Genomic DNA, 115,343 nt, shown 5'->3' with positions numbered 1-115,343 from the left:
CGCCAGAGCCGACCGGTCGGTGATATCGCAACGCGCGAAACGCACACGCACGCCGCGGCTTTCCAGGTCGTCACGCAACTCCGCGCCGCCGGGGCCGTCGACGCCGCGACGACTGACCAGCACCAGGTCGCGAGCATCGTAGGCGTCGGCCAGATGACGGGCCAGCGCCGAACCCAGCCGGCCCGGGGCACCGGTGATCAGCACGGCGCCCTCCCCCAGCGTCACCCGTCCCTCCGGCGCTCGCCGCGCCTCCAGCCGAGCCAGCCGCGGCACGAACGCCACACCCTCGCGCACCGCGAGCTGTTGTTCGCCCGTGGCGAGGAGGGCGGCGAGATCCACTTCGGAGTCGGCCGTATCGAGCAGCACGATCCGGCCCGGATTCTCCGACTGCGCCGAGCGGACCAGTCCCCACACGACCGCGCCCGCCGGATCCGGGCTGTCCGCACCGGGAAGCGCCACCGCACGACGGGTACGAACGACCGCCGTGGAACGCTCGAAGCGATTGTCCGCCAACATTTTCTGTAGCGCGGCAAGTGTCCGCCGCGCCGTGTCGTGCACCTCGCTCGGCGAATCACCCTCGGGCACCGGCAGAACGATCGCGTCGGCAACCTCCGGGTCGCCGAGATTCCACTCGCTCACCGTGATCGTCCGGTTCGGCGCGGGCAGCGGTACCCGCGACCACTCCATCCGGAACAGCCGACGGTACGCGGGCCCGAGCGAGGCGGCCTCCCACTGCGCGGCGGCCACCGGACGCGACAGGACCGAACCCACGGAAATCACCGGCTGTCCGGTCCGATCGGTCGCGGACATGGTGACGCCATCGGAGCCCGAACGGGTGAGCCGGACGCGCAGCGCGGTCGCGCCGGAGGCCCACAGCGTGACATCCGTCCACACGAAGGGCAGCAAGGCATTCGCACCGTCCGCGGCGAACAGCGCGGTGGCGTGCAACGCGGCATCCAGCAGCGCCGGATGGATACCGAACTTCGCGGCGTCACCGTGGGCCGACTCGGGAAGCTCGACTTCGACGAAGATCTCGTCGTCGCGTCGCCATGCCGCACGCATCGCCCGGAACAGCGGACCGTAGTGGTGCCCGCGCGCGAACAGCTTCGCGTACAGGACGCCGACGTCGACGCGCACCGCTCCGGCGGGCGGCCACACCGACGAATCCGCCTGTGGCGGACTAGGTTCGAACTCTTCGGCCAGCGCACCCTCGGCGTGCAGTATCCACTGGGCATCCGGATCTTGTTCGTCGCGAGCGTAGACGCGCACGGTTGTGCGGTCCTCGGCGTCGGGGCCGCCGACCACCGTCTGGATCTGCGCGGATCCGCGCTCGGGGACGAGCAGTGGAGCGCGCAGCACGAGCTCGCGCAGCACCGGCGCGTCCACCTCGTCACCGGCCCGAATCGCCAGGTCGACCAGCGCCGCACCGGGCAACAGCACCGCGTTCGGTCCCGCGTGATCGGTCACCCACGGGTGCTGCCTGCGCGACAGTCGGCCGGTCAGTGTCACGCCGCCCGAATCCGGTTGCGGCACAGCGGTGCCGAGGACGGGGTGCGCGACATCCGCCAGGCCCAGCGCGGCGGTGTTCCGGCTCGCCGAGTCGGTCCAGAACCGCCGCTCGTCGAAGGCGTAGGTGGGCAGATCCACCCGGCCGTGTTCGGGAACCAGCCGGGTCCAGTCGAGGTCGTGTCCCGCGACATACAGTTCGGCTTGCGCCCTCGCCAAGCAGGTCGGTCCGTCCTGGTCCCTGACCAGCGAACCGACGGCCACCACCTCGCGCGCCAGTTCCTCCGACACCGTCTTGACGGCCGCGGTCAGCGACGGGTGCACGCCGAGTTCGACGAAATACCGGAACCCGTCGGCGATCATGCGCTCGATCGTGGCGGCGAATCGCACTGTCTCGCGCGCGTTCCGGTACCAGTAGCCGGGTTCGATCGGTTCGTCGGCCATCGGTTCGCCCGACACCGTCGAATACCACTGTGTCACCGGCGAATCCGCCACCATGTCCGCCAGCTCGGCGAGCAGCGGATCGCGGATGGACTCGATCAACCGGCAGTGCCCGGCGAAGCCGGGACCGGTGGCGCCGAGCCGCGTGTAGATGCCCGCTCGCTCCATCTCGGCGAGCAGTTCCGCCACCGCGGCCTGCTCGCCCGCCACGATCGTCGAGCGTCGTACATTGACGGCCGCGACGGACACCCGGCCGTGGAACCTCGCCAGCCGCTCGCTCACTTCGGCCTCGGGCAGGCCGATCATCGCCATCGCGCCGGGTTCGGTGATGGCCTGCATCAGGCGGCTGCGCGTGAGGACGATCCGTGCGGCGTCACCCAATTCGATGACACCGGCGCAGTAGGCGGCGGCGATCTCGCCCTGACTGTGGCCGATCACTGCGTCCGGGATGACACCCGCCGCCCGCCAGGTGGCCGCGAGCGCGGCCATCGTCGCGAACAGCAGCGGCTGCACGACCGGGAAGTCGGCGAGATCGGCGTCGGTCATGGTGGCCAGCCTGTCCACCAGCGACCATCCGATTTGCGCGCCGAAAGCCTTGTCGCACTGCTCGAATTCGGCGCGGAACTCCGCCGAGGACGCGAGCATGTCGCGGGCCATGCCGACCCACTGCATGCCCTGTCCGGGAAAGACGAACGCGGTCTTGGCGTTGGTGAGCACCGGACCGGCGCCGACGACGGCGTTCGCCGAGGACCGTCCGTCGACCAGATCGCGCAGCGCGCCGACCATCTCGTCTCGATCGCTCGCCACCACGACCGCGCGGCGCTCGAACTGGGTGCGCTGCAAAGCCAGAGCGCGCGAGACCGGACCGGGCCGCAGCCGTGGATCGGCGACGACCAGGTCGAGCAGCCGTCGCGCCTGACCGTGCAGCGAGTCCCGGCTGCGAGCCGAGATCGGCAGCAACAGCACACTCGGGTCCTCGACCGTCGGGTCCGACGCCGTGGGCTCGTGCGGAGCCTCCTCGAGGATCAGGTGCGCGTTCGTGCCGCTGAGGCCGAAGGCGCTCACACCGGCGCGGCGCGGCCGATCGCCCTTCGGCCACGGCATCGGCTGGGAACGCACCGCCAAACCGCTTCGTTCCCAATCGATCTGCGGCGAGGGCTCACTCACGCCCAGGGTGGCGGGGATTCGCTCGTGTTGCAGCGCGAGCACCAGCTTGACGATGCTGCCCACGCCCGCCGCGGCCTGGGTGTGGCCCACATTGGATTTCAGCGAGCCGATGCCGAGCGGCCGCCGCGGATCACGACCGGGCCCGAACACCCGGGCAAGCGCACGCGCCTCGATCGGATCGCCGAGCGCCGTGCCGGTGCCGTGCGCCTCGACATAGTCGATATCGTGCGGAGCCAGACCCGACACGCGCAGCGCCGACCGCAACACCTGCTCCTGGGCAGCGCCGTTCGGCGCGCTCAGTCCCTGGCTGCGGCCGTCCTGGTTGACGGCGGAACCGCGGATGACCGCGAGAACCTTGTCCCCGTCGCGGCGGGCGTCGCCGAGGCGCTTCAGCAACAGCAGACCGGCGCCCTCGGCCCACACCGTGCCGTCCGCGTCGGCCGAGAACGGCGCGCACCGGCCCGTCGGCGACAGCACACCCAACCGGCACAGCTCGATATGAGCGGTCGGCGACATCAGCAGCGTCGCGCCGCCCGCCAAGGCGAGGTCGCACTCCCCCGCGCGCAGCGCCTGCATCGCCAGGTGCACCGCTACGATCGACGAGGAGCACGCCGTGTCCAAAGTGACCGCCGGACCGTGCAATCCGAGCGTGTAGGCGATCCGGCCGGACGCGACACTCGGCGACAGCCCGGTTCCGACCTGGCCGTTCAGCTGTTCCGGCGCGGGATCGGCCAGATAGCCGGTGCTGTAGACGCCGAGATAGACGCCGGTCGCGCTGCCGTGCAGGGTGCGCGGATCTCGACCCGAACGCTCGATCGCTTCCCAGCTGAGCTGCAACATCATTCGCTGCTGCGGGTCCATCACCGCGGCCTCGCGCGGGCCGATGCCGAAGAACGCGGCGTCGAAACGGTCTATGCCGTCGACGTAACCGCCGCGGAAGGTGTACGCCTTGCCGGTCGCGGAGGTGTCGGGGTCGTACAGGCCCTCGATATCCCAGCGGCCCGCGGGCACCTCGGTCAGCGCGTCGCGGTTGCTGTCCAGTAGGCGCCACAGCGCCTCCGGTGAATCGGCCGCGCCGGGGAAGCGGCAGGACATCGCCAGGATGGCGATCGAGTCGTCGTCGGCCTCGTCGTCCCGGGCCGAGTCCGCGATCTCCGCACCGGACGCCTCTGGCTCGTCGGCCTCGGTCGGCGCCAGCGCGGTGGCCACCCCGTCGATGGTGGGATGGTCGAACAGCAGATTGGTGTCGAGGAAGCGCCCGACGAAATCGGACAGATCGACCACCATCTCGACCAGATCCGCCGAACCCAAGCCGAATTCGACCATCGGCCGGTGTACGTCGATGCGTTCCGGATCCAGCGCCGCTTGCCGTGCGATCGCCGTCACCAGCCAGGATCGGATCGCGGCCGCGGACGGCTCCGAGCCGGACGGCTCCGCGGTTTCCACGCTCGCCGAATCGGTTTCGTAGTCGTCCAGCTCGTCTTCGGGCGAGCGCACCGGCCCCGCCGACAGCGCGAGCAGCTCGCCGGACAGATACGCCGCCCGGCAGGCCGAACGCTGGATCTTCCCGCTGCTGGTCTTGAAGATGGCGCCGGGCCGGATCAGTAGCACCGCCGCGAGCGTGAGGCCGTGGTCCGTCGCCACCGCGGCGCGCACCGCGCCCTCGATCTCGACCAGTTCGCCGAGCTCCTCGCCGCGCACCTCGGCCACCACGACCGGCTGCTCGCCGTCCGCCCCGACGTCCACGGAGAAGGCCGCGACGCATCCGGCGCGGACCCCGTGGTGCGCGGCTTCGACGGTCTGCTCGATGTCCTGCGGATAGTGATTGCGTCCGTCGACGATCAACAAATCCTTGTGCCTGCCGGTGACGAAAAGTTCTGCGCCGGAGAGGAAACCGAGGTCACCGGTGCGGAGAAAACGGCGATCGTCACCGGGCAGTGTCGCACCGAAGATCTCGGCGGTGGCCTGCTCGTCACGGAAATAACCAGTGGCCACGCTGTTTCCGGCGACCCAGATCTCGCCTTCGCTCCCGGCGCCGCGTTCGATGCCGGTCTCGGGATCGACGACCACGATCGACATTCCCTCGGCCGCACCGCCGACACCGACCAACTCCGCGCCACGAGCACGGTTTCCGACGACGTCTCGTCCCGGCGCATCCAGGAAGGTCGGCGGCGCGGTAACGGGCGGCGCGGTCACGATCAGGGTCGCTTCGGCCAAACCGTAGACCGGCTGATGTGATTCGGCGCGGAACCCCGCACGGCCGAAGGTCTCGGTGAACCGCCGAACCGTCGCGGCCCGCACCGGTTCGGACCCGTTGAACGCCACCCGCCAGTGGCTCAGATCGAGCCGATCGATCTGTTCCGGCGCGATCCGGCGGGTACACAGCTCGTAGGCGAAATTGGGGCCGCCGCTGGTGTGGGCGCGGTAGTCCGAGATCGCTTGCAGCCAGCGCTCGGGTCGTTGCAGGAAATGCAGCGGCGACATCAGCACCGAATTCGCGCCCAGGTAGACCGTGTGCAGCAGCGGCGCGATGAGTCCCATGTCGTGGTACATCGGCAGCCAGCTGGCGAACAGCGCGCCGTCCCACGACTCGACCAGCGCGCGGTCGTGGCCGAGGCCCGCGGCGATGGCGTCCTGGTTGTGCAGCAGGTTCCGGTGCGTGAGCAGCACGCCGCGCGGCGTGCTCGTCGAGCCGGAGGTGTACTGGATGAACGCGACCGAATCCGGGCCGAGATCCGGCTCCCGCCACGACGACGCCAGATCGCCGGGGACCTCGTCGGTCGCCAGCCAGCGCACTCCCGCGAGCTCGGGAACCTCGGCGCACAGTGCGGCGGACTCCGCGACCACCCGGCTCGGCGCCAGCACCACACCGACGTCCGCGTGCGCCACCATCCGCCGCAGTCTGCGCAGCGATCGGTTCTCCCATTCGGGCAGTGGCGCGGGGACCGCGACGACGCCTGCGGCCAGACAACCGAAGAAGGCCTCGGCGAACTCGGGGCCCGCCGGGTACAGCAACAGCGCCCGCTCCGGCGCCGAATCCCGCAATGCCGCAGCGATCGCCCTGGCGCGAAGGCCCAAGTCCGCGTAATCCATCTCGCGGACGACACCGTCGACGTCACCACTGTCCAAGAACCGATACACCAACTCGGCGGGCCGGTTCTCGACCTGAGCGAACAGTGTGTCGACGAAAGTGTTGAGCACGAACTACTTCCTCTTACCGGTAACCGAGATTCAGCCGGTCTGGTTTCCCCGCGGCACGAGGAGGGGCAGGCCGTGCGTTGTGACTGACAGCGCTCCACAATATAGCCGCCACCGCACCGATCGCCGGGCGCGAGCAACCGCCCCGCGCCCCGAAAAATAGGGGCAGCGACCCGTCGAAGTACGCTGCTGCCGCAGCCATTTCGGGTCTGCGAGTCGTCGAGACAGCGGTGAGGATTGCCACGTGTCACAAGCCCCGGTATCACTGCGCGAACTCCCGCGGCTCCGCAACCGCCACCTCGGGCAGATCGGCGGGCTGATGCGCCCCGGCACCCATCGTTCTCCTCTGTTGGAACTCGGCGAACGCTTCGTCGTGTCGCCGCCGGGCTTTCCGACCATGCTGGTCACCCACGACATGGGCGACGTGCGAGCGCTTTTCGCCAATCACGACGATTTCTCGATCGGCCAGGTGCTGAGCCGGTTCTCCAGCCACGACGTGATGTTCGGCAAGCAGACGTTGATCTTCCTCGACGGCGAGGAGCACCGCCGCGAACGCAAGCTGTTCGCTCCGCCCTTCCAGAGCAAGGCGCTGCGCTCCTACGAGGAACTCATGGTGGAGGTGGTCCAGCGCGAACTGCCCACCTGGCCCGTCGGTGAACCGTTCGAATTCCTGAAGGCCGGTTACGATCTGGCCATCGGGGTGCTGCTCGGCGTCGTCTTCGGTGACGTGGCGGAACCCCGTCGGGGGCGGCTGAAGCAGGCGATCAGCGCGTGGTTCGGTGAGATCGAGAGTCGCGGCTTCCTCGCCGTCACGCTGCTCACCCCGCTGGTCGGCGGACTCACGCTGCCCTATCCGCCGCTCACCCGTCGGCAGGCCGAGGTCGACGCCGTCATCATCGAGGAAATCGCCGCGCGCCGCGCCGCGCCGGGCGACGAGGGCCAGCGGAAAGACGTGCTGTCCCGGTACGTCGGCACCGAACTCGATCAGCACGACGACGCGGCGCTGGCCCGCAACATGCGCGGAGTCCTGTTGGGGGCGTACGAAACCACCGCGATCACGCTCGGCTGGATCGCCGCCATGCTGGCGGCCCACCCGGAGGCCATGGCCGAACTCGATGCCGCCGCGGACGCGGGCGACAGCGCCCGGCTCGACGCCTACCTCGACGCCGTGGTCGCCGAGACGATGCGGCTGCGCCCGGTGTCGCCGTTCACCGGACGGCGGGCGATCCGCGACACCGTGGTCAACGGTGTCCGAATTCCGAAGGGCGCCATCGTCATCGTCCCGATCCTGCTCATCCACGAATCACCGCGGCACTACCCGGATCCGATGACCTTCCGCCCCGAACGCTTCCTCGACGAGCGCCCGAACAGCCACACCTGGCTGACCTTCGGCGCCGGAGCGCACCGCTGCCTTGGCGCCCAGTTCGCCCTGGTCGAGGCCCGCATCCTGTTCCGCACCGTCCTCGAGCAGCGCCGCATCGACGTCGTCCCCGGACCCGTCGAACCACCGCGCCGGTACCACACGGGGCTCAGCCCGGCCGACAACGCCCGAATCACCCTTCGGCACCGCTGACCCATATCGTCCGCACAGCTGGTTCCGCTGGTTAGACTCGCCGTATTTAGAACTTGTTCTAGGAGGCGGTGTGGCGGAGGAGCTGATCTTCGCGCTCTGGGGTGTCGGTGACTTGCACGACTCGAAACTGACACAGCGGCTGGTCGCAGCGGGCGCCGAGAGCGTGCGGCTGAACGTCTCCGACGCCGACGTGGCCGACGCGATGCTGCGGTTGACGACCTTCGACACACCGATCGAAGCCGTGCTCGCCCTCTCGTGCCCGTCCGGTTGTGACATCGCCGCCGTGCTCGACGCACTCGGCGATGTTTCCGAGCGCCACGAGGGTTGGCGGGTCGAGGTCAGGACGCCGCTCACGCCGCCCTACGTCGCTGTCGGCGAGCGCACTCCCGCTCTGGCCAACGTCGCGTTCCTGCGCAGGCCGCAGGAACTGCCGTACGACGAATGGCTCGACCGGTGGCGCAACCACCACACCGAGGTCGCGATCACCACCCAGGCCACCTTCGGTTACGTCCAGAACCGCGTCCTCGAGCCGGTCACCGACACCGCGCCGGACGTCGCCGCGATCGTCGAGGAATTGTTCCCCCCGGCCGCGCTGCGCGACCCGCACGCCTTCTACGGCAGCGGCGGCGACCCCGCCGAACTGACCCGCCGCATCCAACGCATGATGGCCAGCGTGGCCACCTTCGGCGCCGACCGCGACATCGACGTCGTCCCCACCAGCCGATACCTGTTGCGCTGAGCCGCATCGGCATCCGGATGCACGCGCCCCGTCAGATCACCCGATCGAGCGCGCGGAGGTCGGCGTCCAGTTTCCGGTACAGCCAATAGGCGGCGACGAACGCGAGGCCGCCGCCCGCGCACAAGCCGAGGACCGAGTCGCGGACGAGATAGAGCTCGTCGGATTCGAGGGCGCTGAATCCGGCCAGGACGCCGAGCACCGGGACGGACGCCGTTATCGCGAGATAGACCGTGGTTCTTCGGCGCAGCGAGTGCAGGCCCGCGGAGTCGTGCGCGGTGCTGCGGCCGTGGCGCAGGTAGCTGGGATAGACGCAACGGACGATGTAGAAAGTGGAGAGGAAGAAGGTGTAGGCGACGGAGATGGTGCCCGCCACCAGCACGGTCATCGCGGCGTGGATCTGCAACCGCAGCGGCAGGTCGGTCATCCAGCGCACCATCAGCACGCCCGTCACGGTGGCGATCAGCGCGCCGAGCAAAGTGTTCAGCGCGCACAGATCACCCCACACCAGTGTTCGCGACCGGACCCGCGCGAGCGTGGTCTCGTCGTAGCGCCTGCCCTCGCGCAACCCGCGCAAGACCGCCAGCACCTCACGCGAGATGTACACGTAGATGACGATGGCCAACGGCAGGACGCCGAGAACGCACGCGATCACGCCCCTGTCCATCTGAGCGTTGACGGCGTCGGGCACTCGCTCCCTGATCAGTTTCTGGGCGTGTACCGCCAGGTAGGCGGTAGCCAGGCCGATACCGAACAGCGACGACAACCAAAGGATCGGGGTCGGCCACCGGGCAAGGCGCGCCCGCCAGCTGTTCGGCGGCGGATAGACGAGGTCGCGGGCCCTCGCCTCGAGGCACAGATCGAGCTGCTGCGCCAATTCCGAACCGCACGAGTAGCGGTCCGCCGGGTCGGGCGACAGGCACTTCAGCAGCACCCGGCACAGGGCCGGTGGGCAGTCCGGCGGTAGGTCGGACAGGAACTTCGAGTCGATGGGCCGGCGGCGCAGTTCGAGCATGCGGGCCAGCGACGTCTCCGACTCGCCCGCGAAGGTCTCGTCCGCGAAGGGGCGCCGTCCGGTCAGCAGTTCCCACAGCATGACGGCCAGCGCGAAGATGTCGCTGCGGGTGTCGAGGTCGGCGGCGGTCGCGGGCAGCTCGGGATGACAGGCCTCGAGCTGTTCGGGCGACATGTACGACAGCGATCCGCCGAAGTACGCCAGTGGGCTCGTGCCCTTGACGCGTTTGCTGAAGCTGACGTTGAAATCGGCCAGCTTCGGGATTCCCTCGGCGCTGAGCAGGACGTTCGCCGGTTTGATGTCGCGGTGCAACACCCCGCGCTCGGAGGCGTGTTGCAGCGCGTCCGCGAGTCGGCGGCCGAGCCAGGCGACCGTCTCCGGCCAGGTCAGCGCGGCGGTCCGTTCCCGGACTGCCGATTCGGCGGGGCGCACCTCGCCCTTCTCGGCGAGCACGGCGTCGACCGCGTCGAGGAGGAGTTGCCCGCTGTGCTGTCCCTCGGGCGTCGAGCGCCGCAAGCGCAGTACGTCGAGCAGCGTGCCGCCGGGGAGGTACTGCATGTAGAGCAGCTTCAGCTCGCCGTCGGCGATGAGGCGCTGGTCGAAGATCCGCACGATGTACTCGTGATCCAGCTGGGCCAGGGTCTGCGGCTCGCTGCCGTGATTGTGTGAGATCTTGACCGCGACCAGGCGCTGCATCGACTGCTGCCGAGCCAGATAGACCTGGGCGAACGCGCCCGCGCCGATGCGCATCAGCAGGTCGAAGTCGTCGACGTGGTCGCCGACGTCGAAGGCGTCGAGCAGCACCTGCGCGTTCGGGCGGGCGATCATCGTGCTGTGGTAATCGCTCGCCTGGGCGGTCTCCGGGGTGGCCACCGTGTCGTCGGCGACCGTGCGAGGAGTCGTATCGGCCGCCGGCGAGCCGCGGCGCAGCGCGTGGAATTCCTCGTAGACGAGCTCGTCGGGCATCGGTCCGTCGCGCAGTTCCGCGAATTCCGCGCGGTACTCGTTCAGAGTTTTGGGGATGTGATGGCGCACGAACCGGTACTCGAGATCGATCTTGATCAGTTCGATGAGCACCATGCGCCGCAGGCCCGGTTCGCTCGGTAGGTACGCCGCCAGGTCGGGTGGTGAACCGGACGCCCAAGCCGCGGAGAACAGCGCGACGGCGGTGGCCAGTGCCGTGCGGGTTCGTTCGGCGGAATCGACCAAGTCGAGCGGCTCGTGCATCGGCGGTCCGGGATCAGCCTCGGGGGATCGCGCGGAGCATGCGCGCGATGCGGCCTTGCGGTAGTTGCCCCACGGTGACTCCTTTCCGCGAACCTCCCCGATCCAGGGTATCGCCCGGAGAGCAGCGCACGGGCGGCAACAGCGGATCGGCCGTGGAAGACGAGAGCACCGCTCGGATGCGCTTCCCGACCAGCGAATCAGCTATCGAATGGCTAATGCGATTGCCGCGCCGCGTCCCGCGCCCGCCGAGGAATCCACGCGCGACCGGGGGCATTGACCGCGACGATCGGTCCGCGACCCCGGAGAGGACAGGAATGGAACTCAGCGTCGTCGTCGCTTCGCGCCCCAATGTCTCGCCCGAGCAGGACTTGGCGACCGGCATCGTGGCCGACCGGCTCGGGTATCGCGACATCTGGGTCGGGGAAGAGTGGATCTGGGACGCGTTCGCGCTCGCCACGGCGATCGGCCTGCGGACTTCCCGAGCCGCGCTGACGGTGGGACCGATTCCCGTCTCGGTGCGCGACCCCGTGTCGATCGCACGCGCCGCCGCGTCGACGGCGGCCCTGGTCGGCAGACCCGTCGGGGTGGCGCTGGGCACCTCGAGCGTGCGGATGGTCGAAGGGGCGCACGGGCGTTCGCGCAGCAGGCCGGTGAGCGCGATGGCGGAGAGCACCGGCCGCGATCGACCCCGACCCGAAATCCCTCGAACAGATCGAGTGGAGTCTGGTCGGCTACCTCGAGGTGGCGGGTTACCGGGAGATGTTCGCGCAGGCGGGATTCGAGGAGGCCGTCGCGCTGGCCGAGACGGGCGCCGATCGCACCGAGTTGCACCGGGCACTGCCGTCCGACGCCGCGCACCGGGTCGGCTTGGTCGGCGACGCCGCACTCGTGCGCGAGAAGCTGGAGGCCTACGCTGCCGCCGGTCTCGACGAGGTGGTGCTGGTCCCGGCGACCGACGGCGACCCTGGCGGCGAACGGACGCTGACCGCCTTCGCGGACTTGCGGTCCGCTTCCGTTGTCCAGGGCTAGGTTTCGCGTCCGGCTCGCAGCCGAGCAGTGCCCGATGGCACGGCTTCTTCGGTGTCGTGGGTGAGTCGGCGTTCGAGTTCGGCGCCCTCGATGTCGAGATCGGGGACGTAGCGGGCGAACCAGCGCGGGTGGTACCACATGCGGTTGCCGACCAGGGCCATGACGGCGGGCACCAGCGTCAGGCGCACGATGAAGGCGTCGAGCAGGACGCCGACGGCGAGGGTGAACGCCAAAGGTTTGACGATCGGGTTGTCGACGGTGGTGAAGGCGACGAAGACCCCGAACATGATCAGCGCGGCGGCGGTGACCACGCGCGCGGAGTGACCGACGCCGTTCTGCACCGAGGCCGTGGCGTCGGCGGTGCGGGTGTGTTCCTCCTTGATCCGGGAGACGACGAAGATCTGATAATCGCTGGACAGGCCGAAGACGATGGCCAAGGTGATGATCGGAAGGAAGCTCAGCGTCTGCGCCTTGGTGACATCGAAAAGTTCTGCGCCCCAGCCCCATTGGAACACGACGACCTGCGCCCCGAGCGCGGCGAAGACCGAGAGGATGAATCCGACGATCGACGACAGCGGGACCAGGATGGTGCGGAAGGCGATGGTCAGCAGCACCAGTGCGAGGCCGACGACGACCGCGAGGAAGATCGGCAGCGCCTCGGCGAGCCGGCGCGAGGTGTCGATATTGGCCGCGGTGGTGCCGCCGACCAGATACGTTGCGCCGGTGCCGTTCACGATGCGCTGCCGGTCGTCCCGCAGCCGGTTGACCAGGTCGGCGGTCGCGGGGTCGTCGGGCCCGCTCTCGGGCACCACTCGAATGAGCAGCAGTCCGTTTCCCGTGCCCGCGGGCTGCACGGCGACGACGTCGGGTTCCTGTTGCAGCCGACCCATCACCGTCTGCGCCGCGTCGGGGCCGGTGGCCCCGGATAGGTCGGTCACGACGAGCAGCGGCCCGTTGAAGCCGGGACCGAACGACTCCTCCACCAGGTCGTAGGCCTTGTGGGCGGTGCTCGAATCCGGCTGTGTCGCGCCGCTGGGGAGTCCGAGCTCCATGCGCGTGGCCGGAATCGCCAGCACCGCAAGGATCGCGATACCGAGGATCAACAGCGGAATCCGGAACCGGGTGACGAAACGTCCCCACGCGTGCCCGAAGGTGCGTTCGGGCTCGTAGGCGGCGATGCGCGCCACCTCCTCCGGACGTCCGGGATGCAGTGGCGGCGAGATGAACTTGGCGACCAGATCACCGGCGAACCCCAGCAGCGCGGGCAGCAACGTCAGCGCGACGAGCATGGCGACCAGTACCGCGCCCGCCGCGGTCAGACCCATGACGGTGAGGAACGGAATACCCGCCACCGCCAGACCGCACAACGCGATGATCACGGTGACCGCCGCGAACACCACCGAACTGCCCGCGGTCCCGACCGCGAGCGGAATCGACTCGGCCGCAGTCATTCCCAGCACGATGTGGTGCCGATGCCGGGACAGGACGAACAGCGCGTAGTCGATGCCGCAGGACAGTCCGAGCATCAATGCCAGTGACGTCGCCGCCGACGGGACGTCGACGAACGCTGCCACGCCGAGGATCCCGGTGATGCCTATACCGACGCCGACCAACGCCGTGACGATGGGCAGGCCCGCCGCGACCGCCGCGCCGAAGGTGATCAACAGGATGATCAAAGCCGCGACGACGCCGAGAAGCTCAGGGGTGTGCGGGATCTCGGCGGTGAAGCCCGGATAGACGGCCCCGGAGAACTCCACATCGAGGCCCGCTTCCCGCGCCGGGTCGGCGACGCGGTTCACCTCGTCGAGGGTGTGCTCGTCGACCTCCCCCGCCGATACCGAGAACTGCACGCTGCCCAGCGCGACGCGCTGATCCGGCGACACCGCCTTGGCTTGGAACGGGTCGACGACCGCGGCGACCTGCGGCAACCCTTTCAACCCGGTCATCACCTGTTCGATCTCACCCGTCACCTGCGGATCGGTCACCTCGGCCATGCCCGGCGTAGCGAAGACGACCTGCATCTGCGCGCCGCTGAACGCGGGCATCCGCTGTTGCAGCAATGACACGGCATCCTGTGATTCGGTGCCGGGAACCGTGAAGTTGTCGTTCGTCTTCCCACCGGTTCCCGTGGCGAAGGCGACCGCAGCGCCGAGCAACAGGATCCATATCGCCAGGACCCACCAGCGGCGACGGGCTACGACCTGGCCGAGAGCGAACAGATACCGAGACATGCGGGTCCTCTCACGGAGTCACCAGAACACACACCAACGACGCCAGCGCACGCGATCTCCGTACGATAACACGCCAAGTGATGATTTCCTCATAAACGCATCAATGGTCAGCAATCGTTCGGCGACGCGGTTTGCCGGACACCGGGCGCGAACCGTGGCAGCGCCGCGCACAGGGCCGACGGGCTTCTTCCGCAGCGCTGCACGGCGCCGTCCGGTCGGACGAGGGCGGCGCTCACGCGACCGCGGCGCAGCCAGCGGTGCAACTCCGTTCCCGGCGCGGCGGCGAGCACGACACCGCCGCGTTCTTCGACACGCACTCGGTCCTCGGGCGTCAGGTCGACCGCGGCGACGATCGCGAACCGTCCGCCGACGACCTCGTCGACCATTCGCCCGTCGGGGAGCCGATCGTTCGGTGCCAGCCGACCAGCCGGTCCACGTCGCAGCAGCGGAGCGTTCACCAGGCCCGAGCGGCGCAGGGGCGGGGACTCACCACTGGTGAGCATGCGGGTGAAGCCGGGAAGGCGATGTAGCCGCGGTGCGATCAGGCTGCGCAGGCGATTGCCCAGCTCGCCGCCCTGGGTCATCATCACGCCGGTGAGCTTGGCCAACCGAATCATCCACAGGGCGTGCGGCTTCCGCTCGGCCTCGTAGGTGTCGAGCACACGCTCGGGCAGCTCGCCGCGCAAGACGCCGGCCAGCTTCCAGGTGAGGTTGGCGGCGTCGCGCAATCCCGCGCCCATGCCCTGACCGATGAACGGCGGTGTGAGGTGGGCGGCGTCCCCGAGCAGGAAGATGCGGCCGCCGCGCCAGCGATCGGCGAGCTGTGCGCGAAAGGTGTACGCGGCTACCCGCACCAGTTCTAGGTCCTCGTCCGGGACGTCCGCCGTCCACGGGGCGATCAGCGGACGCAATCGGGCGATATCCGCGTAGTCGTCGGCGGTTTCGCCGGTCCGAAGCCGGAACTCCCAGCGGTACCGCGTCTTTCCGATGCGCATGTAGGTCGTGGCGCGGGCCGGATCGCAGACCTGGTGCACCCCGTCCCAGTGTCCGAGGTCGGCGGTCGTCGCGATGTCCACGACCAGCCAGCGCTGCTCGAACCGCAGATCGCGCATGCGCGCGCCCACCGCTCCGCGGACGAGGCTGTTGGCGCCGTCGCAACCGAGAACGTAGCGCGCACGGATGGTTTCCGCGCGACCCGTCGTCCCGTCGGTGAAATCGACGCGGACACAGTCGTTCTCCTCAGCCACCGTCGTGACTTCGGCGTTGCCGCGCAGTGTCGCGTCGGGATGGCGCGCGAGGTTCGCGCGCAGGATCGCCTCCAGTTCCGGCTGGTCGAAAAGGTTCGCCTCCGGATGCCCGCTCCGCGTCCCCGCCGGGTCGCGATCGAATTGCGCGAGCACCCGCAGACCGGGATCGAGCAGGCGCAGACCTAGAACCGGGCGGGAGATGGCGTCGAACTCGTCGCCGACGCCGAGATATCCGAGGATGCGGCGGATTTCGCCGTCCAAGTGGACGGCGCGCGGCTGCGGATACACGCCGTCCCACCGCTCCAGTACGAGGCATTCGATCCCGTATTGCGCCAGCAAGGTCGCCGCGGTGAGTCCGGCCGGGCCCGCGCCGACGAGCACGACCGGGATCATCCGTGTGGTCACGGGAAGACTCCGCCCAGCCGAGACGATTGTCATCGCGCCACCACGACTGTCCAGGTGATCGCGTAGCGGCCGAGAATCGCCGTGACTTCCCGCTCGTCGGCGGCGGGATCGAGTTCGATCGTCGCGACGACCGCACCGTCTTCGATCACCGCCTTGACAGCGCGCACTCCGGCGCTGCCGGCAAGGGCCTCGAGCAGCTCGCGGCGGGTCGCGTCGGCGCGCAGTCCCAGCTTGTACGGCTTGCCGACGTCGGTGACCGGCAGCGCGTCGAGCACGGTGACCGCCTTCGGGGCGGCGGCGCGCTCTTGCACCCGCTCGGCGGCCCAGGCGACCAGCTCGCCCTCGGAAACGTCCGCGCCCGCCGTCAAAGCGACATAGGCGACGGGCACCTCGCCGGAGTGCACGTCCGGGCGACCGACCGCGCCCGCGGCACTGACCTGCGGGTGCTCCAGCAGGGCGTCCTCGATGGTGGCCGGGTCGATGTTGTGGCCGCCGCGGATGATCAGGTCCTTGGCGCGGCCGTGCAGGTGGATGAAGCCGTCGTCGTCGATGTGGGCCAGATCGCCGGTGTTCAGCCAGCCGTCGACCAGTGTGCCCAGACCGTCGACGAGATGACCGCGCCCATCGCGGCCGGTCACGTATCCGGCGAAAACCGTTGGGCCGCTGATGATCAGGACGCCGGTGTCGCCCGCGGGCAGCGTCACCCACGTACCGTCCTCGGCGACGCGGACGACCGCGACGTGCTGGTAGGGCATGCGCTGCCCGACCGCACCCGGCCGAGGCCGATCCGGGAAGCTGCGCGCCGTCGCGCAGGTCGCCTCGGTGAGGCCGTACCCCTCCACGAGGGTCACGCCGGTGTGTGTCTGGAAGTTCTCGCGCACCGCGGGCGGCAGCGGTGACGCGCCGACCATCGCGTAGCGCAGGCTGGAGATGTCGGCGTCGATCGGGCACTGCGCGAGCACGGCGTACACGGTCGGCACCGCGCTCATCGCGGCGATCTCGTAGTGCGCCACGATGTTCCAGAACTCCGCGTACAGGGAGAAGTCGCGGTAGCCGAGCGGTCCGGCCCACACCACCGATTGGCCGCGGAACAACGGCGCGAGCAGGGTGACGACGAGCGCGTTGACGTGGAAAAGCGGCAGCGCGGCGAAAACGACCGAATCCTCGTCGAGCAGCGAGTTTGCGGCGATCATCCAGGCATTGGCCACCTCACCGGAATGCCGGTGCGCGGCCAGCTTCGGCACGCCGGTGGTGCCGCCGGTGTGGAACAGGGCCGCCAGATCCGATGCGGTGGGTGGCGCTCCGTCGAATTTCGACGAATCCTGTTCGGCCGCAAGGGCAGTGAGATAGCCGACGCGGACACCGTCGATCACGGGCAGCGCGGGCGGCGGCTCGGACGCGGCGGTGGGCCGCAACACCAGCAGCGCGTCCACCAAGCCGGTAGTGGCGAGCGCACACATGGCGTCCCAGGTGTCGGGGGCGAGCTCGGGACCCGCGGCGATCAACACCCGAGCGCCGGAACGGCGCAGCAGTTCGGTGATATGGGCACTCGACAAGCCGCCGTTGATCGGTGCGGCGATTCCGGCGAGCTGGGCCGCGAGCGTGGCGGGGATCAGCTCGGCGCAGTTGGGTGTGACGATCGCGACCGCGTCGCGCCGGCGAATCCCGAGCTCGTGCAGCAGATTCGCATACCGATGCACATCCGCGAGTACTTCGGCGTAGTTGCGGCGCAAGGGTTCTCGCCAGCGCGCGGCCTCGGGCAGCACGGTGATCGCGTCGCGTCGCGGCCACCGGGCCGCGGCACGAACGAGCAGAGCGTAGGTGGATTCGGGCAGACCGCGCGCCGCCAAGGGCACGGATTCGATGGCGGCCAGATCCTCCGGATCGGCGTAACGAGGCCAGAGCAGATCCTCGGCGGAGGCCTCGAGCGTCGTCTCGGTCATCGGGCGTACCTCACGACCGTGCGCTGACGGCCCAGATCCAGGACGCCGTCGTCGGTGCCGATGGCGGCCTCGATGACGTCGCCGTCTTTGAGGTACTTGGGATTCTTGGCCTGGCTTTTGAAGAACATCTTCCACTTGACCTGCGGCGGCAACAGCGAACCGATGATCTCGACCGGCTTGGGCGGGGCGCTGATCGCCGTACCGACCGGCGTGCCGGTCAGCAGCAGATCACCCGCGTCCATCCGCTGAAACCGCGTCAGCTCGCGCAGCGCCCGCACCGGCCGGTAGATCATGTCGGCCACCGTCATGTCCTGGCGCACCTCACCGTTGACCCACAACCGCAACCGCAGATCGGTGAACCGCTTCAGCTCGTCGGCCTCCAGCAGCACCAGCGCCGGACCGACCGGAGTGAACGTCGGATACGACTTCGCCTCGTAGAACTGCGTTTTCGGCAACTGCACATCACGCGCGGAGATGTCGTTGGTGATGACGAGACCGGCGATGTAGTCGGCCAGATTCTCCGCGTCGACCTCCGCGCCGACCGGCATCTCGCGGCCGAAGACCAGACCGATCTCCACTTCGTAATCGAGCAGACTCACATGCGCGGGCCGCACGACATCGTCATACGGTCCGCTGATCGAGCCGGAAGCCTTGCGGAAGAACGTCAGCGGCACGGTCTCGGGATCCATGCCCGAGTCCTTCACGTGCGAGGCGAAGTTGGTCATCTGCGCCACCACCCGGCACGGCGCGGTCACCGGCGAGACCAGCGAAAGACTCTCCACCGCAACGACCTCCGCGCTCGCGGCCGCAGCGGCGATCGCCCCACGATCGGCGAGCAACTCCCGCGTCGTCACCGCGGCTGTATCGATCCGAGTCGCACCGGCGGGCGTGCGCACCCACCAAGCATCGACGGTACGGAGAACGGAAACACTCATGAATTGGCTACTTTCAACAGGCCGCCCAGGCGGCGGAGATCGAATTCGTTGTCCTCGCGCAGCGCGTCGACGACCGCGCGCAACTCCCGCAGCGAATCGGCGCTCGGCGAGATGCCGAGGAAATCCTTGGTGGCGGGCGGACCCCACTGGGCCAGACCCGACGCGCTCATCGGCGCCCAGCCCGGCTCCACCGTGCAGTCGAACATGTCGCCGTCGCTGAAATGCTCGACCATGAAACCGTCCGGGTCCCGCCAGTAGTCGAAGATCTGGCTGCCCTGGATATGGCGGCCGATCCCCCACGACCGGTGGTAACCGCGCTCGCGGAGGTACTCGCCGCCCGCGGCCAGCGCGTCCAGATCGGCGACCTGATACGCCGAGTGCACATACCGGTTGGACGGCCCCAAGGTCAGCGCGAGCGTGTGGTGATCGGCCGGAGTCGAGCCCAGATCGCAGCGGATGAAGCTCATCACCGGCCCGCGCTCCCGCTGGCCCGGGTAGTACAGGAAGTCGCTGACGATCATGCCGAGATTGCGCAGATACCAGTCCAGCGTCTCCCGGTATCTGGTCGACTGGACCACGACGTGCCCGAGCCGCTGCACCCGCGCGGGCGCCCGAGGCGGCCGTTGCGTGGCGTTCACGCGCGCCACGTCGTGTCCGAGATTCAGCACATGCGGCCGCTGCACGGGCAGTGCGTGCAGCCGGTGGGTCTCGGCGACGACGCGGACTCGCAGGCCGCTCGGATCGACCAGATCGACGGTCGACCCGCCGAGCGACTCCGGCAGCGGCATCACCTTCGAGTCCGTCGCGGTCGCCAGTCGCAGCAGATCGGCGGCGTCGGCTGCCTGGAACGCCGGACCGACGAACCGGGACCGCGCGCCGCGGCGGATGAGAACACAGGGCGAGCCCACGTCGGTTCCGCGCAACTGCATCTCGTCGGCCGTGCGATGCGCCGTCGTGAAGCCGAAAGCATGCGCGAAGGCTTCGGCCCGCTCGAGATCTGGCTTCTCGAACTCCAGCCACGCGAGATCGAGCACCTTCACCACCGGATTGCGCGCTCGACCGGGATGTTCACCCGCCAACGCGCCGCGCTCGCTGTGCAGACCGCTGTGCACATCGTGCTGGCCGCTCATCGACCACTCCCTTCGAAGTACTGACGATATCGTCACTCACGAACAAGTATTCAGTCAAGAGTTTCTGACAAATTCGTCACTACTGACCGGGGCGCTACTATGACGTGCGAAGACGTCAGGGAGAGGTGGACTGCGATGACCGGTTCGGAACCCAACCGCTTGGAGCGCCGCAAGGCGCGCACCCGCGCCGCACTGGTGGGCGCGGCCCAGTCGCTGCTGGCCGAGGGCAGGCTCAACGTGCCGATCCTGGAGATCACCCAGGCCGCTGACGTCGGCATGGGCTCGTTCTACAACCACTTCCAGAGCCGGGAGGAACTGTTCCAGGCCGCGGTCGAAGAAGCGCTCGACCGGCACGGCGCGCTGCTCGACGTGCTGTGCGAGGACCTGGAGGACCCGGCCCAGGTGTTCGCTCAGAGCTTCCGCCTCACCGGCCGTCTGCACCGCCGCAACCCCACGCTCAGCAAGGTCCTCCTCGCCGACGGGCTCGGTCTCGTGAGCTCCGAGCGGGGGCTCGCCCCCCGCGCCCGCCGCGATATCGAAGCGGCGGCCGATGCGGGACGGTTCCAGGTCCGCGACTCGGAACTGGCCATGACCATCGTCGCGGGCGCCGCGCTGTGCCTCGGCAGGCTCTTGCACGACCACCCCGAGCGCGACGACGCCGAGGCCGCCGATCAGGTGACCGAGGACCTGCTGCGCATGTTCGGCCTGCCCGCCGACGAGGCCGCCGAGATCTGCCGCCGACCACTGCCGTCACTCGACGCCGCGCCCCAGGACGGCACCGCGGCCTGACGCCTCAGCAACGTCTCAGCCCGCGGTGGCAGACTGGCTGGACACGGCAGATCCGGATTGGCGGGACAGCGAGATTGATGGATTCACCGAACACCGTGCGCGACGACGACCTGGCACACTTTCGCACCGAATTCGCCCGATTCATGATGTCGTACCAGTTCGTCACCTCGGAGTTGATGACCAAGATCAACATCCTGAAGGACGAGTTCACCTACATCCACAAGTACAGCCCGATCGAGCACGTCCGGTCCCGTCTGAAGTCGCCGGAGAGCATCCTGCACAAGCTGCGGCGCAAGAACATCCCCGTCACGCTGCCCGACATCAGGAAGAACATCGTCGACATCGCGGGTGTGCGCATCACCTGCAGCTTCATCCAGGACACCTACCGGATCGCGGACATGCTGACCAGCCAGTCCGACGTCACCGTCAACGAGGTGCGCGACTACATCGCCAACCCCAAGCCCAACGGCTACAAGAGCCTGCACATTCTGCTCGAGCTGCCGGTCTTCATGAGCGACCGCGTCGAGCACGTGCCCGCCGAGTTGCAGATCCGCACCATCGCCATGGACTTCTGGGCGAGCCTCGAGCACAAGATCTACTACAAGTACGGCGGCGAGATCCCGGACGAGTTGCTCACCGAGCTGACCGACGCCGCGGACGCCGCGAACCGGCTCGACATGCGGATGGAGCATCTGCACGAGCGGGTCGCGCAATCCCGGCTCACCGCGCCGGGCGAGGAGGGCGCGATCCCGCTGCCAGCTCCGGTCGAACTGCTCGAATCCCTCGCGCGGGAGCACCGCATGAGCCGCTAGCGAGCGGCACGGTTCTCAATCCACTCGAGCGACGGCAGCCGTGCCGATCTTGTGATCGGTGATCGAGGAAGCAGCGCCGGATACGCCCAGCGCGCCGATGATCGTGCCGCCGACTCGGATGATCACGCCACCGCCGTTGGGCACCAGCGAGTGTGTCCCCGATTGCGGCGGTCCGCCAACCAGCGGCTGGCCCTGGGGCGTGGCGGTGGTCATGTGCACTGTGTCGAATCCCAGCGCAATAGCCGTGTCCGCCTTGCGTTTCGCGATTTCGGTCGTATACCGGGCCGCACCGTCCATACACGCGAAGGCCACCAGTTTGCCGCTGGTCTCCACGACCGCGAGCGAGACGGCCTCCCCCAGTTCGGCTGCCGCCTTACGAGCGGCCGAGATCACCGAGTCGGCCTGATGCAGCGAAAGAGCCATGAGCCCATCCTCCCTCACCCCACAGCATCCATCGGCTTGCCCGGTGGGGTCAGGCCGCGAGCCGAAATTCGAGTAGGCAGCGTTGATCGGTCAGGTCGGTCACGGTCTCGAGGGCCAGTCCGTGTGAGGCGGCGAGGGTGCGAAACTCCTCGATGCGGCGTTCGCGGCCGCCGTAGATCGCGAGCATGGACAGGTCCATCTCGGTGCTGGCTCGTCGTCCTCCTACCGGCTCTATGACGAGGACGCGGCCGGTCGGGTGGGCGGCCTCGACGCATCGGGCGAGGATGCGGTGGGCGTGCTCATCATCCCAGTCGTGCAGGATGTCGGACAGCAAGTAGGCGTCCGCACCTGCCGGGAGGGTGTCGAAGAAGCTGCCCGCGGTCACATCGGTTCGGTCGTCGAGACCGCGGGTGGTGAAGGTGTGGCGGGCTTCGGTCGCGGTAGGCGCGAGATCGACGAGGTGGCCGTGCATCCGGGGGTGGGCTTTCAGGATCGCGGCGAGCAGGATCCCTCGGCCGCCGCCGACATCGACGATGGTGGAGAACCGGGACCAATCGAAACCGGCGACGAGTCGCGGGATCTGCTCTTGGAAGCGCAAGGCCATCTGCCGGTCGAACGACTCACGGAGGTAAGGGTTTTCAGCGAGATCGGCCCAGAAGTCCTGGCCGTAGCGGCGCGGGTAGGCCGCTCGGCCGGTGGCGATGCTGTGGGCGAGTTCGACGAAGGCCAGTTCGGCGCGACCGGCAGCGGAATCCAGGTGCAGCAGAATGTTGGTGAAACCGTTGCCCGCGTCGGTGCACAGGTTCGCTCCGAACTCGGTGGTGCGGTAGCCGGTGGATGTCCGTTCCACGACTCCGAGTGTGGTGAGGTGGCGCAGAAGTAGGTCGAGCGCGACTGGCGAGACGTCGAGTTCGACCGCGAGTGCGGAGGCGTCGGCGCCGTTGCCGACGAGCCGGTCCGGTAGGCCAAGGGTCACCGCGACCCGCAGAGCCATCGGCGTCGCCAGACTCGCCATGAGACGGAGCTTTTCCGCGTCGTTGTCGTTGTGTCCCATGATGATTCACTGTGGCATGCCGAAGTGGGCCGGGGCGAACGAATACGGCGTGGGTGGTGGCGAGCGTGGTCCCGAGGAGGCGGCCGCGGGCTGGCCCGCGACCGCTTGTCTTCTTCTAGCTGGACTTCTGCCCGTCCAGGGTCTCGCGCAGAATATCCGCGTGCCCGGCGTGCTGGGCGGTCTCGGCGATGACGTGCAGCAGTACCCGCCGCACACTCCGCACCGACCCCGGCTCGTGCCACGGCGCCTCGGGCAGGGGGTGCGTCACCGACAGATCGGGCACGGACGCGATGATTTCCCCGCTACGGGCGGCGACCGCCTCGTAGTGCGCGAGGATTCCGGACAGCGTCTCGCCGGGTAGCATCCGGAATTCGTTCTGGTGGTCGATCGCCCACTGCGGGAACTCGCGTGCCGTACCGGCCGCGAAGTCCGCCCAGGTGACGCCATCGGGCAGGTCGTAGCGCATGGCCGAGGGCCCATCGACCACGAAACGCAGCCACTGCTCCTCCATGGCGGCAACGTGCTTGATCAGGCCGCCCAGGCACAGCGCGCTGACCGTCGGGCGCTCGCCCGCCTGCTCGTCGGTGAGTCCCCGCGTCGTGGTGGTCAGTGCGAGGCGTGCGGCCGCGAGTTCGGCGAGGAGGTCCATTCGTTCGGCGTCGAGGGTGGTGGTTGCGGTCATGGCGTCGGGCCCTTTCGGTCGTCGATCGGTACGAGACGACAGTCGCAGGGATAGCGGTCAGGTTGTGTCCGCTTCTCCGGGCAGAATGCGAATCGTGCCGAAAACTTCAGGGCGCCTGCTGTCGATGCTCTCGCTGCTCCAAGCGCGCCGGGACTGGCCCGGTGCGCTGCTGGCTGAGCGATTGGGCGTCAGCCCGCGCACCGTGCGCCGCGACGTCGACCGCTTGCGCGAGCTCGGCTACCCCGTGCAGGCCGTCAAGGGCCCCGACGGCGGCTACCGGCTCGACGCGGGAAAAGAGCTGCCGCCGTTGCTCTTCGACGACGAGCAGGCGGTCGCTCTCGCCATCGCGCTCCAGACCGCCGCCGCCACCGGCGCGTGCATCGAAGAGGCCGCCGAGCGCGCGCTGAACACCGTCCGCCAGGTCATGCCCGCCCGGCTGCGCCGCCGGATCGATCTGCTCCGGATCGCGGCCGTGGACCGGCCATCGACCAGGTCGAACCCGCAGGTCGACAACCGCGTGCTCATGACGCTCGGCGCCGCCGTGCACGCCCGCGAGGAGTTGCGCTTCGACTACACCCCGGCCTCCGGCGAGGCCACCGCTACGCCGCGCCGCGCGCAGCCCCACCACCTCGTCACCTGGGAGGGGCGCTGGTACCTCGTCGCCTGGGACCTCGACCGCCACGACTGGCGCACCTTCCGCGCCGACCGGATCACGCCGCGCATCCCCACCGGCCCCCGCTTCACTCCGCGCGAACTACCCGGTGGTGACGTCGCCGCCTTCGTCGCGAGCAAATTCCGCGGCTCCGGTGGGTCGGGTGACTGGCCGTGCCGCGGGGAGGTGATCCTCGACCTGCCCGCGGCCGTGGTGTCCCGCTACAGCCGGGACGGAATCGTCGAGGAACTCGGCCCGAATCGTTGCCGACTCGTCTTGGGTTCGTGGTCGTGGCACGGCTTGGCGGCCACCGTCGGCGGATTCGACGCCGATATCGAGGTCGTCGGGCCGGACGAGCTCAGGGAAGCGTTCGCGCGGCTGGCCCGGCGGTATGCCGACGCCGCGTCGCGTCCTGTTCGCTGAGCCGGGCGGTCGGGCGGACAGTGGTTCCGGTCGGCGAGGGCGTGGCCCGGGTCCGGCCGGGTGAGCGCAGGCGCACTCGGCGAGGGCACGGCCGGGTGGACTCAGGCGCATGTTCGGGCGGGAGACAGCGGCGGTCACGATCGCTCGGCACGCCCAGCTTCCGCGAGTTCCTGCTGCACCCGATCTCGACCGGGCCGACGGCATCATCATTCGGCTGGTCGGCGCGGACGTCTCGCGCTTCAACCGCCAGTTCTGCGCCATGAGCGGAGCCGCCGACCAGGTTCGGGTCAGCCCGGCCGTCGACGAGAACGTGCTGCGCGCGTGCGGCGCCGGCGCCAACCACAACCTCTACGTGCCGTCGCTGGATGGCGCGGTCGGCCCGCATTCGATTGAGTAAGCCGCGTGCAGGTCGGGGCGGCGCCATCACGATCGTTGCCGACTCGGTCGCACGCACCCGACCAGGTGCGCCGGGCCCTGACCCGGGTGAGCTGCGAGCGCGACGGTAACGATCGTTGCCGACTCGGTCGCACCGCCGCCGACCAAGTGAGCCGGACCCCGGTCCGAGTGGCTGCGGGCGCGACGGTCCTGATCGCTGCCGACCCGGTCTGGCCGCATTCGGCCGCATGACCGCGCACAGACCGGACGGGCGGTAGGGGACGGCGGTCCTGGTCACCGCTGGCGTGGTGCCGTAGGTGGCGCGGAACAACCGAATATCCCTTCCGCCGCAGCCATATTCGGCGTGGCTGTGGCGATTGATGCACGGGTGCTCAATCGCCCACTGTCCCAGGACCTTTCGCGGTCAATCGCAGACCGCGCCGCCGGACGCCGAGCCGACCAGCTTCGTGTACTTCGCCAGCACACCGCGGGTGTAGCGGGGCGGTAAGGGCTTCCAACCCTCGCGGCGCTGGACGAGCTCGCTTTCGTCGACCATCACATCCAGCTTGCCCGCGGCGACGTCGAGGCGGATGCGGTCGCCGTCGCGCACGAACGCGATGGGGCCGCCGTCGACGGCTTCCGGCGCGACGTGCCCGACGCACAGACCGGTGGTGCCGCCGGAGAACCGTCCGTCGGTGAGCAGCAGCACGTCCTTGCCGAGGCCCGCGCCTTTGATGGCCGCGGTGATGGCCAGCATCTCGCGCATCCCGGGACCGCCCTTGGGGCCCTCGTACCGGATGACGACCACGTCGCCCGCCGTGATCGTGCCGTCCTCGAGTGCGTCCATCGCGGCGCGCTCGCCGTCGAAAACCCGTGCGGTGCCGACGAATACGTCGGACTCGAAGCCCGCCGACTTGACCACGGCGCCCTCCGGCGCGAGGGTGCCGGTGAGGATGGTGATGCCGCCGGTGGGATGGATCGGCGAGGCCATCGCGCGGATCACGTTGCCGTCGGGGTCCGGCGGCGTGATCTCGGCGAGGTTCTCCGCCACCGTCCGGCCCGTCACCGTCAGGCAGTCGCCGTTCAGCAAACCGGCGTCGAGCAGCGCCTTCATCATCACCGGCACGCCGCCGATGCGGTCCACGTCGGTCATCACATGCCTGCCGAAGGGTTTGACGTCGGCCAAGTGCGGCACCCGGCGGCCGATCCGCGCGAAATCGTCCAGCGACAGGTCGACGTTCGCCTCGTGCGCGATGGCGAGCAGGTGCAGCACGGCGTTGGTGGAGCCGCCGAAGGCCATGACGACCGCGATCGCGTTCTCGAACGCTGGTTTGGTCATGATGTCGCAGGCGGTGATGCCCTGCCGGATCAACTCGACCACCGCCTCGCCGCTGCGCCGGGCGTAACCGTCGCGGCGGCGGTCGGTAGCGGGCGGCGCCGCGCTGCCCGGCAGCGACATGCCGAGCGCCTCGGCCGCGCTCGCCATGGTGTTGGCGGTGTACATGCCGCCGCAGGCGCCCTCGCCGGGACAGATCGCCCGCTCGATGGCGTCGACGTCGTCGCGGCTCATCAGTCCGCGCGCGCAGGCGCCGACCGCTTCGAACGCGTCGATGATCGTCACCTCGCGCTCGCTGCCGTCGGAGAGTTTCGCGATGCCAGGCAGGATCGACCCCGCGTACAGGAACACGCTGGCCAGATTCAGCCTGGCCGCCGCCATCAGCATCCCCGGCAGCGACTTGTCGCACCCCGCGAGCAGCACCGAGCCGTCGAGCCGCTCGGCCTGCATCACTGTCTCGACGCTGTCGGCGATCACCTCCCGCGAGACCAGGGAGAAATGCATCCCCTCGTGTCCCATGGAGATGCCGTCGGACACCGAGATGGTGCCGAACTGCATCGGGTAGCCGCCACCGGAGAAGACACCGTCCTTGCACCCCTGGGCGAGCCGGTCCAGCGACAGATTGCACGGCGTGATCTCGTTCCACGACGAGGCAACCCCGATCTGCGGCTTCTCCCAGTCCGCATCCCCCATACCGACCGCACGCAACATCCCGCGCGCGGCGGCCCTCTCCAGTCCGTCGGTGACGTCGCGGCTACGCGGCTTGAGATCGGAGACCTTCTGATTCTCGGGCACGATTCCCCATCATCCTCGCTCCACCCCGATTACGCCGCCGACCACGCCGAACCCTCCAACTACCTCGGCCAGAAGACGCGATCGTCTCTGACGAGGAGGGGTTGCGAGTGTTCGTCTTCGTACCCACGCAGCCGACCGAGCTCGACGGAACCATCGGGTTGGACCATGCCGAAGTCCACCCGCAGGTACAGCCAGCGCATCAGCGCGCTCATCTCCGGAAACACCTCGGGATGCACCTCCTGCCGCGCTTCGAGACGCCAACCGGTCGGCGTTCGCTCGAGGCTTGCGGTCAGTATTCCGCCAGTTTCGCATGCGGGTCCGCGCTGATCGAGGAGCGGCTGTGGATCCAGCTCGACCAGGTGCCCCTCGTCGTTCTCGATCAGCCAGCGGCTACCGCTCTCGATCCGAAGGCCGGATTCCGGTAGATCGCCGAGCCCCAGATGCCAACGCAGCTCGGCAACATCCGCCTCCGAAAGCTCGTCCCGTAGATCGAGGGACAGGGTGAACTCGAAGATGTCTGCCACCGGTGCACCGTATTACGGTCCTGCTGCTCGGCTGCCGGAGTGGGGGCAGTCTCAGCGGGGTTCCATCGGTGCTTGCGGGGGTGGTGCGGTGGCAGACGGGTTCCGGGGATTGGGCTCGCTCTTCACGCGCGGTTGGCCCAGGTTTGCCTCGAACAGGGCTGGGCGCGTTGGGTGCCGTACCCGGCTTACCTCCCGCAGTTGGTGGGCGTGGGTGCGGCTTCCAGCGTGGTCATCTGGCTGTGGTTGCGTCTAGAGAGGGCAGCGAGTGGAGTCGGAGGGTGAAGCTGCGGTGTAGGGGCGGTCGTCACATGCAGTCATGCACAGTTCGCACACAAGAACTAGCACTTTGCGGCGTGGGCAGAGGTCGCGAGCTAGTCCGATGCGGCGCCAGCGCGCCCGATGCAGGCGCGGGGAAGGCCGTGAAAATCGACGGTAGTCAAATGGTTGCTATTTGATCTTCGAAAGCCACCATTTGACTACCGTCGAATCCATTTCTCTATCGACGGTAGTCAAATGGTGGTTGGGGGCTTGACAGGCCAACAGCTCTTCCAGGGCTGATCGGCCAAAGACTCTTTCCACTTGCCCTCTCTAGACGCAACCAGAGCCGGTCGACCACGCCGGAAACCAAGACACCGCACCCAACTGCGGGAGGTAAGCCGGGTACGGCACACGACGTGCCCAGCACCGTTCGAGGAATACCTGGGACCGAGTGCGCGCCCGAGCGGGCGTGCCCCCGGAGCCCGTTGCCCAACCCAAAGCTCCAAAGTCAGCGCTACCCCTGGCACCCGCACCGACTGCACTCGCTGGACGAAACCCCGAAGACACCTGATTGCGGCATCTGCCAACATCGGAATTGCGCTGGCGGACAATACTTCCTCAGGTCGCTACATCCTCCTCGAGGATGTCCGCCGCGCCCATGCAGCTATCCACACCAGCCCATACCGAACGCCCGAGCAAACCCCGTAACAGCCCGCAGCACCAACCAGATCGACACAGCGACGCCACTACAGCAACCAGGGGGTTCCCTTGTCTTTCCCGCCGCCTCCACCCGGCCCCAACGGACCGCAGCCGCCGTACTACAGCCAGCAGCCACAACCGGGCTACCCCTATCCCCCGCACCCTCCGCAACCGCGGAAAACGCCGGTTTGGCCGTGGATTCTGATCGGCGGGTTCGTCCTGCTGTGCGGCGGTTGCTTCGGCATCGTCGGCCTGGCGAGCAGCGGTAGCGGCGGCGGCAACAACAGCTCGACCGCGAGCGCACCACCGGCGATCGCGGCGCCGGGGCGTGAGTCGAACGCCCCCGATCCGCGCGATGTGATCGCTCCCGCGGGTTCACCGGTGCGGGACGGCAAGTTCGAGTTCCAGGTCACTCGCGTGGATCCCCCGGTCGCCAAGGTCGGCACGGGCATGTTCGAGCAGAAGGCCAGGAGCGAGTTCGTCGTGATCCACATCGACATCACGAATGTCGGCGACGAGCCCCGCAGCTACTTCGACAGCAACCAAACCCTTATCGACGACCAGGGCCGCGAGTTCGCGAACAACAGCTCGGCCGCCCGCGCGCTCGATTCGGACACCGTCGAGTACGACCTCAACCCGGGACTCGAGATCTCGGTGGCCCTCGTGTTCGACGTCCCGGTCGGCACCATCCCGACCACCCTCCAACTGCACGACTCCCTGTTCTCCGGCGGCGCCAAGGTCGCACTGCGGTAGGGGCCCAATGTCGCAGCCATTTCCGCCGCCCAGCGACCCGTACGAAAGACGTTCGGACACAACGGTCCCCCGTCCGGGGATCAGCCGCGAAGATGCCAGAAGGCGGCGAAACCGAACCGAGGGTTTGGCTGGCCTCTTCCTTGTCCTCTTCGTCATGTGGTACGTGACCGAACACGATCTCACCAACACCGAGGTAGTGGCGACGTTCTGCGTGGGAGGAGCGTTGCTGTTCGTATTCTTGCTGCTCCGGGCGCTTGCCCGCGCCGGGGGACCTCGGCCGGGACCTTCCGCACTTCTTCCGCCGCCGGTCGGGCCGCCACCCGGCTGGTACATCGATCCGGCGGGTTCCGGGAACCACCGGTGGTGGGACGGCACCCGGTGGACCGAGGTTCTGCAGCCGCCGCGGTGAATCTTCGCCGAGTTAATCCAGCCAACGCGAACCTCCAGGCTGCATACCAGGTCGACGGCATACAGGCGCTGTGAGCGAGTCCGCGCAGCACCCGGTGAAGGCGTGTGGCCTCCCTCAATCCCGCGAGAATGCCGCTGCCGCGGCCATTGCCAAGTCCTGGTATGGCTTGCCGCTCACATCGGCGACCACCTTGTGCGTGGTTCCGCCGGTGAACGGGAACGGTGACGGGTAGCGGCTGGAAACGGATTGACCGCTGTCGCGGCCGACGCAAACACCCTCTCCCACACCGGAAAACGTCACCGGCTGGGTGCGCATGTCGCCGAGAGAGCCGACCGGGGTCTCGTCGATGTACAGCACGGCCTCGCCGGTGGGCGTGAAGTTGTCCGGGCGGGTTCCGTGGCGCTCGTAGCGGATGCCGAGGATGTGGTCGCCGAGCGGTACCGGGCGATCGGAGACGATCATCTGTTCTTCCTCGCCGAGGAAGTTGTAGATGTAGTACAGGTGCTCGTCCTCGATGAACAAGGTGTGCCCGCCGAGCCGCCCACCGTGGGCGAACAGCACGCCCTTCGCGTCCGGACTGTCGATCGTCGTCTCGGCGAGCAGCGCGAAGGATCGGCCCCGAATCTCCAGTGCCGCACCGGGTCCCACTTCCGCGCCGCCGGGATAGTAGACCGACCTGTCGCGCTTGGCGGCGTACGTCGGACGGTACCTGGTCATGGCCGAGACGATGTCGAGGTCGTTGAGCGGCAACCCTTGGTACTTCTCCGCCTCCGAGAACCACAGCGCCTTCAGCTCTTCCAGCTTCTCGGGATAACTGTCGGCGAGGTCGTACACCTGACTGCGGTCGTGCTCGAGATCGAACAGTTCCCAGCGGTCCTGGTCGAAATGTCCCCAACCGGAGGGGCATGCCGCGTGGATGGTGTCGGCGAACCATCCGCGATGCCAGATTCCGCGCGTCCCCAACATCGAGTAGAACTGCGTGTGCTTGCCGGTGTCGGCGGTCGCGTCGTCGAGCAGTGCGCGAAAACTGGTGCCCTCCAAGGGGCGCTGCGGCACGTTCTTCACCGTGTCCGGCGGCGTCATGCCGAGCAGATCGTAAACGGTCGGCGTCACGTCGCAGACGCTGACGTACTGGTGCCGTATCTCACCACGAGCCGACATCCCGGCGGGCCAGGACACCAGACACGAGTCGGCGATGCCGCCTTCGTGCGAGGCATACCGCTTGTACAGCTTGTACGGGGTGTTGAACGCCATCGCCCAACCGATGCTGTAGTGGTTGTAGGTGCTCGGCGAACCGAGCTCGTCGATCTTGGCCAGGTTCTCCTCGATCGTGTCGATGTAGCCGTTGAAGAATTTCATCTCGTTGGCCGTGCCATTCGGACCGCCTTCTCCGCTGGCCCCGTTGTCCGAGAGCGCGACGATGATCGTGTTGTCCAGTTGGCCGCTTTCCTCGAGATAGTCCAGCAGCCTGCCGATTTGCGCGTCGGTGTAGGACAGGAATCCGGCGAACACCTCCGCCTGCCGACGGAACAGCCGTTTCTCGTCCTCCGACAGCGAATCCCACGGTCGTACGGTGTCCAGCGTCGGCCACGGCTTGCCGTCGGCGCTGGTGGCGTGCGCGTACGGGTTGATGGAGGAAAGTTCGGTGCCTTCCGGCAGCAGACCCATGCGCTTCTGATTCTCCAGCACGATCTCGCGGTACTTCTCGTATCCCATGTCGAAGCGGCCGCGATATTTGTCGGCCCACTCCCGCGGCACGTGATGCGGCGCATGGCCGCAGCCGGGGCACAGATACAGGAACCACGGCTTATCGGGGGCGATCACTTTCGAGTCACGGATGAACTCGATCGACTTGTCCGCCAGGTCTTTCGACAGGTGATACCCGTCCTCGGGTGTATACGGCTGCGCGACTTGGTGATTGTCGTAGACCAGATTCGGATACCACTGATCGGCCTCACCGCCGAGGAAACCGTAGAACCGCTCGAATCCACGCCCCAGCGGCCAATGCCGTTTCGACGCCGCCGAATTCTCTTCCTCGAGCGGCGTCATGTGCCACTTGCCGACCGCGTACGTGTTCCATCCACGCTCGGACAACGCCTCCGAAAGCAACGCGGTGTCGGCCGGTATGCGTCCGCACATATTGGGGAAACCGTCGGTGAGTTCTTCGATGGTCGCCATGCCGACGGAGGTCGCGTTCCGTCCGGTCAGCAGCGCGGCCCGGGTGGGTGAGCACAGGGCGGTGGTGTGGAACTGCGTCAGCCGCACGCCGCGCTCGGCGATGCGCGTCATGGCGGGCATCTCGACCAGACCGCCGTAGCAGTCCCAGGTGCCGATACCGATGTCGTCCCACACCAGATACAACACGTTCGGCGCGTCTTTCGGGGCCGTCGGCTCCGCGTAGGGTCCCCAGTCGGGCACCGAATCGCGGATATCGAATTCGACCCGCCCCTCGAACTTTTCGGCCATCGACCACCTCCGGAACTGAGCTGATGAATGGCCCGTCTGCCCTTGGCCGGTGTCTCGATGCCGGGGCTCACGAGCCATATATCTTCGCCCGCCTGGCGTTTTCGCGAACTTGCCCCATTCGTGGGCCAGCGCCGCGGCCCTCGGCCGCAACGACCACGCGGCGAGATCGCCGTGCCGCAAAGGCAACTGGCCGGTGCGGACTCATCAGGCATCGACACCCGTCCGCGGCAGGGCATTCGGACAGGTCACACGCTCGCGTCGACGAACAAGGACGAACTCCTGCAGCGCCGCGGCAAAGCGTCTCATCCAGTTTACCGCCAGCTACCAGCGCGATCGACTGAGTTTCGAAGATTTGCAGCGACTTCTTCCTGCCAGAGGCCGATCACAGCAAGAGTTCGAATACTTGAAGCTTCGTGCGATATTCGCGGCGGAGCACACCCGAGCACTCAACGGTCGTAGGACGCGACCCCGACCTGCCCCACCCCGACGCACAACGCGAGACCCGTTGTGTAGGAACCTATTCGAAGATAGGACCCGCCACCGACCACGCGAACGTACACCGTGTGCAGCCCGGCCCGGACCGGGACGACGACCGGCCGCCCGCGCTCGAGGCCGACGGTGATCTGTCCGTCTCGGTCGGCGAGATAGTTCAGCCGCGCGGTCCAGTTGTTGTCGAGCATGGGCCCGTCCAGCGGAAGCGCGACCGGTGTCGGGCCCGCGATCCGGTAGTCGCAGCCGGAGTCGGGACCGGGGCGGATGTGCCGGTTCCACCAGACGACGGCGTCCACGATCTCGCCCGTGTCGGTGATCATGCGCAGCCGCGGCGTCGAGTCGGCGAACGCGGTGGGCGGCGCGACCGGTGCGAGCACGTTCTCGGCGAGGTTTTGCGGATAGGCGTAGGGCGCCAGGACGGCCCAAGGCACTTCCTGTTCCAGCAGCGGCTCCTCCTGTGCGCCGAGCGCGGCCGTGACGTTGGTGAGGTAGGTCCGGGTCGGGCCTATCGCCCACGCCCGCGCGAAGGTCCACGAGGACCACAGACTGCCCACCACGAACGCCACCGTGAGCCCGACCATCGCGGGCGCGAGGAGGCGCCGCCGTCCGAGCCGCGTCCACAGCTCGGATTCGCGGGGCCGCGCCCTGAGCACCAGCGCACCGGCCAGCGCCATCACCACCGCGACATCGGCCAGGTACCGGAGGGATTGCATGATCTCGGTGGCGGTGTGCGGTCCGCTGCGGATCAGCGCGAGCGGCAGCTGCGCCACCACGACGTAGACCGCGACCGTCACCAAGACCGCCGTCACCCGCCGACGCAAGAAGACGGCAGCCAATGCCAGCAGACCGAGCACGACCCAAGCGAAAGCGACCGCCCAGTCCGGCGGCGCCGCCCACGGCGTGGCGGGCAACCACCGCTCCCACACCCACGGCCCGCCCGACAACGCGGGCACGACACCCAGCGACGTGGCGGTGCGCAACAGCTCCCCGACTTCGGGCCCGTCGCCGTGCACGGCGGCGACGTCGACAACGCTGAGATAGACGCCGAGCCACGCCACCAGCGCCACACCGCAACCCGCCCACAGCGACGCCCCGCGACGAGCGACCGTCCGGATGACACCGGCGTGACCGTCGACGTGGTGCGTCAAGGCGGCGGCCGCGAACGCCACGAACGGAACGATCACCGACTTCTCGAAGGACAGCAGCGCCACGACCAGGACGACGATCCCCGACACCGCGTACCGGCGCCGCCCCGTCCGCACCAGCAACACCGCGTCGCCGATCACCCAGGCGAGGGCGAACTGCAACGGCAACGCGTTCAACGCCGCCGCCCACCACGCGAACGCGGGCAGCGTCAGCGGACACACCAGGTAGAGCACGAGCGGCACCAGCATCGCGCGGCGTCTGCCCACCACGACGATCAGCATGCGCAGCACCGCGAGCGAGGCCGCGAGTTGCAGCAGGATCAGCGAGATCACCGGACCCGCCCACACCAGCGGCGCAGCCTTGGTCACGAGCCACGCCGTGGCGAAGGCCAACGGCATGAAATGACCGTCGTGGTCGTAGAGCAGCAGGTCCGCGGAGAACAGCTCGTAGCGACCGGCGCGCCCGACCAGAACGAGGTCGTCCCAATAGAAATAGCCGCGACCGGCGATCCAGCCGCGCAGCGCCACCTGCGCCACGACGAGACAGCAGGCCAGGAGGACCACGGCGCGCGGGGTGGACGCGGTCAGCACCGTCCGTGCCCGCCGCGACCACCCGCCGACCGGCGGTAAGCCGCGCGCGGAGACGACCGGCGCCGGACGCTCGCCGATGCGGACGTCGGTCATCGCGGGCACTCCTGTTCGCGATCGTGCTCTGCCGGGCCTTTGCCGAGGATCGTTGTGCTGTATCCCCGCGCCCAGTCTGCCCGAAACCTCGTCGCACCGGCCGCGCCGGAGCACTGCCGAAGGTCGCGCTCACCGCCGGTCGGTATCGAGGCTCGGGCGCTCGCGCCGACACGTGAGGGCAATCCTCGAGCATCACCGTGCACAAACCAAACTTTCCGCCACAATATTGTCTGTCCCCCCGGACGATTTCCCGACGCACTCGTGCCTACCTGAAAGACAACGACACCGGCACTCGCCCCGAGAGCCGTCGTCCTCGCCCACCAGCGAACACACGGAGTACGCGATGTTTACTCGATGGACGAACACAGCCGCTTGCGCGGTGGCGACCCTCGCCGCAGTCCTGTCACCCGCCGCCACTGCCACCACCGCACACGCCAGCCCGCCGCACTGCCCCGACGTCCACGTCGTGGCGGTTCCGGGGACCTGGGAAACCTCGAAAACCGAACCGGGCAAGGGGATGTTGGCCGCCGTCGCCGACGACCTGCCCGGCGACGTCTGGACCGACTATGTCGCCTACACCGCGACCGCGTTCCCCTGGGAAGGCGAGGTGTACGGCCGGTCCAAGCGCGAAGCCATCGACACCGCCCGCGCGCTCATCGCGGACACGGCTCAGCGCTGCGCGACGACGCGATTCGCGCTGCTCGGCTACAGCCAAGGCGCGGACGCCGCAGGCGATCTCGCCGCCGAGATCGGCACCGGGCTCGGCGTGGTCTCGCCCGACCGGGTCGGCCTCGTCGGTCTGATCGCCGACCCGCGCCGCTCCCCCACCGACACCCTGATCGGCCCGCCGGTGCCGGGTGCGGGCGCGGGTGGCCCGCGACTGGGTGGATTCGGCTGGCTGACACCGCACACCTACACGTTCTGCGCCCCTGGCGATCTGTACTGCGCTACCCCGGACGGTGACTACGCCGCCCGAATCGCCGGATTCTTCGCGCAGGTCTCCAACCCCGACCCCGCCCTGTTCGACAAGTACCAGCAGCAGGCGGGCGAACTGATCGACGACGCCATGGCCGCCGGCGGCTTCGGGCTGCTCCACGACCAGCTCAACAACTCGGCCTACGAGGAGCGCAAGAAGCAGATCGACGACTTCCTGGCCTCCGGCGCCCACCAGTGCTACCCGAACTACCCGGTGGCCGCCGGGGGCGCGACCCCGCTCACCTGGTTGCGTCAGCGTCTGGTCGGACTCGCCCGGCGTTGATCGGCTCGCGGTAATCGTCGGGCTCGAGTGCTAGTTCGCGATATCCGGGGAATCGTCCGGTCGGTACTGGGCGGACCTTTCCGAGTGCGACGCGCGCCGGAATCGACAGGATTCCGGCGCGCGCTAGCTCGGACGCCACGGGCAAGATCATTCGGTGCGACCGGCGCAGGGGTGATGCCACGATGTGTCGACTTTTCGGACTGACCGCCGCTCCGCGACGGGTGAAGGCAAGCTTCTGGCTACTCGACGCGGCCGACAGCCTGGATCGCCAGAGCGAGGCGAATCCCGACGGAACCGGGCTCGGCACATTCGACACGGGCGGGCGGCCGCTGGTCGAGAAACAGCCGCTGGCCGCGTACGAGGACCGGCAGTTCGCGGTGGAAGCCAAGCACCGCGAGTCGGCCACCTTCCTCGCCCACATCAGGCACGCCTCCACCGGCGACCTCAGCACGAAGAACACCCACCCCTTCACCCAGGATGGGCGACTCTTCGCGCACAACGGCGTCATCGAGGAGCTTCCCCGCCTCGACGAGGAACTCGGCCGATACCGCGAACTGGTCGAGGGCGACACCGATTCGGAGCGATTCTTCGCCCTGATCACCAAACACATCGACGCCCACAACGGAGACGTCACCGCGGGCATCACCGGGGCGACGCACTGGATCGCCGACCAGTTGCCGATCTTCGCGATCAACATGCTGCTGACCACCGCCACCGAACTATGGGCGCTCCGCTACCCCGCCACCCACGACCTCTACGTACTGGACCGTGAACCCGGCGAACATCTCGAACACAGCGGCACCGCGGGGACCGTCCGAGTCCGATCGACCGATCCGGCCCGCGTCCCCACCGTGGTCGTAGCCAGCGAGGAGATGGACGACGACCCCGACTGGCAGCTCCTGCCCTCCGGCGAACTCCTCCACATCGACCACAACCTCCACGCCCACCGCACACTCATCCTCGACCGTCCCCCCGCCCACCCACTCACCCTCTCCGACCTCAGCGCCGACGCCGCCGCCTCCCAACAACACCGCTGACGCGCGACGGCTTTCGAACATAGTTCCGCCGAACGTCGATCAGCCCAGGAGTTTGTCGGGGGTGATCGGGAGGTCGCGGACTCGCATGCCCGTGGCGTGGTACACGGCGTTGGCGACGGCCGCCGCGGCGCCGACGATTCCGATTTCGCCAGCGCCTCTGGAGCCCATGGGGTTGGCGTGTTCGTCGACTTCGTCGAGCCAGATCGCCTCGATGTCGCGGACGTCGGCGTGGGCGCTGATGTGGTAGGTGGCGAGGTCTTGGGTGACGACGTGGCCGAATCGGTGGTCGCGCACGCTTTCCTCGTGCAGCGCCATCGACAAGCCCATGGTCATTCCGCCGATCAGCTGGGAGCGCAGGGTGCGGGCGTTGATGGCGCGGCCGATCGAGAAGACGCCGAGCATGCGGGGGACGCGGATTTCGCCGGTGTCCCGGTCGACGGCGACTTCGACGAAGTGGGCGCCGAAGGAATGCATGGCGAACTTGTCGGCGTCGGGATTCTCCGGTGCTTCCGTGATGGTTTCGGCTCCGGCGGAAGGCTTTTCGCCGTGCTGCTCACGAAAGGCCCGCGCGGCCGCGACGATCGCCGTACCCCACGAGCTGATGCCAGAGGACCCACCGGCGACCGAGGCCGCGGGCAGGTCGGTGTCACCGATCTGGAGATCGACCGTGGCGGTGTCGCAGCCGAGCGCGTCGGCGGCGATCTGGGTCAGCGCGGTCCAGGTGCCGGTGCCGAGGTCGGCCGCGCCGATCTGCACCGTGTACCGGCCGTCGGAGCAGTAGACGATGCGAGCGACGTTTCCTGGCATGGACGAGGCGGGATAGGTCGCGGCGGCGACGCCGGTGCCGAGCAGCCAGTCGCCCTGCCGACGGCTGCGGGGCGCCGGGTCACGCTCGGCCCAGCCGAACCTTTCGGCGCCCGTGCGGAGACACTCGATCAGATGCCGCCCCGACCACGGATTGCCCGACGCGGGTTCGGATTCGGGTTCGTTGCGTACGCGCAATTCGATCGGGTCGATGCCGCAGGCGGCCGCGAGCTCGTCCATCGCGACTTCCGCGGCGAACATTCCGGGACATTCGCCGGGCGCGCGCATCCAGAACGGCACCGGAACGTCCAGCGGCGCAAGGCGATGCGAGGTCCGGCGGTTCGGCGCGGCGTACATCATCCGCGACACCAGCGCGGTCTGCTCCGCGAATTCCTTGACCGCCGAGGTCAGTTCGACGACTTCGTGCGACAGTGCCGTCAACCTGCCGTCCCGATCGGCGCCGAGCCTGATCCGCTGAATGGTCGGGGTGCGGTAGCCGACGAGGGCGAACATCTGCTGGCGGATGACGGCGAACTTCACCGGACGACCACCGCTGCGCCGCGCGGCCATGATGGCGAGCACATTGTGGGCGTGCGGGGCGCCCTTCGAGCCGAACCCGCCGCCGACGTGTGGCGCGATGACTCGCAATTGTCCGGGCTCGAGGCCGAACAACGGCGCGAGCGTCTTGCGGACCGCGTGCACGCCCTGTGTCGAGTCGTAGAGCGTCACCCGCGGGCGCCCCGAGGTCTCGTCCCACACCGCGATGGACGCGTGCGGTTCCATCGGATTGTTGTGTTCGATCGGGGTGGTGTAGGTCTGGTCGACCGTCACCGCGGCGGCGGCCAGTGCGGCGTCGACGTCGCCTTCGTCGGTATCGGCGGGCTCGGTCTCGAGCAGCTTCTCCGGCGCGTACAGCCGGGGGTGGTCGGCGCGCAGCTCGGTGTCGTGCGGCTCGGTTCGATAGTCGACGCGCACCGAATCAGCCGCCTCGCGGGCGATTTCGGCCGACTCCGCGACGACCGCGCCGATCAGCTGTCCGCGGAAGTGGACCCGATCGTCTTGCAGGATTCTCAGTTCGCCGTCCGAGGTATCCGCGAGCTTCGGAGCGTCGAAGACGGTCAACACGGTCACCACACCGTCCAGCGCCGCGGCGGCGGAGGTGTCCATCGCGACGACCCGCCCGTGCGCGATGGTCGCCTGAACGGGATGCAGATAGGTGGGTCGCTGCACTTGATGCTCGAAGGCGTAAGGCGCCGTGCCGGTCACCTTCGCCGGACCGTCGAGCCGGGTGAGCGGCGCACCCATCGATTTCGCTGGAATCGGCTTCATCGCCGTGCCTCTTCGGTGAGGGAGCGCAAGGTCGCGGCCAGAGTCCGTTGTGCCAGTTCGACTTTGAACTCGTTGCCGTCGAGCGGCCGCGCATGCGCGAGTTCGGCCCCCGCCGCCCGGACGAAGGTCTCGTCACTCGCCTCGGCGCCTTCCAGCGCCGCTTCCGCCTGCCTGGCCCGCCATGGCTTGTGCGCGACGCCGCCGAGAGCGACTCGCGCGGAGGAGATCTCGCCGGAATCGAGGACGAGTTCGGCGGCGACCGAGACGAGCGCGAAGGCGTAGGAGGCGCGGTCGCGCACCTTGCGGTAGGTCGAGCGCGCACCGGCAGGTGGTGCGGGCAGCTCGACCGCGGTGATCAGTTGCCCGTGACTCAGCACGGTGTCCAGCTCGGGCCGATCACCCGGCAGGCGATAGAAATCCGCGATCGGGATGCGTTTCGTACCGTCGGCGTCCTGCACCACCACGCGGGCGTCGAGCATGGTCATTGCCACCGCCATATCCGACGGGTGAGTCGCGACGCACTGCTGTGACGCGCCGAGAATGGCGTGGTAGCGGACGTATCCGCCGATCGCCGAACAACCGGTGCCCGGTTCCCGTTTGTTGCACGGCGTGGTGACGTCCTGAAAGTACGGACAACGGGTGCGCTGCAACAGATTTCCCGCCGTGGTCGCCAAGTTGCGCAGTTGACCGGACGCACCGGCGAGCAGCGCCCTGGACAACGCGGGATAGCGGCTGCGCACGACTGGATGCGCGGCGAGATCGCTGTTGCGCACGGCCGCGCCTATCCGCAGACCGCCCTCGGCGGTCTCCTCGACATCCGCGAGCGGGAGCCTGCTGACGTCCACCAGCAGGCGCGGCCCGATCACGCCGAGTTTCATGTGATCGACGAGGTTCGTCCCGCCGCCCAGGTACGCGGCATCCGGCCGAGCCGACACCGTCGCCACCGCGTCCTGGGTGGTGGCGGCGCGGCGGTACTCGAACGGGATCACGGCGCCGCCGCCGCCCGGATCGCGGCGAGGATGTTCGGATAGGCGGCGCAGCGGCAGAGATTGCCGCTCATCCGCTCCCTGATCTCGTCGTCGGTCAGTTCCGGCTCCGCGGTGAGATCGGCGGTGACGTGGCTGGGGTGACCGGCCTTCGCTTCGTCGAGCATCCCGACGGCGGAGCACACCTGTCCCGGCGTGCAGTAGCCGCACTGGAACCCGTCGCGCTCGAGGAACGCTTCCTGCATCGGGTGCAGCTCGTCGCCCTCGCTCAACCCGGCCGCGGTGACGATATCGGCGCCGTCCTGCGCGACGGCGAAGGTGAGGCAGGTGGTGGCTCGGCGACCGTCCAGCAGCACGGTGCACGACCCACACTGTCCGTGATCGCACCCCTTCTTCGGCGACGTGACGCCGAGTTGCTCGCGCAGCGCGTCGAGCAGCGTGGTGCGGTTGTCCACCCGAAGGGACCGCTGTTCACCGTCCACGCGGAGGGTGATGCCGGTCCGAGTGTTCTCCATCTTCGTCGCGTACCCCGCGCCGAGCGGGCGAATCCTCCGCCGCCGAATCCGTGGCGAACCGATGGCTACCGGCACGTTCCGTGGCCGCGAGCGCCTTCGACCGGCGGGTCGATTGATGGACGGTTGACCGAACGAGCGGAGGTCAACGCGCGCGCCTGTTCCACTGGCAGACGCATGGGATCTGCCCGAGGGAGAGGACGAGGCGTCATGTCCATCGACGTCGCGAAGGTGACACCGGCAACTCGGGGCGGCGCGGTCGCGCCGGCGCTCGCGGCGCTCTCGGCGGGCGGGTTCCTCGCGGTCGCGATCTGGGTGTCGAGCCGCCTGGATGTGAGCGAGGACCTGCACCGGGTCGCGCTGTTCGTCCACTTGGCGGCGCTGGTGGTCGGGCTCGGCGCGGTGTTGGTCGGTGATTACGCGGCGCTGCTGTGGCTGACGGGGCGGGTGACGACGGCACAACTGCTGCACGACATCGGCCGGTTGCACCTGCCGATCTGGGTCGGGCTCGCGGGGTTGGTGGGCAGCGGGATGCTGCTCGAACCAGAATTCGAGGTTCTCGCCACGCGCGTGAAGCTGGCGCTGGTCGCGGTTCTGATGGCCAACGGAGTACAGGCGATGGCGCTCGAACGGCGGATGGCCGCGGCGGGACCACACCTCGGCTTCCCGCTCGTGCTACGCGGCATCGTGACCGCTCTTGTCTCGCAAGGGTGTTGGTGGACCGCGATGTGGATCGGCTTCACCGCGACGCAGTCCTGATCAATTGACCGGTTTTGATTGTCCTGGGGTCCAACGTATTACGGTCAACGCACGGCACTGCTGCACTGATCCGGGGACATCCGGCCACATCCTCGTCGTGGCCGGACGCGCCCGGCATCACGCAGGAAAGGCAGTACCCGATGCGAAAATCTCGACTCGCGCTATGCGTTCTCACCGCCTGTATCACGGCCCTCGGTGCGGTGGGTTGCGGCGGCGCGGACACGACTTCTCCCGACCCAGCGGCCAGTCTGCTCACCCTCAACACGACCGAGCCGGAGAACCCGTTGGTGCCCGGCGACACCACCGACGCCGGTGGGTCGAAAATCCTTCGCACCCTGTTCAAGGGTCTGGTCGACTACGACCCGCGCACCGCGGCGCCGCGCAACGCCGTCGCCGAATCCATCGAGACCACCGACTCCCGGGTCTTCACCGTCACGCTGAAGCACGGGTGGACCTTCCACGACGGCACGCCGGTGACCGCGCACAGCTTCGTCGACGCGTGGAACTACACCGCGTACGCGCCCAATCAGCAGCAGGGAGCCGGATTCCTTTCTGTGATCGAGGGTTTCGACGCGGTGAACGCGCCCGACCCGAGCGGCACGCCCGTCGCGAATTCCGGTAGTCCCGCGGCGCGCACGATGAGCGGCTTGCGTGTCCTCGACGACCACAGGTTCACGATCACCCTCGCCGCGCCGCTGCCGAGCTTCGTCAACCGCCTCGGCTACCTCGCCTACGCGCCGCTGCCGAAGCAGTTCTTCACCGATCGGGCGGGCTACCTGGCGCATCCGATCGGCAACGGCCCGTTCGAGTTCGTCTCGCACGCAACGGGTTCCAGCCTGACGATCCAGCGCGACGACGACTACGCCGGCCAGCACAAGCCGGCCATCGAACGCGCGGAGTTCCGCTTCAACAAGACGCTGGAGGCGGCCTACGCCGACGTCGTCGCCAATCGTCTCGACTTCCTCGAGGTCCTGCCCGGCGACGCGCTCGTCGGCGGACGCTACAAGCAGGATCTCGCGGGCCGTCACTTCACCCGGGCCGGAACGGGCCTGCAGTCGATCACGTTCCCGCTCTACGATCCGCGCTTCGCCGATCCACGGGTGCGCCAGGCGATTTCGATGTCGATCGATCGCCAGCACGTCATCGACACGGTGTTCACCGGTGATCGCATTCCGGCCCCGGGACTGGTGCCGTCCACCGTGCGCGGCGCGACCGAGGGCCAGTGCGGGGCACTGTGCGAGCATCGACCGCAGCAGGCGCGAGAACTGTTCGACAGCACCGGATTCCAGGGCCCGATCGAGATCGCGTCCAACGTCGATTCGGCCAACGAGAAGTGGCTGACGGCGGTGTGCTCGTCGATCACCGCGGCGCTCGGCCGCGAATGCCGGTTCCAGCCCGTCTCGACGCTCGGCGAGTTCCGTCGCCAGATCAACGCCCACCAGATGCGGACGATCTACCGCACCGGCTGGGTGGCCGACTACCCCTCGATCGAGAACTTCCTGAACCCGCTCTACCGCACCGGCGGTTCGTCCAACACCGGCCGCTACAGCAACCCGCAGGTCGACGCGCTGCTCGCCCGCGCCGACGCCACGGCGAACGAGCAGGAGTCCTGGAGTCTCTACCAGCAGGCCGAACGCCTGGTCCTGCAGGACATGCCCGCGATCCCGCTGGTGGTCCCCGGCGTGCAGACCGGCTGGTCGGAACGGCTGCGGAATGTGACCGTCACGCCCTTCCGCGACCTCGATCTGGAAACCGTCACGATCGCCTAGCGGACACCGTCCCGTCGTGCCTCGGTGGTCTCCGAGGCACGACGGCGCTCGACTTGACCCTCACGTCGCGTGAGGCTCGACGATGACGTCATGACCGAGACATTCCCAGCCTTCGACATCAGCCCCGTTCCCGTGCCCGCTCTGGACGCAACGCCCCCGGAACTCTTCCACGGCCTGTACGGAATGCCGATGTTCGTCACGGCGCCGACGCCCGATCTGGCCGCGTCGGTCGACTTCTGGACCCGCGGCCTCGGATTCTTCGACCTGTTCTCGATCCCCGGCCGGCTCACCCACCTGCGCCGCTGGGCGTTCCAGGACGTGTTGCTCGTGGAAGGCGAGCGGCCCGCCGAGGCGCCCGCGTCGACGGTGAGCTTCTCCTGTGTGCTGAGCCAGCTCGACGAGATCGAGGCCGCGTGCACCGAACTGCTGCCCGGCTGCACGACCGGACCACGACGGATGCCGTGGAACTCGGTGGAACTCGAGATCCGCACACCGGAGAACACCAGGGTGATCATGACGGCCGCGCGACCCTACGATCCGAACAGCCCGGAGGCCGAGCAGCTACGAGCCCTCGGTATCGAACCGCCCGAAGAGTGACCGAAACAGGACTGCCAGACTGATCGGCGTGACGAATCGAGCCATGGACGACGGCGGCGGACTGACCGTCGGCGCGGTCGCGTCGCTGGTGGGCGTCACGATCCGGGCGCTGCACCATTGGGATTCGATCGGGCTCGTCCACCCGTCCGAGCGCACCGACGCGGGCTATCGGCGCTATACGGCCGCCGATCTCGCTCGCATCCACCGGGTGCTGGTCTACCGCGAGCTCGGCGTGCCGCTCGGCGACATCGCGGCGCTGCTGGACGCGCAGGCGGCCGACGCGCTCGCATCGCTGCGCAAACAGCGCGATCAGTTGCGCGAGCGCGTCGCCCACCTGCGCCGGATGGGCGACGCGCTCGATCGCGTGATCGAGGCGAGGGAGTCCGGCATTCTGCTGTCCGCCGAGGAGCAGGTGGCGATCTTCGGACAGCACTGGCAACCGTCCTGGGCCGAGGAAGCACGCGAACGCTGGGGTGACACCGCACAATGGGCGCAGTACGCCGAACGCGCCGCGGGCCGGACCGCCGAGCACTGGCGACAGATCGCCGAGAGCGTCGACGCGCTGCACGCGGAACTGGCCGCGGCACATCGCGCCGGGGTTGTTCCAGGAAGCGATCGGGCCAACGCGCTGGCCGAGCGGCACCTCGCCTCGCTCGGCGCGTACTTCGACTGCACCCACTCGATGCACGTCTGCCTGGGGCGTACCTACGCCACCGACCCGGGGTTCGCGGCCTTCTACGACGGCATCGAGACCGGCCTGAGCGCCTGGTTGCGCGACATCATCGACGCCAACGCGCGCGCCAACGGCGTCGATCCCGACACGGCGACCTGGGACTGACCACCTGTCGAATTCGTACCTCCAAGTGGGAATTCCGGCTCGGGGAATTGTCGGTGGGCGGCGCTACGGTGGCGGCGTGAACCGGACGGATCGGCTGTACGCGATAGTCGAGGAGTTGCGGGCGATCTCCCCGCGGCTGCGCACCGCGCGGGAGCTGGCGCAGCGGTACGAGGTGAGCGTCCGGACGATCGAACGCGACATCGCCGCGCTGCAGCAAGCCGGTATCCCGATCTACGCCGACGTGGGCAGGCGCGGTGGGTACGCGCTGGAGAAGAGCATGTCCTTGCCGCCGTTGAACTTCACGCCCGCGGAGACCGTCGCGCTGGCGGTCGCGCTGGCGCGGCATCGCGGCGGCCCGTTCGAACAGGCGGGTCACAGTGCGCTGCGCAAGATCTTGGCGGTGCTTCCGGAACGCAACGCGGCCGCCGCGCGCGAACTGGCCGGGCGCATCCGTTTGATGGATCCGCTCGACGCGCAACAGATCAACGAGATTCCCGCGGTGATCGAACGGGCCATCGAGGTGGGGCGAGTCCTGCGGATCGGCTATCTCGACCGGTTCGGCGCGCGCACCGAACGCGACGTCGAACCGTTCGCGTTGGTGAGCGGGTCGAACGGCTGGTACCTCGCGGCGTGGTGCAGGTTGCGCGGCAATCCGCGCTGCTTCCGGCTGGATCGGATCGCGTCGGCGGCGGCGACCGAACAGCCGGCGCCGCACCGCGCGTTCGACGGTCCAGAGTTGGACATCCCCGACGCCAGACTCCGGATCGTCGCCCTCTAGAAGCGATTCGGAAAACACCGACAGGGGGTTGTCGCCGCGGCGGGAGATCGTGATCCGGCAAGACAACGACCCCCGAGATTCCGGAGCGAAATCGAATGACCACTCCCGCCTACAACACCGTCGCCTGGTTCCAGGTCGGCAGCGACAAGCCCGAACTGGTGAAGAAGTTCTACGGCGAGCTGTTCGGCTGGACCTTCGGCCCCTACCCGAGCGGTGACCAGGGCTACGAACTGATCCACTACCCCGGCAGCGAGGCGCCGAGCGGCGGCATCGCCCACACCACGGACGCCTCGGCCAATCACGCCACCTTCCTGGTGGTCGTCGAGGACGTCGCTGCCACCTTGGCGGCGGCCGAAGCGCTGGGAGCCAAGGTGGTGACGCCGCCGGTCACCACCAAGGACGGACTGGTGTCGGCCGACCTGCTCGACACCTCCGGCAACTTCTTCTGCGTCTTCAGCCCCGCGCCGACGGCGTGATGCCGAGGTGAGCGGGCTCCCGGCGCATCGATGACGATGCGCCGGGAGCGCGAAGACCCGAGGGCCGGAGCGAAAGCGGTGGTCAACCGAGCTCGGCGAGCTGCGGGACGACCGGCGCGATTCCGTCGATCCACGCGGCAGGCGAACCGGTGGTCGGAACGACGATGACGGTGTGCACGCCGAGCTTCGCGTAATCGGCCATATCGCGGACGAATTCGTCGCGGGTGTCCGGCGTCGGCCGCGGGTTGTTCGCGATGATCGTCTTGCGAATCCGGTCGTAGTCGCGGCCGAGATCGTCGCAGTGCCTGCGCAGGACGTCGAGCTTGTGTTCGACGTCCTGCGGCGAGGTGCCGAACAGGTTGCACGCGTCGCCGTACTGCGCGACCAACCGCAGCGTCTTGCGCTCCCCGCTGCCACCGATCAGCACCTTGGGGCGGGCGATCGGCTGCGGCGAACACAGCGTCTCGGCCAACTGGTAATGCTTGCCCTCGAACGGCCCGTTGTTCTGCGGGTCCCACATCTGGTCGCAGATGCGCAAGGCCTCTTCGAGTCGCTCGAAGCGTTCGGCGACCGACGGGAACGCCACGCCGAGCCCGCGGTGCTCGCGCTCGAACCACGCGGCGCCGATACCGAGCGCCGCCCGCCCGCCCGACAGGACGTCGAGCGTGGTGACGATCTTCGCGAGCAGACCAGGATGCCGGTACGTCACGCCGGTGACGAGCAGGCCGAGCTCGATCGTCGAAGTGTGCGCGGCGAGGAAGCCGAGCGTGGTGTAGCCCTCCAGCATGTTCGCTTCCGCGGGAAGGCCGGTCGGTTCGATCTGGAAATAGTGATCCATGAACGACAACCAGGTCGCACCCGATGCTTCGGCCGCGGCGCCGACCCTGGCCAGTTCACCCGCGATGGCGGTGGGTCCACCGTCGATGTCGAAGATCGGAATGTGAAAGCCGAGTTCCATGGTGTGGTCTCCTCGTGTATCGGCAAGCCCGGGACCACCACGCTACGACTTGGAGTGCACTCCAAGGCAAGTCGAGCGCAACGCCGCCACGACCTCGTCGGCGGCGCGCTCACCGGAGAGGACCGCGCCTTCGAAGTAACCGGTCCAGCGCGGTGCGGTCTCCGTACCGGCCCAGTGAATCGGGCCGGTCGGCTCGGCGGCGTCGGTGAACGTATCGAGGGTGCCGGGAAGCGGAAGCCCCGAGTACCCGCCGCCGACGAAAGGATCGTGGTGCCAAGACTTCTCGTGCCAGCTGAGCGGGTTCAGCACGGCCGGACCGAGATGCTCCGCCAAGGCGGACAGCACGGTGTCCCGCCGGTCGGCGAGGGTGAGCCGATCCAGTTCCCTGGCATCCCGTCCCGGGACGAGCACACAGAGGTGGCCGGGGCCGGTGGGCGGTGAGATGTCGAACGAGGCGGGCACCGGACCGTCCAAGGCGATGATCTCGCCGCTGAGCCCGCGCTCGCGCCAGAACGGCCTGTCGTAGACGGCGATCGCCTTGTAGATCGTGCCCATTCGGAGGTTGTCCTGGAGGCGTCGGCGTTGGGCGGGCAGTCGCGGGTCGTGCCGGATCGCGGCCGCCACGGGCGGGGGAACCGTGACGATCGCGCGCGCGGCGTGCACCGAACCGGAAGGCGTTGCGAGGGTGACGCCGTCGGCCGATCGCGTGATCGCGGTGACCGGCCGCCCGAGGCGAACCACGTCGCCCAGTTCGGTGGCAAGCGCTTCGGCCAGCGCACCGGCTCCGCCCGAGAGCAGCGATTCCTGCGCACCGCCCGCGGTGCCGAGCATGACGCGCAGACCGCCCGCCGAGCGAACGCCCAGGGCGAGCGCCGCGACGGAGACACCGTCGAGATCGCAAGCCAGCGCTTCGGACAGGATCACCTCGACCAGACGGCGCGCTCGCGACCCGGGAATCCGGCCGACCCAGTTCGACACCGTCACCTCGTCCCACCGGCGGCGCGCATCCCCGCGTGCCAGCAATTCCAGCCGCAGCAGCGCCAATCCGGCCGCCGCCGCGGTGAGCGGGCCGATCCGAATGCGTCGCCCGCCGTCGAGAACGAGACCTTTCCCAACACTGGACATCGGGAACAGGGTCATGCCGAATTCGCCTGCGAGCGCGGTCATTCGGGCGTGATCGTGGCCGATCCACTGGCCGCCGAGATCCACCGGTGTGTCCGCGGCCGACCGCTCGGTCTCGGCGCGGCCGCCGACGCGGTCGGCCGCTTCCAGGACGAGGACGTCGATGCCCCGTGCGCGCAGGGCGCGGGCCGCGGTGAGTCCCGCGAATCCGGCGCCGATGACCGCGACCGTCGTTCGTTCCATCGCCAGCTCCTTTATGAAACGCTTGTTGTAAAACAAGTGTTGCATAAATGCTAGGCTGTGGCCATGCCGCGCACCGTCGATCGCACCGCCCGCCTCACGGCCGTCAGCGACGCCGTCGTCGGCCTCGCCACGGAGGCCGGTTTCGCCGCCGTGACCATCCGTTCGGTAGCCGAACGCGTCGGCGCGTCGACATCGGTGGTGACGCACTACGTCGGCAGCCGAGACGAGATGCTGCGCATGGCGGTACGGCGCGAGGTGGACGCGCGGCGCGAGCAAGCCGAAGACGCCATGGCGGGCCGCCGCGGTGCGGTGGCGTTGCGCGCGTTGGTCGAATGGGCCGTGCTCACCGCCGATGAAGCGACCCACCGGTTCTGGCTCGCGCTGATCCTCGGCGCGCCCACCGAGCCGGCCCTACGCGCGGAACTCGACGCCTTCAACGACTGGTGGGACGCGTCGCTGGAAAAGCTGTTGGCGCAGGCGGGAATCACGGAGCTCGAGCACGCCGCGGACCTGGTGAACGTCGTCGTGGACGGCCTCGTGGTCGGCGGTTTCGACGAGGGCGCGCCGTGGCCGCCCGCCCGCCGCCGGCAGGTTCTCACCGCGGCATGGCGCGCCTTGGGGATCGCCGAGTAACCGCTCGGCGCCGGAGACGAAGGAGCCGCCGCTACGAAACCCGCGGCGGCCAAAGGGAACACGAGAGCCCCTCGGCGGAGGGGCCCTCGCGCGTTCCGGTGGAACGATCGAGCAGCGACGCTCTTCGACTCGGAGCCAAAACGCTCCAGCCTGGCCGGTTCAGAGCGGCGCGCGAGCGGCGGTCAGGAATTCTTCCCTGCTGATCCTGCCGTCGCCGTCGATGTCGACTTCGTCGAAGCGGGACATCAGGATGTCGATGTCCTGGCCCCTGCGCTCGTAGTGCTGGATGAATTCCTCGCGGTCGATGTAGCCGTCGCCGTCGATGTCCAGCGAGTCGAACTTCTCGTGAATGTCCTGAATATCCATTCGGTTCTCTCCCAGCTTCTAGGCGGGGCGGCGGATGCCACCCCGAGAGGACAGGTTTCGAGCCGTGTTGGAGAAACTGACCCATCAAGGATAGTGGCGAGCGGTAGCGCGTGCGCGAAAATCGAAAAGTCGTATCGGACGCTCGGAATCTAGGTGTCCGCGTCTTTGATCGCGGACCCCGCTATCGCCGAGGCCCGCCACAACTCGACGGCGAGCAAGAATGCCTGCACGCGTCCCTCGACTTCGTCCAGAACCACCCCGTCCGGCCAGGAAACCCGGCAGTGATACCAGCAGCGGCGCGCTCGGTCGCACCGCCGCGGCTCGGGCGAGAGCAGATCCCGGCAGACGCGCCTGGCGAGTTCGGCCAGCGCCGCCGACGTCTGCGCCGGTGTGCCCACGTTGCCGACCCGCCACCACAGCTCCTCCGATCGGCCTGGTCGCGAGATCTCTACGAGGTAGATCAGTTCCGTGTCCTGATCACTCATACACATGCACTTTGCCAGAAACCGACCGGTCTACCCGTAGCTTGGCTCGCGTGTTTTCAGAATGCCGAGAAAGCCGTAGCAAAATTACCGCGCCCCATAATTCGGATCGAACGTTGGCCGTGTTGGTCTTCGGGTTGCCCGGAGTCTCCGGCTACTTTTCAGGGCGGTGCCGGACGATGGGGTTCGGTGCGACGACGATCCCTGAACGGAAGCGATGAGCATACCTACAGTTCCCAGCCATCCCGGCGCACCGTCCGGGTACGCGTGGCGGTGCGTGTGGCCCGAGTCCCGGACCATCGGATGGTCGGTGGCGACCTTGGCCGCGCTGGTCTGCGGGGCGGCGTGTTCAGTCGTGGGAACGGTGTTCGACGACCGGTCCGTCGTGGGGATCGGCGTGCTTCTGCTGCTGCTCGGCGGAATCGCCGGGATCACCTGTCTCGTCATGGGCATCGAGGATCGCCCCGAGGTGCGCGCGGGCGACGGGGACAACACCTTCGTGCTGCGCTACCTTCCGGTTCGCTTGGCTCCCGCGCTAGCCGGGCTCGCCGCGGTGGCGGTGGCGGCGATATGGCTCGGCATCGTCACCGGCGACCTCGAGCCGACGCTGTGCGGGATCGCACTCCTCGTCGCACTATTCCTCCTGGCGGGTTTGGCCCTCTCCTACCGGCGCACCGCACGACTTTCCTTCTCTCCGGACGCGATCCGGATCACCACACGGAACTTCGACTGGGAATTCCCCTGGGACGCGGCGCACTTCACGGCGGGCTTCGACCCCAAGGGCGCCGAGACGATCGAAATCCGATGTCCCCGCGACGCCGTGATCACTCGCCGGACGCCGAGGAAGACGCCGACACACCTACGCCCACCCGCCGACAGCCCGGACGGCCCGTGGAAGATCGCCCCGATCATGTGGGGCGTCCGCCCGAACTCTCTGTACTCCACCATGACTCACCTGCGCGGCACCCCCGCCCTCCGCGCCGAACTCACCCGCACCCAACTCGCCGCCATGCTCACTCCCCCACCCTGGCGAATCCGCCGCACACTGAACCTCGACCCCACCCTGGACCTCGACTCGAGGTGAGGCGCACCCCCACGAAGTTCAGGGTGCGGGAGCTGACCGGCACTACGGGTCAGCTCCCGGCGCGGTGATCCGCTGACGGATCAGTCCGGCGGTTCCTGCGCGTCCTCGGTGGCGGCCATCTCCGGGGCCACCTCCCTGGTCGCCATCCCGGCGTCGCGACCCTGATCGGTCGGGCCCGGCGGCTTGTCGGCCTTCGGCTTGTCGTTGTTCTCGTCGTCGGTGTCTTTCGCGCGTGACATGGCGGACCTCCTTCGTAGTCGCTTCGATCTACCCACCCCTCCACGTTTCAATCCCGCCGCTGTGCTGGCATGGAGGGATGGCTGCGTCGCAATGGGAACCGCGTTCTTCGGAGGATCGAGTCACCGGATCGCTGCTGACCACGGAGTGGTCGCGGGCGATGGGCCTGCGCGTGCCGGTGGTGAACGCGCCGATGGGCGGAGTGGCGGGCGGGCGGATGGCCGCTGCGGTCACCGCGGCGGGCGGGCTCGGGATGATCGGTATGGGCAGCGCCGGATCCGCGGCCGCGCTGCGCCGGGAACTTCCGCACACGGCGTCGCTCGGTGGGCGGTTCGGGATCGGCCTGGTCGACTGGGTCGTCGCCGCCGAACCGGAATTGCTGGAGGTGGCCATCGCCGCGGCGCCCACGCTGATCGCGGTGAGCTTCGGGACGGATCCGTCCTGGATCGAACGCGTGCGCGCCAACGGAATACGCACGGCCACGCAGGTGTACAACGCGACGGACGCGCGCCGGGCGGAGGACGCCGGTATCGATGTCTTGGTCGCGCGAGGCGCGGAAGGCGGCGGCCACGGCGCGGTGGAGATGGGGACGTTGCCGCTGCTGGACGCTGTGCTCGACGCCGTGACGGTGCCGGTGCTCGCCGCGGGCGGCATCGGGTCGCCCGCGAGTCTGGCGGCCGTCCTCGCCGCGGGCGCCGGCGGGGCGTGGCTCGGCACGCACCTCGCCGCCTGTTCGGAGTCGTCGCTGCCGGAGGCGAGTCGCCGCGCGATGATCGCGGCCGACGGCACCGACACGATCGCCACCACGGCGTTCGACGTGGCGATGCGATTGCCTTGGCCGACAAGATTTCCCGCGCGCGTGCTGCGCAACGACTTCGCGGCCCGGTGGACGGGTCACGAGGACGCGTTGCGCACGGACAAGGCGGCGCAGGCCGCGTTGGCGGCCGCGATCGCCGCCGACGACCCGCGAACCGCACCGGTCGACGCGGGCCAAGGGGTCGGCCGGATCACCGCGATCGCCCCGGTGGCGCAGGTGATCGACGAGCTCTGCTCCGGCGCGGCGGAGCTGCTCGCGCGCGGGCGCTGACAGCAAGGGACCGCGCAGGCGGGCTCAAGCACTTGTTTCAATCACGTGATTGAGGCAGACTCCAGCCGTGAAAGGAGCTGCCGATGTCCGCTGATGTCGACGGGGGCCTACAGGCGCCCTATGAGATCGAGTTCCCGTTCGAGCGCACGGTGGGACCGGTCGTCGGAACGTTCCTGGCCGGGCTGCGCGAGAAGCGGCTGTTCGGCGCGCGGACCGAGCGCGGCACCGTGGTGTGCCCGCCGCCTGAGTTCGATCCGGTGACCGGCAAGGAGCTGAGCGAGCTCGTCGAGCTGGAGCCGGTCGGCGCTGTCGAGTCGTGGACGTGGGTTCGGCGCCGCGCGGGCGATCCGGTCGACGTCGACTTCGCCTGGGCGCTCATCGCCGTGGACGGTGCGGAGGGCACCTTCTTCCACGCCCTCGATGTCGGCGGCGACCCGGCGCGGATCCGGCGGGGCCTGCGAGTGCGGGCACGGTGGGCGGAAGAGCGCCGCGGCGTGTTGTCCGACCTCCGCTGTTTCGAGCCGGAGGACAACGATGAATAAGCCACTGCCGGAACCGGTTTCGCTGATGCCGACGCCGCTGCGGATGGAGTACACGTTCGTCGCCGGTGTCGGCCGCTCCCGATTCCTGCGCGGCCTGTCCGAGCGCCGCCTGCTGGCCGGCACCTGCCCGTCGTGCCGCCATGTGTATCTGCCCGCGCCGGAGTTCTGCGCGCGCTGCCTCGTCGAACTGGACGAGCCGATCGAACTCGACGGGCGCGGAGTCGTTTCCACCTTCTGCGTCGTCAGCTTTCCCTTCCCGGGGCAGGAGATCGAGCCGCCGTACGTGGTGGCCTACATCCAGCCGCACGGCGCGGACACCCGGCTGATGCACCTGATCCGGGAGGTCGACATCGCCGAGGTCCACATCGGCATGGAGGTCGAGCCGGTCTGGCGAGAGGGCGACGACCTCGAGCCGTCGTGGATGAGCATCCGCCACTATCGCCCCGTCGCGACCGAGGAGGTTCGGCATGCGTGAGATCGCCGTCGTCGGCTCCGCACAGTCCGCCTGCCTCGCCGCGAACCGCCGCGACGACATGGCGGGCATCCTGCTCCCGGTGATCCGGGAAGCGCTCTCCGGCATCCCACTCGACCGCGACCGAGTCGATTTCGTGTGTTCCGGCAGTCACGACTTCCACGAGGGACGCACCTTCGCCTACATCGACTCGCTCGACGCCGTCGGCGCCTGGCCGCCGATCGCGGAGTCGCACGTGGAGATGGACGCCGCGTGGGCGTTCTACGAGGCGTGGTCGTGGCTGCAACTGGGGCACGGCGACATCGCGCTGGTGTACGGAATCGGCCGCGGTTCGCTGCCCCGCGACCTCGACCAGGTCGTGCCGACCCAGCTGGACCCCTACTACCTGACGCCGCTGCGCCCGCACCGCGACGCGATCGCGGGCATCCAGGCCTGCGCGCTGCTCCAGTCCGGGGTCACCACGGAGCACGAGATGGCGCGGATCGTCGCGCGCAGCCTGGCGGACGCGCAGGCCAATCCGCACGCGCAGGTGGCGGGTGAATACGAGGTCGACGAACTGCTCGCCGCGCCTTACGTGGCCGCGCCCTTGCGCGGTCACGACGTGTCGCCCGTCGGCGACGCCGCGAGCGTCGTCGTGCTCGCCGCCGGTGACGTGGCGAGGTCGCTGTGCGAACGTCCCGCCTGGGTCCGCGGCATCGACCACCGGATGGACGGGCACTACCCGGGATCGCGCGATCTGACCAGGGCGCCCTCCGCGAACCTCGCCGCCGCGCGGGCGACCGCGACCGCGGGCTTCGCCGCGAGCGAGGTCGACATCGCCGAGTTGCACATCGAATACTCCGCGCAGGAACCGCTCCTGGTTCGCGAGCTCGGCCTCGGCGCGGCGACGGCGATCAATCCGTCGGGCGGTCCGTTGGCGGGCAGGCCGACGACCGCCGCCGGTCTGATCCGTATCGCCGAGGCGGCCAAGGGTATTCGCTCGGGAGGTGCCCGGCGAGCGCTCGCCCACGCCACCAACGGCCAAGCGCTGCAACAGAATCTGGTCTGCCTGTTGGAAGGAGACCCGGCATGAGTGAACCCGTCGCGGTCATCGGCATCGGTCAGGGCAAGCAGGCCAAGCGCCGCGAGACGACCATCGGCGCGATGGTGCGCGAGGCGGTCGCGGCCGCGATGGCCGACGCCGAGCTGGAACTGGGCGAGGTCGACGCGATCGTGTTGTCGAAGACGCCGGACCTGTTCGACGGGGTGATGAACCCGGAGCTCTACCTCGCCGACGCGCTCGGCGCCCGCGGGCTTCCGGTGACGCGGGTCTTCACCGGCGGCAGCGTCGGCGGGCACGCGGCCATCTACGGCGCGCACCTCATCGAGGCTGGGTTGGCGCGGCGCGTGCTCGTCGCGGCGTATTCCAAAGAGTCCGAAGGTAATTTCACCTGGGCGCTCTCGCGCGGACTGCCCTTCAGCGCCAAACTCGGCGCCGGTGCGGGCGGCCACTTCGCGCCGGTCATCCGCGAGTACATCCGCCGCTCCGGCGCACCCGAACACATCGGCTGGCAGGTGGCGGTCAACCACCGGCTCAACGCGCTGCGCAATCCGTACGCGCACGTGCACATGCCCGACATCACCGTCGAGAAGGTCAAGGAGTCCCGCATGCTGTGGGACCCGATCCGCTACCTCGAATCGTGCCCGTCCTCCGACGGCGCCGCCGCGATCGTGCTGGCCGCGGCCTCGCAGGCCGGGAACACAGCGCGGCCGCCCGCCTGGATCCACGGCATGTCGTTCCGCACCGAGACCGGCCACTTCGCCGGACGGGACGAGGTCAACCCGCTCGCGGGCGCGGAGTGCGCCGCCGATGCCTACCGGCAGGCCGGAATCGTCGATCCCGCAAGGGAAATCGACGTCGCCGAGCTGTACATCCCGTACAGCTGGTACGAACCGATGTGGCTGGAGAACATCGGCCTCGCCCCACTGCACCAAGGGTGGAAACTCGTCGACGACGGGACGACGCGATTCGGTGGGTCCCTGCCGATCAACCCGTCCGGCGGCGTGCTGTCCGGCAACCCCACCGGGGCCACCGGCCTGGTCCGCTTCCTCGAGGCCGCGCTACAGGTCCGCGGCATGGCGGGCGAGCACCAGGTCCCCGGCGCGCGACGAGCCATCGGCCATGCCATGGGCGGCGCCTCCCAATTCCACGCCCTGTGGGTCGTCGGCGACGAACGGCCCGCCACGTGAAGCGAGATCGGAGTTCGAAGATGCGACGGGTATTCGTCGTCGGCGTCGGGATGACGCCGTTCGTCAAGATCGGGTCCCGGGCGTGGACCTATCCGGAGATGGTCGGCGAGGCGGTGCGCGGCGCGCTGGGCGACGCGGGTATCGGCTACGACCGGGTCCAGCGTGCCGCGGTCGGCTATGTCTTCCAGCCCTCCGCGGCCGGGCAGCGCGCGCTGTACGACGTCGGGATGACCGGCATTCCGGTGGTCAACGTCAACAACAACTGCGCGACCGGCTCCACCGCGCTCGTGCTCGCGCGCGAGTGGATCGGCGCGGGTCTCGCGGACGTGACACTGGCCGTCGGGTTCGAGCAGATGACCAAGCAAGCCATGGCCGGGCCCGCGACACCGCCGAAGATCACCACCGTCGACGGGCACCTGCGACTCATGTCCGCGCACTACGACTTCGGCGCCGCGCCGATGACCACCCAGTTCTTCGGCAATGCCGCGCTCGAGCACGGCAAGCGCTACGGCACGACGCCCGAGCAGCTGGCCGCCGTCGCGGTGAAGAACCACGCGCATTCGACGCGAAATCCGCTGGCGCAGTTCCAGAATGCCTACACGCTGGACCAGGTGCTCGCCGACGTGCCGGTGCACGGTCCGCTGACCCGCTCGCAGTGCTCGCCCATGTCGGACGGGGCCGCGGCCGCCGTGCTGGTGAGCGAGGACGTCGTGCGCGAGCTCGGGCTCGAGGCGCAAGCCGTGGAGATCCTGGCCCAGGAGCTGGTCACCGACGACGAGTCCGCCTTCGCGACGGGGTCGATGATCGACGTCGTCGGAGCGCCGATGACCCGCGCCGCGTCCGGTCGCGCCCTCGACGCCGCGGGCATCACCATCGACGAGGTCGACGTGATCGAACTGCACGACTGCTTCTCGATCAACGAGCTCATCACCTACGAGGCGCTCGGCCTGTGCGGGGAGGGCGGATCCGGTGCGCTGGTGGAATCCGGCGCCACCACCTACGGCGGCGCTTGGGTGGTCAATCCGTCCGGCGGACTGATCTCCAAGGGCCACCCGCTCGGTGCCACCGGTCTCGCGCAGACGGCCGAACTCTGCTGGCAGCTGCGCGGGCTCGCCGCGGAGCGGCAAGTGCCGGACGCGCGAATCGCTTTGGCGCACAATCTCGGCCTCGGCGGCGCCTGCGTCGTCACACTGTACGCGGGGCCGTCATGAGCGAATCGGAGCCGCGCGTCAGCGAGGCGCAGGAACGAACGTGCCGAACGACGGTCAACGACGAGTGCTCGGAGCTGAAACACCTATGACGACAATCGATCCCGACACCCACCTGCGCCTGCCGGTGCACAACGGCCACAGCCTGCTCGCCGGGCTGCGCAGGCACCGCCACGATCCGGTGCTCACCCTCGGTGACACCGTCCTCACCGGCGCCGACGTGCTGGACGCGATCAGCCGCTACGTCGCCGCGTTCGCGGCCAACGGAGTCGAGACCGGCACGCCCGTCGGCGTCCTCGCGCTCAACCGGCCCGAGGTGCTGTTCACCATCGGCGCCGGGCAGGTGCGCGGCCATCGGCGCACCGCGCTGCACCCGATGGGCGGGCTGGACGATCACGCCTACGTGCTCGCCGACGCGGGCATCACCACCCTGGTGCTCGATCCGGTGCCCGCCTTCGTGCAGCGAGCCCGCGAACTGGTCGACCGGGTGCCGGAGCTGAAGCGGGTCCTCGTGCTCGGCGACGTGCCGCCGGAACTGGCCGATGTGGGCGTCGATCTGACGGCTGCCGCGGCGGCGTTCGACGCGGACCCGATCGAGGCAACCGACCTGCCTCCCGACGCCGTCATCTCGGTCAGCTACACCGGCGGCACCACGGGAAAACCCAAGGGCGTCATCGGAACCGCGCTCACCATGGCGACTATGACCCAGATCCAGCTGTCGGAATGGGAATGGCCGCAGCGGCCGAGGTTCCTGATCTGCACGCCGCTCTCGCACGCGGGCGCGGCTTTCTTCCTCCCGGTCGTCCTGCTCGGCGGTCAGTGTGTGGTGCTTCCCCGCTTCGAGCCGGGCGAGGTGCTGCGCGCCATCGAGGAACACAAGATCACCGCCACCATGCTGGTGCCGTCGATGCTCTACGCGCTGCTCGACCACCCGGATCTCGCGACCCGCGACGTGTCGTCGCTGGAGACGGTGTACTACGGCGCCTCGGCCATCGACCCGACCCGGCTGACGCAGGCGATCGAGCGTTTCGGGCCGATCTTCGCGCAATACTTCGGGCAGTCCGAGGCGCCGATGGCGATCAGCTATCTCGGTAAACGCGAACACGATTCGGCGCGGCTCACCTCGTGCGGCCGTCCGTCCGCGGCGCTGCGCGTCGCGTTGCTGGATACCGACGACAAGGTCGTCGCGCCCGGCGAGGTCGGCGAGATCTGCGTCTCCGGACCACTGGTCGCGGCGGGATACCTGAACAAGCCTGAAGCCACCGCGGAAACCTTCCGCGACGGCTGGCTGCGCACCGGCGATCTGGCCCGCCAGGATGCGGACGGCTTCCTGCACATCGTGGGCCGCAGCAAGGACATGGTGGTCACCGGCGGCTTCAACGTCTTTCCCCGCGAGGTCGAGGACGTCGTCGCCGAACACCCGCTCGTCTCGCATGTAGCGGTCGTCGGCGTGCCCGATCCGCGCTGGGGCGAGGCGGTCACCGCCGTCGTCGTGCTCGATCCGGCCGCGCCGAGCGATTCGACCGCGGTCGAGACGATGATCGCCGAGATCCAGGAGACCGTCCGGCAGCGCAAGGGATCCGTCCAGGTGCCCAAGCACGTCCTCGTCATCGACGAGCTGCCGCTCACCGGGCTCGGCAAGCCGGACAAGAAGGCCGTGCGCGCCCTGGCTGCGGAGCGGCTCGACCGCTGATGCATCGGTGAAACCGGCTGTTCCTCAGCCGGTTTCACCCTTCCGAGCAATGGGATCGGCGGTCAGCGGATGCGGAAGCGGCGCAGCAGTGACAGCGTCGTGAGGGTGCGGTCGAGGTAGGCGTCGTACGACTGACCCGGCTGCGGGCCGAGCACCTGCCGCTTCAGCGTGGCCACATTGGTCGACTCGGTGAATTTCAGCAGACCGGCGTCGCCATTGCGGACTCCCATTCCCGAGGCCTTGAATCCGCCTGAGGGCGCGCTCTTTCCGGCGTAGGCGAGCGCGGCGGTGTCGTTGACGTTCACGTGTCCGGCCGCCAGCCGCGCACCGACCGCGCGCGCCGCCGACAGATCGCGCCCCCAGACGCTCGCGCTCAGCCCGTACCGGGTGTCGTTCGCGAGTTCGACCGCTCGGTCGACGGTAGCGAAGGGATACAGCGCGACAACGGGGCCGAAGGTCTCCGCGCCGAAGACGTCCATCTCCCCGGTGACGCCCTCGAGCACCGTGGGCGCGTAGAACGTCGGCCCGAGGTCCGGCAGCGCGTGACCGCCGGTGAGCACCCGCGCGCCACCGGCTTTCGCCTGCTCGACCTGCGCCGCGACCCGGGCGCACTGATCCGCCGAGACCAAAGCGCCCATCTCGATGTCGAAGTCGTAGCCCGGTCCGACCCGCAACGCCGCGACGCGCGCGGTGAATTCGTCGCGGAACGCCGGGTACACCGATTCGTGCACGTAGATCCGCTCGATGTGCAGGCACAGCTGACCGGTGTTGGCGAAGACCCCGTTGGTCGCGCTGTGCACCGCCGCGGGCACGTCCGCGTCGGCCAGCACGATCATCGGATTCTTGCCGCCCAGTTCCAGGCACGATTCGACGAGGCGCTCCCCCGCCTGCTTCGCCACCAGTCGCCCGGTCGCCTCCGAGCCGGTGAACATCACGAAGTCCGCGCCGCCGACCACCGCTGGCCCCACCACCGGCCCGTCGCCGCAGACGATCTGCACGAGTCCCTCCGGCAGCCCTGCCTCGAGCAACAGCCGTAATCCGTACGCCGGACTGAGCGGAGTTCGGTTGTCCGGCTTCAGCACGATCCCGTTCCCGGCCATCAGCGCGGGGATCGCGTCGCAGTAGCCGATCGCGAACGGGAAGTTCCACGGCGCGATGACGCCGACGACACCCCGCGGCTTGCGGATCTCGGTCGAGGTGCTGACCAGCGGAATCGCGCCGGGATGCCGAACGGGGCGCAGCAGTCGCGGCGCGCGCTTCAGATAGTGACCGATGACCATCGGGATGTCGCACAGCTCCTCGAAGGCCATGCGGCGCGCCTTGCCCGTCTCGATCTGGATCAGGTCGGTGATCGTCCGATGGTTCTCCAGCACCAGGCGGTGGAAGCGTTCGAACACGGCGAGTCGACGCCGCACCGGCCAGCGCGCCCACTCGACCTGGGCGGCGCGGGCACGGTCGAACGCCGCGGCGACATCGGCGGGCGAGGACTGCGGCAGGTGCGCGACGACCGTTCCGGTGAAGACCTCCACCACCGGAACGGTGTCGGACGGATCGCCCGTCACCAGGGCGGTCAGTTCCGCGAAGTCGTGGGCGGGAACGGTGGTCGTACTCACGAGCCGCACTCTATCAAGTGATTGCATCAGTTGATAGAGATTGCGTCTGCGCTGGGCGAACGGTCATTACAATGCAGCAGGTGACCAGCGCAGCGGACCGTGCCGAGCTTCGGATCAGCGAAGCGGAACTAGCCATGCCGACCGACCGGCGCCTGATTCTCGCGGCCGAGCGACTGTTCGCCGAACGCGGCATCGACGCGGTATCGCTGCGCGCCGTGATGTCGGCCGCGGGCGCGAATGTCGCCGCGGTCCATTACCACTTCGGCTCCAAGGAAGCCCTGATCGAGGCGCTGATCCGGCAGCGAAGCGACGCGGTCGCGACTCGGCGCGCGGCTCTGCTCGACGAGGTGGAGCAGTCGGGCGTCGTGAGCGCCCGCGGCTTGGCGGAGGCATTCGTGTTGCCGGTGTGGGAGATGGCGACCGGCGAGGGCGGATCCTGGGTCAAGTTCATCGCGAGCGTTCTCGGCAGCGGCCATCCCGCGCTGTCGACCGTCGCCGAGGGATTCGCCGATCAAGCCCGCCGTTTCATGACCCTGCTCGGGCGCGCCTTCCCCGACCTGCCCCGCCACACCATCCGATTCCGCTTGGCGCAGGCCATGACCCTGACCTTCCAAGTCCTCGGCGACGTGCATCAAACACAGGATCTGCTCGCGATCTCCGGCGTCCAGCTCAGTCCCGAGCAGGTGATGAGCGAGCTCGTCGATGTCGTCACCGCCATCCTCGCCGGACCGCCCTCGGACTGAGCCCAAGATCAAGTGAACCCGATTTACTAAATGGTGTTCACAAATAGGGTGTGGTGTGGTTCACTCCTGTGGAACGTGTTCCAAAGGAGGTACCGTGTCCGCGCCGTCCATCTCGCACGAATTCGATTTCACCGATCCCGACCTGCTCGCCAGCCGTCTGCCCGTCGAGGAATGGGCCGAGCTCCGCCGGACCGCACCGGTCTGGTGGGTCGACCAGCCCAACGGCGTCAGCGGCTTCGACGACGGCGGGTACTGGGTGGTCAGCAAGCTCGACCACATCAAGGAGATCTCCAAGAACTCCGAGGTGTTCTCCACCAACGCCAACACCGCGGTGATCCGCTTCAACGGCGACATCACCCGCGACGAGATCGACATCCAGCGCGCCATGCTGGTCAACACCGATCCGCCCATTCACGACAAGCTGCGGCGGATCATCTCCCGCGGCTTCACGCCGCGCGCCGTACAGAGCCTGCGCGACGCGCTGCACGAGCGCGCCGAACGAATCGTCCACGAGGCCAAGAAGACCGGCGGCGGCGACTTCGTCCAGCAGGTGGCGTGCGAGCTGCCGTTGCAGGCCATCGCCGAGCTGCTCGGCGTGCCGCAGTCCGACCGCGGCAAACTGTTCGACTGGTCGAATCAGATGATGGGCTACGACGATCCGGACTTCGACGGCAACCACAAGCTGGCCACCGCGGAGATCATGGGCTACTCCTGGAACCTCGCCGAGGAGCGCCGCAAGTGCCCGGCCGACGACATCGTCAGCCAGCTCGTCACCGCCGACCTCGACGGCGAGGCGCTCGGATCGGACGAATTCGCCTGGTTCGTCATCCTTTTGGCGGTCGCGGGCAACGAGACCACCCGCAACGCCACCACGCACGGCATGAAGGCGTTCATCGACTTCCCCGAGCAGTGGGAGCTGTACAAGGCGGAGCGGCCGCGCACCGCGCCCGACGAGATCGTCCGGTGGGCGACGCCGGTGATCGCCTTCCAGCGTACGGCGTTGGAGGACACCGAGATCGGCGGCCAAGCCATCCGCAAGGGCCAGCGCGTCGGACTCTTCTACGCCTCGGCCAACTTCGACGAGGAGCGCTTCGACAAGCCTTTCGAGTTCGACGTCACCCGTAACCCCAACCCGCACGTGGGATTCGGCGGCACCGGAACGCACTTCTGCGTCGGCGCGAACCTGGCGCGGCTGCAACTCGACCTGATCTTCAACGCCATCGCGGATGTGATGCCGAACCTGCGTGAGGTCTCCGAGCCGGTCCGGCTACGCTCGGGCTGGTTGAACGGCATCAAGAGCTGGCAGGTCGCATACGAATGACACAACCCGCACGACGGGGCCGGATGCCCGCGATACACGACGCGGACATCCGGCGGGTGGCCAGGACGGTGCTGGCCGAACAGGGACCCGAGGCGCTGACCCTGCGCGCCATCGCGCGCGACCTCGGCATCACCGCCCCCGCGCTGTATCGCCATTACGCTTCCCGCGAGGACTTGGTCGCCGCGCTGCGCCGCGACATCTGCGTGGACCTCGCGGACGAGCTCGCGGGGCAGGTCGCCGAACTGCCCGACGACGGCGTCGTGCAACTGTTCGCCATCTGTAAGGGCTTTCGGCGCTGGGCCCTCGCCCACCCGCACGAGTTCACCCTCGTGTTCGCCTCGCCGAACGGCGAGAACCCGGGCGGGATAAGGCAATTCGACGAACCGTTCGGCCGCGTCTTCCTCGGCGCGGCCGGCCGGTTGCTCACCACCTACGACCTGGTGACCCCGTCGACCGACACGATCCCCGACGCGTTGCGCGAGGACCTGATCGGTTTCCAGACCGAATTGCTCGCCATGCTCGCCGAATCGAGCCAGAAGTTTCCCGCGGAGAAACTCGACCTGGGCGTGGCCTACCTGATGATGACGCTCTGGGCGCGGCTGTACGGGCACGTCACCCTCGAGGTGTTCGGCAACTACCCGATGCCCGTCAGCGACCCGGACGCGCTGTTCGACGCCACCCTCGCCGACCTCGCGGGCACCATCGGACTCACCGGACCTCAACCGCTCTAGACGGCGGGCCGCTCAGCCCGCGGCTTTTCGGCTGAGCTGCTCCCATTCCCGGCACAGCTCGCCGCGCGCCCGGTCGAGATCTTGGACCATGTCGTAGGACCGGCCGCCGACAATGAGACGTCCGCGTGACGCCATGCCTCCGCTGGTTCCCATCGACGTGATCTGCAAAATTCGACCGGACCCCTGCGCGCGCAGGTGCGGCAGCACGGGTTGGACCACCCACACCGCGCCGACCCTCCGGCCATGACGGTCAGATCCGCGGCAGCGGCGGCAGCTCGGTGGAGGTGAGCTTCTGCGCGGCGCGCTTGTTCATGCCGAACATGCGCAGCACCTGGAAGGCCATCTCGTCCGACAGCGCGTCGGCGTCGGTGTCCGGTTTGGCGTCGAGCAGTTGCATCAGGCCCAGCAGCGCGCCACCCGCGGCCATCACGGCGAGATCGGGGTCCATCGGTTCGAAACGGCCCGCCTCCTGGGCGGCGATGATGTCGCGGCGGGCGCGCGGCGCGAGACCCTCTTCCCGCAGCATGATCGACATGCCCGAGTTCAGCACGACCCTCACCATCTCGGGGATCTGCCGCTGCAACCGTCCGGTCATGCGGAAGCTGACGGCGAACACCTCGGCAGGGTCGTCGTAGAGCGCCACGATGGCGTCGCGCATCTCGCTGTAGACCTGGAGCGCCGAGCGCACCGCCTCGTCGAACAGCTGCTCCTTGGACTCGAAATGGTTGTAGAAGGAACCGAATCCGACGTCGGCGGCGTCGGTGATCTCCTGGATGCTGACCGCGGAGCGTCCCTCCGAGAGGAACTTGCGCGCCGCGCCGAGCAATGCGTTGCGGGTCCGCTCACGGCGCCGGTCGACGCGGTTGCGCACTACGGGTTCGGCGGTCATCGGCCCTCTCCCACTCGGAATCGTTATGAGAATCGTAATTGAGGAAACGATCAGAGACGATTCTCGGTCCCGGCGCAGTCGTGCGCGCCACCTTGCGACGCCCAATTGAGGTAACCATCTCTTCTGATGTTCTCATCATTTTCTCTTGACAGCGGCATTCCTCGTAACTGATGATTTCATCATCTGAACTGTGGAGGTGGTGGCTGTGACAAGCATCGACAAGGGGGTCGACGCCGGACGGACGGTTCGGGTCGGCGACCGCGATATCTTCTTCGCCGAGTTCGGCACGGGCCCGGCCGTGGTGCTGTTGCACGGCGGTGGCCCCGGCGCGTCCGGGCTCTCGAACTATTCGCGCAACATCGAGGCGCTGGCGCGGCGTTTCCGGGTCATCGTCCCGGACATGCCCGGCTACGGCCGCTCGACCAAGCGGATCGATCAGTCCGACCCGTTCGGCGATCTCGCCGACTCGGTCGGCGGGCTGCTCGACGCGCTGGACCTGCCGAGCGCGCACTTGGTCGGCAACTCCTACGGCGGCGCTGCGGCGCTGCGGTTGGCGATGGACCGCCCCGAGAAGGTCGGCAGGCTGATCCTGATGGGACCGGGCGGCGTCGGCACCACCCGGGCGCTGCCGACTAAAGGCTTGCAGTCGCTGCTCTCGTACTACGGCGGCGACGGCCCGAGCCGGGAGAAACTCGCCACGTTCGTGCGCGACCACCTGGTCTACGACGCGAGCGCGATCACCGAGGAGCTGATCGACGAGCGGTATCGGTCCAGCCTGGATCCCGATGTCGTCGCGAATCCGCCACTGCGCAGGCCGTCGGGGCCGCTCGCGCTGCGGACGGTGTGGCGGATGGACTTCACCCGCGACGCCCGGCTCGGCAAGGTGACCCATCCGACGCTGGTGATCTGGGGCGCCGAAGACCAGGTCAACCGGCCCGAAGGCGGCCGCATGCTGGCCGACCGCATGCCCAGCTGCGACCTGTTCCTCGCCGCCAGGACCGGCCACTGGGTGCAGTGGGAACGCGCCGACCTGTTCAACGGGCTCGCGACCGCGTTTCTGGAGGCGACGCCGTGAACGACTTCCTACGCCCGAACACCGACGGCTCGGTGTTCGGAGCGGTGCACCTGGGCTACATCGCGGTGCAGTCCCAGCGACTGACCGACTGGGATCGCTTCGGGGCCTCGGCGATCGGCATGCACGTCGACCGGCTCGACGCCGACACGATGCGTTTCCGGCTCGACGACCGGTCGTGCCGATTCCTGATCGAGCGCGGCCCCGCCGAGGATGTGACCGCCCTCGGCTGGCAGATCGACGATCACGAGACGTTCGACCGGATCATCGCCAGGGTCGCCGACCGCGGGGTCCCGATCGACGAAGGCACAGCCGACGAAGCCGCCCTGCGCGGCGTGGAACGGCTCTGGCGTTTCCCCGGCCCCAAAGGCATTGGCACCGAGATCTTCACGACCGCGGTGACCACGCCTGAACCGTTGCGGATGCTCAGCTCGGGCTGGGTCACCGGCGAGGCGGGCATGGGCCATGTCGCGATCGTGTCCAGGGAACCGGAGTCGATGCGCGGCTACTACCACACCGTGTTCGATTCCCGCCTGTCGGATTACATCGACGAGAACGTCTCCGGGCTGATGATGAAGATCCGCTTCCTGCGGGTCAACGAGCGCCACCACTCGATCGCGATCGCCAACCTGCGCGGAGTGAAGATCGACCCGATCCGAACCCGCGTGCAGCACATCAACATTCAGTCCGCGACGTTGGACGACATGCTCGCGTCCTTCCAGCGCGTCACCGATCTCGGGTTCCGCATGGCGTGGTCGGTCGGCCAGCACACCAACGACCGCGAGCTGTCCTACTACTGCGTGACGCCGTCCGGCTTCGAACTCGAGGTCGGCTGGAACCCGATCGTCATCACGCCCGAACGCGAGGCGACCTGGGAGCCGAGTACCTATCAGGGCATCAGCATCTGGGGCCACACCACCGTCGGACAGACGGTGCTGGACAAGTTCGCCCAGTTCCGCCGCGCCTTGGAAACCGTACGCACGCCGGAGATCACGGTGCCGGAACTGTCGGGAGGACCGTCTCGATGAACGAATTCGACTACGACGTCGTGATCGTCGGGCTCGGTCCGACCGGGCTCACCCTGGCCAATCTGCTCGGCCGCCGCGGCGTGCGGGTGCTCGTGCTGGAGCGCGAACCGGAGTACTACGGTCTCGCCCGCGCCGTCTACACCGACGACGAAGGGATGCGTATCTTCCAAACAGCCGGAGCGGCGGACGAATTGGCCGCGGACATGAACCTCGACTCCACCGTCCAGTGGGTCCGCGCGGACGGAACGCTGCTCGCGCAGTTCAACCAGGTCGAGCGCCCCCTCGGCTGGCCGGTGGTCAACTTCCTCTACCAGCCGTATCTGGAGAACTCCCTCGAACGGGCGCTGGACCGCTACCCGCACGTCACCGTGCGGCGCGGCCGCGAAGTCGTCGACTTCGACCAGGACGCCACGGGTGTCGGCGTCGAGCACGCCGCCTGTGCGGGCACCGGCTACGGCAAACGGCAATCCGAGGCCGATCGCCGGACCTCCGAGCGGGTACGAGCAGCATTCTTGGTCGGCTGCGACGGCGGCCGCAGCGTGGTGCGCACCCAACTGGGCATCGACATGACCGGCACCAGCTTCCCGGAGCGCTGGCTGGTGGTGGATCTTAAGGCCAAGGACGGCGTGGACGCGTTCCGCCACCTGCCGTATTTCAACTTCGTGTGCGAGCCCGAACTGCCGATCGTGTCCTGTCCGCAGCCGGGCGGGCACCACCGTTTCGAGTTCATGCTGCGCGAGTCCCAGACCAAGGAGGAGATGGAGGACCCCGACAACGTCCGCGCGCACATCTCCCGGTTCGTCGACCCCGACGAGGTCGAGGTGCTGCGCAAGCTCGTCTACACCTTCAACGCGGTCGTCGCCGACGACTGGCGCGACGGGCGCATCCTGTTGGCGGGCGACGCCGCGCACATGACACCCCAATTCATCGGCCAGGGCATGAATTCGGGTGTACGCGACGCCGACAACCTGTCCTGGAAGCTGACCGCCATCCTGCGCCACGGCGCCGACCCGGCGATCCTGGACAGCTACGAGTCCGAGCGCCGCCCGCACGCCGCGGCGATGATCACCATGTCGGTGTGGATGAAAACCCTGGTCTCCCTGAACAACCCGGTGGCGGCACGGCTCCGTGACGTCGCGCTGACCACCGCGCTGCGGATGCCGGGCCTCGGCGGATGGATTCGCGGGGCGAAGATGAAGCCGGAGCCCCGGTTCCGTCGCGACGCCTATCTGGGTCTGCCCCGCCGCGGGCTGCGCGGGGTCGAGGGCACCCTCGCTCCGCAGCCGGAGGTGCGCACCTACGACGGCAGGCACCGCCGCCTCGACGACGTGCTCGGCCTCGGGTTCGCCGTGCTCGGCTACGGCGTCGACCCGCGCTCGGCCTGCTCCGCCGAAGACCTGGCCGTGCTGGACGGGCTCGACAGTCGGTTCGTCACGGTCTATCCCCTCGGCGGCCGCCCGCAGGGCAAGCCCGGCGACGGACGGGGCGACGGCGACGAGGTGTCCGACGTCGAGGACCACACCGGCGCGCTGGCGCGCTGGTTCGGCAAGGCCGGAGTTCACCGTGGCGGAGTGGTGCTGCTGCGTCCCGACCGCTTCGTGTTCGGCGTCGCGCCGCGCGGCGAAACCGCGCCGCTGATCGCGGAATTGACACGCCAGCTGCGCCTGCCCACCGGTCCCGCGCCGTTACCCGAACTCCCCACCGAGCACCTGATCACCCCCGACTACGAGGAGTCCCGATGACCTCGACCGTCACCGAGAACCCGGCGGTCGTGGCCGCCGCGCAACGGCTCGCCGAGGCCGCGGACACCGGCGTGCCCGCCGCGCCCGTGCGCGACCTCATCGGCGGCGACGACGTCGCCGCCGCCTACGCCGTGCAGCGTCTCGGCGTCCGCAGGCGCGTCGAATCCGGCGCACGGGTGGTCGGTCGCAAGATCGGCCTCACCGCGCCCGCGGTGCAGCGGCAGCTGGGCGTCGACCAGCCGGACTTCGGAGTCCTGTTCGCCGACATGGACGTTCGCACCCCGCCGGCCGATCGGCCGCGTCTGCTGCAACCGAAGATCGAGGCGGAGCTGGCCTTCGTGCTGTCGGCCGATCTCGACACCGACGAGATCGACGCCCGCAGCGTGCGACACGCGGTGGACTACGCCGTCGCGGCGCTGGAAATCGTGGACAGCCGAATCGCCGACTGGGACATCACCTTCGGCGACACGGTCGCCGACAACGCGTCCAGCGGATGGTTCGCGCTCGGCGAGCGGCCGTTGTCACTGGCGGATTTCGAGCCGCGCGAGGTCGGCATGAACATGCGAGTGGACGGCGAGATCGTCTCCACCGGAACCGGTTCGGCGTGCCTCGGCGATCCGCTGAACGCGCTGGCCTGGCTCGCGCGCACCGCCCGCGCCCTCGGCGACCCGCTGCGCGCGGGCGAGATCGTGCTCTCCGGCGCGCTCGGACCGATGGTTCCGCTGCGGTCCCGTGCGCACGTGCACTCCGAAATCCGTTACGGCGTCGAGACGCTCGGAACCGTCGGCTTCACCCTGGAGGAAACCGCATGAACCGCACCAAGGTCGCCGTGATCGGCTCGGGCAATATCGGCACCGACTTGATGATCAAGGTGCTTCGCCTGTCGGACACCCTGGAGATGGCCGCGATGGTCGGCATCGATCCCGCTTCCGACGGTCTGGCGCGGGCGGCGCGGCTCGGGGTGCCCACCACCGCCGACGGTGTGCGGGGCCTCATCGCCATGCCCGATTTCGCCGAGATCGAGATCGTGTTCGACGCCACCTCGGCGCGCGCGCACCTGGCCAACGCCGAAGCCCTTGCCCCGCACGGGAAACGGCTCGTCGACCTGACACCGGCCGCGATCGGGCCGTTCGTGGTCCCCGCCGTCAACCTCGACGCGCATCTGGACGCGGACAACGTCAACATGGTCACCTGCGGCGGGCAGGCCACCATTCCGATCGTCGCCGCCATCTCGCGTGTGGTGCCCGTCCCCTACGCCGAGATCGTCGCGTCGATCGCCTCGAAGTCGGCGGGTCCCGGCACGCGCGCCAACATCGACGAGTTCACCGAGACCACCGGCGCGGCGATCACCGCAGTCGGCGGCGCCGAGCGGGGACGCGCCATCATCGTGCTCAATCCCGCCGAACCACCGCTGATCATGCGCGACACGGTGCTCGCGCTCATCGACGATCCGGCGCGGCGCGCCGGGGACGCGTTGCGCGAATCCATCCGAGCGATGGTGGAATCCGTCGCGGCCTATGTTCCCGGCTATCGGCTGAAACAGGACATCCAGATCACGCCGGTGCCGCGGGACGCCCCGGTGGGCACGCTCGTCGGCGACCGGCCGGTGACGCATCAGGTGTCGGTGTTCCTGGAAGTGGAAGGCGCCGCGCACTATCTGCCCGCGTATGCCGGGAATCTCGACATCATGACCTCCGCGGCGCTGCGTGTCGCCGAAGAGATCGCTTCGGCACAGGAGCTGACCCGATGACCCACGTGTTCCTGCAAGACGTCACGCTGCGCGACGGCATGCACGCGCTGCGCCACCGCATCACCCCACAGATCGTCGCCGACATCGCCGCCGCCCTCGACGCGGCGGGTGTCGACGCGATCGAGGTCGCGCACGGCGACGGCCTGTCCGGCGGCAGCCTCACCTACGGGCCGGGCAGCAATACCGATTGGGAATGGCTCGCCGCGGCGGCCGAAGCGCTCGGCACCGCCCGGCTGACCACCCTGCTGCTGCCCGGCATCGGCACCATCGAGGACCTGCGCCGCGCCTACGAGCTCGGTGTGCGCTCGGTGCGGGTGGCGACCCACTGCACCGAGGCCGACATCGCCGCGCAGCACATCGGCTACGCTCGCGAGCTCGGCATGGACGTCTCCGGGTTCCTGATGATGAGCCACATGAACAGTCCGGCCGGGCTGGCCGAGCAGGCGCGGCTGATGGAGTCCTACGGCGCGCACTGCGTGTATGTGACCGATTCCGGCGGGCGACTCACCATGAGCGGTGTGCGCCAACGGGTCCGGGCCTACCGCGCGGTGCTCGATCCCAGCACCGAGATCGGCATTCACGCGCACCAGAATCTGTCGCTGGCCGTCGCCAACAGCGTCATCGCGGTCGAGGAGGGCGTCACCCGGGTCGACGCCTCGCTGGCCGGGCTCGGCGCCGGCGCGGGCAACACGCCGTTGGAGGCGTTCGTCGCGGTCGCCGACCTCACCGGGTGGAAGCACGGCGCCGATCTCGACGCGCTCACCGATGCCGCCGACGATCTCGTCCGCCCGCTGATGGATCGGCCGGTGCAGGTCGACAGGGAGACGCTGACACTCGGCTACGCCGGTGTGTACTCCAGCTTCCTGCGGCACGCCGAAAACGCCTCCGCCGCTTACGGAGCCGACGTGCGCACGCTGCTGGTCGAGGCGGGACGGCGGGGACTGGTCGGCGGGCAGGAAGACATGATCGTCGACATCGCCCTCGATCTCACCGGCCGCCGCGACTGAGCCGTCGCCCGCACGGCGACCCCCCATACATCCGCCCGTACCCGGACTTCCCGCGAACTATCGCCGCTTCGTACCTCGAAAGTGAGTCTCCATGACCGAACCCTCGCTGTCCCGCAGGCGCCTCCTCGGCAGCGCCGCCGCGGGCACCCTCGGTGTCGCCGCCCTCAGCGCCGCGCCGGGCCCCGGCACGGCGCGCGCGGAAGCCGCACCCGCCCGCAGGCAGCCCGCCCCGAGCGGTACCTATCGCATCGACCTGCACGCGCATTTCCTGCCGCCGGACTACCGGGCGGCGCTGCTCGAGCACGGTCACTTCACCATCGGCGGCTATCCGACGCCCACGTGGTCACCCGAGGATGCCCTCGCTTTCATGGACTACTACGGCATTCAGGCGCAAGCGCTTTCGGTCTCCGACCCTGGTGTCTCGTTCCTGCACGGCAGGGAGGCCAATGATCTGGCCCGCTACTGCAACGACTACGCCGCCCAGCTGATCAAGACCCACCACACGCGCTTCGGCGCGTTCGCGGTGCTGCCGATGCCGGACATCGCCGCGTCCATCGAGGAGGCGATCTACGCGCTGGACACGCTGCGCCTCGACGGTGTGGTGCTGCTCTCCGCCTACGACGGCGTCTACCTCGGCGATCCGCGCTTCGAGCCGCTGATGATCGCGTTGAACCAGCGCCGCGCGTTCGTCTTCGTGCATCCCGCGGCCATCCCGGCCGACGCGAAACCCGAACTCCCCCTTCCGGATTTCATGGAGGAGTTCACCTTCGACACCACGCGCGCCGCGACCATGATGATGGTCACCGGCATGACCCAGCGCTATCCGGACATCCGGTTCCAGCTCTCGCACGCTGGCGGCGCCCTGCCGTTCCTGTCGCACCGCATCGGCGTTGCCTCGCAGACGGTGCTCGGTGACCTGTGGCCGCAGGATCTGCCCAAGCCCTCCGTCCTCGACATCCGGAACCTGATCTCGCGCTTCTACTACGACACCGCGCTGAGCGGCTTCCCCGCCGCCATGACCAGCGTCCTCGCCGTGACCAGCCGCGACCACATCGTCTTCGGCTCCGACTGGCCCTTCAGCGCCGCCCTACTCCCCCAAACCGGAGACCACGACCCCGCCCCCGGCCTGAGCGACATCTTCGACGCCGCCCAACGCATGGAAGTCGAACACCACAACCCTCTTCGCCAACTCCCCCGCCTGGCCGAAGCGGTCAGCACATAGGCCGCGGCGGATCACATCCAGCGGCGGAAGAAGGGGCGGCGGTGGTGGGGGCGGGGGCGGGCTGCCCAGCGTGGGTTGTCCTCGTCGCGGCGGTAGGCGGCGACTTGGCCTGCGACCGAGAAACGCAGGCGCCGCGCCTCGCCGAGGACCTCGCCGTCGGCCGCCACCGCTTCCGGTTCACGGACCTGCACGATCAGTTCGGGGACTTGCAGCTCGTTGTAGACCTTGCTGCGGCCGATGGCGGCCAGCAGCAGGGCCAGTACCGCCCGGGTGCGGGAGAACCGTATATCGGCGCGCAGCCAGCGCACGTCGAGCATGCCGTCGTCGAGCCGGGCGCGGAACGCGGGCACCGCGCCGTGCGGGTGGTAGGCGCCGTTGCCGATGAACAGGAACCACACGTCGTGCCAGGTCTCGTTCAGGCGGATCCGGACCGGCTGCGCGTCCCGCAGGACGACCACGAGGGCGGCCGCGAACGCGGGCCACTTGCCCCACCTCGGCTGCCATTTGTCACGCAGCCGAACGAGATCCGGGTACGCACCCAGGCTGGCGGTGTTGATCAGATAGTGGGTGCGCGCGCCGTCCTCGGTGTCGAGTTCCACGCTCGCGATGTCGACCGCGACCGCCTCGCCCGCGCCGGTGGCGTCGACCACCTCGCGCAGGTCGTAGACGCCGAGGTCGCGCGCGAAGTGGTTCAGTGTTCCGGTGGGGACGACGACCAGCGGCAGTTCGTGGCGCAGCGCGACGGCCGCCGCCGCGGCGATCGTCCCGTCGCCGCCCGCCGCGCCCACCGCGAACGCCCGCTCGGTGCGCGCCGCCAGCGCTTCCTCCAGCTGCTCGACGCAGTCGCGGCCGGGCTCGGTGCGCAGCACGGTGGCCGCGGGCAGGGCGGCGGCGATGTCGTCGGTCGGGTCGTAGCCGGGATCGCCGGACACCGGATTGACCAGCAGCACAAGGCCTTTGCCTTCGACGAGCATCGGCACCTCGCGCACCGCGTGCGCCTCGGCCTCGTCGGATTCGCGGACCGGCCACCAGCGGCGCGAGGCCATCGCGACACCGGCCCCGACGGCCGCGCCGACGACCACGTCGGAGGTCCAGTGCACGCCGGTGTGCACCCGCGAGTAGGCGACCGTGGCGGCCAGCGGCGCCACCACCACCGCGGTGCGCGGGCTCTCCAGCGCCACCGCCGTGGCGAACGCGAAGGCGCCCGCGCTGTGCCCGGAGGGGAACGACGAGGAGGTCGGCACCCGGATCAGGCGCCGATGCGGCGGCAGCAGTCGCGCCGCGGGCCTGCGGCGCGCGATCAGCGACTTGAGTACCAGGTTGACGGTCAGGCTCGCCCCGGCCACCGAGACGACGCCGCGCAGCGCCGCCCGGCGCGTCGCACCCTGGCGGGTGGCCAGCACCGCCGCGAGGACCGTCCACAGCAGGCCCCGGTCCGCCGCCCGAGTCAACCGCACCATGCCGCGATCGACCGCCGTCGCCGGAAGCCGTGCCACCGCACCGGTAACCGCCCGATCCATCTGCTCAACCCGGCGAAACGTCCGGCCCAACAACGCACTCACCCCGTCGAAAGTACAGCGCCCGGATCGGGACCACCCAACGGCGCATGTTCGCCGCTCGAATCCCTATGCCACGCTGGATGGCCGGTCCGCCGATCCGCGCAGCGCGGATTTCCGATGGCCGCTGATGATGCCGGAGAGGCGGAAGACCTCGCGCGGGTCGGGAAGCACGTGTCGTTCGACGAGCACCATCAAGCCGGCGAGCCGTCGAATGACAGCGCGAAAGGCACTGGGTGGCGGTAGTTTTCGAGCAGCTCTTCCATCTCCCGCCAGGTTTGCGGAATGTCGGGCACGCCCATCCCTTCCGACACCCCGCGCCAATGCAGCAGCTGGGCGTGCCGCTCGTTCTCGCTCAAACCGCGGACACCGGCGATCTGCCGCAACAGCCGATCGAAGAGCAGGGTGAACACCGCGGCACTGTGCTGGTAGGTATGCAGCGGCATCGACCAGTTCCTGGCCACCGAAGAATGCCAGTTGCGCACGTAGGCAAGGCATTGGCGGTCTCAGGGCTCGAGATGCCGTCATCTATCCAGGTGAACAGATGGAACATCGTCTCGTCGGCGCGGCGAATCCCGTGCTCGTAGACCATTCCGCCGCCGTGGCGATCTACCGAGAGCGCCGAGTCCGGCGGCCCGGCGAAGCGTAGCCGCGCGGGGGTCTCGGGGTGTCCACGGCAAGCCACCTTTCGCTAGAGTTCAGCTCTAGCGAGTATTGACTAGAGTTGAACTTCAGTCAACGGTCGGGAATCGAATCCCGGCCACCTCGTGCCAGTCCCTCGCCACGACACGCCACCTTCCAGGCCACACGAGAACCAGCGAAAACTATTGCTGCGCAAGGCCTCCGCGCAGAACCGAGTGGCGGACCGTTTCGCCCACCGCTCGCCGGGTACGCGCCAAGCGGACGGAGGTTGGTGTGATGACGGAAGCGACGACAGCGCGGCGGGTGCCGACGCGCGCCCATATCGGCGGACCACTGGCGTTGCCGTGGCGATCATGGTGGGGGGTGTTGCGTCGCACCGTCGCGGAATTCCGGTCGGACAATCTGACCGACTGGGCCGCCGCGCTGACCTACTACAGCGTCATCTCGCTGTTCCCGGCCGTCATCGTGCTCTCCTCGCTGCTGAGCCTGGCCGGGCCCGATGCCACCCGCTCACTGATCGACACCATCGACGACATCGGGCCGGGCAGCGGCAATACGGTCGTGGTGCAGGCCGTCGAGGAGCTACAGCGATCGCGTTCGCTGGCCGGGCCGCTGGCGATCATCGGTGTCGCGACGGCGCTCTGGACGGCGTCCGGCTATCTCGGCGCGTTCGTGCGCGCCGCCAACGCCGTCTACGACACCGAGGAGGGACGGCCGCTCTGGAAGACACTGCCGCTGCGCCTCGGACTCACGGCCGTGACCGTGCTGCTCGTCGCCCTGTGCGCGATCGGCGTCCTGGTGAGCGGCCGCATCGCCGACACCGTCGGCCAGTGGCTCGGACTCGGGTCGGCCGGGGTCACGGTGTGGAGCATCGTGAAGTGGCCGGTGCTCGCGGTGCTGGCCAGTCTGGTGTTCGCGCTGCTGTACTGGGCCGCACCCAATGCTCGTCAGCTCGGCTTCCGCTGGCTGACGCCGGGCAGCCTGCTCGCGGTGCTGCTGTGGATCGCGGCATCGGCCGGATTCGCCTTCTACGCGACCAATTTCGGCTCATACAACAAGGTGTACGGATCGTTGGCCGGGGCGATCGTCTTCCTGGTGTGGTTGTGGCTGTCGAATGTCGCGATCTTGCTCGGTGCGGAGTTCGACGCCGAGCTCGCGCGCGGGCGCCGCATCGAAGAGGGACAGCCCGCCGACAGCGAACCGATCCTGCCGCCACGGGACGAACCCGATCGGGAGGACGAGAACTAGCGCCCGCACCCCGGGCCCCGGTCCAGCCGACTTCCGTGGCTCGGCCCGGCGTCTCACCGATCGTGCCGATCCGGCTGCGGGCGATGCTCGAGACCCCAGTATCGGTATCGATGAAATTCGTTGCGGTAGAAGTGATCTTGCCCCCGTAGCCCTCTGGTGTGTGTGGGCTCGCATGTATCTGTTCGCGCGCTACTCGGTGCCGTCGCGCTGGGCGTCGGCTCGTCCTTCGCGTCGGTCCGGCCGGTTTCCGCGGCACCCGCCGCGCACATGGTCGGCGAGGCGCCGCTCGGCGAGGCCGCTGGCCGGTACGGCCGTGGCCGTCTACCTGTCGGCCGGCTCCGGCCTACCTGGCGCGATCGACCGCGGACTGCCCTTCCGCCCGTCGAGGCCATCGCGAACGCGTGCACCGCGGCGTTCACGGGTCGGCTCGAACAGCTCGAGATTCCCGCGGTGCACGTGGAGCGACCGACCGGGTCGCACACCTGAGTTGTTCGGGAAGGACCTGCACGAGTCGTGGCCGCACCTGGCCCGCGCGATCGGCGGGTGACTACTGCCGCACGCTGAGCCACCCGTCCATCAGCCCGTGGTACCGGCAATAGAACGGATGCGAGCCGATCTCGGCGGGCGCTGGAAAGGTGACGGACTGCCCCGGATCGATGTCGTGGTCGAACAATCCGGGCCGCTTGCTGGTGATGCTGTGCTCCACCAGATCGTTGTTCACCACCGTGATGTCCGCGTTGGGGGTGATCGGCGGCGTTCGCGTGTAGGCCAGATCCTGGATCGTGATGGTGACGGCGGGGATCGGCGGCGGGCCTGGCGGTGGACTGGCCGCGGCGGGGTCCTCGGTGGAATCGCCGCCGCACGCCGCGGCCAACGCGATCAGCGGCAGCACCGCGGCCAGCCGGGTCGGTCGACCGACCCGGCGCACCGCATTCACGGCTGTTCGCCGCGACCGCTGCGGCTGCCGACGTACGCGAGTTCGCGCACCCGTCCGATCACCTCGGGCAGGATGCGTACCTCGTCGGGATGGTTGGTCATCGGGTCGAAGAAGTCGGTGCGGTAGTCACCGGGGTCGGCCGGATGCAGCGTGACCTCGGCGAGCCTGCGCTCCGGCTTGCCCATCTCGCTCGCCGAGAGGACGAAGGTGGCGGGCTCCGCGCGCAGATGGTCGGCCAAGGCGTCGAGCGACGGAGTCTCCGGCTGGTCGCCATCGGGTTCGGCGAAGATCCAGGTCGCCGCGGAGTCGCCGAGCCGGTAGGGCATCAGGCAGCCGTACCTGGCCGTGCGCCAGCTGCGCGCGGGGGTGATCACGAAGCGGCTCAGCGAACCGGTGCCGGTGGTCGCCAGCGCGAAGTCCCACGGATGGTCGTCGCGATCGAGTACCCGCAACGCCAGGCCCAGCACGTCCGGCAGTCCGGCCGGGGTGCCGATGCCCTTGGACAACCTCGCGAGCACCGCCCGCTCCCCCGTCCCGAACAAGTACTCGTATCCGGGTTCGGCGTGCAGCCGCCCGGACAGGCGCAGCCCGTTCGGATGAAAGACCCGAGCGTGGCGCAACTTCGCCACTCCGGAGAAAACACCGCGCACGGCATCCGCTGCGAGATCGGTCATCGCGACTCCTTCGATCGGGACGGTCGACAACCACCGACTGCCCCGCCGCGCGGACAATAAACCGGGCCCGATGTGGCGGGAGCGTTCTCGTGGGTACTCCACTGGCGATGACTATCACACCCCAGTCCCGCAAGGCGGTGAGCACGATGACATCGACCCAAGCACTCCGACCGGCCACCGAGACGGTCAGCGTGCGGGTACCTGCCCGACCCATCGGATTGACGATGCTGCGCACGACCGTGGAATCGACCGCGGTGGTCGCCTACTCCGACGCCGACGGCGCGGCCGAACTCGGGCTGATCGTCGAGGAGGTCGCGCGCGGACTCGTCGACTCCGCCACCGACGACTCGATGCTCGACTGCACCCTCTCCTGCGCCGACGACATGGCGCGGGTGCGGCTGTCCGCGACCACCCGATCGGAACTGCACCGGGATCGCTACGCCGTCGGCTGGCAGATCGTCGACGCGCTGACCAAGGACACCCGGGTCACCCGCTCCCACTTCGACCACGCCAGGCACGGCTACCCGACCGAGGTCGATTTCGATTGGCAGCCGCGGGTTTCGGCCGCCTGACCGTGGCCGCCCGCGCACGGACGGCCACGGTGCGAGCTCTGAGCGCTCGTCACGGCGCGGGCGGATCAGGCGGCCGGTGCGACCTCCTTCCGGTGACCAGGTCGCGGGCCTTGTCCAAGACGGCGGCCGCCAGCCCCGCGGTCTTCTGCGCGCCGGAGCGGGATGGCGTAGCCGGATGCGGACGCGTCGGCGCCGTCTTCTTGGCCGTCGCCATCTTCTCGCCGAGGCCTTCCAGCTCCTGTGGGCTCTGGGCCTGACCGAACCGCGGCCACACCTGATTCTGTTCGAACTCGATGTGCTCACGCAGCGCCCGGATGAATTCGGTCAGCGCCCCCTCGAAATCCGGGGTCCCGACTTCGGAGTCATCGATCCGCTGCAACAGCCGCTTGCCCGATTCCTCTTGGGCCAGGGCTCGGTCGGCCAGCTCGTCGCCGTCGGGCAGTGCGCGCCGCACGGCGGGCCAGAAGAACTGCTCTTCCACGGCCTCGTGCTGGGAAGCGGCGATCACCAGGCTCGTCGCCAAGTGATCGCGAGCGGCCAACTCGGCCTCGCCGTTGCCGCGACCACGTTCGAGCGACTCGATCATGCCGAGCACGCTCTCATGGTCGGCCCGCAGAAAGGTCAATGCGTCCATGGGCTTCACCCCTCAGTGGTCGCCCGACTCGTGCTCACGCCGGGGTGTGTTGTTCGTGGGTGAAGGGCTTGCTGCCTTGCACGGCGGGGCTGCCCTCCGGATTCATGTCCGCGCCGTGGTTCTCCCGCTCGCCGGTGCCCAGCCAGTCGGAGGCCGGATTCTCGATGTAGCGCCACTCCATCCCCTCCGGCCATGGTCCCTGTCCCTCGTTCCACGGGCCGCGGGCACTGGCCGAACCGTTGGACATGTTGAACGCCACGTTCTGGAAGCGGTCGTCGCCGGGCAACGCGCCGGGAGGGAAGTTGACCGGCAGCTCGTTCAGTGCCGCGGTGAACTGCTGGAAATGCGCGACCTCGCGGCTCATCAGGAACGACAGGGTGTCCTGGACGCCGGGGTCGTCGGTGAACTGCTTGAGGTACTCGTAGACGATCTTGGCGCGCGACTCCGCCCCGAGGTTGCTTCGCAAGTCGACGGACGGTTCGCCCTCGGAGTTCACATACGCGCCCGTCCACGGCACACCCGCGGAGTTGCCCACATCGGGGCCGCCGCCGCGCAGCGCGAAGAACAACGGGTCGGCGGCGACCTGGTGCACGGCCTGCTCGCGCCCGTCGGAGCTGGCGATCACCGGCATCCAGTCGCAGCGTTCGTTGGCCTGCTTCAGATCGTCGTTCAGCCCGTCCAGCAGCATGGTGATCATCGAGCCGACGATCTCGAGGTGACTGAACTCCTCGGTCGCGATGTCCATGAAAAGGTCGTACATCTTCGGGTGCTTCCTGCGCAGCACGAACGCCTGGCTGAAGTACTGCATCGCGGCCTTCAGCTCGCCGTTCGCCCCGCCGAACTGTTCCTGCAACAGGGTCGCGAACCGCGGATCCGGCCGGTCCACACGCACCTCGAACTGGAGATCTTTGTTGTGAATGAACATCTCTCTCCTCGATGGTCGTGAAGTGGCAAACACCGATGGGTGCCGCCTACCCACGGTCCCCATCGCGAAACCAGACGATCGGATCGGTCCGCGCACCGCGAGCCCGGATGGTGGCGCGCCAGAAGGCGTGCGATTGGCCCGCGTCCCATCTCCGGGATGGGACGCGGGCGGCGATCACTTCGCCGGGGCGGGCGGCATCGGGGAATTGATGGTGGTGAAGTACTGCGCGGCGGCCAGGATGGCGACGGGCGCGGTCACCAGCAGCTGACCGGTGACGGTCCCCAGTGCGCCGATGGCGATGATTCCGCCGAGGCAACCGACGGCCGCGGCCGGGATGAACGGCCCGAACATGCCGACGATGGTGGCGGCCGCGACCGTCGCTCCCGCGATGCCGCCCAGGACGCATCCGACGCCCGCGCCGGTGAGCCCGCCGACCAGGGTGCCGATGGTGGCGCCCATGCCGATGGTGCTCGTCATCCGGCTCCACGCCGCCTGCTCGCGCTCGTATTCGCTCTTCCAGGGCGCCTTGTCCTCGTACGGCAGCGCCACCGGCTTGTACACCGCGTGTTCGAGGTCGAACCGCGGCGTCAGGGTCGCGGTGCGATCCTTGATGTCGGCGGCGATGGGGAACACGAAATCATCGACGCGGAAAGACAATTCGGTTCCCGCGAGCACGACGCCGTTGTCCGCCTTGATCTTGAAGACGCCGTCCTCGACGGTCATCGACCCGGCGTCGGTCGAGATGATCGTCGACGTCTCGGTCACGGAGGACTGGTACCCCACCGCGTCGGTGTCGGCGGCCGCGGTGCCGGTGCCCGCGACCACGCCGAGGGCAACACTCAGCAGTGCGGCCCCGAGCGGGCCGCGAAGTGCCTTCTTCTTCCTCATCATGGGTTTCCTTTCTCGGAAGTTCCATCTGTCGTGTCGATGGAATGGACTCGCGGCGGTCAGCCGCGAAGTTCGGCGAGGCCGCGGCGCAGCGCGGCCGCGGCCAGGTCGACGGCGTCACCGCAGACGAAGGCGCGCACATCGGCGGCGCGCCATTGCGCGTACCGCTGCGACGTGCGAGCCATCGCGCAGTACGGCACACCGTGTTCGGCACAGGCGGCGCGCAGCCGATCCAGCGCGTCGCGCACCCGGACATCGCCGAGTTGCCAAGGGACGCCGAAGGATTGCGAGAGATCCGCCGGACCGGGCAGCACCATGTCGACGCCGCCGCCGGAGAGGATCCGGTCGATGTCGGCCACGCCCTCGGCGTCCTCGATCAGCGCGACGAGCATGATCTCGTCGTTGGCGCGGCGCAGGTGTTCGACCGGGTCGTAGCGGCCGAAACCGGACGATCGGCCGCTACCGAGGGACCGCTTGCCCAGCGGCGCGTAGTACAGGGCATCGATCGCCGCCGACACATCGGCGCGCGAGCGGACATGCGGTACGACGATCCCCATCGCACCGGCGTCCAACGCCCGCAGACCCGTGGCGAAGTCGCCTTTCGCGATTCGCACGAAGGGCGTGAGACCGCACGCTTCGGCGGCCCGGATCGCGTGGATCAATTCGCGTCCGCCGAGGAGCGTGTGCTCGGTGTCCAGCACGACGAAGTCGTATCCGCCGTGGGCGATCATCTCGACGAACTCGGGCGCGGGCGCGGTGCAGAAGAGGCCGTGCACGAGATCGCCGCGAGCGAGTTTCCGCTTGACTTCGTTGGCGCGCAACATCACTCACCACCCCCCTCGGCCGTTCGCGCCCCGCGCAGGAAGTGGAAGCTGGGGGCCGGGTGCATGAGGAAGTCGCGGTGCGAGATGTTCCATGCGTAGGCGCCCGCCAGATCGAAGGCGATGCGGTCGCCCGTGCGCAGCGTGCTGACCGGCACGTCTTGGGCGAGAACGTCTTTCGGTGTGCACAGCTGACCGGTGACGGTGACCCGCTCCGTGGTCGTCGCCGCGCGCGGCCAGGGATACGGCCAGTGCTCGGTCGGCACGATCGAGCACGGTTGGTCGTGTCCTTTGGCGGCGGGCGTGCGCAGGTGATGCGTGCCGCCGCGCACGATCGCGAATTCGGCGCGATGGCTCGGCTTCACGTCCAGCACCTCGGTGACGTACCACCCGCTGTAGGCCGTCAGCGCCCGGCCGGGCTCGATACGCAGCCGAAGCCCGGGGCGCGCGTCGGCGATCCGGTCCAGACCCGCACCGTAAGCGGCCCAGTCGAAACGGCGGTCGGGCGCGGTGTAGTCGACGTTCATGCCGCCGCCGACATTGACTTCGGCGAGTTCCGCGCCGTGCCGCGCAGCGAGACCGATCGACCAGTCCACGATCGATTCCGCCACCGCGACCAGATCGGCGGCCTCGAGCCCGCTGGCCAGGTGCGCGTGCACGCCGTGCCAGCGCAGCCCGGGAAAACTCCCGCGCGCGAGGGCGGCCGCCGCGAGCTCGGCCTGCCCAGGATCGAGGCCGAACGGTGTCGGGCGGCCGCCCATGGCCAGCGCGCTGCCGCTGAGTGTTCGGTCGGCCAGTGGCAGGTTCACCCGCAGCAGGACGCCGATCGGCTCGTCCGGTGTGGAAAGCGCGGCGAGACGGCGCAATTCGCCGATGCTCTCGACGTGCACGCGGTGCACGCCGTGTGCGAACGCGGCGGCGAGTTCGTCCGGGCTCTTGCCAGGTCCGCCGAAGGCCAAGGGCCGATTCGGCACCGTCGCGGCGACGTGGGCGAGCTCGCCGCCCGAGGAGACCTCGTAGCCGTCGACGAGATCGGCGAGCGCACGCAAGATCTCCGGCTCCGGATTCGCCTTGGCCGCGTAGTACAGCTCGACGCTGTCCGGCAGCGCCGCCCGGATCGCGGCGGCGTGTGCCCGCAGTGCGCCCAGATCGTAGATGTAGGCGGGAAGTTCGGCGGCGTCGAGGGTTTCGACGCACTCCCGGACCGGTGCGGAAAGACCACTCATGCCCGCGCCTCGCCGACGCTCGGCTCCGGGATGCGCGAAGCAATCCGGCTGCTCGCGGCGCGGGTCACGCCGAGCAGCGTGAAGGGTGAGGGAAGCCGGACGTAGCCGGCGTCCCGATCCGCTTTGCGTTCCCATCGGGTAAGCAGGTTGGCCTTGGCGGGCAGCGGAACCCCCGCGAGCAGGGCAGCGAGGCGTGGCGGGCAGCCGTGCTCCTCGGCGTACGCGGTCAACTCCGCGTGGACCGCGGCCCACAGCTCGGCCTCCCGGTCGGGATGCGAATCGGCCAGCGCGGCGAGCATTTCGGCCACGTGGTTCACGATCAGGCAGTACACGACCCGGTCCCAGCCACGCTCGTCGTCGTAGGTCATCCGCGCCGCCACCTCGGGCAGCAGACCGGCCAGCGCCGCGGCGTGCGAGTCCGGCAGCAGCTTGGTGCCTTCCAGGTCGCGCAGCAGCACCCGCGTCGGCAGCCCCGCCTCGTCGACGACGACCAGCACGTTCTGCAAATGCGGTTCGAACACGACCCCGTGGTCGAAATAAGCGGCGAGCACAGGTGGTATCAGCAGCCGGAGATAGGCGCGCCACCAGCGCATCGCCGCGACGGAATCGGCGTCGGCGAGCAATCGGGAGATCTGCGCCGGGCTGCTCGGATACTCGTCGGCGACGGCCGCCGCGAGCAGCGCGGTGGCGCCGGGAGCCAGCCGCGTCGCCAGCCCTTCGCGGACGATCACACCGAATCCCTCCAGCAGTGCTCGGTCGGCGGTGCCGTCGGGTCCGGGCAGCGCAAGGCTGCGGTAAGCGGGCTCGCGGAGCACGGCGCAGCCGGGAAAACGGGTCTCCAGTTCCGCGAGGATCGGCGCGAGGATACGCGTGAGCGCCACCGCGCCGGACAACTCGTAGGCGGCGTTCTTGCGCAGGCAGTTGGTGATGCGCACGTTCAGGCTGAACTTGAGGAACGTCTCGCCGTCGTAGAGGGTGCGCACCGACGCGGTGGCCGCGAACCGGTGATCGCCGACGCCGAGGTCCAGGATGTCGCCGCGCTCCATCGCGTGCCGCAGCGCGGGAAGGTCGCGCAGCATGCGGTATTGCCACGGATGCGCGGGCAGCAGGCGGTAGCCCGCGGGCACGTCCGGGTGCAGCCGGTCCAGGGCGTGCGTCGCCGCCGGATCCGCGGACTCCTCGGCCACGAGGTGCGCGCGGACGCCGAGCATCCGCAGGCCGAACTCGGCGCCGTGCTCCGGAGCGTACTGCGCCCACGAATCGTGGGAAGCGCTGCGCGCCTTGGGCGTCGGATGGAAGCGGTGGCCGAACACCAGCGCGCGCTCGGAATCCAGGTAGTCCCGCGCGGCCGTGCCGATCGCCGCCCGGCTCGCCTGCGTCGTGAGGATCGTCCGATGGCTCGACGCGACCTGGTCCACGAACTCCTCGTTGCGCACGCCGGTGCGCAGGGTGAGTTCGTCGTGGGTGTGCTCGGCGAGCCGACGCCAGCCGACCGGCTGCCACTCGCCCGCCCGCAGCTCCTCGACCGGACCGGCGAAGCGGTGCGCGCCGAACAACGAGGTTCGGCGGAGCCGGACGCGCAGCAGCACGCCGCGACGGGGCAGACGAAGCAACAGGTGGTCGCCCGCGACGGTGGCTTGCTGTTCGGGTCCGGACAGTTCGCGCAGCAGGCAGTTCAGCAACGTGTGCGCGGTCGCCGTATCGGCGTGTGGCAGGCTGTCCGCTTCGGCGGTCGCCCGCGGCGGTGTCGACTCGATTGTGTTGGTGGACAGAGACATAGGACTACTCCCCGCGGGTGAGTGGCGATCGGCGGACCGAGACGGACAAGACGACGAGCAGGGCGGTGACACCGCCGACGAGCGCCGGTGCGGCGGGCCCGAATGCGGCATTGGCCGCGGTCGCGGCGAGCCCGGCGGCGACCGCGCCGGCTTTGGCGAAGAATTCGAGCGAACCGAACAGCCCGCCCGGCGCCCGGTCGCGGGCGCAGTCGGCGGCGAGTATGTTGCGGCCGACCAAGCCGAGGGTGAGCCCGATACCGAGCAGCAGCCGCGCGGCGACGAGTTCGATCAGTGAATCCGCCACCGCGTGCGCGGCCAGACCCACTGCGAGACAACCGAAGCCGAGCACGATCGGCCGACCCGCCGCGCGGCATCGATGTTGCACGGGCAGCGAGATCACCAGGTAGACGAGATGGGGCAGGGCGAACAAGCCACCGGCGGCCAGCGGCGAGAGGCCGGGTAGCCGATCACCGACCAACGCGATGAGGTACGGGAACGAGATCACGGTCGTGAAGACGAACACGAACTCCACCGCGAACAAGCGGCGCAGCGCCGCGCGAGCCGAATCTTCCAGCGGGCGCGCACCGGTCGCCGACCCCGTTTCCCGTGCGGAGTCGGGCTCGGGAAGCCACGCCAAGATCAGCGCCGCGGCCAGCGGCAGCACCGCGAGCACCAGGTATTGCCGGTGCGGAGTGAGCCACGGCGACAACAGTCCGACGGCGATCGGCGCGCAGACCAAGGCCGCCCTGGCACTGCCCTGCAAGACGGTGAGCGCCCGCGCCAAGGCCGAACCGTGCAGTGTCCCACCGAGATAGCCGTTGGACGCGGCGAATGTTCCGCCCAGCACGCCTTGTAACACCAGTGCCGCGGTGAACATCGGTATCGAGTCGGCCGTTCCCGCGACGACGAAGGCGATCGCGAGACCGAGTTGCGCGCGCAGCAGCAGCCTTTTGCGACCGAACCGGTCGGCAAGCCGACCCCACAGCGGAGCGCCGAGACCACCGAAGACCGTCGGCACCACATAGAGGACACCCGCCCAGCGGGCGGTGGGATCGCCGAGCTCGGGGAGGATCTCGGTCAGATACGGCGGCAGGCCGAGCGCGGCGAACGAGGCGACGAAATACGAGCCCGCGACGGCGTAGACGCGCCGGTCCGTCCCGGAGGCAACGGGTTTCGCGGCTCGCTCCAGCGTCGCGCTCACCGCGCTCCCCCGCTCACGCGCAGGTAGTTCGGCCCGCGGACATAGTGTTTGTTGATGTCGGTCGCGCCGCTGCGTTCCTTGTCGAACAGCGTTCCAGCACTGACCATCGCCTTCACCGGCAGGTTCTCCGCCTCCAGCACGTGCGCGCGCAACCGGGCGGCGGGCTCGGGATCCAGCTGGTCGATCGCCTGGGCGAGCCGGTCCCGTACCAGCCCCACCAACGCGGAGCGCGTGCCGTATCCGAGCGCGGCGAGCTCGAACGCGTACGCGGCCGCGCACAGGTGCACCGTGATGGTGGTGAACAGGTCGGTCAGCGGTCGGTCGTCGGCGACGTTGACACGCGGATCGGCGAAGATGGCGGGCTCGGCGCCGAGCCGGTCGCGCAGCCGCGCGGTGTGGACGCGTGGTGTGTCGTTGTCCTTGAACAGCAGCCGCAGCCGCGCGGGACCGGAAGGCAGGCTGTCGAGCACCAGCGAGACGTTCTGCTGATGCGACTCCAAGGCGATGCCGTACTCGAACAACGTTGTCTGCCAGTCGAACAGCAGCGTGAGCCACGCGTGGAAGAGCGCCGTCGCGTCGCCGTCGTAGAACGCGTCGGCGAGGTGGTCGAGCACCCGGCGGCCGTCGTGCGCCCTGGCCAGCAGCGCGGCCATCGGTACCACCACCGAATCGCGCAGCTCCGCGGGCATGCCGCGACGCAGAACGGCGAGCAGTTCGTGCCCGGCGTGGGCGTAGGTGCTCTCGTCGGCGAGCAGAATCGTGTCGCGGAAACGGGATTCGCGCGCGAGCACGGTGCTCAGGATGCGGTGGGTCAGCGCGCCGTCGGCCAAGGTCCGCGATTTGACGGTGCGCACATTCCGCCGCCCGAGCGTGGCGGTGGCCAGCGGGAGCTTGAGGTGCTCACCGAAGTCCCCGGTGAGCGCCACCGTCCGCATGGACAGCGTCGGCGTGACGTCCAGATACGCCGAATCCGCCAGCGCGCAGTCGTTTTCGATGCCGATGTCACGCAGCGCCTCGTGCAGTGAAGCGCCGACGGTGAGCGGATGCACCGGCAGCATCAGATGGTCGTGCGACGAGTGCGGCAATCCCAGCTGACACGGCGTCGGCCAGTACGCGGGAAAGTCGACACCGCCGCCGACGGTCACCGCAGACCGCGGCACGGCCAGCCAGCGCAACGCGAATCGCGGGTGGAACTCCGGCGCGAACGCGCGAAGCTGGGCGTCGCTCAGCTCGGCGCGGGCGCGCGAGGTCGGATAGACCGGGTGGTCGTGCCGGGCGGCGAGCGTGTCGAATGCCAGTGCCGCGGGCCCGGTCCACCGGTCGAGCCGATCGCCGTGGTGGGCGATCAGCAACGCGGCGCTGCGGCCGCGGGTGGCGTCGTGCAGTCGCGTCGCGGCGACCGCCTGTGCGCATTCCTCGGTGAACGCGCTGAAGCCCGGCCGGTCCCGCGGATCGGCGAAAGCGGCGAGAGCCGTGAGGATCTCCGCCGTGGTGCGCAGTTCGCGGCCGTCGGACTCGCGCAGCAGCAATGGCAGTCGCGGGGCGTCGTCACACAGGAAGCCGTCCTCGGTCACCGGAAGCAGCAGTGCCTCGTGGTCCACGGCGTTCGTCAGACGCAGCCAGCGGCCGTCGGCGCGGCGCACGGTGACGCTCCTGCTGCGCAGGCCGATGACGTCCTCGCGCAGCATCGTCGCGAGAATCCTTGTGACCATGCGCGTTTCGGGCCGGTCCGGGCCCTCCACACGGTGGGTCGCCAACGGCACGGTGGATGTCGACGTCACGGGAGCACCTCCCAGCGCTGCGCCGCCAGGAACGACTCCGCGACGCGGGCGACGGCATCGCTGTCGGTGCCCGCCGCGCGCAGCACGCCCACGTAGTCGCGGTTGGTGTGCCGCAGGTCGTGTCGCGCACCGATCGCGCGCAGCGGCCGGTAGGCGAGGCGAACGCCGTCGACCACGGCGTCGAGGGATTCCGGCGCCGCCGTGAGGGTTCCGGATCCCGGCGCGCAGATGTGATCGATGCGGGCGGCGCCGTCGGTGCGCGCGCCGAGATCGTCGGGCAGCGGCTCCCCGAGGTGGGTTCGGAGGATGTGCTCGAACAACGGGATGCCGAGCAGCTGGGCGAGCAGCAGATCGCACTGATCGCCGATCGCGCGATAGTTCACCTCGATCAGCCGGGCACGTTCCTGGTCGACGACGAATTCCGTATGGCACGAACCGAACCCGACGCCCAACGCGTCGAGCTGGGACAGCACCTGCGCGACGACCGGCTCCGGATGCGCGTGAACGAAGGTGTGCCGGAGTTCGATGAAGTGCGGCGGCGGCGACAAGGTGGTCCGGAATCCACCGAGCACATGCCTGCGCCTGCCGTCCCCCAGGGTTTCCAGCGTGTGCAGTTCACCGGGCAGGTACTCCTCCACGATGAGCGTGGCCTCGGGTCGCCGCAGCCGGATCTCCGCGCACCGCGCCAGCAGCTCCGCGCGCCCGCCGGCCAGCACGACATCCTCGCTGGCCACGCCCTCGGCGGGTTTGACCACACACGGGAACGGAATGTCGATCTCGGCCAGTGGCGCGAGTTCGTCACCGGCCCGCAGTTCCCGCGACCAGACCGTGTCGAGCCCGGCCGCGGCCAAGAAGCGGCGCATCTCGACTTTGTTCTTCACGCGCAGCGTGGCGCGCCAATCCTTGTGTGGCAGACCGAAATACGCGGCAGCGAGGGCGGTCTGGGTCTGGAGGTGATCGCTGTTGGAGAAGACGGCGTCGGGTGCGTGCGCGCCGGAGATGGCCGTGACGATGGCGGGCAGACTGCGGACATCGCAGTCGAGCGCGCGGATGTCCGGATGCCTGCGCCGGTGCGCCTCGGGTTGGTCGGTGAGAACGGTGACGTCGAGGCCGAGCGCGGCGGCCGCGGGAAGGAAGCCTTCCGACACCGAGTCGGTCGGGTTGTGTGCGAGCAGATACAACTGCACGGGTGAGCCCTTTCCTGCCGAAGGGGGGGACGCGGGAGGCGTGCGGGTCGCGAGTGAGCGCGGAGCGGTGCCCAATCACCGCTCCGCGCGACCGCGGTCACTTGCCGGGCAGCCCCACTCCGGTCGCCGTAGCGACATCGGCGAGCATTCGGTCGGCTGCCTGAACACCGATTCCCGACATCCAGGTCTCGTCCGGAACCTCGAAAACCTTGCCGCTCTTGACCGCCGCGAGGTCCTGCCAGACCCGGCCCGCCGTGACGGCGTTCTTCTCGGTCTTGCCGGGATCGTCGATCGTCGCGACGAAGATCAGGTGAGCATCGGCCTGGTCGATCTGCTCCGGGCTGACCTCTTTCATGATCTTCTTCGGATCCGTGGAGAGCTGCGATGCCGGACGCGGCAGCCCGATGTCGGCGAGCACGACGCCGCTGAACGAGTTGCTCTGATACAGCCGCGTCGGTCCCGCGAGAAAGCGAACGACCGAGACGGTCGGCAGCACACCGTTGTTCGCGGACGCGATCGCGGCGCCGAGCGCGCGGGCGCGGTCCTCGTACTCGCGCAGCGCCTGGGCGGCTTGTTGTTCGAGGCCGAGCGCCTTACCGTGCACGGCGAGGTTCGCCTTCCACGGACCGCCGGTCGTCTCGGTGAACACCGTCGGGGCGATGCCGCTGAGTTTGTCGTAGATCTTCTCGTGGCGGACCTTCGAGGAGAGGATCAGATCGGGGCGCAGCGAGGCGATGCGTTCCAGGTTCGGCTCCAGCAGCGGGCCGACGTCGGTGACGCCGTCCACCTTGCCCGCCAGGTACTCCGGGAAACCGCCCCTGGTCTTCGTGTGCGGCACCACCGCTCCGACGGGCCGGATGCCGAGCAGGGTGACCGAGTCGAGTTCCGCGGTGTCCAGTACGACGATCCGGGAAGGCACCCGCGGGATCGTGACCTGCCCCATCACGGTGTCGACCGTGCGCGGGAAGGCGGCCGGGTCGGCGCCGGTCACCTGCGCCGATTCTGTTGTGCCGGAACCGTTTCCACACGCGACGAGCGCGGTGGCTGCCAGTCCCGCCGTGACGGCGGCGATGGCGATCCGGCCGAATCCGCGCAGGCGGAATCGTCCTGTGGACATGAGTGATCCTCAACTTTCCTAGATGAAGCGACACCACCCCGAACGGGTGCTGTCGTGCGTCCGCCGGCCCTCAGGCTCGAACGGCGACGTGGTCCCCCCGGCCGGTATGTCGGCCGCCGCGAGCCCTGGGAACGACCAGGGGCGTACCGGTTTCGGGATCGGGGACGACGCGGCAGTCGACGCCGAAGACGGTGCGCACCAGGTCGGCGTCGAGTACTTCCTCGGGTGCGCCCGCGGCGGCCAGTCGCCCGTCGTGCAGCACGACGAGGTGGTCGGCATAGCGAGCGGCCTGGCCGAGATCGTGCAGCACCATCACCACGGTGCGGCCTTCGTGCGCGTGCAGATCGGCGACCAGGTCGAGGACGTCGAGCTGGTGGCGCAGGTCGAGAAAGGTCGTCGGCTCGTCGAGCAGCAGCAGGCCGGTGTCCTGGGCGAGGGCCAGCGCGATCCAGACGCGCTGGCGCTGACCGCCGGAGAGGTTATCGACCTGGCGGTCGCGCAAGTCGTCGGTTCCGGTGCGGCGCAGCGCGTTCTCCACCGCCGCTTGGTCGTCCGCCGACCACGGCCGCAGCAGCCGCTGGTGCGGATGACGGCCGAGCCGCACGAGCGCCTCGACGGTGATGGCCTCCGGCGTGATCGGTTGCTGCGGAAGCAAACCCAGCTTCACGGCCAGCGCACGGGCGGACATCCGATGCACATCCGCGCCGTCGAGGGTGACGATTCCGCGGGAGGGCCGCAGCAGGCGGGTCAGTCCGCGCAGCAGAGTCGACTTGCCGCAGGCGTTGGGTCCGACGATCGCCGTGACCGCGCCGCCCGGCAATGTCAGATTCATCCCGTCGACCACGACCCGGTCGCCGTAGTGCAGGCGAAGGTCCTTCGCCTCGAGCTCGTTCACGCGTTCCTCCGGTGAGCCGGGCCGCTCTCGCGCAGCATCAGGATCAACAGCCACGGTGCGCCGACCGTCGCGGTGACGACGCCGACCGGCAGCCCCTCGATCGGCAGCAGGTGCTGGGCCGTCAGGTCGCAGCCGACCAGCAGCGTCGCACCGGCCAGACCGGTCGCGGCCAGCGTCGCGGCCGTCGGCGGTCCGGCCAGCATGCGCACCAGGTGCGGCACCGCCAGCGCCACGAACGACACCGGTCCGGCCAGCGCGGCGGCCAGCGAAGCCAACGCGACGGTTGTCAGCAGCAGCCGCAGCCGCGCCGCGGAGACGGCGACACCGAGGGTGGCGGCGGACTCGTCGCCGAGGTCGAGCACGGCCAAGGTCCGGTGCTGCACCGCCAAGGCGATCAGCACCAACGCGCAGGCGATCACCGCACCGCGCACTTCCGGCCAGGTGCGGCCGTAGAGCGAACCCGCCGTCCACTGCATCGCCGCTCCGGCGAGCTCTTTCGGAAAGCGCACGACCACCAGATTCACCGCCGCCGCCAAGCCCGCCTGCACCGCGAGGCCGACCAGCACCAGACGCAGCACCGGCAGCCCCGAGCGCCAGCCGAGCACCCCGAGCAGGATCGCGGCGAACAGTCCGCCGCCCAGCGCGCCGAGCGGAATCGAGGTCTGTCCCGCGCCCGCCGCCAGCACCAGCACCGCGCCGAGGGACGCGCCCCCGGTCACGCCCATGACATCCGGCGAGGCCAACGGGTTGCGGAAGAGCCGTTGCAGCACCGCACCCGCGATGGCCAGACCGGCGCCTGCGATCAGTCCGGCGACGAGCCGCGGCGCGCGGAACTCCTGGACGACGTACACCTCCCCCGGATCGCCGATACCGAAGGCAGCCCGCAGTGCCGACGGAACCGGCATCCGCACCTCGCCGGAGGCGATCGCCAGAATCGCCAACAGGACGAGGGCGACAGCGCATACCGCGATCAGCCCGGCCGCGCGACGTCGTTGCCGGATCAAGGGCGTCACCCTCGGCGTCGTCGTTTCCACCACCATCAGCGCACCTCCCGCGTGCGAGCGAGCAGGGCGAGCAGCGGCGCGCCGAGAAAGGCGGTGACGATACCGACCTCCACCTCGGACGGACGGGCGACGAGGCGGCCGAGAATGTCCGCGGCAAGCAACAGCAGTGGTCCCGCGATCAGACAGCTGGGGAGCAAGAGCCGGTGGGAGTTGCCGACCAGCGGACGCACCAGATGCGGCGCCGCCAAGCCGATGAAGGCGATCGGCCCCGACACCGCGACCGCCGAACCGGCAAGCAGCACAACGGCACACGCTCCGGCCAGCCGGATCCGGGCGACCGGCGCGCCGAGCGATTTCGCCGCCTCGTCGCCGAGCGCGAGGGTGTCGAGCGCGGGCGCGATCGCGGCCCCGATCAGCAGACCGATCACCATCGCCGGCGCGACCGGGGCGAGGGCGGCGAGATCGCGCTGGGCGATCGAGCCCGCCAACCAGAACCGCGCCTCGTCCAGCGTGCGCTCGCTGAACACCAGTACCGCCGAGGTCCACGAGACGAGCACCAATTGCAGGACGGTGCCGCCGAGCACCAGCCGGACCGGGTCCAAGTCGCCGGCGCGCCGCCCGAGCGCCATGGTGAAAGCCGCAGCGGCCGCGCCGCCCGCGAAGGCGAACCAGACGAACTGCACCGGCCGGTCGAGACCCAGCGCGAAGATCGCTGTCACGACCGCCAGCCCGGCGCCCGCGTTGATGCCGAGGGTGGTCGGCGAAGCGAGCGGGTTGCGCGTGACTCCCTGCACGATCGCTCCCGCGAGCCCGAGAGCCGCCCCCACCGCGATGCCGACCAGCGTGCGCGGGAGTCGCATATCGATGATCACCAGCGCGTCGCGGCTCTGCGCGGCGCCGAGCAAAGCCTCGATCACCGTCGCCACGGGTACCGAGCGCGCGCCGAACGCGAGACTCAGCACGATGCACAGCAGCAATCCCGCAATCCCGGCGCAGAACACCGGAATCCGGCGCCGTCGCGGGGCGGTTCGCCTCATCTCGGTCGTGGTCACGGGGCGGAAGCATAGGTTAGCTATACCTAAGTTTGTCAACGACTTCGTGCTGGTCGAGCGACCGGAAAGATCCGGCTCGATAACGTTTCAGACCTGTGGAAACCAATGCTTCGCACCGCCGGGGAAGAGTCCCACCGGGCCGCTCAGCGGCGACCTCGGAGGCTGGGCGGCGGGACCGCGACCATGCCCGGCTAACCGCTTCGAAGGCATGCCGCGCCGACTTCCCCACGCCGAGTACCGGCGCCGGATCAGAGCCGTAGCCAACAAGCGGTTACCGATGAATTGCCCTCTCCGCCAATAGCCTTCACAGCAAACTCCCAGGTTCGTCGATTTGCCCGGATTCGCCGACGCCCGAAGCTTGCCCACCATCCCGGCCCGGCATGCGCGCGTGTGCCGGCCGACGGACGGAGGACGCTACCCAGGCATCAGAAACGAACATCCTTCACTTGGTGCCGTCGCGCGGGAATTCTTCGCCGAAGTCGGATCGCGGCACGAACATCTCGACGCCGCGGGCTGTGAGAACCATCTCCGAAGGTTTAGACGCTCCACGGTGCGGATCGCCCCACTCCGGACGCGTCCCTCACCCGGCGCGGGCGCGGTCGAGGAACCACCGCGCCAGCCAGTCGACGGCGGTGCTGCCGTCGGCGTCGATGACGTAGTGGCCGTAGCCCTGGTGCGCGCCCGAGGTGACGAAAGCCGTGGCGCTCAACGCTTCCGATATCAGTCGCAGCACGGCGTCCGGTCCCTGTCCACCGACCGCGCCGAGCACGTCGCGGGTGAGCCTGCGCAGTTCCGCGCCCGCGGCGCCGCCGAGGTCGTCCGCGGCCAGCGTCACGAAGCCGAACAGCGTCGGGAGCACGGCGTGCACCCGTGCCGCGATGTCGAGCGGCGCCGCGCCGGACCGCGCCGCCTGGACGACGTCCCACAGATCGTCCTGCAACAGGGTCGCCTGACCGACTAGCGCGGGCGCGTCGATCTCCGCGAGCGCGCGCACCAACTGCGCCGCGAGGTGGACCGCGCCGCTGTCGTCCGGGATCAGGCCGAGCAGCCGCGACACCTCGCGCAGGTCGTCGCCCACCGTCCGCAGCAGCGGTGCGAACGCCGAATTGAGCTGCGCGACGATGTCGTACAGTTCGCGCACGGCGGCGGTGAAGTCGACACCGTTCGCGATCATGGCGGCAAGACGGGTCAGCGCTTCGCCCACGGCGGGCAGCCGCGCCGCGAAATGGACGGTGTCGGCCGCCACCGAGGCGATCCGCCCGATAAGCACCGAGGGCCACAGCTCGGCGAGCACTCGCCACGCCTCGCGCAACGCCTGCTCGGGTTCGATACGCAGCAGCTCGAGCAGTGGCGCGGTCGCGTCGGCGACGACAGCGACGGCGTGGCCCGTCGCGGTGCCGGGCTCCCGGTCGGGCTCCGCGAGCGCGTCGAGCACGTCCAGCGCGACGCCGATATCGGATCGGGCCACCCCGTCCAGAATGGCCGCCGCCAGCCGCTCCGGCGCCGCACCATTGGCGAGTTCGTCTCGCGCCGTGGGATGTTCGTCCATCCAGCCCGCCAGTTCGCGCAGCGGGCGCAGCGTCGCGACCAACCCGCCCGCCGTGGCCGCCAGCCGCGCGGTCGCGCGCGCCCCCGCCGCGCCGTATCCGCCGAGCCGGTCGATCGCGGCGGGCAACTCGGCCAGTCGCACGTCGCCGAAGTCGGAGGCGAGCAGGCTGTTGAGCGCGGCGGTGTTCGAGTCGTTCGCGGCCGCTTGGTCGGCGTCGGTCGGCTGGGCGAGCAGCCGACCGAGGGACGCGAGCAGCGGATGGGTCGCCGCGTCGGTCGAGCAGTACCTGTCCTTGGTCGCGCAGATCTGGGCCGTCACCGCGGAGACCGCGCAGAACCCGCTCGGCCGCGGCCCGGCGATGCCCGGTCCGGGAACGGGCGGGCCGACCAGGGTCGCGCCGCCGGTGCCCTGGCGCGGATCGGCGATCAAGCCGACCGCGAGCACGCGGTCCGCGGTGACCGGACCGTCGGTGCAGCCGATCGTCGCGGCCACGTCGCCCATCGCGTCGGCGCCCTGGCTGTATCCGGCGAGGACGAATCTCGTTGCGGGACAGTCGCGTCCGAAGTCACCGATAGCGCGCGTCGCCGCTTCGACGCCGGTCGCCTTGCTGTCGCCGTAGGGCATGCGATCGAAAGCCGCGGCTTCGTAGGCCGGAAACCGGAAGGCGAACGCCTCGCCCAATTCCGCCGACAGCGCGGTGGCGAGCGGCGCGAGCATGCCGACCGGCGCCGACTCGTCCGCCCACGGATTCGTCTCCCAGGTCCCGGGCAGGAAGACCCCCGCGACCGCCGGGCAGCCCGCCTCCGCACGCGCGAGGACCGCGCCGGGCGCGATCACGGTGACCAACGCGATCACCGCGGAGATCAGCAGAACCGGCACCCGAATCCTGGAGACGGCGGAACGATCGGATCGATTCACCTGAGCACCTCCTGCCCGCTCCGGCCCGGGCCGAGTCCCGATCAACGCCAACTCATTTCACCAGCGACTGCCACACCCACGAGGTGAAACGCGAAAATTTCACACAGTGGCCGAAGAAACCCCCCGTCGAAACCAATCCGCGCGCCGGACCTGACCGAAGTCCTTTCTATCAATCAGACCGTGGCCGGCTCGGCGCGCGACGACGGCAGAGCATGCCCGACAGGAAGTGACATCCGATGAGCACCCCAGAACAGCCCGAGGCGGACCTGCTCGAGCTGGCCTACCCCTACGCGATGCACGCCGTCACCGAGATCGAGCGCAAACTCATCGAGCGGCGACGCGCGGCCGCCGACCGGGCGTGGGCCGCAGAGTTCGACGCGATGGTCGGCGAGACGCGAGAGACATTGGCCGCGTTGAGCATTCTCGATGCGCTGCCCCCGCCCGCCGGTCTGGAAGACCGGTTGATGCGAGCGCTCGACGACGCCGTATCGCGCAGGCAGACCCGGAGGCTGTCGCGCAAGAACCGGCTCGCAGCCGCGATGGCGGTGCTGGTCGCCATCGCGGCGGGCGTCGTCGCCGCCACTCATCGCGGGCGATACCGGCGCGCGCCGCTTCCTACGACCGATGTCTTGGCGGCCACCGTTCAGCAGCCGCGCGGCACCGAGCCGTCGATACCGACGCCGCCGGCGCGGACGCGTCTCCCCTGATTCCCTCCGAGACCCGGCGGGTACCGAGGCGGGGCGCCGGAGCACCCCGCCTCGCGCGACGATCAGCCAGCCGACCCCGTCGGCTCCTGCCGCGGGCTGTTGTCGACCACGGCACTGCGGTGCTCGACGAGCACCGGATGGGTGATCTTCACCTGCGGCGGGCCCATGGTGGGCGGCGGGTAGATGTACCCCGGACCGTCCGGGTTCAAGACCGGCGGCTGTTGCTGCAACTGGCCCGGAATCGTCTTGGTCGGGCATCCGATCCGAAGGTCGGTCGTGGCCTGCGGCCGCGCGTACGTCACGACCGTGATCTGGCCGACTCCGTCCGAGCACGTCACCACGGACTCCACCCGGTAGGTGTCGTCGGTGTCGTTGCGACAGCTGTACCCCTCGCACGAGAGGCCGGGCGCGAGCTCCCGCGCGACCGCTTGCGGCGCGAGTATCCCGGCCGCCGCCATGACGACGGACGCGACGCCGAGGCCGAACGTCAATCTTTGACGCATCAGTGAATCACTCCTATCGAAGCCCCGACCTGACGGCCAATATACCGACGGTCGACACCGGCGCCACCCGCCCGCGTTTCGCCAGCGGCGTTGCCCGGCAAGAGGTTTCGTCGATCGCGCGAGACGTCACGGAGCGGGGGCCAGCTCGCCGAACCAGGCGAGTGTCGGCGGCAGCGCCAAGCGCACGGTCGCCGAGTGGTCGACGGGCCCGAGATCTACGACGCTCGCCCGGTCGCCGAGGTCCGCACGGCACAGCTCGGCGTTGGCGGCGGGCACGGCGCGGTCGGCCGAGGAGACGTAGAGCCGCACCGGCGCGGGGGGTGTCCAGTCGCAGACGCCGTCGCTGTCGGTCATGGCGCGCAGCGCAGCGCCGGTCGGGTCGAGCGCGAGTTCCTGGAACCGCGGCGTCAGCAGTTCGCGCGGAGTGGCGGGTAGTCCGGTGGAGACGGCGAGGATGTCGTGCCGACCGTCGAAGAGCTGCTCGACCCGCTCGGCGTAGGGCGATTGGAACGCCTCGCTCGGATCGTCGTAGAGGTGGTAGATCCGGTTCATCGCGGTGAGCCAGTAGGCGATGTAGAGCACCGCGGCGCGCGGGGTGATCCGGCCGTCGAACGCGGCGGGCTTCTGCACCTCTCGGAGGGCGTAGGGACCGCTCACCGCCGCGACACCGGCCAGGGTGAACCCGAGGCCGGGCTCGGCGGCCACCCGCTGGGCCAAGGCCATCGCGGCTTGGCCACCCTGGGAGAACCCGGTGACGAGCAGCGTGCCGTCGAGTTCGCGCCCCTCCCGCTCGGCCACCACGCGGGCGGCCCGCAGCAGATCCGCCGAGGCGCTCGCCTCGGTCGGCGCGTGCGCGTACGGGTGCGGGCCCGGTCCCTCGCCGAGACCGAGGTAGTCCGGGGCCACCGCGGCGTAGCCCGCGGCCGCGAACAGGACGGTCCTGGCCCGGTCGGTCTCGGCGTCGGCCGACGGCGCCTCGTCCTTGCGCACGATCGTGCCGTGCGCGTAGCTGACGACCGGGAGCCTGCGCGCCTCGCCACGGGGCAGGACGACGAGGCCGCTGGCGGTGGTGTCGGCGCCGTCGGGGGCCAAGGTGCGGTAGACGACCCGGTAGGCGTCGACGCCGTTGCGAACCGGGGTCTGGATCGCCCACTCGTTCAGGTACGCGGCGGTCTGCTCCGTCGTCGCGCCGAGCACCTGCGTCACCGAGACGACCTCGCCGGGCGCGGCCGCCACGCCGCCGCGCTGGGCACCGCACCCGGCGAGCCCGAGCAGCAGCGCCAACGCCGCCGCGAGCGCCGCCGAGGACCTGATCGCGCGCCTCGGCGGACTGCCCGCGCACCGGAAATTCTCCTCCGTCGCCATCAACCCACACTCCCACCGCAAGCCGATATCACGCCACCTACCGGCCGGAATCGGGCGCCGCACCTGTCTCAGCGTTCGCAAACCGGGCTGAGTACGGGGACCCCGTCCGAAAAGTTTCGGCCCGCCAACGCTGACATCAGCTAAAATTGTCGATACCTGGAATACGAAGTGGGTCGGCGTCCTGTTCGCGTCATCTCGTTGGGGGCAGGAAGTCTTTGGGTTCGCCCGTCGGTCCGGTGCAACGTCGCACGCCGCGGTGTATCACGACACGACCATGTCGGCGCCCAGCCCACCTGCCGAGGAGGCAAGCATGGTCGACAACGCCGCAACCGAGCAGTCCGAACCCGATCCCGCCATCGTCATCTGGCCCGAACCGAGCCGACTCGAGCCGTGGTGGCAACGTGTCATGTTCGGCTCGAGCGCCCGGCCGGCCACTCCGCGTGAGACCCGTTACGGGACCACGAAGCAGTAGCCCTTCGAGCACTCCCCGCCTCGCGCCGGAGCCGAACCGCTTCGGCTCCTCATGCGTCGAGGAGCGGTTGTTCGCGCTGTCCCTCATCCAGCTCGGCAACGGTCCAGCTCGCCGGAGCGGGGCCGAATGCGTTGCGCGCGTTGGAGATCACCGTCTTCGCCAGCACCCGATTGCCGGTCGCGCCGATGATCGCGCCGATGCCCGCCGGAATCACCCTGCCGAAGGCGAGCACGCTGCGTTTGGCGATGGTCCGAACGACGATCTGCTTGACCGGTCCCTCGCCGAGGCTCGACACCACGGGGATACGGTTCGCGAGTTCCGACGCCCAGTTCTTGGCCGAGTTCGCGGTGTTCTTGCCGACGAACTGGACGCCACCGGGTCCGAACACGATCCCGGACACCAGCGCGGTCTCGCGGGCGACCTCCTCGGGCTCGACGCCGTGGATCGCCGCGGCCATGAGCGCGTAGAGCACCGACGCCTCGACGAAGAAGACGGTCTCCACGCCCATCGCCGCCAAGCCGGTGATCACGCCGATACCTGGCACCGCGGCGCAGACACCGACCGTGACGCCGCTCGCGGTGACCGCGGTCAGGTAGTGCCGCTGCACGCGTTCGAGAACCTGTTCGGGCGTTTCGTCCGGATGCGCGGCGCGTAGCCAGTCGCCGTAGCGTTCGACCAACGGCGTCTGCAAGCGAGCACCCTTGTCGATCGCCGACAGCACGACCTTGTCCACGCGTTCCCGGATCATCGACCACGACCTTTCCTGCGTCCCGCCCGCGGGGCGGGGTCACGAAACACTCGACCACTGAGGGATACACCGAATCCGCAGTAATACACGGCGAAGTGTGCCTTGTCATAGCCGATCGGTCCATCTCTTACCCGCCGTGGCGTCCGGCGCGTCGGCCGTGGCGCGACCGTGACCGCTCCGCAGGCAGCGCGCAACACCTTGTGACATCCGGTGAATTAGGGCTCGCATCACTCACTGTCTGCGGAGTTTCGGTAACGACACGGCGTCATTCGCCCGAAACGGGCTGGCATAGCAAATCATTGGCTTACGCTGGAATCACCTCGGTAGCCCCGAGGTTGCAGGGTGGGTCGCGGCGCCCCCGAAACGCACCCACCATCGCCGAGCAGGTCAGCTGGGACTCGGGTCCCGGCTTCAGCCCGAATCCCATCTGGCCCGCCGGAATTCCGCTCCTTGGTACGGTCGTCCCATGGAGGATGCCGAGGAACTCCTCGCCGCCGTCGCCGCTTGGGCGCGACAGGACGACCGGATCACCGCGCTCGTGCAGACCGGCTCGCGCGGTCGCGGCGACCGGATCGATCGGTACTCCGACCTCGACTTGGAGGTCATCACTCCGCATTGGCGCGAACTCTTCGCCGACCAGAGCTGGCTGGACCGTTTCGGCGCCGTTCTGCTCAACGTGTCCTTCGAAGACGAGGACGAAGATCGCCCATGGCCCGCTCCCCTGCTCGTCGTGTTCACGGGCGGTCGCAAGATCGATTTCACGATCGCGGGCGAGGAACGCCTCACCGACATGATCGAGCACGGGCTCGACGAGCTGTACCAGCGTGGGTTCCGCGTGCACTGGGACCGCACCGGTCTCGCCGCGAGACTACCCGCGCCAACGGGCGAGACCCCGAAGCCGGTCGGGCCCGATCTCGCCGAATTCACCACGGTCACCGAGGAATTCCTCTTCGAGGCCACCCAGGTGCCGATCTACCTGAACCGCGGCGAGCTGTGGGTGGCGAAGTTCCGTGACAACACCATGAAGGAGTGCCTGCTCCAGATGCTGGAGTGGTACGGTGCGACGGATCCCGACCGCCCGCGCTACACCTGGTACATCGGCCACCACATGGACGAGTGGCTGCCCGCCGACCACTGGCGGCGGGTCCACGAGACCTTCGGCCGCTTCGACGCCGCCGACGCCTGGCGCGCGCTGGACGCCACGGTCGACCTGTTCACCGACGTCGCCGCGGAAGTCGCCGCGCGCCTCGGCTTTCCGTGGCGCGACGAACTGGTCGACGGTGTGCGACGGCTGCTCGCCGAGTACCGGGCGCACCGCTGAGCGGTAGCCGGGCCCGTCCGGCGCTCAGTAGGGTTGCGCCCGATCCGCCCACGCCGCACCGAGTTCCGGCGCGAGGCTCCGCGGGAAGGAGACGCGGCTCGGGTCGCCGTCGGAGGTGTAGCGCAGGCCGGGGTCTCGGGCGAGCCGATCCAGCCAGTGCGCCGAATCGAACGGAACCGCACCGCGTCCGGATCTGATCCGTGGAATCCCGGCCGGGTCGACCTGGCCGTGCGGCGAGGGCGCGGGTTCGGCACCGACCAGCATGACGGCCTCGAAGGTGTAAGGCGTGCCGTCCCATTCGCCCGCGGCGGCGAGCCGCCGGTCGGCGGGAAAAATGCCGAGCGGCAAGGCCATGGTGCGCACCCGGGCGCCCGGCGCGGCCGCGGCGACGGCGCGCAGGTTCTGCACCATTTCTCGCTGCACCCCTGCGGCGTCCAATCCGGAGAGGTTGGCGTGGGAGGCGGTGTGCGCGCCGAGGTCGTATCCGTGCTCGGTGAGCCAGGCCAGTGCGCGAGGGTCGTCGCCGAAGGGTTCGTTGTTCACGTAGAAGGTCGCGGTCGGCCGGAAATCCGCGTGCGCGGCGCCGAATTCCTCGAGAACGCCCACCGCGCTGTCGGGCGCGGGGCGGCCGTCGCCGGTCAGCGTGAGCTGGCTGACGGTCGAATCGTCGAAGGTGAGCACCACGGGGTGGGTGCCCGCGGGAATGTCGATGGCGCCCGAGATATAGGCCGCCGCCGTGACCGGGCGGTAGCCCTCGCGGTACAGCCGCTCGAGTTCCGCGCGGAATTCCTCGGGCGTCTGGTCGTATTCGCCCGCGGGGTCGGGCGTCACCTGGTGGTACATCAGCACCGGGACGAGCCCCAGTTCGTTCGCGCCGACCGCCGCCGGGTCCACCCGCACAGGCGCGGGCTCGGAGGAGGTAGTAGTCGGAACAGGCTCGGGCGTAGCGGATTCCGCTGTTGTCCCACAACCCAGCAGCAGTGCCGAAGCCAGTGCCGACAGTGCCCATCGATACGCGAAGGCGCCAGTGCTCGCCATCGGATCACCGTACGCGGGCCCGTATCGAATCGCCGACATATGGGCGAAATGCCCGACATCGGGAGCACCGCCGTGGATAGTAGGGGAACCTGAGGTGAAAGTTGGTGTGCGCGTTGCTCAAACGTGTTCCGGAAAGCCGCGCTCGGCGGCTCGCGGCGATCGCGGTGGCCGTTGTCGGGTCGATTCTCGCCGTCGCGGTCCTGGTCACGGCTTTTCGGCCCGAGGGAGAGCGGCTCGCGGTCACGGGGCTGCCCGCCGGTGTGGTCGGCGCCGCCGCCGCGCCGGAGCTGGCGTTGCGCGTCGACGCGGCGGGCCACGACCCGAACGCCGTCCGTCTGGAACTGGACGGCTCGCCGGTGGCGGGTGTGGTCGAGGGCGACGACGTCGTCTACCGACCGGGTGTACTGCCCGACGGCACGTACGAATTCACCGCCGAGATCCCCTCGGACGGCCCACTCGGCTTCCTGCGCTCCGATCCCCGCGCCACCGTGCCCGTCACGGTGGATACGACACCGCCGACGGTCCAGCTGGACCCGCTCCCGCCGGTGCGCTCCTACCGTGAGCCGGTCACGCTGCGCGGCAAGGCGATCGGCGCGCGGCTGGTCTCGGTCGGATCCGTGTCGGTGCAGGTCGCCGAGGACGGCGGCTTCGAGATCACCCTGCCGCGCGCGCCGAAGGGCGTCGAGCTCGTCGCGGTCGACGCGGCAGGCAACGCGAGCCGGACGCCCCTCACGACGACCGTCGAGCTGCCCAAGATCAGGGCGGTGCACGTCACCGCGCACGCGTGGTCGCACGAAGGGCTGCGCGAGGGTGTGCTCGACCTGGCCCGCTCCGGCCGCATCGACACCGTCCAGCTCGACATCAAGGACGAGGACGGCGTCGTCGGCTACGACTCCCAGATGCCGCTGGCGCGCGAATCCGGCGCTGCCACCGCGATATACGACGCGCGCGCCGCGCTGACCCAGCTGCACGACATGGGTCTGCGGGTGATCGGCCGGATCGTGGCGTTCCGCGACCCGACGCTGGCCGAATGGGCCTGGCACGCGGGACGCACCGACTGGGTCGTGCAGAACCCCGGCGGCCAGCCGTATTCCAGCCACTACGGCGCGATCGCTTTCACCAACTTCGCGCACCCGGAAGTGCGCAAGTACAACATCGACCTCGCCGTCGAAGCGGCCGCGCTCGGCTTCGACGAGATCATGTACGACTACATCCGCCGTCCGGACGGCAGCCTGTCGAGCATGGCGTTCCCCGGCGCGACGGTGGACCCGATCGTCTCGATCGCGGAATTCCTGCGCGAGAGCCAGAACCCGGTGCACGACGCGGGAGCCTTCCTGAGCGCGGCGGTGTTCGGCATCGCCGTCACCCGTCCCGACCAGATCGCACAGGACATCCCGATGATGGCCGCGCACCTGGACTACGTGGCGCCGATGGTCTACCCCTCGCACTGGAACTCCGGCGAGTACGGCGTCGCGAACCCGAACGCACAGCCCTACGACATCGTGCTGCGCTCGCTGCAGGACTTCCGGAGGGTCACCGAGGGCACCGGCGCGAAGGTGGTGCCGTGGTTGCAGGACTTCAGCCTCGGTGTCACCTACGGCCACGCCGAGGTGCAGGCCCAGATCGACGCGACAGCCGCAGCGGGGATCGACAGCTTCGTGCTGTGGAGTCCCGTCGTGCGGTACCACTTATGAGGTACGCCCAGACGGCGCTGCCGGACGCAGTCCGTCCATAGCCGCGCATGGCCGGAGCGAATGCGGAGGTACGCCCACAGTATTACGCGCCCTGCGCGGAACCATTGTCGCGACGAGCCCGCCCGGCGATAGTGCTTGCACGTTCGATTCGCCGCCACGCACGGGAGGTCCGCATGGGTGAGGCAGGTCTGCCGTTGATCCGCCGTCGCACGGTGGATTTGATGCGCGTCCCGCATGGAGTCTGTCGCCGCTGAGCGGTGGCGCCATGCCGCGACACCAACCTCGATCAGGTAGCCCCTCCCCCCGCTCACCTGCCGTATCGGCATGCCCGTTTCCGGGCGGTGGGCGCATTCAGCGAAAGAACCGAAAGATGTTGTCCCTGAATCGACGACCGCGGGTGATCCGCGCGCTCGCCGCTGCCTTCGCGATCCCGACCGCCGTGGCGGTCCTGGCCGGGTGCGGCTCCTCCGAACCCGCCACCACCGCCGACGGCAAGACCGTCCTCCGCTACCAGGGGCAGACCGGCCAGGTCACGGCCTTCGAATTGGCCGCCGATCTCGGCTACTTCTCGGAGATCGAGCTGCGCTGGGAAGGCGACACCACCAGCGGGCCCGCCAATATCCAGGCCGCGGCCACCAAACAGATCGAATTCGGCAGCGCGTTCAACGGCGCCGTCGTGAAGCTGGTGTCCGGCGGCGCCCAGGTCACCTCCGTGCTGAGTTCCTATGGCGCCGACGAGTTCTCGTACACAGGCTACTTCGTCCGCGACGATTCCGGAATCGCCTCCCCGAGGGACCTGATCGGCAAGAAGGTCGGGATCAACACCCTCGGCGCGCACCACGAGTTCGTCACCCGTGAGTGGCTGCACCGGCAGGGCCTGAGCGAGCAGGAGATCAAGCAGGTCGAGCTCGTGGTCGTGCCGCCGGTGAACACCGAGGAGGCGCTGCGCAACCGGCAGATCGATGTGGCCGCGCTCGGCGGGGTGTTCCGCGAGACCGCGGTCGAACGCGGCGGCATCCACCCGCTGTTCACCGACAAGGCGATCTTCGGCGAGTTCGACTACGGCACCTACGTCTTCCGCAACGACTACATCCAGCAGCATCCGGCAGCGGTGCGCGATTTCGTCCAGGGCACGGCACGCGCCACCCGCTGGCTCCAGGTGACGCCGCGCGACGAGGTGCTCGCCCGCTTCGAGTCCATCATCAACAAGCGCGGTCGCAACGAGAACACCCAGTTGCTGAAGTACTGGCGCAGTCCGGGCATTCCGGTGCCCGGTGCGGTGATCGCGGAGAAGGAACTGCAGATCTGGATCGACTGGCTGGTCCGCAACGGCGACCTGCCCGAGGGCAAGCTCTCGGCGAAGGATCTGTTCACCAACAAGGACAACCCCTACGCCAACGGTACATACGGACCGACCACCGGCCCGACCGGAGAGGTGGTGGCGGCGAAATGACAAGCACCGCAGTGAAATTGCGCCTCGAAGGAGTGCGCAAGCAGTTCGCGGTCCGCGGCTCGCAGGAACAGTTCACCGCGATCGAGGACATCTCGCTCGATCTGCACGAAGGCGAGTTTCTCGTCCTGGTCGGTCCGAGCGGCTCGGGCAAGTCGACGCTGCTGGATCTGCTCGGCGGGCTGAGCAAACCGACCGAGGGCCGGCTTCTGCTGGATGGCAAGCCGATCACCAAACCCGGTTTGGATCGCGGCATCGTGTTCCAGCAGTACGCGCTGCTGCCCTGGCGCACCGCGCGGGCGAACATCGAGTTCGGGCTGGAGGCCAAGGGCCTGCGCAAGCCGCAGCGCCGGGAGTTGGCCGATCACTACCTGGAATTGGTCGGGTTGGCGGGCTTCGGCGACCGCTATCCGCACGAGTTGTCCGGCGGCATGAAACAGCGCGTCGCCATCGCCCGCAGCCTCGCCTTCGACCCCGAGGTGCTGCTGATGGACGAGCCGTTCGCCGCGCTGGACGCCCAGACCCGAGAGTCGTTGCAGGACGAGCTGCTACGCATCTGGAAGGCGACCGGCAAGACCATCCTGTTCATCACGCACGGCATCGACGAGGCGGTCTACCTCGGCCAGCGAGTCGCGGTGCTGACCTCGCGGCCGGGGCGAGTCAAGTCGATTCTCGAGATCGATATCGACCGCGCGTCCGGCGCGGACATCCGTTCCGGCGAGCGTTTCCGCGAATACCGGCACGCGATCTGGGAACAGTTGCAGACCGAGGTGAGTCGCGCGCAGGGACTCGAACGCGCGGAGCTCGGCTCCGCGGGCAACGACAGGAGGCACGCCCATGTCTAGCGCAGTGCAGGTGCTGGAAAAATCCACCGCGCCAGCGAAATTCAAGGCGGCCACCCGGGTGCCTGCGGCCAAGGGGCAGGCATCCCGGCTGCTCGCCGCGGCGCTTCGGCTCACCTGGCGGGTGGCGAAACCTACGGTGGTCATCGCGCTGTTCCTGGCGCTGTGGGAGACCGCGCCGCGGCTCGGCTTGGTCGACGAGGTGTTCCTGCCGCGCTTCTCGGTGGTGGTGCAGGCGTTCGCCGAGCTGGTGGCGAGCGGCGAGATGTGGGAGCACGTCTCCACCAGCCTGACCCGCTCGCTCAGCGGTTTCACCCTCGCGCTGCTGATCGCCATCCCGGTCGGCATCGGCATCGCCTGGTACAAGCCGGTGGCCGATTTTCTGAACCCGATCCTGGAACTGTTCCGCAACACCGCGGCGCTGGCGCTGCTTCCGGTGTTCGTCTTGATCCTCGGCATCGGGGAGACCTCGAAGGTCGCGCTGGTGCTCTACGCGAGCTTCTTCCCGATCTTGCTGAACACCATAACCGGCGTGCGCACGGTGGATCCGCTGTTGATCAAATCGGCGGTCTCCCTCGGCTTCGGACCGCTGCGGCTGTTCCAGAAGGTGGTGCTGCCTGCCGCGGTCCCGTCGATCTTCACCGGTGTCCGGATGGCGGCGGCGTCGTCCATCCTGGTGCTCATCGCCGCCGAAATGGTCGGCGCGCGAGCTGGTCTCGGCTATCTGATCACCGCCGCGCAGCAGAACTTCCAGATTCCGAACATGTACGCGGGCATCCTCGCCATTTCGATCGTCGGCCTGGCCTTCAACGGGATCCTCGTCGCCCTCGAACGCCGCTTCTCCCGCTGGCGCAACCACTCCTGACTCTCCTGAAAGAACGCAGAAACTGATGTCCCGTAGAACTTTTCACCTCAATGCCTTTCTGATGGGTGTCGGCCACCACGAGGCCGCCTGGCGACACCCGCGCACCGAGGCGCGCCGCGTGCTCGACGTCGCGCACTTCCAGGAACTCGGGCGAATCGCCGAGCGCGGCAAGCTCGATTCGGTCTTCTTCGCCGACGGGCTCGCGGTCGGCCCGCAGATCAAGCGCAACACGCTGGCCGTCTTCGAGCCGGTGACGCTGCTCTCGGCGATCGCGACGGCGACCGAGCGGATCGGGCTGATCGCGACCGCGTCGACCACCTACAACGAGCCGTTCAACCTGGCACGGATCTTCGCCTCGCTGGATCACCTCAGCGGCGGCCGCGCGGGCTGGAACATCGTCACCTCCGGCAACGAGCAGGAGGCGTTCAACTTCGGCTACGACGCCATCCCGGAGCACGCGCGCCGCTACGAACGCGCGCAGGAGTTCGTCGACGTCGCCATCCAGCTGTGGGACAGCTGGGAGTCGGACGCGATCGTGCTGGACGAGCAGACCGGTGTGTTCGCCGATCCGGACCGGGTGCACACCATCGACTACGCGGGCGAGCGATTCCGCGTCCGCGGCCCGCTCAATTCGCCGCGCAGCCCGCAGGGGCGTCCGCTACTGGTGCAGGCCGGTTCCTCGGAGAGCGGCAAGGATTTCGCCGCGCGGCACGCCGAGGCGGTGTTCACCGCGCAGCGCACGCTCGAGGAGGGGCAGCGGTTCTACCGTGACCTGAAGTCGCGGCTGCCCAAGTACGGGCGCTCGGCCGACGAGCTGAAGGTGTTGCCCGGCCTGGTGCCGTTCATCGCCGACACCGCCGAGGAGGCGCGGGCGCTCGAGCAGGAGTTCACCGACCTCATCTCGCCCGACTACGCGCTGCGCCAGCTGTCCGGACTGCTCGGCGTCGACCTCACCGCGCACGCGCTGGACGCGCCGCTGCCCCCGCTGCCCGAGGAGAGCGAGATCGAAGGCGGCAAGAGCCGATTCACGCTCGTCAAGGAACTCGCCGAGCACGAGCAGCTGACGGTGCGCCAGCTCATCGGCAAGCTCGGCGGCGGGCGCGGGCACCGCACCTTCGCCGGAACCCCGGAGCAGATCGCCGACGAACTGCAGACCTGGTTCGAGAACGATGCCGCCGACGGCTTCAACATCATGCCCCCGTACCTGCCCGGCGGCCTCACCGACTTCGTCGACCGCGTGGTGCCGATCCTCCAGGAGCGCGGGCTGTTCCGCACCGAGTACACGGCCACCACGTTGCGCGGGCACTATGGGCTGGAACCGGTGGAAAGCCAGTTCGCGCAGGGGGTTACGCGGGCTACTGCCTGAGTGTTTCAGGTTGTCGGGCGCGGCTTGCGGCCAGCTGTCGGTTCACGGTAGTTGGGTGTCGGTTCCCGGTGTGTTCAGGTACTGGGGCTTGGCTTGGCGCCGGTAGGTCGCGGGTCAGGTTTCGGGCGAGGGTTGCGTGGGGTGACGGTTCCCGATGTTGTGGGTGCCCAAGAGGGTTTGCCTACTAGGGTTTCATCCCAATGTTGCAGGTGCCCAGAATGTTTGCCTACCCAGGTTTTCCTCTGAGCAGTGCTGGGCGCGTCGCCTGCCGTACCCGGCTTACCTCCCGCAGTTGGGTGCGCGGGGTTCGGCTTCCGGCGTGGTCGACCGGTTCTGGTTGCGTCTAGAGAGTGTGCAAACGGGAAAGAGCTCTCAGCCTGTCAAGGGCCCAACCACCATTTGACTACCGTCGATAGTGAAATGGTTTCGACGGTAGTCAAATGGTGGCTTTCGAAGATCAAATAGCAACCATTTGACTACCATCGATTTTCCCCGGCTCCCCAGCGCCCGCCCCGGGCGAGCCACCGCCGGATCCGGGCCCGCCACCGCCCGCCCTGTACGCGCTACCGCCACATAGGGCAGCCCCCGCCGACGCCGCGCCTGTGCGAAGAGTGCACGCGCTACGTACGCCGACCCCACACACCGCAGCTCACCCCGCCAACTCCTCTGGCTGCCCTCTCTAGACGCAACCAGAGCCAGATGACCACGCCGGAGCCGAGCCCACGCTCACCAACTGCGGGAGGTAAGCCGGGTACGGCACACGACGTGCCCAGCACCGTTCGAGGCATACCTGGGTAGGTCCGCCTAATTGAAAGGGTGGACCCGCGGAACAACGTTCACCAACGCACCCACGAAGATCCGCACCGAAACCGGAACAACCCGACGGAGACAGACCTGAAGCAGCCCCAACTAGAGCAACCGGTGCTGCCGAAGATCACTCACGTACTTCTCGATCAAAGCCGGCGACAGGTGCGGAATGTCCGGCGCACCAGGCAACCCGAGTGACCGGACCCCGGCGCGGAACTTCTCGGCGGGCAGCGCCGCACCGCACACCGGCCGCGCCGGACGCCGGAACGCGTGCAGCAACGGCAGCAGGGTGTCGGCGCGCTGGTTCTCGGGAAGCGCACGCAGGGCGGATTCGAAACGGCTGAACCAGTCGTCGTAGTCGGCGATGCGGTGGATCGCATGGCCCGCCTCGACCAGCCAGTCGACGAAGGTGTCCAGGGATATTCCGTCGTCGTGCGGATTGAGCACGTCGTAGGTGCGGAAGCCGTCGGTGGCCGCGGCGCCGAGTGCGGTGATGGCCGCGGCGGTGAAATCCGCCGGCAGGCCGTCGTAGTGGGCGCGACGAGGCCGACCGTCGGCGTCGGTCTGGTAGAACGAGCGCGGCGCGATGCCCGTGGCGAGCAGGCTGAGCAGCAAGCGGGTGAACATGTCCGGGAGGTTGAGCTGACCGGTGTACCGGCTGTGCGCCAGGATCATGTCCGAGCGGAAGACCGCGACCGGAAGTCCGAAGCGGTCGTTGGCTTCACGCAGCAGCACTTCGCCCGCCCATTTGCTGGTGCCGTACCCGTTTGCGTAGCTCTCGTCGAGGACGCGCACCGGGCTCATCTCACGAATGTCGCCGTCCTCGGCGAACTTCGACGGATCGATCTGCGCGGCGACCGCCACCGTCGACAGGTAGGTGATCGGCTTGAGGCGCGCGGTGAGCGCCAGCCGGATCAGCTCGGCCGTGCCGACCACGTTGGGGCCGAACAGCTGCCGGTACGGCAGGACGTGATTGACCAGCGCCGCCGGGTGCACGATCAGATCGACCTCGGCGGCGAGCCGTCGCCAAGTCGGCGCCTCCACACCGAGATTCGGCTCACCGATATCGGCGGCGAAAACCTCGAGACTGCTGTCGGCGAGTTCGTGGAAGCGGCCGAGCAGGTCGGCGTCGCCGGTGTCGAAGGCCTCCTCGAGCCGTTTGCGCGCGGCGTACGCGTCGGCGCCACGCACCAGGCAGATCAGCTGTCCCCCAATCCTGTTGAGCCGTTCGAGCCATTCCAGGCAGAGGAATCGGCCGAGATAGCCGTTGGCGCCGGTGAGCAGCACCGTCCGAGGCGCACCGACGACCGGGGTCAGCTCCGTCGCGGCGGCCAGTGTCGCCGGATCGAGAAAGGCCTCCAGGGTCAGCTGCGCGGCGGTGACACGCATTCCGTCGCCGTGCACGGACGTGAAAGTCGGCCGCTGCGAGCGGGTTTGGCGTGCCGCATCGATGTAGTCGGCGAGTCTGCGCAGATCGTTGGCCGGGCTGGTGATTACGCCCACCGGTACCTCGACACCGAAGATGTCGCCCAGCAGATTCGAAAGGGACAGTGCCGATAGCGAGTCACCGCCGAGATCGGTGAAATGCGCGTCGGGACGGATGTCCGTGCCCGCGCAACCCAGCAGGGCGCGCGTCGCCCGTCCGACGATCTCCAGCACCGGCCGCGAGCCCGCCTCGTGGCGCAGTGCGAGGAGTTCCTCGTTCTGGGCGGCGGCGAGGTCGGCGTAAAGCTGCTCCAGACGCGCGCCGTAGCGCTGTTTCAGTTTGGGGCGCAAGAGCTTTCCGATACCGGAGAGCAGTCCGTTCGCCGCGCTGAACGGCTCGGTCTCGATCAGGAAGTCGCGCGGGATCTCGTAGGAGTTCAGCTCCGCGTCCTTGGCGACCTGTTGCAGCGATTCGCTCAGCGCCGCGGCCAGATCCGCACCTTCCCAACGGTTCAGCGCTTCGTCGGTGGGCACGATCACCGCGAGCAGATACGCGCGTTCGCTGCTGCCGTGCACGAAGATCTGCCGCACCAGCGGACTGCCCGCGAACACGGCTTCCAGCTTGGCGACCGTCACGAATTCGCCCTGGGACAGCTTCAGCACGTTGTTGCGGCGGTCGACGTAGACCAGGCGGTCCGGGCCGAGCTCGGCGACGATGTCGCCGGTGCGGTAGAAGCCGTCCGCATCGAAGATCTCGGCGTCCAGATCGGGGCGCTTGTAGTACCCGGAGATCATCGCGGTCGTCTTCAGCAGCAGCTCGCCGCGCGGGTGCGGCGAATCGGTCTGGAAATAGCCGAGTTCCGGCACGTCGACGAGCTTGTAGTCCAGCACGGGCGGCCTGCGCACCAAGGTGTCGATGACCAGTCCCCCGCCCGCCTCGGTGGAGCCGTATCCGTCGTGCAGATCGAGGTCGAGCACGGACTCCACGAAGGTCTTCATCTCGGCGGCGAGCGGCGCGCTGCCGCAGATCGCGGTCATGTAGCGGCCACCGAAGAAGTCCTGCCGCAGTTCGCGTTTCACCTCGTCCGCGAGCTCGGCGGACGCGACACCGCCCCCTGCCCTGCGGTCAAGTTCGCTTTGGTATCGCTGAAAAACCATGTCGCACACGCGCGGCACGAAGAACAATTCCGTCGGCTGCACCAGGGCGATGTCCTCGAACAGCGTCGACATGTCGCTCGCCGCGGCGAAATACGCCGTGCCGCCGCGGGCGAGCACGCCGTGCAGCGTCATCCGGCCCGCCACGTGGCTCATCGGCATGTAGTTGAGGTTGATCGCCGCGACCAGCGGCTGAGCCAGCCACATCGCCGTCACCAAGCTGCCGGTGTACATGGCGCCCTTCGGCGTTCCGGTGCTGCCGGAGGTGTAGATGAGCAAGCTCAGCGGATCGTCGTCGGGCTCGTGCAGGGGTGCGGGCGGGAGACCGCGGCCGCGGTCGACGACGTCGCCGAGGGTGTCGATCACGATCGGGACGGCGGCCAGTCGGCGGCGGGCGGCGGCCAGCGCATCGCGCTGGTCGTCGGCGCCGGGATGGTAGTCGAAGACGATCAAGCGATCCGGAACATGGCCGTCGAGCACACAGTCCACCGCGTGGTCGAGCAGATCCAGGCTGGTGGCCAGAACTCGCGGCGCGGTCTCGGCGAGGATGGGGCGCAACTGCGCGACGGGCGCACTGGCTTGCAGTGGCACCGCGACGGCGCCGACGTGGACGCAGGCCAAGTCCAGGATGGTGTACTCGGTGCTGGTGAACCCGAGGACGGCGACGAAATCGCCCGCGCGCAAAGCGATCTCGTCATGCCAGTCGGCGGCGACCGCGCCGACGCGCGCCCAAACCTCGCCGTAGGTGATGGTGTCGAAGGTCGGCAACAGACGCGTCGTCCGGCGGCCGGTCCGCGGCTCGGTGGTCAGCTCCACCGACCGCTGACCGAGCGCGGGCCGATCGGCATAGCCGGTCATGAGGGTTTCGACGATGCGCGGTAACCGCATGCCCGGCTGCCGGATCGCCGCGCTGATCTCCGCACTCGGTTTCGCGTCCCGGATCTGCCGGTGCTCGGCGTATAACCGCGCGATTCGCTCGGTCTGTCGCGCGGCCCGCGCTTCGTCCGCCATAGGTAAGCCTCCACGATGAGCCACTCACTCTCTCATCGACACGTTAGCTCACCTAAGGATCTCGGTCACGGGTTCCGCGGAGCCCGAGACCGCATCGTCACTCCCTTCGGCTCAGCGCGGGGTGACGCGGCCGACCGCACGAGCTTCGTCGCCGACGACGAGCCAGGCGTCCAGGGTGTTACCGGTACGGCGGCCGATCACCCGGACCTCGTCGCGCGACTCGAGCGGCTTGGCGTACTCGATGATCACCCGGTGCGCGGCCGAGAGCAGGTCGCTGTGCCTGGCCAACAGCTCCTCGAGCGCTCCCAGGTAGACGGCGTTGTTGACGTGATCGAGCATGTCGATGTCGGCCACCCGAAGCGGGAAGGGCAGTACCTCGACATCGGCCGCCGTCACGTCGGGGATCGGCTCGGTGAGAGCGGCCTGCCAGCGCAGGCGATGCTCGGTGGTACTGGCCAGCATCGGCGCCATGAACCGGTCGCTCATCCTGGTGGGCACGCCGCTCTCGATGCCGAAGTGGATCAGGAAGGCCTCGGTCTCGATCAGACCGCCCGCGCTTCCGAAGATCTGCACGCGCATGTTGCACCAGCGGTTCGACAGGGCCGAGCACCAGCGGTGCAGGGTGACCCGCTCGCCCCACACCACCGGCTTCAGCACGTCGATCACCGTGCGGCGCACCACCCAGCCCCGGTGCCCGTCGCCGTCCTCCACCGCGTCGAGGTGTTCGAAGCCGATGTCCTGCAGGTAGCGGGCGACGGCGTCGAGGCGAAGCCGCTGTTGTCTGTCGGTGTCGGCGAGACGAACCGGCCACCCCGTCTGAAAGGGGGTTCCGATGGGCGGACGTTCCGGCAGCGCGCTGGGAATGACCATGGTCGGATGATGCCAGGGATTCACCGGCTCGGCCCGTCCGGCACTCCGATCAACCCAGTCGCGACTCGGGAATCGCGCACGCCATGCCCTCGGCCATGCCGGTGGGCCGCACGCCGAGCGCCTGGTTGAGCCTGCCGCGCTGGTTCTCCCAGGCGATGGCGGCGGCCAGCTCGGCCAGCTGCGCCTTGGTGAGATGGGTCAGCAGTTGCTCGCGCAGCTCGTCCAGCTCGATCGCGGGCGTAGCGGTGATGGCCTCGGCGTAGGCGATGACCAGTTTCTCCAGCTCGGTGTAGGCGTCGCTGGTCCGATAGCGCGGCAGGTCGGTGATCTGCCGCTCGGTGAGCCCGCTGTTCTGCGCGATGGCCGAGCCGATGTCGAGACAGAACTCGCAGTTCACCAGGCCCGCGGCCTTCAGCTCGGCCAGATCTTTGAGCCGCGGGTCGAGGCGGTTGGTGAAGATCAGCATCGTCTCGTAGAACGCCGTGCTCGCCAGCAGCTGCGGCCTGCGCGCCAACCAGCCGACCAGATCCGTGCGATGGCGTCTCGCCCGTCGCATCGCCCGCGAATGGTTCCGAATACGCTCCAACGCTCGCATTGTCCGGCCTCCCCTGAGCTCGTGACGAGTTACTGCCGCCATCCTACGCCTCCAACGACAGGCTGTAGTAGATATTTGCTACGTGCGAGCGGTCTTGCCCGTCTCGAGGATCGCGGCGAGATCGGCCGGGATCGGCATGGGCTGGAAGATGCCGACGGTGGCGCGACCGGTGTTGCCGATCGGAACCCTGCCGAGCGACGAGGCGAGGCCCGCGCCCGACAGGCGGACCACCTGGCCCAGCGCCTCCTTCCTGTCACGGCACCGCAGCGCCAGGCGCAGCATGTGCCAATGCGAGCGCGTGTGCGGCCAAGGCCAGGGTTGGGACAGAATGTGCGCGCGCTCCAACGCGCGCCACATGTCGTCGAGATCTGTTGCGGCGCTGGCCGAACGCAGTTCGTCCTCGAAGGCGCTGCGGACGGTGGGCGGCATCGGAGCCACGGTTTCCTCCTGTGCTGGCGGGAATGTCTCGTCATCGAGCGTCACCGATCCGCCGGGCCGGAGTCTTGAACAAACCTGCTGCTTGACCCGCACACCGTGTCAGGCCGTTGGCTGGGCCCATGCATCCCTACATTGGCTCCGGTCCCTACTGCTACAGCAACTCCCTCGCCATGTTGCTCGGCGACCACGCACCGCCGGTCGGCGTGATCGAGACCCTGACCGGAGCGCCGTTCGGCGCGCAGATGGAAGGCGAGCAACCGTACTTCGATCCGGTCGGCTGGAACCCGGAGATCGGCCTCGAAGCGGCGATCGATCTGTTGGGATGGCGGTGCACGCGCACGAAGGGCGGGTCCGCCGGGGACGCTGTGGACCGGTTGCGCGTCGCACTCGACCACGGCCCGGTCCTGGTGGGTCCGCTCGATATGGGGTTGCTGAGCTACCGACCCGGATCCGGCGTGGTTGTCGGCGCGGACCACTACGTCGTTGCGCTCGCGATGGAGGCGGATGTCGTTGTGCTGCACGACCCCCAAGGCCATCCGTACGCGACACTGCCCACCGCCGATCTCGCGGCTGCGTGGCGTGCCGACGAGATCGCCTATGCCGACGCGCCTTTCATCATGCGGTCCGAATTCGTCCGCGCGCATACGGTTTCCGTCGACGAGGCACTCGAGGCCGCGATACCGCGAGCGGTCCGCTGGCTGACCGGCGCAGCGAACTCCACTGAGCGAATCGCCGAACTGGTCGACGCGGGACTCTCGCCCACTGCCCGAGACCTGTTGGCAGTCTTCGGCATACGTCTCGGTGCCCGCCGCCTGGCCGACGCCGCGACGAGCCTGTCCAGGGTGCGCCGACATCAGGCGGCGCACATCGCCGCCGAACAGTCCCGCATCATCGGCGGACTCCAGTACCCGCTGGTCACCGGAAACGACGCCGAACTCGCAACACAGTTCCGCCGCCTCGCCCCGGGCTACGAACACCTCCGATCAGCGCTGAGCGATTGATCCGCCCCGCTGCTTCTCCGCGTCCACACATCTGCCACACGACTCACAGAGGCTACGACTGGAGCCAGGTCCGCCATGAAGGATGCGGAGCCTGCCGTCAGTGGCGGGCGCCTCGCCAGTCGAGGTCACCGAACTCCGAAGGGGGAGCGCCGAACATGGCGCGGCAGACTCGGGTCAAGTGGGCGCTGTCGGCGAAGCCCGCGCCGTGCGCCACGTCGGTGAGCGAGTGTCCGGCGGCCAGCAGTTCCGCGGCGCGCTGCACCCGGAGCCAGCGCAGATAGGGGCGGAACGGCAGGCCGAGTTCGGCCGAGAAGACATGCGCCAGACGGCTTTCCGACAGATGGACGGCGCGGGCCAGGTCTGCCAACCGAACCGGGCCCGCGGCGATTCGCTCGGGCAGCAGGCGAAGCACCTCGGCGACCGCGGGATGGCGCACCGCCTCGCCCGCGCCGACGCGCAGCCACTCCGCCTCCGATCCCGACTCGAGCGCCGACCGCACCCAGCCGACGAAGGCGGCCGCTTCGTCGGTGAGCGGCACCGGCGGCGGTTCGCCGGCACCCGCAGCGCCGAGCGACGGCCCCCCTGCGCCAGGTCCACCAGCCAGCCGTTCACCAGCACCCGCATCGCCGGGCGAGAGTTCGGCCACGTGCCGCACGGCGCGCAACCCGCCGTCCCCGTCGAGCCGCGAAGCGCCATCAGCCAGTTCGTCGGATGGCGCGTCACCAGTCCGCCGGGGCGACGACTCACTGACACTTGGTTCGACGAGCGACCGTTCGACAGCGCCTGCTTCGGCGGGCAATGGTTCGTCCAAGCACTGTTCGGGCCGGAACCGGTCCGCGGCGGCGTCCAACCCCAATTCGGCTGCCGCGCAGGCCCAACCGCGCGCCGTCTCGCGCGGCCGCACCACCGCCGCCCACCGCGCACCCGGCGCCGACTCCGGGTCCAGGTGCACCACAGCCCCATGCGGCGCACAGCGAATCACCGCGTGGGCGACGTCCGGCGGGACGACGGCCGCACGGCAGACCACCTGCTCCCCCGCGGCGTCGGCGAGCACCATGTTCTCGTCGGCGACGATGACCTGCACCGAGTGATGCGCGTGCAGAGCGGCGGTGCCGATCCGGCCGACGATCACCAGTCGTCCAGGGCTCAGCGCGGCGATGCCCCGCCAGCGCCGCGCACCGCCGCCATCCGTCATCTCCCCGGAGTCACCCGCATCCACTCACAGACCGTATGGGACGTCGCGACCGGTTCGCTGGCATCCGCGAGAAGCTGCACGCCACCATCGTCACCTCCCAGCGCCACCAGCACCCGACTCACCGACTCACCGACCGTATGCGGCCGCCCGGGAGGCCGGTGCGGGAGCTGGCCGATCCGCCGACCTCCCCCTTTCGAGGTCAACGGCCCGAGCCCGCGCTGCTCCAGCAACACCACCACGGTGCGATCCGTTCGCACAGCATCCCCGCGAGGAGCGCGCACGCCGCGGCTACCTGTGTAGTCCGCGCCCCGGCGTGAAACACGACGCGGGCCCCGGTGGACGATGTCCTCCCGAGGCCCGCACCGCTTGGAACTACTTCTTCCGCTCGCGCTTCTCCCGCACGCGCACCGAGATGCGCACCGGCGACCCGTCGAAGCCGAATTCCTCGCGCAGGCGCCGCTCCAGGAAGCGGCGGTAGCCCGCCTCCAGGAAGCCGGTGGTGAACAGCACGAAGGTCGGCGGGCGGGTGGAGGCCTGCGTCGCGAACAGGACGCGCGGCAGCCGACCGCCGCGCATCGGCGGCGGCGTGGCCGCGACGACTTCCTTGAGCCAGGTGTTCAGGCGGCCCGTAGAAATTCGCTTGTCCCAGGATTCCAGCGCGGTCTCCATGGCGGGCACCAGCTTCTGCACGGCGCGGCC

The 115,343-nt window shown here is 69.0% G+C and carries 100 protein-coding genes and 1 pseudogene (2 of these 101 running past the window's edge); 48 read left to right on the top strand and 53 right to left on the bottom strand.

What is annotated here, in order from left to right; all coding sequences use genetic code 11:
- Positions 1-6,315, bottom strand: the 5' portion of a protein-coding gene (locus FB390_RS32220; protein ID WP_141812924.1) for a type I polyketide synthase. It extends 3,771 nt beyond the left edge of the window; only the first 6,315 of its 10,086 coding nucleotides appear in the window; its start codon is at positions 6,313-6,315; its stop codon lies beyond the left edge, outside the window.
- A gap of 241 nt (positions 6,316-6,556) precedes the next feature.
- Between FB390_RS32220 and FB390_RS32215 the strand changes: the two genes are divergently transcribed.
- Entirely contained in the window at positions 6,557-7,885 is a 1,329-nt protein-coding gene (locus tag FB390_RS32215) for a cytochrome P450 (protein WP_185757365.1), read from the top strand.
- A gap of 70 nt (positions 7,886-7,955) precedes the next feature.
- Positions 7,956-8,624 (top strand): EthD domain-containing protein, encoded by a 669-nt coding sequence (locus tag FB390_RS32210; RefSeq protein WP_141812923.1) that lies wholly within the window; start codon positions 7,956-7,958, stop codon positions 8,622-8,624.
- A 31-nt stretch (positions 8,625-8,655) separates the two neighbouring features.
- Here the strand turns inward: FB390_RS32210 and FB390_RS32205 are convergent, their stop codons facing one another.
- The gene (locus FB390_RS32205; RefSeq protein WP_141812922.1) at positions 8,656-10,863 is read right to left on the bottom strand and encodes a serine/threonine-protein kinase; all 2,208 of its coding nucleotides are present in this window, start codon (positions 10,861-10,863) and stop codon (positions 8,656-8,658) included.
- Positions 10,864-10,901: 38 nt separating this feature from the next.
- Here FB390_RS32205 and FB390_RS34980 point away from each other — a divergent pair.
- Both FB390_RS34980 and FB390_RS34010 read left to right on the top strand, forming a co-directional pair.
- A pseudogene (locus FB390_RS34980) lies at positions 10,902-11,522 on the top strand (LLM class flavin-dependent oxidoreductase); the annotation flags it as partial.
- A gap of 82 nt (positions 11,523-11,604) precedes the next feature.
- Positions 11,605-11,892, top strand: coding sequence for an LLM class oxidoreductase (locus FB390_RS34010; RefSeq protein ID WP_221639447.1), 288 nt, complete (start codon positions 11,605-11,607; stop codon positions 11,890-11,892).
- Here the strand turns inward: FB390_RS34010 and FB390_RS32195 are convergent.
- From FB390_RS32195 to FB390_RS32175, 5 genes are all read right to left on the bottom strand, one after another.
- Positions 11,889-14,123 (bottom strand): MMPL family transporter, encoded by a 2,235-nt coding sequence (locus FB390_RS32195; RefSeq protein ID WP_141812921.1) that lies wholly within the window; start codon positions 14,121-14,123, stop codon positions 11,889-11,891. The two genes, FB390_RS34010 and FB390_RS32195, sit on opposite strands and share 4 nt — an antisense overlap.
- Positions 14,124-14,230: 107 nt before the next feature.
- Complete coding sequence (mhpA, locus tag FB390_RS32190; protein WP_141812920.1) at positions 14,231-15,775, bottom strand: bifunctional 3-(3-hydroxy-phenyl)propionate/3-hydroxycinnamic acid hydroxylase MhpA; 1,545 nt, start codon at positions 15,773-15,775, stop codon at positions 14,231-14,233.
- Positions 15,776-15,804: 29 nt separating this feature from the next.
- Positions 15,805-17,718 (bottom strand): acyl-CoA synthetase, encoded by a 1,914-nt coding sequence (locus FB390_RS32185; RefSeq protein WP_141812919.1) that lies wholly within the window; start codon positions 17,716-17,718, stop codon positions 15,805-15,807.
- Positions 17,715-18,653 carry a fumarylacetoacetate hydrolase family protein gene (locus tag FB390_RS32180; protein ID WP_141812918.1) on the bottom strand — a complete coding sequence of 313 codons (939 nt, stop codon included), beginning with the start codon at positions 18,651-18,653 and terminating at the stop codon, positions 17,715-17,717. The genes FB390_RS32185 and FB390_RS32180 overlap by 4 nt, the downstream gene beginning before the upstream one ends.
- Positions 18,650-19,783 carry a VOC family protein gene (locus FB390_RS32175; protein ID WP_141812917.1) on the bottom strand — a complete coding sequence of 378 codons (1,134 nt, stop codon included), beginning with the start codon at positions 19,781-19,783 and terminating at the stop codon, positions 18,650-18,652. Before FB390_RS32175 ends, FB390_RS32180 begins: the two co-directional genes overlap by 4 nt.
- A 135-nt stretch (positions 19,784-19,918) precedes the next feature.
- Between FB390_RS32175 and FB390_RS32170 the strand changes: the two genes are divergently transcribed.
- Both FB390_RS32170 and FB390_RS32165 read left to right on the top strand, forming a co-directional pair.
- A complete protein-coding gene (locus tag FB390_RS32170; protein ID WP_141812916.1) occupies positions 19,919-20,572 on the top strand; it encodes a TetR/AcrR family transcriptional regulator in 654 nt (217 codons plus the stop codon).
- Between the two features lie 77 nt (positions 20,573-20,649).
- Positions 20,650-21,384 (top strand): GTP pyrophosphokinase, encoded by a 735-nt coding sequence (locus FB390_RS32165; protein ID WP_141812915.1) that lies wholly within the window; start codon positions 20,650-20,652, stop codon positions 21,382-21,384.
- 15 nt (positions 21,385-21,399) lie between these two features.
- On the opposite strand, the gene FB390_RS32160 is transcribed toward FB390_RS32165, so the two are convergent.
- From FB390_RS32160 to FB390_RS32150, 3 genes are all read right to left on the bottom strand, one after another.
- The gene (locus FB390_RS32160) at positions 21,400-21,807 is read right to left on the bottom strand and encodes a GlcG/HbpS family heme-binding protein (RefSeq protein WP_141812914.1); all 408 of its coding nucleotides are present in this window, start codon (positions 21,805-21,807) and stop codon (positions 21,400-21,402) included.
- A gap of 49 nt (positions 21,808-21,856) precedes the next feature.
- Positions 21,857-22,861, bottom strand: a complete 1,005-nt coding sequence (locus FB390_RS32155; protein WP_141812913.1) for a methyltransferase — start codon at positions 22,859-22,861, stop codon at positions 21,857-21,859.
- 115 nt (positions 22,862-22,976) lie between these two features.
- Positions 22,977-23,543, bottom strand: a complete 567-nt coding sequence (locus FB390_RS32150) for a DinB family protein (protein WP_141812912.1) — start codon at positions 23,541-23,543, stop codon at positions 22,977-22,979.
- An 85-nt stretch (positions 23,544-23,628) separates the two neighbouring features.
- Between FB390_RS32150 and FB390_RS32145 the strand changes: the two genes are divergently transcribed.
- The gene (locus FB390_RS32145; RefSeq protein WP_141812911.1) at positions 23,629-24,618 is read left to right on the top strand and encodes a helix-turn-helix transcriptional regulator; all 990 of its coding nucleotides are present in this window, start codon (positions 23,629-23,631) and stop codon (positions 24,616-24,618) included.
- Positions 24,619-24,727: 109 nt separating this feature from the next.
- Positions 24,728-25,015 (top strand): hypothetical protein, encoded by a 288-nt coding sequence (locus FB390_RS32140; protein WP_141812910.1) that lies wholly within the window; start codon positions 24,728-24,730, stop codon positions 25,013-25,015.
- A gap of 402 nt (positions 25,016-25,417) precedes the next feature.
- Here FB390_RS32140 and ilvD read toward each other — a convergent pair whose 3' ends face one another.
- On the bottom strand, positions 25,418-27,124 hold the full coding sequence (ilvD, locus tag FB390_RS32135) for a dihydroxy-acid dehydratase (RefSeq protein WP_141812909.1): 1,707 nt from the start codon (positions 27,122-27,124) through the stop codon (positions 25,418-25,420).
- 59 nt (positions 27,125-27,183) lie between these two features.
- A complete protein-coding gene (locus tag FB390_RS32130) occupies positions 27,184-27,648 on the bottom strand; it encodes a hypothetical protein (RefSeq protein WP_141812908.1) in 465 nt (154 codons plus the stop codon).
- 1,026 nt (positions 27,649-28,674) lie between these two features.
- Between FB390_RS32130 and FB390_RS32125 the strand changes: the two genes are divergently transcribed.
- Positions 28,675-29,358 carry a DUF4352 domain-containing protein gene (locus FB390_RS32125; protein ID WP_141812907.1) on the top strand — a complete coding sequence of 228 codons (684 nt, stop codon included), beginning with the start codon at positions 28,675-28,677 and terminating at the stop codon, positions 29,356-29,358.
- Between the two features lie 7 nt (positions 29,359-29,365).
- Entirely contained in the window at positions 29,366-29,767 is a 402-nt protein-coding gene (locus tag FB390_RS34800) for a DUF2510 domain-containing protein (protein WP_221639445.1), read from the top strand.
- Positions 29,768-29,881: 114 nt separating this feature from the next.
- Here the strand turns inward: FB390_RS34800 and FB390_RS32115 are convergent, their stop codons facing one another.
- Positions 29,882-32,233: an arylsulfatase gene (locus FB390_RS32115; protein WP_141812905.1), complete on the bottom strand. Its 2,352-nt coding sequence runs from the start codon at positions 32,231-32,233 to the stop codon at positions 29,882-29,884.
- A 446-nt stretch (positions 32,234-32,679) separates the two neighbouring features.
- Complete coding sequence (locus tag FB390_RS32110) at positions 32,680-34,554, bottom strand: hypothetical protein (protein ID WP_246124512.1); 1,875 nt, start codon at positions 34,552-34,554, stop codon at positions 32,680-32,682.
- Positions 34,555-34,897: 343 nt separating this feature from the next.
- On the opposite strand from FB390_RS32110, the gene FB390_RS32105 reads away from it, so the two are divergent.
- Together FB390_RS32105 and FB390_RS32100 are read left to right on the top strand one after the other, a co-directional pair.
- Positions 34,898-35,812, top strand: a complete 915-nt coding sequence (locus tag FB390_RS32105; RefSeq protein ID WP_141812904.1) for a cutinase family protein — start codon at positions 34,898-34,900, stop codon at positions 35,810-35,812.
- 182 nt (positions 35,813-35,994) lie between these two features.
- Complete coding sequence (locus FB390_RS32100; RefSeq protein WP_141812903.1) at positions 35,995-36,849, top strand: class II glutamine amidotransferase; 855 nt, start codon at positions 35,995-35,997, stop codon at positions 36,847-36,849.
- Positions 36,850-36,888: 39 nt separating this feature from the next.
- Here FB390_RS32100 and FB390_RS32095 read toward each other — a convergent pair whose 3' ends face one another.
- The 3 genes from FB390_RS32095 to FB390_RS32085 are packed head-to-tail and all read right to left on the bottom strand — an operon-like array spanning position 36,889 to position 40,483.
- A complete protein-coding gene (locus tag FB390_RS32095) occupies positions 36,889-38,982 on the bottom strand; it encodes a xanthine dehydrogenase family protein molybdopterin-binding subunit (RefSeq protein ID WP_141812902.1) in 2,094 nt (697 codons plus the stop codon).
- A complete protein-coding gene (locus FB390_RS32090; RefSeq protein ID WP_141812901.1) occupies positions 38,979-39,971 on the bottom strand; it encodes an FAD binding domain-containing protein in 993 nt (330 codons plus the stop codon). Before FB390_RS32090 ends, FB390_RS32095 begins: the two co-directional genes overlap by 4 nt.
- A complete protein-coding gene (locus FB390_RS32085; RefSeq protein ID WP_141812900.1) occupies positions 39,968-40,483 on the bottom strand; it encodes a 2Fe-2S iron-sulfur cluster-binding protein in 516 nt (171 codons plus the stop codon). The genes FB390_RS32090 and FB390_RS32085 overlap by 4 nt, the downstream gene beginning before the upstream one ends.
- 207 nt (positions 40,484-40,690) lie before the next feature.
- Between FB390_RS32085 and FB390_RS32080 the strand changes: the two genes are divergently transcribed.
- The 6 genes from FB390_RS32080 (at position 40,691) to FB390_RS32055 (ending at position 45,697) form a co-directional block, all read left to right on the top strand.
- Positions 40,691-41,239, top strand: a complete 549-nt coding sequence (locus FB390_RS32080; RefSeq protein WP_246124510.1) for a hypothetical protein — start codon at positions 40,691-40,693, stop codon at positions 41,237-41,239.
- 140 nt (positions 41,240-41,379) lie between these two features.
- Complete coding sequence (locus tag FB390_RS32075) at positions 41,380-43,008, top strand: peptide ABC transporter substrate-binding protein (RefSeq protein WP_141812899.1); 1,629 nt, start codon at positions 41,380-41,382, stop codon at positions 43,006-43,008.
- 90 nt (positions 43,009-43,098) lie between these two features.
- On the top strand, positions 43,099-43,605 hold the full coding sequence (locus FB390_RS32070) for a VOC family protein (protein WP_141812898.1): 507 nt from the start codon (positions 43,099-43,101) through the stop codon (positions 43,603-43,605).
- A 28-nt stretch (positions 43,606-43,633) separates the two neighbouring features.
- Positions 43,634-44,443: a MerR family transcriptional regulator gene (locus tag FB390_RS32065; RefSeq protein WP_342780463.1), complete on the top strand. Its 810-nt coding sequence runs from the start codon at positions 43,634-43,636 to the stop codon at positions 44,441-44,443.
- 76 nt (positions 44,444-44,519) lie between these two features.
- Entirely contained in the window at positions 44,520-45,221 is a 702-nt protein-coding gene (locus FB390_RS32060; RefSeq protein WP_141812897.1) for a helix-turn-helix transcriptional regulator, read from the top strand.
- 95 nt (positions 45,222-45,316) lie between these two features.
- Positions 45,317-45,697 carry a VOC family protein gene (locus FB390_RS32055; RefSeq protein ID WP_141812896.1) on the top strand — a complete coding sequence of 127 codons (381 nt, stop codon included), beginning with the start codon at positions 45,317-45,319 and terminating at the stop codon, positions 45,695-45,697.
- 82 nt (positions 45,698-45,779) lie between these two features.
- On the opposite strand, the gene FB390_RS32050 is transcribed toward FB390_RS32055, so the two are convergent.
- Positions 45,780-46,655: an LLM class F420-dependent oxidoreductase gene (locus FB390_RS32050; RefSeq protein ID WP_141812895.1), complete on the bottom strand. Its 876-nt coding sequence runs from the start codon at positions 46,653-46,655 to the stop codon at positions 45,780-45,782.
- 42 nt (positions 46,656-46,697) lie between these two features.
- Positions 46,698-48,020, bottom strand: coding sequence for a flavin monoamine oxidase family protein (locus FB390_RS32045; RefSeq protein WP_141812894.1), 1,323 nt, complete (start codon positions 48,018-48,020; stop codon positions 46,698-46,700).
- Positions 48,021-48,083: 63 nt separating this feature from the next.
- On the opposite strand from FB390_RS32045, the gene FB390_RS32040 reads away from it, so the two are divergent.
- Positions 48,084-48,653: a TetR/AcrR family transcriptional regulator gene (locus tag FB390_RS32040; protein ID WP_141812893.1), complete on the top strand. Its 570-nt coding sequence runs from the start codon at positions 48,084-48,086 to the stop codon at positions 48,651-48,653.
- Positions 48,654-48,812: 159 nt separating this feature from the next.
- Here FB390_RS32040 and FB390_RS32035 read toward each other — a convergent pair whose 3' ends face one another.
- Positions 48,813-49,019 carry an EF-hand domain-containing protein gene (locus FB390_RS32035; protein ID WP_141812892.1) on the bottom strand — a complete coding sequence of 69 codons (207 nt, stop codon included), beginning with the start codon at positions 49,017-49,019 and terminating at the stop codon, positions 48,813-48,815.
- Between the two features lie 149 nt (positions 49,020-49,168).
- On the bottom strand, positions 49,169-49,504 hold the full coding sequence (locus FB390_RS32030) for a hypothetical protein (protein ID WP_141812891.1): 336 nt from the start codon (positions 49,502-49,504) through the stop codon (positions 49,169-49,171).
- A gap of 214 nt (positions 49,505-49,718) precedes the next feature.
- Here FB390_RS32030 and FB390_RS32025 point away from each other — a divergent pair, with 214 nt between their 5' ends.
- Positions 49,719-50,585 (top strand): hypothetical protein, encoded by an 867-nt coding sequence (locus FB390_RS32025; RefSeq protein ID WP_141812890.1) that lies wholly within the window; start codon positions 49,719-49,721, stop codon positions 50,583-50,585.
- A gap of 80 nt (positions 50,586-50,665) precedes the next feature.
- Here FB390_RS32025 and FB390_RS33840 read toward each other — a convergent pair whose 3' ends face one another.
- A complete protein-coding gene (locus tag FB390_RS33840; protein ID WP_185757364.1) occupies positions 50,666-50,824 on the bottom strand; it encodes a hypothetical protein in 159 nt (52 codons plus the stop codon).
- 131 nt (positions 50,825-50,955) lie between these two features.
- Between FB390_RS33840 and FB390_RS32020 the strand changes: the two genes are divergently transcribed.
- The 7 genes from FB390_RS32020 (at position 50,956) to fadD8 (ending at position 58,053) form a co-directional block, all read left to right on the top strand.
- Positions 50,956-51,909 carry an NAD(P)H-dependent flavin oxidoreductase gene (locus tag FB390_RS32020; RefSeq protein ID WP_141813228.1) on the top strand — a complete coding sequence of 318 codons (954 nt, stop codon included), beginning with the start codon at positions 50,956-50,958 and terminating at the stop codon, positions 51,907-51,909.
- 83 nt (positions 51,910-51,992) lie between these two features.
- Positions 51,993-52,451 carry a Zn-ribbon domain-containing OB-fold protein gene (locus tag FB390_RS32015; protein ID WP_141812889.1) on the top strand — a complete coding sequence of 153 codons (459 nt, stop codon included), beginning with the start codon at positions 51,993-51,995 and terminating at the stop codon, positions 52,449-52,451.
- Entirely contained in the window at positions 52,444-52,926 is a 483-nt protein-coding gene (locus FB390_RS32010; RefSeq protein WP_141812888.1) for a Zn-ribbon domain-containing OB-fold protein, read from the top strand. The genes FB390_RS32015 and FB390_RS32010 overlap by 8 nt, the downstream gene beginning before the upstream one ends.
- Complete coding sequence (locus tag FB390_RS32005) at positions 52,919-53,995, top strand: lipid-transfer protein (protein WP_141812887.1); 1,077 nt, start codon at positions 52,919-52,921, stop codon at positions 53,993-53,995. Before FB390_RS32010 ends, FB390_RS32005 begins: the two co-directional genes overlap by 8 nt.
- Entirely contained in the window at positions 53,992-55,152 is a 1,161-nt protein-coding gene (locus FB390_RS32000; RefSeq protein WP_141812886.1) for a thiolase domain-containing protein, read from the top strand. The genes FB390_RS32005 and FB390_RS32000 overlap by 4 nt, the downstream gene beginning before the upstream one ends.
- A 20-nt stretch (positions 55,153-55,172) precedes the next feature.
- The gene (locus tag FB390_RS31995; RefSeq protein ID WP_141812885.1) at positions 55,173-56,363 is read left to right on the top strand and encodes a thiolase C-terminal domain-containing protein; all 1,191 of its coding nucleotides are present in this window, start codon (positions 55,173-55,175) and stop codon (positions 56,361-56,363) included.
- A gap of 85 nt (positions 56,364-56,448) precedes the next feature.
- Positions 56,449-58,053, top strand: coding sequence for a fatty-acid--CoA ligase FadD8 (fadD8, locus tag FB390_RS31990; protein ID WP_141812884.1), 1,605 nt, complete (start codon positions 56,449-56,451; stop codon positions 58,051-58,053).
- A 62-nt stretch (positions 58,054-58,115) separates the two neighbouring features.
- Here the strand turns inward: fadD8 and FB390_RS31985 are convergent, their stop codons facing one another.
- Positions 58,116-59,666 (bottom strand): succinic semialdehyde dehydrogenase, encoded by a 1,551-nt coding sequence (locus tag FB390_RS31985; RefSeq protein WP_185757363.1) that lies wholly within the window; start codon positions 59,664-59,666, stop codon positions 58,116-58,118.
- A gap of 80 nt (positions 59,667-59,746) precedes the next feature.
- Between FB390_RS31985 and FB390_RS31980 the strand changes: the two genes are divergently transcribed.
- The 3 genes from FB390_RS31980 to FB390_RS31970 all read left to right on the top strand — a co-directional run bounded on the left by FB390_RS31980 (position 59,747) and on the right by FB390_RS31970 (position 62,461).
- Positions 59,747-60,409, top strand: a complete 663-nt coding sequence (locus tag FB390_RS31980) for a TetR/AcrR family transcriptional regulator (RefSeq protein WP_425465935.1) — start codon at positions 59,747-59,749, stop codon at positions 60,407-60,409.
- A 94-nt stretch (positions 60,410-60,503) separates the two neighbouring features.
- A complete protein-coding gene (locus tag FB390_RS31975) occupies positions 60,504-61,730 on the top strand; it encodes a cytochrome P450 (protein ID WP_141812881.1) in 1,227 nt (408 codons plus the stop codon).
- Positions 61,731-61,753: 23 nt separating this feature from the next.
- Positions 61,754-62,461: a TetR/AcrR family transcriptional regulator gene (locus FB390_RS31970; protein WP_246124509.1), complete on the top strand. Its 708-nt coding sequence runs from the start codon at positions 61,754-61,756 to the stop codon at positions 62,459-62,461.
- A 12-nt stretch (positions 62,462-62,473) separates the two neighbouring features.
- On the opposite strand, the gene FB390_RS33835 is transcribed toward FB390_RS31970, so the two are convergent.
- Both FB390_RS33835 and FB390_RS31960 read right to left on the bottom strand, forming a co-directional pair.
- Positions 62,474-62,614, bottom strand: a complete 141-nt coding sequence (locus tag FB390_RS33835) for a hypothetical protein (protein ID WP_185757362.1) — start codon at positions 62,612-62,614, stop codon at positions 62,474-62,476.
- Positions 62,615-62,711: 97 nt separating this feature from the next.
- On the bottom strand, positions 62,712-63,350 hold the full coding sequence (locus tag FB390_RS31960; protein WP_246124507.1) for a TetR/AcrR family transcriptional regulator: 639 nt from the start codon (positions 63,348-63,350) through the stop codon (positions 62,712-62,714).
- Positions 63,351-63,555: 205 nt separating this feature from the next.
- Here FB390_RS31960 and FB390_RS31955 point away from each other — a divergent pair, with 205 nt between their 5' ends.
- The 7 genes from FB390_RS31955 (at position 63,556) to FB390_RS31925 (ending at position 71,171) form a co-directional block, all read left to right on the top strand.
- Positions 63,556-64,425, top strand: coding sequence for an alpha/beta fold hydrolase (locus FB390_RS31955; protein ID WP_425465934.1), 870 nt, complete (start codon positions 63,556-63,558; stop codon positions 64,423-64,425).
- Positions 64,422-65,450, top strand: a complete 1,029-nt coding sequence (locus FB390_RS31950; protein WP_141812879.1) for a VOC family protein — start codon at positions 64,422-64,424, stop codon at positions 65,448-65,450. Before FB390_RS31955 ends, FB390_RS31950 begins: the two co-directional genes overlap by 4 nt.
- On the top strand, positions 65,447-67,192 hold the full coding sequence (gene mhpA, locus FB390_RS31945; protein ID WP_141812878.1) for a bifunctional 3-(3-hydroxy-phenyl)propionate/3-hydroxycinnamic acid hydroxylase MhpA: 1,746 nt from the start codon (positions 65,447-65,449) through the stop codon (positions 67,190-67,192). Before FB390_RS31950 ends, mhpA (FB390_RS31945) begins: the two co-directional genes overlap by 4 nt.
- Positions 67,189-68,004, top strand: a complete 816-nt coding sequence (locus FB390_RS31940; protein ID WP_141812877.1) for a 2-keto-4-pentenoate hydratase — start codon at positions 67,189-67,191, stop codon at positions 68,002-68,004. Before mhpA (FB390_RS31945) ends, FB390_RS31940 begins: the two co-directional genes overlap by 4 nt.
- Positions 68,001-68,942, top strand: coding sequence for an acetaldehyde dehydrogenase (acetylating) (locus FB390_RS31935; RefSeq protein ID WP_141812876.1), 942 nt, complete (start codon positions 68,001-68,003; stop codon positions 68,940-68,942). Before FB390_RS31940 ends, FB390_RS31935 begins: the two co-directional genes overlap by 4 nt.
- A complete protein-coding gene (gene dmpG / locus FB390_RS31930) occupies positions 68,939-69,949 on the top strand; it encodes a 4-hydroxy-2-oxovalerate aldolase (protein WP_141812875.1) in 1,011 nt (336 codons plus the stop codon). Before FB390_RS31935 ends, dmpG begins: the two co-directional genes overlap by 4 nt.
- Before the next feature lie 91 nt (positions 69,950-70,040).
- Positions 70,041-71,171 carry an amidohydrolase family protein gene (locus tag FB390_RS31925; RefSeq protein WP_141812874.1) on the top strand — a complete coding sequence of 377 codons (1,131 nt, stop codon included), beginning with the start codon at positions 70,041-70,043 and terminating at the stop codon, positions 71,169-71,171.
- Positions 71,172-71,182: 11 nt separating this feature from the next.
- Here the strand turns inward: FB390_RS31925 and FB390_RS31920 are convergent, their stop codons facing one another.
- Both FB390_RS31920 and FB390_RS31915 read right to left on the bottom strand, forming a co-directional pair.
- A complete protein-coding gene (locus tag FB390_RS31920) occupies positions 71,183-72,691 on the bottom strand; it encodes a bifunctional phosphatase PAP2/diacylglycerol kinase family protein (RefSeq protein ID WP_141812873.1) in 1,509 nt (502 codons plus the stop codon).
- A 230-nt stretch (positions 72,692-72,921) separates the two neighbouring features.
- Positions 72,922-73,173, bottom strand: coding sequence for a hypothetical protein (locus FB390_RS31915; protein WP_221639444.1), 252 nt, complete (start codon positions 73,171-73,173; stop codon positions 72,922-72,924).
- 472 nt (positions 73,174-73,645) lie between these two features.
- Here FB390_RS31915 and FB390_RS31910 point away from each other — a divergent pair, with 472 nt between their 5' ends.
- Positions 73,646-74,617, top strand: a complete 972-nt coding sequence (locus FB390_RS31910) for a YihY/virulence factor BrkB family protein (RefSeq protein ID WP_141812871.1) — start codon at positions 73,646-73,648, stop codon at positions 74,615-74,617.
- A gap of 547 nt (positions 74,618-75,164) precedes the next feature.
- Here FB390_RS31910 and FB390_RS31905 read toward each other — a convergent pair.
- Positions 75,165-75,554: a cupredoxin domain-containing protein gene (locus FB390_RS31905; RefSeq protein WP_141812870.1), complete on the bottom strand. Its 390-nt coding sequence runs from the start codon at positions 75,552-75,554 to the stop codon at positions 75,165-75,167.
- Positions 75,551-76,228, bottom strand: coding sequence for a phosphodiesterase (locus FB390_RS31900; RefSeq protein ID WP_141812869.1), 678 nt, complete (start codon positions 76,226-76,228; stop codon positions 75,551-75,553). The genes FB390_RS31905 and FB390_RS31900 overlap by 4 nt, the downstream gene beginning before the upstream one ends.
- A gap of 107 nt (positions 76,229-76,335) precedes the next feature.
- On the opposite strand from FB390_RS31900, the gene FB390_RS31895 reads away from it, so the two are divergent.
- Positions 76,336-76,800 (top strand): hypothetical protein, encoded by a 465-nt coding sequence (locus FB390_RS31895; RefSeq protein WP_141812868.1) that lies wholly within the window; start codon positions 76,336-76,338, stop codon positions 76,798-76,800.
- 49 nt (positions 76,801-76,849) lie between these two features.
- Here FB390_RS31895 and FB390_RS31890 read toward each other — a convergent pair whose 3' ends face one another.
- From FB390_RS31890 to FB390_RS31825, 14 genes are all read right to left on the bottom strand, one after another.
- A complete protein-coding gene (locus FB390_RS31890) occupies positions 76,850-77,434 on the bottom strand; it encodes a hemerythrin domain-containing protein (RefSeq protein WP_141812867.1) in 585 nt (194 codons plus the stop codon).
- 34 nt (positions 77,435-77,468) lie between these two features.
- Positions 77,469-78,359, bottom strand: a complete 891-nt coding sequence (locus tag FB390_RS31885; protein ID WP_141812866.1) for a manganese catalase family protein — start codon at positions 78,357-78,359, stop codon at positions 77,469-77,471.
- A gap of 174 nt (positions 78,360-78,533) precedes the next feature.
- A complete protein-coding gene (locus FB390_RS31880; protein ID WP_141812865.1) occupies positions 78,534-79,247 on the bottom strand; it encodes a DUF8020 domain-containing protein in 714 nt (237 codons plus the stop codon).
- Positions 79,248-79,306: 59 nt separating this feature from the next.
- Positions 79,307-80,071 (bottom strand): HpcH/HpaI aldolase family protein, encoded by a 765-nt coding sequence (locus tag FB390_RS31875; RefSeq protein ID WP_141812864.1) that lies wholly within the window; start codon positions 80,069-80,071, stop codon positions 79,307-79,309.
- Entirely contained in the window at positions 80,071-81,294 is a 1,224-nt protein-coding gene (locus tag FB390_RS31870; RefSeq protein ID WP_141812863.1) for a type III PLP-dependent enzyme, read from the bottom strand. The genes FB390_RS31875 and FB390_RS31870 overlap by 1 nt, the downstream gene beginning before the upstream one ends.
- Positions 81,291-83,072, bottom strand: a complete 1,782-nt coding sequence (locus FB390_RS31865) for an IucA/IucC family protein (protein WP_141812862.1) — start codon at positions 83,070-83,072, stop codon at positions 81,291-81,293. Before FB390_RS31865 ends, FB390_RS31870 begins: the two co-directional genes overlap by 4 nt.
- Positions 83,073-83,076: 4 nt before the next feature.
- Positions 83,077-84,273, bottom strand: coding sequence for an MFS transporter (locus FB390_RS31860; RefSeq protein WP_221639443.1), 1,197 nt, complete (start codon positions 84,271-84,273; stop codon positions 83,077-83,079).
- Positions 84,270-86,054 (bottom strand): IucA/IucC family protein, encoded by a 1,785-nt coding sequence (locus FB390_RS31855; RefSeq protein ID WP_221639442.1) that lies wholly within the window; start codon positions 86,052-86,054, stop codon positions 84,270-84,272. The genes FB390_RS31860 and FB390_RS31855 overlap by 4 nt, the downstream gene beginning before the upstream one ends.
- Positions 86,051-87,241, bottom strand: coding sequence for an ATP-grasp domain-containing protein (locus tag FB390_RS31850; protein WP_141812861.1), 1,191 nt, complete (start codon positions 87,239-87,241; stop codon positions 86,051-86,053). Before FB390_RS31850 ends, FB390_RS31855 begins: the two co-directional genes overlap by 4 nt.
- Positions 87,242-87,338: 97 nt before the next feature.
- Positions 87,339-88,358, bottom strand: coding sequence for an ABC transporter substrate-binding protein (locus FB390_RS31845; RefSeq protein WP_141812860.1), 1,020 nt, complete (start codon positions 88,356-88,358; stop codon positions 87,339-87,341).
- 70 nt (positions 88,359-88,428) lie between these two features.
- On the bottom strand, positions 88,429-89,253 hold the full coding sequence (locus tag FB390_RS31840) for an ABC transporter ATP-binding protein (protein WP_425465933.1): 825 nt from the start codon (positions 89,251-89,253) through the stop codon (positions 88,429-88,431).
- A complete protein-coding gene (locus FB390_RS31835; RefSeq protein WP_141812859.1) occupies positions 89,250-90,293 on the bottom strand; it encodes a FecCD family ABC transporter permease in 1,044 nt (347 codons plus the stop codon). Before FB390_RS31835 ends, FB390_RS31840 begins: the two co-directional genes overlap by 4 nt.
- Entirely contained in the window at positions 90,293-91,309 is a 1,017-nt protein-coding gene (locus tag FB390_RS31830; protein ID WP_246124505.1) for a FecCD family ABC transporter permease, read from the bottom strand. The genes FB390_RS31835 and FB390_RS31830 overlap by 1 nt, the downstream gene beginning before the upstream one ends.
- Before the next feature lie 580 nt (positions 91,310-91,889).
- A complete protein-coding gene (locus FB390_RS31825) occupies positions 91,890-93,776 on the bottom strand; it encodes a cutinase family protein (protein ID WP_141812858.1) in 1,887 nt (628 codons plus the stop codon).
- Positions 93,777-94,012: 236 nt separating this feature from the next.
- On the opposite strand from FB390_RS31825, the gene FB390_RS31820 reads away from it, so the two are divergent.
- The gene (locus tag FB390_RS31820) at positions 94,013-94,483 is read left to right on the top strand and encodes an RskA family anti-sigma factor (protein ID WP_141812857.1); all 471 of its coding nucleotides are present in this window, start codon (positions 94,013-94,015) and stop codon (positions 94,481-94,483) included.
- 62 nt (positions 94,484-94,545) lie between these two features.
- Here the strand turns inward: FB390_RS31820 and FB390_RS31815 are convergent, their stop codons facing one another.
- Both FB390_RS31815 and FB390_RS31810 read right to left on the bottom strand, forming a co-directional pair.
- On the bottom strand, positions 94,546-94,986 hold the full coding sequence (locus tag FB390_RS31815; protein ID WP_141812856.1) for a hypothetical protein: 441 nt from the start codon (positions 94,984-94,986) through the stop codon (positions 94,546-94,548).
- A 126-nt stretch (positions 94,987-95,112) separates the two neighbouring features.
- Positions 95,113-96,351, bottom strand: a complete 1,239-nt coding sequence (locus FB390_RS31810; protein WP_141812855.1) for an alpha/beta hydrolase family protein — start codon at positions 96,349-96,351, stop codon at positions 95,113-95,115.
- Between the two features lie 310 nt (positions 96,352-96,661).
- Here FB390_RS31810 and FB390_RS33830 point away from each other — a divergent pair, with 310 nt between their 5' ends.
- Entirely contained in the window at positions 96,662-96,823 is a 162-nt protein-coding gene (locus FB390_RS33830) for a hypothetical protein (RefSeq protein ID WP_179831081.1), read from the top strand.
- Between the two features lie 49 nt (positions 96,824-96,872).
- Here FB390_RS33830 and FB390_RS31805 read toward each other — a convergent pair whose 3' ends face one another.
- Positions 96,873-97,571 (bottom strand): hypothetical protein, encoded by a 699-nt coding sequence (locus FB390_RS31805; RefSeq protein ID WP_141812854.1) that lies wholly within the window; start codon positions 97,569-97,571, stop codon positions 96,873-96,875.
- A gap of 466 nt (positions 97,572-98,037) precedes the next feature.
- On the opposite strand from FB390_RS31805, the gene FB390_RS31800 reads away from it, so the two are divergent.
- Entirely contained in the window at positions 98,038-98,892 is an 855-nt protein-coding gene (locus FB390_RS31800) for an aminoglycoside 6-adenylyltransferase (protein ID WP_141812853.1), read from the top strand.
- A 24-nt stretch (positions 98,893-98,916) separates the two neighbouring features.
- Here the strand turns inward: FB390_RS31800 and FB390_RS31795 are convergent, their stop codons facing one another.
- Positions 98,917-99,930 (bottom strand): polysaccharide deacetylase family protein, encoded by a 1,014-nt coding sequence (locus FB390_RS31795; protein WP_141812852.1) that lies wholly within the window; start codon positions 99,928-99,930, stop codon positions 98,917-98,919.
- Positions 99,931-100,043: 113 nt separating this feature from the next.
- On the opposite strand from FB390_RS31795, the gene FB390_RS31790 reads away from it, so the two are divergent.
- The 5 genes from FB390_RS31790 (at position 100,044) to FB390_RS31770 (ending at position 106,147) form a co-directional block, all read left to right on the top strand.
- Complete coding sequence (locus FB390_RS31790) at positions 100,044-101,624, top strand: putative glycoside hydrolase (RefSeq protein WP_246124503.1); 1,581 nt, start codon at positions 100,044-100,046, stop codon at positions 101,622-101,624.
- A gap of 370 nt (positions 101,625-101,994) precedes the next feature.
- The gene (locus tag FB390_RS31785; protein WP_141812851.1) at positions 101,995-103,077 is read left to right on the top strand and encodes an ABC transporter substrate-binding protein; all 1,083 of its coding nucleotides are present in this window, start codon (positions 101,995-101,997) and stop codon (positions 103,075-103,077) included.
- Complete coding sequence (locus FB390_RS31780; protein WP_141812850.1) at positions 103,074-103,919, top strand: ABC transporter ATP-binding protein; 846 nt, start codon at positions 103,074-103,076, stop codon at positions 103,917-103,919. Before FB390_RS31785 ends, FB390_RS31780 begins: the two co-directional genes overlap by 4 nt.
- Positions 103,912-104,781 (top strand): ABC transporter permease, encoded by an 870-nt coding sequence (locus FB390_RS31775; protein WP_141812849.1) that lies wholly within the window; start codon positions 103,912-103,914, stop codon positions 104,779-104,781. The genes FB390_RS31780 and FB390_RS31775 overlap by 8 nt, the downstream gene beginning before the upstream one ends.
- Before the next feature lie 25 nt (positions 104,782-104,806).
- Positions 104,807-106,147: an LLM class flavin-dependent oxidoreductase gene (locus FB390_RS31770; protein WP_141812848.1), complete on the top strand. Its 1,341-nt coding sequence runs from the start codon at positions 104,807-104,809 to the stop codon at positions 106,145-106,147.
- A gap of 909 nt (positions 106,148-107,056) precedes the next feature.
- Here the strand turns inward: FB390_RS31770 and car are convergent.
- From car to FB390_RS31750, 4 genes are all read right to left on the bottom strand, one after another.
- Positions 107,057-110,545: a carboxylic acid reductase gene (car, locus tag FB390_RS31765; protein ID WP_141812847.1), complete on the bottom strand. Its 3,489-nt coding sequence runs from the start codon at positions 110,543-110,545 to the stop codon at positions 107,057-107,059.
- A 111-nt stretch (positions 110,546-110,656) separates the two neighbouring features.
- Positions 110,657-111,415, bottom strand: coding sequence for an acyl-[acyl-carrier-protein] thioesterase (locus FB390_RS31760; RefSeq protein WP_141812846.1), 759 nt, complete (start codon positions 111,413-111,415; stop codon positions 110,657-110,659).
- A gap of 49 nt (positions 111,416-111,464) precedes the next feature.
- Positions 111,465-112,010 carry a carboxymuconolactone decarboxylase family protein gene (locus FB390_RS31755; protein ID WP_141812845.1) on the bottom strand — a complete coding sequence of 182 codons (546 nt, stop codon included), beginning with the start codon at positions 112,008-112,010 and terminating at the stop codon, positions 111,465-111,467.
- A 78-nt stretch (positions 112,011-112,088) separates the two neighbouring features.
- Positions 112,089-112,439, bottom strand: coding sequence for a DUF3703 domain-containing protein (locus FB390_RS31750; protein WP_141813220.1), 351 nt, complete (start codon positions 112,437-112,439; stop codon positions 112,089-112,091).
- A gap of 128 nt (positions 112,440-112,567) precedes the next feature.
- Here FB390_RS31750 and FB390_RS31745 point away from each other — a divergent pair, with 128 nt between their 5' ends.
- Entirely contained in the window at positions 112,568-113,449 is an 882-nt protein-coding gene (locus FB390_RS31745) for a hypothetical protein (protein ID WP_141812844.1), read from the top strand.
- A gap of 97 nt (positions 113,450-113,546) precedes the next feature.
- Here the strand turns inward: FB390_RS31745 and FB390_RS34000 are convergent, their stop codons facing one another.
- Complete coding sequence (locus tag FB390_RS34000; protein WP_221639441.1) at positions 113,547-114,668, bottom strand: helix-turn-helix transcriptional regulator; 1,122 nt, start codon at positions 114,666-114,668, stop codon at positions 113,547-113,549.
- A gap of 348 nt (positions 114,669-115,016) precedes the next feature.
- Positions 115,017-115,343, bottom strand: the 3' end of a protein-coding gene (gene der / locus FB390_RS31735) for a ribosome biogenesis GTPase Der (RefSeq protein WP_141812843.1). 1,089 nt of this gene lie beyond the right edge of the window; 327 of the gene's 1,416 nt are visible here — the last part of the coding sequence; its start codon lies off the right edge, out of view — the gene reads right to left on this strand; the stop codon is at positions 115,017-115,019.

This window comes from Nocardia bhagyanarayanae (genome assembly GCF_006716565.1).
Classification (GTDB): domain Bacteria; phylum Actinomycetota; class Actinomycetes; order Mycobacteriales; family Mycobacteriaceae; genus Nocardia; species Nocardia bhagyanarayanae.
This window is presented reverse-complemented; position numbering and strand designations above follow the sequence as displayed.

What these genes read in the sequence shown, in the direction of transcription:
- FB390_RS32105 (WP_141812904.1), top strand. Translation starts at nt 34,898, where the DNA reads ATGTTTACTCGATGGACGAACACAGCCGCTTGCGCGGTGGCGACCCTC.
- FB390_RS32180 (WP_141812918.1), bottom strand. Translation starts at nt 18,653, where the DNA reads ATGAGTGTTTCCGTTCTCCGTACCGTCGATGCTTGGTGGGTGCGCACG.
- FB390_RS32145 (WP_141812911.1), top strand. Translation starts at nt 23,629, where the DNA reads ATGCGAATCGTGCCGAAAACTTCAGGGCGCCTGCTGTCGATGCTCTCG.
- FB390_RS31910 (WP_141812871.1), top strand. Translation starts at nt 73,646, where the DNA reads ATGACGGAAGCGACGACAGCGCGGCGGGTGCCGACGCGCGCCCATATC.
- FB390_RS31920 (WP_141812873.1), bottom strand. Translation starts at nt 72,691, where the DNA reads ATGGATCGGGCGGTTACCGGTGCGGTGGCACGGCTTCCGGCGACGGCG.
- FB390_RS31915 (WP_221639444.1), bottom strand. Translation starts at nt 73,173, where the DNA reads ATGCCGCTGCATACCTACCAGCACAGTGCCGCGGTGTTCACCCTGCTC.
- FB390_RS31880 (WP_141812865.1), bottom strand. Translation starts at nt 79,247, where the DNA reads ATGAGGAAGAAGAAGGCACTTCGCGGCCCGCTCGGGGCCGCACTGCTG.
- FB390_RS31875 (WP_141812864.1), bottom strand. Translation starts at nt 80,071, where the DNA reads ATGTTGCGCGCCAACGAAGTCAAGCGGAAACTCGCTCGCGGCGATCTC.
- mhpA (WP_141812878.1), top strand. Translation starts at nt 65,447, where the DNA reads ATGAACGAATTCGACTACGACGTCGTGATCGTCGGGCTCGGTCCGACC.
- FB390_RS32015 (WP_141812889.1), top strand. Translation starts at nt 51,993, where the DNA reads ATGTCCGCTGATGTCGACGGGGGCCTACAGGCGCCCTATGAGATCGAG.
- FB390_RS32165 (WP_141812915.1), top strand. Translation starts at nt 20,650, where the DNA reads ATGGATTCACCGAACACCGTGCGCGACGACGACCTGGCACACTTTCGC.
- FB390_RS31820 (WP_141812857.1), top strand. Translation starts at nt 94,013, where the DNA reads ATGAGCACCCCAGAACAGCCCGAGGCGGACCTGCTCGAGCTGGCCTAC.
- FB390_RS31940 (WP_141812877.1), top strand. Translation starts at nt 67,189, where the DNA reads ATGACCTCGACCGTCACCGAGAACCCGGCGGTCGTGGCCGCCGCGCAA.
- FB390_RS31870 (WP_141812863.1), bottom strand. Translation starts at nt 81,294, where the DNA reads ATGAGTGGTCTTTCCGCACCGGTCCGGGAGTGCGTCGAAACCCTCGAC.
- FB390_RS32040 (WP_141812893.1), top strand. Translation starts at nt 48,084, where the DNA reads ATGCCGCGCACCGTCGATCGCACCGCCCGCCTCACGGCCGTCAGCGAC.
- FB390_RS32055 (WP_141812896.1), top strand. Translation starts at nt 45,317, where the DNA reads ATGACCACTCCCGCCTACAACACCGTCGCCTGGTTCCAGGTCGGCAGC.
- FB390_RS31760 (WP_141812846.1), bottom strand. Translation starts at nt 111,415, where the DNA reads ATGGTCATTCCCAGCGCGCTGCCGGAACGTCCGCCCATCGGAACCCCC.
- FB390_RS31845 (WP_141812860.1), bottom strand. Translation starts at nt 88,358, where the DNA reads ATGTCCACAGGACGATTCCGCCTGCGCGGATTCGGCCGGATCGCCATC.
- FB390_RS32075 (WP_141812899.1), top strand. Translation starts at nt 41,380, where the DNA reads ATGCGAAAATCTCGACTCGCGCTATGCGTTCTCACCGCCTGTATCACG.
- FB390_RS32160 (WP_141812914.1), bottom strand. Translation starts at nt 21,807, where the DNA reads ATGGCTCTTTCGCTGCATCAGGCCGACTCGGTGATCTCGGCCGCTCGT.
- dmpG (WP_141812875.1), top strand. Translation starts at nt 68,939, where the DNA reads ATGACCCACGTGTTCCTGCAAGACGTCACGCTGCGCGACGGCATGCAC.
- FB390_RS32205 (WP_141812922.1), bottom strand. Translation starts at nt 10,863, where the DNA reads ATGCACGAGCCGCTCGACTTGGTCGATTCCGCCGAACGAACCCGCACG.
- FB390_RS31785 (WP_141812851.1), top strand. Translation starts at nt 101,995, where the DNA reads ATGTTGTCCCTGAATCGACGACCGCGGGTGATCCGCGCGCTCGCCGCT.
- FB390_RS32150 (WP_141812912.1), bottom strand. Translation starts at nt 23,543, where the DNA reads ATGACCGCAACCACCACCCTCGACGCCGAACGAATGGACCTCCTCGCC.
- FB390_RS31890 (WP_141812867.1), bottom strand. Translation starts at nt 77,434, where the DNA reads ATGGACGCATTGACCTTTCTGCGGGCCGACCATGAGAGCGTGCTCGGC.
- FB390_RS32005 (WP_141812887.1), top strand. Translation starts at nt 52,919, where the DNA reads ATGCGTGAGATCGCCGTCGTCGGCTCCGCACAGTCCGCCTGCCTCGCC.
- FB390_RS31935 (WP_141812876.1), top strand. Translation starts at nt 68,001, where the DNA reads ATGAACCGCACCAAGGTCGCCGTGATCGGCTCGGGCAATATCGGCACC.
- FB390_RS32185 (WP_141812919.1), bottom strand. Translation starts at nt 17,718, where the DNA reads ATGACCGAGACGACGCTCGAGGCCTCCGCCGAGGATCTGCTCTGGCCT.
- FB390_RS32100 (WP_141812903.1), top strand. Translation starts at nt 35,995, where the DNA reads ATGTGTCGACTTTTCGGACTGACCGCCGCTCCGCGACGGGTGAAGGCA.
- FB390_RS32045 (WP_141812894.1), bottom strand. Translation starts at nt 48,020, where the DNA reads ATGGAACGAACGACGGTCGCGGTCATCGGCGCCGGATTCGCGGGACTC.
- FB390_RS31900 (WP_141812869.1), bottom strand. Translation starts at nt 76,228, where the DNA reads ATGACCGATCTCGCAGCGGATGCCGTGCGCGGTGTTTTCTCCGGAGTG.
- FB390_RS32195 (WP_141812921.1), bottom strand. Translation starts at nt 14,123, where the DNA reads ATGTCTCGGTATCTGTTCGCTCTCGGCCAGGTCGTAGCCCGTCGCCGC.
- FB390_RS32110 (WP_246124512.1), bottom strand. Translation starts at nt 34,554, where the DNA reads ATGACCGACGTCCGCATCGGCGAGCGTCCGGCGCCGGTCGTCTCCGCG.
- FB390_RS32080 (WP_246124510.1), top strand. Translation starts at nt 40,691, where the DNA reads ATGTCCATCGACGTCGCGAAGGTGACACCGGCAACTCGGGGCGGCGCG.
- FB390_RS31960 (WP_246124507.1), bottom strand. Translation starts at nt 63,350, where the DNA reads ATGACCGCCGAACCCGTAGTGCGCAACCGCGTCGACCGGCGCCGTGAG.
- FB390_RS32050 (WP_141812895.1), bottom strand. Translation starts at nt 46,655, where the DNA reads ATGGAACTCGGCTTTCACATTCCGATCTTCGACATCGACGGTGGACCC.
- FB390_RS31805 (WP_141812854.1), bottom strand. Translation starts at nt 97,571, where the DNA reads ATGATCCGGGAACGCGTGGACAAGGTCGTGCTGTCGGCGATCGACAAG.
- FB390_RS34800 (WP_221639445.1), top strand. Translation starts at nt 29,366, where the DNA reads ATGTCGCAGCCATTTCCGCCGCCCAGCGACCCGTACGAAAGACGTTCG.
- FB390_RS31750 (WP_141813220.1), bottom strand. Translation starts at nt 112,439, where the DNA reads ATGCCGCCCACCGTCCGCAGCGCCTTCGAGGACGAACTGCGTTCGGCC.
- FB390_RS31970 (WP_246124509.1), top strand. Translation starts at nt 61,754, where the DNA reads ATGCCCGCGATACACGACGCGGACATCCGGCGGGTGGCCAGGACGGTG.
- fadD8 (WP_141812884.1), top strand. Translation starts at nt 56,449, where the DNA reads ATGACGACAATCGATCCCGACACCCACCTGCGCCTGCCGGTGCACAAC.
- FB390_RS32025 (WP_141812890.1), top strand. Translation starts at nt 49,719, where the DNA reads ATGAGCATACCTACAGTTCCCAGCCATCCCGGCGCACCGTCCGGGTAC.
- FB390_RS32170 (WP_141812916.1), top strand. Translation starts at nt 19,919, where the DNA reads ATGACCGGTTCGGAACCCAACCGCTTGGAGCGCCGCAAGGCGCGCACC.
- FB390_RS32070 (WP_141812898.1), top strand. Translation starts at nt 43,099, where the DNA reads ATGACCGAGACATTCCCAGCCTTCGACATCAGCCCCGTTCCCGTGCCC.
- FB390_RS32085 (WP_141812900.1), bottom strand. Translation starts at nt 40,483, where the DNA reads ATGGAGAACACTCGGACCGGCATCACCCTCCGCGTGGACGGTGAACAG.
- FB390_RS31995 (WP_141812885.1), top strand. Translation starts at nt 55,173, where the DNA reads ATGCGACGGGTATTCGTCGTCGGCGTCGGGATGACGCCGTTCGTCAAG.
- FB390_RS31815 (WP_141812856.1), bottom strand. Translation starts at nt 94,986, where the DNA reads ATGCGTCAAAGATTGACGTTCGGCCTCGGCGTCGCGTCCGTCGTCATG.
- FB390_RS32155 (WP_141812913.1), bottom strand. Translation starts at nt 22,861, where the DNA reads ATGGGACACAACGACAACGACGCGGAAAAGCTCCGTCTCATGGCGAGT.
- FB390_RS33835 (WP_185757362.1), bottom strand. Translation starts at nt 62,614, where the DNA reads ATGGGAACCAGCGGAGGCATGGCGTCACGCGGACGTCTCATTGTCGGC.
- FB390_RS31780 (WP_141812850.1), top strand. Translation starts at nt 103,074, where the DNA reads ATGACAAGCACCGCAGTGAAATTGCGCCTCGAAGGAGTGCGCAAGCAG.
- FB390_RS31865 (WP_141812862.1), bottom strand. Translation starts at nt 83,072, where the DNA reads ATGTCTCTGTCCACCAACACAATCGAGTCGACACCGCCGCGGGCGACC.
- FB390_RS32000 (WP_141812886.1), top strand. Translation starts at nt 53,992, where the DNA reads ATGAGTGAACCCGTCGCGGTCATCGGCATCGGTCAGGGCAAGCAGGCC.
- FB390_RS31745 (WP_141812844.1), top strand. Translation starts at nt 112,568, where the DNA reads ATGCATCCCTACATTGGCTCCGGTCCCTACTGCTACAGCAACTCCCTC.
- FB390_RS31885 (WP_141812866.1), bottom strand. Translation starts at nt 78,359, where the DNA reads ATGTTCATTCACAACAAAGATCTCCAGTTCGAGGTGCGTGTGGACCGG.
- FB390_RS32095 (WP_141812902.1), bottom strand. Translation starts at nt 38,982, where the DNA reads ATGAAGCCGATTCCAGCGAAATCGATGGGTGCGCCGCTCACCCGGCTC.
- FB390_RS31795 (WP_141812852.1), bottom strand. Translation starts at nt 99,930, where the DNA reads ATGGCGAGCACTGGCGCCTTCGCGTATCGATGGGCACTGTCGGCACTG.
- FB390_RS32035 (WP_141812892.1), bottom strand. Translation starts at nt 49,019, where the DNA reads ATGGATATTCAGGACATTCACGAGAAGTTCGACTCGCTGGACATCGAC.
- car (WP_141812847.1), bottom strand. Translation starts at nt 110,545, where the DNA reads ATGGCGGACGAAGCGCGGGCCGCGCGACAGACCGAGCGAATCGCGCGG.
- FB390_RS32030 (WP_141812891.1), bottom strand. Translation starts at nt 49,504, where the DNA reads ATGAGTGATCAGGACACGGAACTGATCTACCTCGTAGAGATCTCGCGA.
- FB390_RS31775 (WP_141812849.1), top strand. Translation starts at nt 103,912, where the DNA reads ATGTCTAGCGCAGTGCAGGTGCTGGAAAAATCCACCGCGCCAGCGAAA.
- FB390_RS32115 (WP_141812905.1), bottom strand. Translation starts at nt 32,233, where the DNA reads ATGGCCGAAAAGTTCGAGGGGCGGGTCGAATTCGATATCCGCGATTCG.
- FB390_RS33830 (WP_179831081.1), top strand. Translation starts at nt 96,662, where the DNA reads ATGGTCGACAACGCCGCAACCGAGCAGTCCGAACCCGATCCCGCCATC.
- FB390_RS32175 (WP_141812917.1), bottom strand. Translation starts at nt 19,783, where the DNA reads ATGAGCGGCCAGCACGATGTGCACAGCGGTCTGCACAGCGAGCGCGGC.
- FB390_RS31755 (WP_141812845.1), bottom strand. Translation starts at nt 112,010, where the DNA reads ATGCGAGCGTTGGAGCGTATTCGGAACCATTCGCGGGCGATGCGACGG.
- FB390_RS32140 (WP_141812910.1), top strand. Translation starts at nt 24,728, where the DNA reads ATGTTCGGGCGGGAGACAGCGGCGGTCACGATCGCTCGGCACGCCCAG.
- FB390_RS31810 (WP_141812855.1), bottom strand. Translation starts at nt 96,351, where the DNA reads ATGGCGACGGAGGAGAATTTCCGGTGCGCGGGCAGTCCGCCGAGGCGC.
- FB390_RS31770 (WP_141812848.1), top strand. Translation starts at nt 104,807, where the DNA reads ATGTCCCGTAGAACTTTTCACCTCAATGCCTTTCTGATGGGTGTCGGC.
- FB390_RS31800 (WP_141812853.1), top strand. Translation starts at nt 98,038, where the DNA reads ATGGAGGATGCCGAGGAACTCCTCGCCGCCGTCGCCGCTTGGGCGCGA.
- FB390_RS33840 (WP_185757364.1), bottom strand. Translation starts at nt 50,824, where the DNA reads ATGTCACGCGCGAAAGACACCGACGACGAGAACAACGACAAGCCGAAG.
- FB390_RS31925 (WP_141812874.1), top strand. Translation starts at nt 70,041, where the DNA reads ATGACCGAACCCTCGCTGTCCCGCAGGCGCCTCCTCGGCAGCGCCGCC.
- FB390_RS31835 (WP_141812859.1), bottom strand. Translation starts at nt 90,293, where the DNA reads ATGGTGGTGGAAACGACGACGCCGAGGGTGACGCCCTTGATCCGGCAA.
- FB390_RS32010 (WP_141812888.1), top strand. Translation starts at nt 52,444, where the DNA reads ATGAATAAGCCACTGCCGGAACCGGTTTCGCTGATGCCGACGCCGCTG.
- FB390_RS31895 (WP_141812868.1), top strand. Translation starts at nt 76,336, where the DNA reads ATGACTATCACACCCCAGTCCCGCAAGGCGGTGAGCACGATGACATCG.